Annotated in this window: 103 protein-coding genes, 1 pseudogene and 1 riboswitch (1 of these 105 running past the window's edge); of the genes and pseudogenes, 23 read left to right on the top strand and 81 right to left on the bottom strand. The window is 71.8% G+C overall.

What is annotated here, in order from left to right:
* Window positions 1-415 precede the first annotated feature (415 nt).
* Together ACGH7X_RS07085 and ACGH7X_RS07090 are read right to left on the bottom strand one after the other, a co-directional pair.
* Entirely contained in the window at window positions 416-2,020 is a 1,605-nt protein-coding gene (locus ACGH7X_RS07085) for an amidohydrolase (protein ID WP_399882704.1), read from the bottom strand.
* A gap of 152 nt (window positions 2,021-2,172) precedes the next feature.
* Window positions 2,173-2,613, bottom strand: coding sequence for an Lrp/AsnC family transcriptional regulator (locus ACGH7X_RS07090; protein ID WP_030867874.1), 441 nt, complete (start codon window positions 2,611-2,613; stop codon window positions 2,173-2,175).
* Between the two features lie 267 nt (window positions 2,614-2,880).
* Here ACGH7X_RS07090 and ACGH7X_RS07095 point away from each other — a divergent pair, with 267 nt between their 5' ends.
* Together ACGH7X_RS07095 and ACGH7X_RS07100 are read left to right on the top strand one after the other, a co-directional pair.
* A complete protein-coding gene (locus tag ACGH7X_RS07095; RefSeq protein WP_399882707.1) occupies window positions 2,881-3,318 on the top strand; it encodes a hypothetical protein in 438 nt (145 codons plus the stop codon).
* Between the two features lie 260 nt (window positions 3,319-3,578).
* Complete coding sequence (locus tag ACGH7X_RS07100; RefSeq protein ID WP_399882709.1) at window positions 3,579-3,878, top strand: hypothetical protein; 300 nt, start codon at window positions 3,579-3,581, stop codon at window positions 3,876-3,878.
* On the opposite strand, the gene ACGH7X_RS07105 is transcribed toward ACGH7X_RS07100, so the two are convergent.
* On the bottom strand, window positions 3,841-5,016 hold the full coding sequence (locus ACGH7X_RS07105) for an acyl-CoA dehydrogenase family protein (RefSeq protein WP_399882711.1): 1,176 nt from the start codon (window positions 5,014-5,016) through the stop codon (window positions 3,841-3,843). The two genes, ACGH7X_RS07100 and ACGH7X_RS07105, sit on opposite strands and share 38 nt — an antisense overlap.
* 356 nt (window positions 5,017-5,372) lie before the next feature.
* Here ACGH7X_RS07105 and ACGH7X_RS07110 point away from each other — a divergent pair, with 356 nt between their 5' ends.
* Complete coding sequence (locus ACGH7X_RS07110) at window positions 5,373-6,632, top strand: glycoside hydrolase family 18 protein (protein WP_399882713.1); 1,260 nt, start codon at window positions 5,373-5,375, stop codon at window positions 6,630-6,632.
* A 70-nt stretch (window positions 6,633-6,702) separates the two neighbouring features.
* Here ACGH7X_RS07110 and ACGH7X_RS07115 read toward each other — a convergent pair whose 3' ends face one another.
* The 3 genes from ACGH7X_RS07115 to ACGH7X_RS07125 all read right to left on the bottom strand — a co-directional run bounded on the left by ACGH7X_RS07115 (window position 6,703) and on the right by ACGH7X_RS07125 (window position 9,091).
* Window positions 6,703-7,365, bottom strand: a complete 663-nt coding sequence (locus tag ACGH7X_RS07115; RefSeq protein WP_399882715.1) for a TetR/AcrR family transcriptional regulator — start codon at window positions 7,363-7,365, stop codon at window positions 6,703-6,705.
* Between the two features lie 82 nt (window positions 7,366-7,447).
* Entirely contained in the window at window positions 7,448-7,594 is a 147-nt protein-coding gene (locus tag ACGH7X_RS07120; protein ID WP_399882717.1) for an SCO1431 family membrane protein, read from the bottom strand.
* A 111-nt stretch (window positions 7,595-7,705) separates the two neighbouring features.
* Window positions 7,706-9,091: a peptidase C39 family protein gene (locus tag ACGH7X_RS07125; protein ID WP_399882719.1), complete on the bottom strand. Its 1,386-nt coding sequence runs from the start codon at window positions 9,089-9,091 to the stop codon at window positions 7,706-7,708.
* A gap of 278 nt (window positions 9,092-9,369) precedes the next feature.
* Here ACGH7X_RS07125 and ACGH7X_RS07130 point away from each other — a divergent pair, with 278 nt between their 5' ends.
* Both ACGH7X_RS07130 and ACGH7X_RS07135 read left to right on the top strand, forming a co-directional pair.
* Entirely contained in the window at window positions 9,370-9,939 is a 570-nt protein-coding gene (locus tag ACGH7X_RS07130; RefSeq protein ID WP_399882720.1) for a uridine kinase, read from the top strand.
* A gap of 430 nt (window positions 9,940-10,369) precedes the next feature.
* On the top strand, window positions 10,370-12,226 hold the full coding sequence (locus ACGH7X_RS07135; protein ID WP_399882722.1) for an AAA family ATPase: 1,857 nt from the start codon (window positions 10,370-10,372) through the stop codon (window positions 12,224-12,226).
* Window positions 12,227-12,234: 8 nt separating this feature from the next.
* Here the strand turns inward: ACGH7X_RS07135 and ACGH7X_RS07140 are convergent, their stop codons facing one another.
* From ACGH7X_RS07140 to ACGH7X_RS07180, 9 genes are all read right to left on the bottom strand, one after another.
* Window positions 12,235-13,272, bottom strand: a complete 1,038-nt coding sequence (locus tag ACGH7X_RS07140; RefSeq protein WP_399882724.1) for a hemolysin family protein — start codon at window positions 13,270-13,272, stop codon at window positions 12,235-12,237.
* On the bottom strand, window positions 13,269-14,600 hold the full coding sequence (locus tag ACGH7X_RS07145) for a hemolysin family protein (protein WP_399882726.1): 1,332 nt from the start codon (window positions 14,598-14,600) through the stop codon (window positions 13,269-13,271). The genes ACGH7X_RS07140 and ACGH7X_RS07145 overlap by 4 nt, the downstream gene beginning before the upstream one ends.
* 204 nt (window positions 14,601-14,804) lie before the next feature.
* The gene (locus tag ACGH7X_RS07150; protein WP_399882728.1) at window positions 14,805-15,272 is read right to left on the bottom strand and encodes a PH domain-containing protein; all 468 of its coding nucleotides are present in this window, start codon (window positions 15,270-15,272) and stop codon (window positions 14,805-14,807) included.
* Between the two features lie 19 nt (window positions 15,273-15,291).
* Window positions 15,292-16,149, bottom strand: a complete 858-nt coding sequence (gene hisG, locus ACGH7X_RS07155) for an ATP phosphoribosyltransferase (protein WP_399882730.1) — start codon at window positions 16,147-16,149, stop codon at window positions 15,292-15,294.
* Window positions 16,150-16,197: 48 nt separating this feature from the next.
* Window positions 16,198-16,470: a phosphoribosyl-ATP diphosphatase gene (locus tag ACGH7X_RS07160; protein ID WP_385360043.1), complete on the bottom strand. Its 273-nt coding sequence runs from the start codon at window positions 16,468-16,470 to the stop codon at window positions 16,198-16,200.
* 33 nt (window positions 16,471-16,503) lie between these two features.
* Entirely contained in the window at window positions 16,504-16,989 is a 486-nt protein-coding gene (gene ribH, locus ACGH7X_RS07165; protein WP_399882732.1) for a 6,7-dimethyl-8-ribityllumazine synthase, read from the bottom strand.
* Window positions 16,990-17,010: 21 nt separating this feature from the next.
* A complete protein-coding gene (locus ACGH7X_RS07170; protein WP_399882734.1) occupies window positions 17,011-18,300 on the bottom strand; it encodes a bifunctional 3,4-dihydroxy-2-butanone-4-phosphate synthase/GTP cyclohydrolase II in 1,290 nt (429 codons plus the stop codon).
* Entirely contained in the window at window positions 18,297-18,941 is a 645-nt protein-coding gene (locus ACGH7X_RS07175) for a nicotinamide riboside transporter PnuC (RefSeq protein ID WP_399882736.1), read from the bottom strand. The genes ACGH7X_RS07170 and ACGH7X_RS07175 overlap by 4 nt, the downstream gene beginning before the upstream one ends.
* Window positions 18,938-19,540, bottom strand: a complete 603-nt coding sequence (locus ACGH7X_RS07180) for a riboflavin synthase (RefSeq protein ID WP_399882738.1) — start codon at window positions 19,538-19,540, stop codon at window positions 18,938-18,940. Before ACGH7X_RS07180 ends, ACGH7X_RS07175 begins: the two co-directional genes overlap by 4 nt.
* 149 nt (window positions 19,541-19,689) lie before the next feature.
* A riboswitch (FMN riboswitch) is annotated at window positions 19,690-19,820 on the bottom strand.
* 215 nt (window positions 19,821-20,035) lie between these two features.
* Here ACGH7X_RS07180 and ACGH7X_RS07185 point away from each other — a divergent pair.
* The 5 genes from ACGH7X_RS07185 (at window position 20,036) to ACGH7X_RS07205 (ending at window position 24,697) form a co-directional block, all read left to right on the top strand.
* Complete coding sequence (locus ACGH7X_RS07185; RefSeq protein ID WP_399882740.1) at window positions 20,036-22,405, top strand: chitinase C-terminal domain-containing protein; 2,370 nt, start codon at window positions 20,036-20,038, stop codon at window positions 22,403-22,405.
* 96 nt (window positions 22,406-22,501) lie between these two features.
* Window positions 22,502-23,113: a sigma-70 family RNA polymerase sigma factor gene (locus ACGH7X_RS07190; protein ID WP_399882742.1), complete on the top strand. Its 612-nt coding sequence runs from the start codon at window positions 22,502-22,504 to the stop codon at window positions 23,111-23,113.
* Window positions 23,110-23,397: a hypothetical protein gene (locus tag ACGH7X_RS07195; protein ID WP_399882744.1), complete on the top strand. Its 288-nt coding sequence runs from the start codon at window positions 23,110-23,112 to the stop codon at window positions 23,395-23,397. Before ACGH7X_RS07190 ends, ACGH7X_RS07195 begins: the two co-directional genes overlap by 4 nt.
* Window positions 23,398-23,501: 104 nt before the next feature.
* On the top strand, window positions 23,502-24,266 hold the full coding sequence (locus tag ACGH7X_RS07200; protein WP_399882746.1) for an SDR family oxidoreductase: 765 nt from the start codon (window positions 23,502-23,504) through the stop codon (window positions 24,264-24,266).
* Window positions 24,263-24,697, top strand: coding sequence for a hypothetical protein (locus tag ACGH7X_RS07205; protein ID WP_399882748.1), 435 nt, complete (start codon window positions 24,263-24,265; stop codon window positions 24,695-24,697). The genes ACGH7X_RS07200 and ACGH7X_RS07205 overlap by 4 nt, the downstream gene beginning before the upstream one ends.
* 78 nt (window positions 24,698-24,775) lie before the next feature.
* Here the strand turns inward: ACGH7X_RS07205 and ACGH7X_RS07210 are convergent, their stop codons facing one another.
* Complete coding sequence (locus ACGH7X_RS07210) at window positions 24,776-25,975, bottom strand: ROK family transcriptional regulator (protein WP_399882750.1); 1,200 nt, start codon at window positions 25,973-25,975, stop codon at window positions 24,776-24,778.
* A gap of 112 nt (window positions 25,976-26,087) precedes the next feature.
* On the opposite strand from ACGH7X_RS07210, the gene ACGH7X_RS07215 reads away from it, so the two are divergent.
* Window positions 26,088-27,299, top strand: coding sequence for an MFS transporter (locus ACGH7X_RS07215; RefSeq protein WP_399882752.1), 1,212 nt, complete (start codon window positions 26,088-26,090; stop codon window positions 27,297-27,299).
* Between the two features lie 133 nt (window positions 27,300-27,432).
* Entirely contained in the window at window positions 27,433-28,863 is a 1,431-nt protein-coding gene (locus ACGH7X_RS07220; RefSeq protein ID WP_399882754.1) for a uracil-xanthine permease family protein, read from the top strand.
* Here the strand turns inward: ACGH7X_RS07220 and ACGH7X_RS07225 are convergent.
* Window positions 28,845-29,984, bottom strand: coding sequence for a glycoside hydrolase family 6 protein (locus ACGH7X_RS07225; RefSeq protein ID WP_399896831.1), 1,140 nt, complete (start codon window positions 29,982-29,984; stop codon window positions 28,845-28,847). The genes ACGH7X_RS07220 and ACGH7X_RS07225 overlap by 19 nt on opposite strands.
* A gap of 174 nt (window positions 29,985-30,158) precedes the next feature.
* On the opposite strand from ACGH7X_RS07225, the gene ACGH7X_RS07230 reads away from it, so the two are divergent.
* A complete protein-coding gene (locus ACGH7X_RS07230) occupies window positions 30,159-30,854 on the top strand; it encodes a DUF5995 family protein (RefSeq protein ID WP_399882756.1) in 696 nt (231 codons plus the stop codon).
* A gap of 110 nt (window positions 30,855-30,964) precedes the next feature.
* Window positions 30,965-31,894 (top strand): LLM class F420-dependent oxidoreductase, encoded by a 930-nt coding sequence (locus ACGH7X_RS07235; protein ID WP_399882758.1) that lies wholly within the window; start codon window positions 30,965-30,967, stop codon window positions 31,892-31,894.
* Window positions 31,895-31,915: 21 nt separating this feature from the next.
* On the opposite strand, the gene ACGH7X_RS07240 is transcribed toward ACGH7X_RS07235, so the two are convergent.
* Window positions 31,916-33,628: a flavin monoamine oxidase family protein gene (locus tag ACGH7X_RS07240; RefSeq protein ID WP_399882760.1), complete on the bottom strand. Its 1,713-nt coding sequence runs from the start codon at window positions 33,626-33,628 to the stop codon at window positions 31,916-31,918.
* Window positions 33,629-33,675: 47 nt separating this feature from the next.
* A complete protein-coding gene (locus ACGH7X_RS07245) occupies window positions 33,676-34,464 on the bottom strand; it encodes a carbon-nitrogen hydrolase family protein (protein ID WP_399882762.1) in 789 nt (262 codons plus the stop codon).
* 439 nt (window positions 34,465-34,903) lie between these two features.
* On the opposite strand from ACGH7X_RS07245, the gene ACGH7X_RS07250 reads away from it, so the two are divergent.
* Window positions 34,904-35,461, top strand: coding sequence for a Repetin (locus tag ACGH7X_RS07250; RefSeq protein WP_399882764.1), 558 nt, complete (start codon window positions 34,904-34,906; stop codon window positions 35,459-35,461).
* Here ACGH7X_RS07250 and ACGH7X_RS07255 read toward each other — a convergent pair.
* From ACGH7X_RS07255 to fmt, 10 genes are all read right to left on the bottom strand, one after another.
* Window positions 35,409-36,647, bottom strand: coding sequence for an MFS transporter (locus ACGH7X_RS07255; RefSeq protein ID WP_399882766.1), 1,239 nt, complete (start codon window positions 36,645-36,647; stop codon window positions 35,409-35,411). The two genes, ACGH7X_RS07250 and ACGH7X_RS07255, sit on opposite strands and share 53 nt — an antisense overlap.
* A gap of 139 nt (window positions 36,648-36,786) precedes the next feature.
* Entirely contained in the window at window positions 36,787-37,239 is a 453-nt protein-coding gene (locus ACGH7X_RS07260) for an Lrp/AsnC family transcriptional regulator (RefSeq protein WP_217164272.1), read from the bottom strand.
* A gap of 15 nt (window positions 37,240-37,254) precedes the next feature.
* On the bottom strand, window positions 37,255-38,745 hold the full coding sequence (locus ACGH7X_RS07265) for an amino acid permease (RefSeq protein ID WP_399882768.1): 1,491 nt from the start codon (window positions 38,743-38,745) through the stop codon (window positions 37,255-37,257).
* A gap of 311 nt (window positions 38,746-39,056) precedes the next feature.
* A complete protein-coding gene (locus tag ACGH7X_RS07270; RefSeq protein ID WP_399882770.1) occupies window positions 39,057-39,452 on the bottom strand; it encodes a hypothetical protein in 396 nt (131 codons plus the stop codon).
* Between the two features lie 68 nt (window positions 39,453-39,520).
* Window positions 39,521-40,963, bottom strand: a complete 1,443-nt coding sequence (locus ACGH7X_RS07275; protein ID WP_399882772.1) for a GuaB1 family IMP dehydrogenase-related protein — start codon at window positions 40,961-40,963, stop codon at window positions 39,521-39,523.
* 108 nt (window positions 40,964-41,071) lie between these two features.
* On the bottom strand, window positions 41,072-41,425 hold the full coding sequence (locus ACGH7X_RS07280; protein ID WP_399882774.1) for a barstar family protein: 354 nt from the start codon (window positions 41,423-41,425) through the stop codon (window positions 41,072-41,074).
* Window positions 41,426-41,476: 51 nt separating this feature from the next.
* Window positions 41,477-42,520 carry a sugar-binding transcriptional regulator gene (locus tag ACGH7X_RS07285; protein WP_399882776.1) on the bottom strand — a complete coding sequence of 348 codons (1,044 nt, stop codon included), beginning with the start codon at window positions 42,518-42,520 and terminating at the stop codon, window positions 41,477-41,479.
* 77 nt (window positions 42,521-42,597) lie between these two features.
* Entirely contained in the window at window positions 42,598-43,284 is a 687-nt protein-coding gene (gene rpe, locus ACGH7X_RS07290) for a ribulose-phosphate 3-epimerase (RefSeq protein WP_399882778.1), read from the bottom strand.
* Window positions 43,285-43,507: 223 nt separating this feature from the next.
* Entirely contained in the window at window positions 43,508-44,935 is a 1,428-nt protein-coding gene (locus ACGH7X_RS07295) for an RsmB/NOP family class I SAM-dependent RNA methyltransferase (protein ID WP_399882780.1), read from the bottom strand.
* Between the two features lie 74 nt (window positions 44,936-45,009).
* Window positions 45,010-45,942: a methionyl-tRNA formyltransferase gene (gene fmt / locus ACGH7X_RS07300; RefSeq protein WP_399882782.1), complete on the bottom strand. Its 933-nt coding sequence runs from the start codon at window positions 45,940-45,942 to the stop codon at window positions 45,010-45,012.
* 303 nt (window positions 45,943-46,245) lie between these two features.
* On the opposite strand from fmt, the gene ACGH7X_RS07305 reads away from it, so the two are divergent.
* Window positions 46,246-46,797: a hypothetical protein gene (locus ACGH7X_RS07305; protein WP_399882784.1), complete on the top strand. Its 552-nt coding sequence runs from the start codon at window positions 46,246-46,248 to the stop codon at window positions 46,795-46,797.
* A gap of 119 nt (window positions 46,798-46,916) precedes the next feature.
* Here the strand turns inward: ACGH7X_RS07305 and ACGH7X_RS07310 are convergent, their stop codons facing one another.
* From ACGH7X_RS07310 to pyrR, 14 genes are all read right to left on the bottom strand, one after another.
* A complete protein-coding gene (locus tag ACGH7X_RS07310; protein ID WP_399882786.1) occupies window positions 46,917-49,067 on the bottom strand; it encodes a primosomal protein N' in 2,151 nt (716 codons plus the stop codon).
* A gap of 127 nt (window positions 49,068-49,194) precedes the next feature.
* Window positions 49,195-50,418: a methionine adenosyltransferase gene (gene metK / locus ACGH7X_RS07315; RefSeq protein WP_399882788.1), complete on the bottom strand. Its 1,224-nt coding sequence runs from the start codon at window positions 50,416-50,418 to the stop codon at window positions 49,195-49,197.
* Between the two features lie 276 nt (window positions 50,419-50,694).
* Window positions 50,695-51,897 carry a bifunctional phosphopantothenoylcysteine decarboxylase/phosphopantothenate--cysteine ligase CoaBC gene (coaBC, locus tag ACGH7X_RS07320; RefSeq protein WP_399882790.1) on the bottom strand — a complete coding sequence of 401 codons (1,203 nt, stop codon included), beginning with the start codon at window positions 51,895-51,897 and terminating at the stop codon, window positions 50,695-50,697.
* Between the two features lie 136 nt (window positions 51,898-52,033).
* On the bottom strand, window positions 52,034-52,306 hold the full coding sequence (gene rpoZ, locus ACGH7X_RS07325) for a DNA-directed RNA polymerase subunit omega (protein WP_003977348.1): 273 nt from the start codon (window positions 52,304-52,306) through the stop codon (window positions 52,034-52,036).
* Window positions 52,307-52,368: 62 nt separating this feature from the next.
* On the bottom strand, window positions 52,369-52,962 hold the full coding sequence (gmk, locus tag ACGH7X_RS07330) for a guanylate kinase (RefSeq protein ID WP_399882792.1): 594 nt from the start codon (window positions 52,960-52,962) through the stop codon (window positions 52,369-52,371).
* Between the two features lie 37 nt (window positions 52,963-52,999).
* Complete coding sequence (locus tag ACGH7X_RS07335) at window positions 53,000-53,323, bottom strand: integration host factor (protein ID WP_003977346.1); 324 nt, start codon at window positions 53,321-53,323, stop codon at window positions 53,000-53,002.
* A 223-nt stretch (window positions 53,324-53,546) separates the two neighbouring features.
* Complete coding sequence (gene pyrF / locus ACGH7X_RS07340; protein ID WP_399882794.1) at window positions 53,547-54,392, bottom strand: orotidine-5'-phosphate decarboxylase; 846 nt, start codon at window positions 54,390-54,392, stop codon at window positions 53,547-53,549.
* Window positions 54,393-54,397: 5 nt separating this feature from the next.
* On the bottom strand, window positions 54,398-55,504 hold the full coding sequence (locus tag ACGH7X_RS07345) for a quinone-dependent dihydroorotate dehydrogenase (RefSeq protein ID WP_399882796.1): 1,107 nt from the start codon (window positions 55,502-55,504) through the stop codon (window positions 54,398-54,400).
* A gap of 189 nt (window positions 55,505-55,693) precedes the next feature.
* The gene (gene carB, locus ACGH7X_RS07350) at window positions 55,694-59,002 is read right to left on the bottom strand and encodes a carbamoyl-phosphate synthase large subunit (RefSeq protein ID WP_399882798.1); all 3,309 of its coding nucleotides are present in this window, start codon (window positions 59,000-59,002) and stop codon (window positions 55,694-55,696) included.
* Entirely contained in the window at window positions 58,995-60,152 is a 1,158-nt protein-coding gene (carA, locus tag ACGH7X_RS07355) for a glutamine-hydrolyzing carbamoyl-phosphate synthase small subunit (RefSeq protein ID WP_399882800.1), read from the bottom strand. Before carA ends, carB begins: the two co-directional genes overlap by 8 nt.
* Entirely contained in the window at window positions 60,149-60,724 is a 576-nt protein-coding gene (locus ACGH7X_RS07360; protein WP_399882802.1) for a hypothetical protein, read from the bottom strand. Before ACGH7X_RS07360 ends, carA begins: the two co-directional genes overlap by 4 nt.
* Window positions 60,721-62,016, bottom strand: a complete 1,296-nt coding sequence (locus ACGH7X_RS07365) for a dihydroorotase (protein WP_399882804.1) — start codon at window positions 62,014-62,016, stop codon at window positions 60,721-60,723. The genes ACGH7X_RS07360 and ACGH7X_RS07365 overlap by 4 nt, the downstream gene beginning before the upstream one ends.
* 4 nt (window positions 62,017-62,020) lie before the next feature.
* A complete protein-coding gene (locus ACGH7X_RS07370) occupies window positions 62,021-63,001 on the bottom strand; it encodes an aspartate carbamoyltransferase catalytic subunit (RefSeq protein WP_399882806.1) in 981 nt (326 codons plus the stop codon).
* A gap of 114 nt (window positions 63,002-63,115) precedes the next feature.
* Entirely contained in the window at window positions 63,116-63,718 is a 603-nt protein-coding gene (pyrR, locus tag ACGH7X_RS07375; RefSeq protein ID WP_399882808.1) for a bifunctional pyr operon transcriptional regulator/uracil phosphoribosyltransferase PyrR, read from the bottom strand.
* A gap of 297 nt (window positions 63,719-64,015) precedes the next feature.
* Between pyrR and bldD the strand changes: the two genes are divergently transcribed.
* Window positions 64,016-64,519 carry a transcriptional regulator BldD gene (gene bldD, locus ACGH7X_RS07380; RefSeq protein ID WP_003977337.1) on the top strand — a complete coding sequence of 168 codons (504 nt, stop codon included), beginning with the start codon at window positions 64,016-64,018 and terminating at the stop codon, window positions 64,517-64,519.
* Window positions 64,520-64,746: 227 nt separating this feature from the next.
* Here bldD and nusB read toward each other — a convergent pair whose 3' ends face one another.
* The 14 genes from nusB to ACGH7X_RS07450 form a co-directional block, all read right to left on the bottom strand.
* Window positions 64,747-65,175, bottom strand: a complete 429-nt coding sequence (gene nusB / locus ACGH7X_RS07385) for a transcription antitermination factor NusB (protein ID WP_399882810.1) — start codon at window positions 65,173-65,175, stop codon at window positions 64,747-64,749.
* Window positions 65,176-65,177: 2 nt separating this feature from the next.
* Window positions 65,178-65,744 (bottom strand): elongation factor P, encoded by a 567-nt coding sequence (efp, locus tag ACGH7X_RS07390; protein ID WP_399882812.1) that lies wholly within the window; start codon window positions 65,742-65,744, stop codon window positions 65,178-65,180.
* Window positions 65,745-65,808: 64 nt separating this feature from the next.
* Entirely contained in the window at window positions 65,809-66,915 is a 1,107-nt protein-coding gene (locus tag ACGH7X_RS07395) for an aminopeptidase P family protein (RefSeq protein ID WP_399882814.1), read from the bottom strand.
* A gap of 182 nt (window positions 66,916-67,097) precedes the next feature.
* Window positions 67,098-67,985, bottom strand: a complete 888-nt coding sequence (locus ACGH7X_RS07400; protein WP_399882816.1) for a Pro-rich N-terminal domain-containing protein — start codon at window positions 67,983-67,985, stop codon at window positions 67,098-67,100.
* A gap of 166 nt (window positions 67,986-68,151) precedes the next feature.
* The gene (aroB, locus tag ACGH7X_RS07405) at window positions 68,152-69,243 is read right to left on the bottom strand and encodes a 3-dehydroquinate synthase (protein WP_399882818.1); all 1,092 of its coding nucleotides are present in this window, start codon (window positions 69,241-69,243) and stop codon (window positions 68,152-68,154) included.
* Complete coding sequence (locus ACGH7X_RS07410; RefSeq protein WP_399882820.1) at window positions 69,240-69,758, bottom strand: shikimate kinase; 519 nt, start codon at window positions 69,756-69,758, stop codon at window positions 69,240-69,242. The genes aroB and ACGH7X_RS07410 overlap by 4 nt, the downstream gene beginning before the upstream one ends.
* Window positions 69,755-70,939 (bottom strand): chorismate synthase, encoded by a 1,185-nt coding sequence (aroC, locus tag ACGH7X_RS07415; protein ID WP_399882822.1) that lies wholly within the window; start codon window positions 70,937-70,939, stop codon window positions 69,755-69,757. Before aroC ends, ACGH7X_RS07410 begins: the two co-directional genes overlap by 4 nt.
* Window positions 70,940-71,115: 176 nt before the next feature.
* Window positions 71,116-71,487: a hypothetical protein gene (locus tag ACGH7X_RS07420; protein WP_399882824.1), complete on the bottom strand. Its 372-nt coding sequence runs from the start codon at window positions 71,485-71,487 to the stop codon at window positions 71,116-71,118.
* A 47-nt stretch (window positions 71,488-71,534) separates the two neighbouring features.
* Window positions 71,535-72,374 carry a shikimate dehydrogenase gene (locus ACGH7X_RS07425; protein WP_399882826.1) on the bottom strand — a complete coding sequence of 280 codons (840 nt, stop codon included), beginning with the start codon at window positions 72,372-72,374 and terminating at the stop codon, window positions 71,535-71,537.
* Window positions 72,355-74,124: an endolytic transglycosylase MltG gene (gene mltG, locus ACGH7X_RS07430; protein WP_399882827.1), complete on the bottom strand. Its 1,770-nt coding sequence runs from the start codon at window positions 74,122-74,124 to the stop codon at window positions 72,355-72,357. Before mltG ends, ACGH7X_RS07425 begins: the two co-directional genes overlap by 20 nt.
* Before the next feature lie 143 nt (window positions 74,125-74,267).
* Window positions 74,268-74,720, bottom strand: a complete 453-nt coding sequence (gene ruvX, locus ACGH7X_RS07435) for a Holliday junction resolvase RuvX (RefSeq protein ID WP_217166057.1) — start codon at window positions 74,718-74,720, stop codon at window positions 74,268-74,270.
* Window positions 74,721-74,779: 59 nt separating this feature from the next.
* On the bottom strand, window positions 74,780-77,452 hold the full coding sequence (gene alaS, locus ACGH7X_RS07440) for an alanine--tRNA ligase (RefSeq protein ID WP_399882829.1): 2,673 nt from the start codon (window positions 77,450-77,452) through the stop codon (window positions 74,780-74,782).
* Window positions 77,452-77,823 carry a hypothetical protein gene (locus ACGH7X_RS07445; protein WP_399882831.1) on the bottom strand — a complete coding sequence of 124 codons (372 nt, stop codon included), beginning with the start codon at window positions 77,821-77,823 and terminating at the stop codon, window positions 77,452-77,454. The genes alaS and ACGH7X_RS07445 overlap by 1 nt, the downstream gene beginning before the upstream one ends.
* A 7-nt stretch (window positions 77,824-77,830) precedes the next feature.
* Window positions 77,831-78,283 carry a DUF948 domain-containing protein gene (locus tag ACGH7X_RS07450; RefSeq protein WP_399882833.1) on the bottom strand — a complete coding sequence of 151 codons (453 nt, stop codon included), beginning with the start codon at window positions 78,281-78,283 and terminating at the stop codon, window positions 77,831-77,833.
* A 165-nt stretch (window positions 78,284-78,448) separates the two neighbouring features.
* Here ACGH7X_RS07450 and ACGH7X_RS07455 point away from each other — a divergent pair, with 165 nt between their 5' ends.
* Window positions 78,449-80,632 carry an ATP-binding protein gene (locus ACGH7X_RS07455; protein ID WP_399882835.1) on the top strand — a complete coding sequence of 728 codons (2,184 nt, stop codon included), beginning with the start codon at window positions 78,449-78,451 and terminating at the stop codon, window positions 80,630-80,632.
* 32 nt (window positions 80,633-80,664) lie between these two features.
* Here ACGH7X_RS07455 and rpsD read toward each other — a convergent pair whose 3' ends face one another.
* The 5 genes from rpsD to ACGH7X_RS07480 all read right to left on the bottom strand — a co-directional run bounded on the left by rpsD (window position 80,665) and on the right by ACGH7X_RS07480 (window position 85,855).
* Complete coding sequence (rpsD, locus tag ACGH7X_RS07460) at window positions 80,665-81,279, bottom strand: 30S ribosomal protein S4 (RefSeq protein WP_031035730.1); 615 nt, start codon at window positions 81,277-81,279, stop codon at window positions 80,665-80,667.
* Between the two features lie 295 nt (window positions 81,280-81,574).
* Complete coding sequence (locus tag ACGH7X_RS07465; RefSeq protein WP_399882836.1) at window positions 81,575-82,930, bottom strand: replication-associated recombination protein A; 1,356 nt, start codon at window positions 82,928-82,930, stop codon at window positions 81,575-81,577.
* Between the two features lie 69 nt (window positions 82,931-82,999).
* The gene (locus ACGH7X_RS07470; protein WP_399882838.1) at window positions 83,000-83,662 is read right to left on the bottom strand and encodes a vitamin K epoxide reductase family protein; all 663 of its coding nucleotides are present in this window, start codon (window positions 83,660-83,662) and stop codon (window positions 83,000-83,002) included.
* 202 nt (window positions 83,663-83,864) lie between these two features.
* Window positions 83,865-85,127 carry a histidine--tRNA ligase gene (gene hisS, locus ACGH7X_RS07475; RefSeq protein WP_399882840.1) on the bottom strand — a complete coding sequence of 421 codons (1,263 nt, stop codon included), beginning with the start codon at window positions 85,125-85,127 and terminating at the stop codon, window positions 83,865-83,867.
* 11 nt (window positions 85,128-85,138) lie between these two features.
* Window positions 85,139-85,855 (bottom strand): MBL fold metallo-hydrolase, encoded by a 717-nt coding sequence (locus tag ACGH7X_RS07480; RefSeq protein WP_399882842.1) that lies wholly within the window; start codon window positions 85,853-85,855, stop codon window positions 85,139-85,141.
* Between the two features lie 183 nt (window positions 85,856-86,038).
* Between ACGH7X_RS07480 and ACGH7X_RS07485 the strand changes: the two genes are divergently transcribed.
* Window positions 86,039-86,863, top strand: a complete 825-nt coding sequence (locus ACGH7X_RS07485) for a peptidylprolyl isomerase (protein ID WP_399882844.1) — start codon at window positions 86,039-86,041, stop codon at window positions 86,861-86,863.
* Between the two features lie 135 nt (window positions 86,864-86,998).
* Entirely contained in the window at window positions 86,999-88,228 is a 1,230-nt protein-coding gene (locus tag ACGH7X_RS07490; RefSeq protein WP_399882846.1) for a DUF349 domain-containing protein, read from the top strand.
* Window positions 88,229-88,303: 75 nt separating this feature from the next.
* Here ACGH7X_RS07490 and relA read toward each other — a convergent pair whose 3' ends face one another.
* The 15 genes and pseudogenes from relA to pgsA form a co-directional block, all read right to left on the bottom strand.
* Window positions 88,304-90,841: a GTP pyrophosphokinase gene (relA, locus tag ACGH7X_RS07495; protein WP_399882848.1), complete on the bottom strand. Its 2,538-nt coding sequence runs from the start codon at window positions 90,839-90,841 to the stop codon at window positions 88,304-88,306.
* A gap of 182 nt (window positions 90,842-91,023) precedes the next feature.
* Complete coding sequence (locus tag ACGH7X_RS07500; protein WP_399882850.1) at window positions 91,024-91,572, bottom strand: adenine phosphoribosyltransferase; 549 nt, start codon at window positions 91,570-91,572, stop codon at window positions 91,024-91,026.
* Window positions 91,569-92,699, bottom strand: a complete 1,131-nt coding sequence (secF, locus tag ACGH7X_RS07505) for a protein translocase subunit SecF (protein ID WP_399882852.1) — start codon at window positions 92,697-92,699, stop codon at window positions 91,569-91,571. Before secF ends, ACGH7X_RS07500 begins: the two co-directional genes overlap by 4 nt.
* A gap of 3 nt (window positions 92,700-92,702) precedes the next feature.
* Window positions 92,703-94,499, bottom strand: coding sequence for a protein translocase subunit SecD (gene secD, locus ACGH7X_RS07510; RefSeq protein WP_399882854.1), 1,797 nt, complete (start codon window positions 94,497-94,499; stop codon window positions 92,703-92,705).
* Window positions 94,500-94,632: 133 nt separating this feature from the next.
* Window positions 94,633-95,154 (bottom strand): preprotein translocase subunit YajC, encoded by a 522-nt coding sequence (yajC, locus tag ACGH7X_RS07515; RefSeq protein WP_399882856.1) that lies wholly within the window; start codon window positions 95,152-95,154, stop codon window positions 94,633-94,635.
* Window positions 95,155-95,329: 175 nt separating this feature from the next.
* Window positions 95,330-96,403 carry a Holliday junction branch migration DNA helicase RuvB gene (ruvB, locus tag ACGH7X_RS07520; RefSeq protein WP_399882858.1) on the bottom strand — a complete coding sequence of 358 codons (1,074 nt, stop codon included), beginning with the start codon at window positions 96,401-96,403 and terminating at the stop codon, window positions 95,330-95,332.
* A 61-nt stretch (window positions 96,404-96,464) separates the two neighbouring features.
* Window positions 96,465-97,070, bottom strand: a complete 606-nt coding sequence (gene ruvA, locus ACGH7X_RS07525; protein WP_399882860.1) for a Holliday junction branch migration protein RuvA — start codon at window positions 97,068-97,070, stop codon at window positions 96,465-96,467.
* Window positions 97,067-97,633, bottom strand: a complete 567-nt coding sequence (gene ruvC / locus ACGH7X_RS07530) for a crossover junction endodeoxyribonuclease RuvC (protein WP_399882861.1) — start codon at window positions 97,631-97,633, stop codon at window positions 97,067-97,069. Before ruvC ends, ruvA begins: the two co-directional genes overlap by 4 nt.
* A gap of 116 nt (window positions 97,634-97,749) precedes the next feature.
* Complete coding sequence (locus ACGH7X_RS07535; RefSeq protein WP_399882862.1) at window positions 97,750-98,502, bottom strand: YebC/PmpR family DNA-binding transcriptional regulator; 753 nt, start codon at window positions 98,500-98,502, stop codon at window positions 97,750-97,752.
* 48 nt (window positions 98,503-98,550) lie between these two features.
* Window positions 98,551-99,159, bottom strand: a complete 609-nt coding sequence (gene pdxT, locus ACGH7X_RS07540) for a pyridoxal 5'-phosphate synthase glutaminase subunit PdxT (protein WP_399882863.1) — start codon at window positions 99,157-99,159, stop codon at window positions 98,551-98,553.
* A 12-nt stretch (window positions 99,160-99,171) separates the two neighbouring features.
* On the bottom strand, window positions 99,172-100,083 hold the full coding sequence (pdxS, locus tag ACGH7X_RS07545; protein WP_399882865.1) for a pyridoxal 5'-phosphate synthase lyase subunit PdxS: 912 nt from the start codon (window positions 100,081-100,083) through the stop codon (window positions 99,172-99,174).
* A gap of 122 nt (window positions 100,084-100,205) precedes the next feature.
* Window positions 100,206-100,757: a hypothetical protein gene (locus ACGH7X_RS07550; RefSeq protein ID WP_399882867.1), complete on the bottom strand. Its 552-nt coding sequence runs from the start codon at window positions 100,755-100,757 to the stop codon at window positions 100,206-100,208.
* Window positions 100,758-100,797: 40 nt separating this feature from the next.
* Entirely contained in the window at window positions 100,798-101,961 is a 1,164-nt protein-coding gene (locus ACGH7X_RS07555) for a glycosyltransferase family 4 protein (protein WP_399882869.1), read from the bottom strand.
* On the bottom strand, window positions 101,958-102,890 hold the full coding sequence (locus tag ACGH7X_RS07560; RefSeq protein ID WP_399882871.1) for a phosphatidylinositol mannoside acyltransferase: 933 nt from the start codon (window positions 102,888-102,890) through the stop codon (window positions 101,958-101,960). Before ACGH7X_RS07560 ends, ACGH7X_RS07555 begins: the two co-directional genes overlap by 4 nt.
* A pseudogene (gene pgsA, locus ACGH7X_RS07565) lies at window positions 102,887-103,610 on the bottom strand (phosphatidylinositol phosphate synthase). Before pgsA ends, ACGH7X_RS07560 begins: the two are co-directional and overlap by 4 nt.
* Window positions 103,611-103,817: 207 nt before the next feature.
* Here pgsA and ACGH7X_RS07570 point away from each other — a divergent pair.
* Window positions 103,818-106,016, top strand: a complete 2,199-nt coding sequence (locus ACGH7X_RS07570; RefSeq protein ID WP_399882873.1) for an elongation factor G-like protein EF-G2 — start codon at window positions 103,818-103,820, stop codon at window positions 106,014-106,016.
* Window positions 106,017-106,249: 233 nt separating this feature from the next.
* Complete coding sequence (locus tag ACGH7X_RS07575; RefSeq protein WP_399882875.1) at window positions 106,250-107,911, top strand: hypothetical protein; 1,662 nt, start codon at window positions 106,250-106,252, stop codon at window positions 107,909-107,911.
* Window positions 107,912-107,967: 56 nt separating this feature from the next.
* On the opposite strand, the gene ACGH7X_RS07580 is transcribed toward ACGH7X_RS07575, so the two are convergent.
* The 4 genes from ACGH7X_RS07580 to ACGH7X_RS07595 all read right to left on the bottom strand — a co-directional run bounded on the left by ACGH7X_RS07580 (window position 107,968) and on the right by ACGH7X_RS07595 (window position 112,492).
* The gene (locus tag ACGH7X_RS07580) at window positions 107,968-108,516 is read right to left on the bottom strand and encodes an HIT family protein (protein WP_398135020.1); all 549 of its coding nucleotides are present in this window, start codon (window positions 108,514-108,516) and stop codon (window positions 107,968-107,970) included.
* A gap of 88 nt (window positions 108,517-108,604) precedes the next feature.
* Window positions 108,605-110,581, bottom strand: coding sequence for a threonine--tRNA ligase (gene thrS / locus ACGH7X_RS07585; protein ID WP_399882877.1), 1,977 nt, complete (start codon window positions 110,579-110,581; stop codon window positions 108,605-108,607).
* A gap of 91 nt (window positions 110,582-110,672) precedes the next feature.
* Entirely contained in the window at window positions 110,673-111,929 is a 1,257-nt protein-coding gene (locus ACGH7X_RS07590; protein ID WP_399882879.1) for a hypothetical protein, read from the bottom strand.
* Window positions 111,926-112,492: a DUF4365 domain-containing protein gene (locus ACGH7X_RS07595; protein ID WP_399882881.1), complete on the bottom strand. Its 567-nt coding sequence runs from the start codon at window positions 112,490-112,492 to the stop codon at window positions 111,926-111,928. Before ACGH7X_RS07595 ends, ACGH7X_RS07590 begins: the two co-directional genes overlap by 4 nt.
* A 171-nt stretch (window positions 112,493-112,663) precedes the next feature.
* Here ACGH7X_RS07595 and ACGH7X_RS07600 point away from each other — a divergent pair, with 171 nt between their 5' ends.
* A protein-coding gene (locus tag ACGH7X_RS07600) for a 3'-5' exonuclease (RefSeq protein ID WP_399882883.1) crosses the window boundary here: on the top strand, window positions 112,664-113,339 show its 5' portion. The gene runs 50 nt beyond the window's last position; the window shows 676 of its 726 coding nt (coding positions 1-676); its start codon is at window positions 112,664-112,666; its stop codon lies off the right edge, out of view.

Raw genomic sequence — 113,339 nt, forward strand, 5'->3', positions numbered from 1 at the left:
TGGCCGATTCAGGCCGTTTGTGCGACGGATGGGGGCCCGGCGCCCTTCGGGCCGACCTGGGACCCGCCGGCTGCGGGTCGACCTAAGCCGTTGTCTACTGAGCGCCCGGGCCCCACCCGGGTCACACCTCCCGACCGGCCGGAACGTTCCCTCGCCCCGGTGCGAGCGCTGAGCCTGGCTCCCAGTGGCGGTGCCCCGGTGCGGCACACCGTCCCTGACTCAGCGGCACCGCGACGCGTACGTGGAAGATTCCCCGGTCGGGCGTCCGGTGGTGGACTCCGCCGAACCTACCGGCCCCCCGCCGTCGCCTGTCAACAGTCGTTCGACCTGCGCCTTTGGTGTCAACGCGCAGGTCAGCGCGGAGGAGACGCAGGTCATAGCCGGGCGAAGATCATCGCCCCGTCGGCCGTGGAGATCACTCGCCCGGCCGTACGAAGACCGTCCGGCCGCCCACCACGGTACGCAGACAGACCGGCAGGTCCCGGCCCGGGGTGAGGTCCGGCAGGCCGGGGGTGCCGGAACGCGGGTCGGTCGACCAGCGGGCCACCCGGTCGTCGGGGGTCTGGACCACGAGTTCGCCGGTGCGCCACACGGCGTAGTCCGCGGGCACGCCCGGCACGAGGACGCCCGCGTCGTCGCGGCCGATCGCCCGCCAGCCGCCGCGCGTGTGCGCCGTGAACGCCGCGCGGACGGAGACGCGGTGCTCCGGTGTGCGGTGGAAGGCGGCGGCCCGGACGGTGCCCCACGGGTCGAGGGGCGTGACCGGACTGTCGGAGCCGAAGGCGAGCGGCACACCGGCGCGCAGCAGGGCCGCGTAGGGGTTGAGGGTGCGGGCGCGCTCGGCGCCCAGGCGCTGGGCGTACATGCCGTCCTCGCCGCCCCAGAGCGCGTCGAAGGCGGGCTGCACGGAGGCGGTCAGGCCCAGCTCGGCGAAGGCGGCGACGTTCTGCGGGGTGAGCATCTCGGCGTGCTCGACCCGGTGGCGGGCGGCGCGGACGCGGGCGAGGCCGATCTTCTCGGCGGCGGCCCGGACGCCCTCCACGACGGCACTCACGGCGGCGTCGCCGATGGCGTGGAAGCCCGCCTGCAGGCCTGCCTCGGTGCAGGCGACGACGTGCGCGGCGACGGCGGCGGAGTCCAGGTGGGCGGTGCCGGTGTGATCCGCGTCGGCGTAGGGCTGGTGCAGGCAGGCCGTGTGCGAGCCGAGGGAGCCGTCGACGAAGAGGTCGCCCGCGGCACCCACCGCGCCCAGTTCCCGCGCCTTGTCGACGTCCTGTTCGGCCCAGTAGCCGATCACCCGCGGCCCGGTCTCCTCGGCCGAGATGCGCAGCAGGCCGGTGAGGTCGTCCTCGGAGGAGATCTCCGGGCCTGCGCATTCGTGAACGGTTCCGATGCCGAGGGAGGCGGCGTGCGCGAGGGCGGCGCGCTGTGCTCCGGCGCGCTGTGCGGGGGTGACGGCCCCGAGGGCCGCGGCGCGTACGGCGTGGTGGGCGTCGCCGGTGAGCGGGCCCTGCGCGCGGGTGGGAGCACCGGGCGCCAGGTCGAGCAGGGCGGTGGTGACGACGGCCGAGTGGACGTCGATACGGCTGAGATAGAGGGGGCGTCCGCCGGTCGCCTCGTCCAGCTCGGCGCGCGTCGGGGGCAGTCCGTCGGGCCAGCGGGCGGCGTCCCAGCCGTGGCCGAGGAGCACGCGGTCGTCCGGACGGGCCGCGGCGAAGTCCCGCACGAGGGCGAGGGCCGATGCCCGGTCGGGGGCGCCCGACAGGTCGAGTCCGGTGAGGGCGAGGCCCGTGGCGGTCGTGTGCACATGTGCGTCGGTGAACGCCGGGGTGACGAGCGCGCCGTCGAGGTCGATCACCTCGTCCACGCCGTCCGTGAAGGCGTCCGCGGCGCCCTCCGAGCCGACCCAGGCGACCTGGCCGCGTTCGACGACCATGGCCGTCGCGAAGGGGTCGGCGGGACTGTGGACCTCGCCGCGGCGCAGCAGGACGGTCGTGGACGGGGTGGTGGGCTCGCTCATGGACACCAGTCTCGCCCCTCGCGGGCGCGGCCCGGCAGTCGGGGCGCCCGCGCGGCACCGGGCGGCGCGCCGGGCCGGAGGCGAAGCGGCCGGGGGCGTCATCCGGGGGCCGCCCGTCCCCGGCACGCCCGCGGATCTGACCGGGCGCCCTGTCAGATCCGCGGCGGGCGGGCCTCGTACGGGGTCGACAGGACCACCGTGGTGCGGGTCGAGACACCGGCCAGGGAGCGCACCCGCGCGAGCAGCTCCTCCAGCTCGTGCGGGGTGGAGACCCGGACCTTGAGGATGTAGTTCTCGTCGCCGGCGACGCTGTGGCAGGCCTCGATCTCGGGGACGCCGGCCAGGCGGTCCGCGATGTCGTCGGGGGCGCTGGGGTCGAAGGGTTTCACCGAGATGAAGGCGGTCATCGGCAGTCCGACGGCCTCCGGGTCGACGACCGCGGCGTAACCGCGGATGACGCCACGCTGTTCCAGCCGGCGCACCCGCTGGTGCACGGCCGACGTGGACAGGCCCGTGGCCTTGCCCAGGTCTGTGTAGCTCATCCGCCCGTCCTTGACGAGCAGCTGCACGATCTGTCGGTCCAGCTCCTCCATGGCGCAAGAACCTACAGGGCGCTTGATCTCCTCGGATACCTGAGCAGTCCGGGTCATGCCCCGTTCGTGATGTGACGGGGCGTCGGGCGAGGGCAGAGCGGGGACAAACCCGCCGCACGGGGCATCTGCGAACGGCATGTGACGAAGACCACACCTCTCGGACGGTCTCCGTGATGGTCTCGTGATTACCCCGGAGGGGGGACGGGAAGTGCTTGCTGTGGTCGAGGCCGCAGTGCCGTCACGGCCCAGCCCGAGGGGGAGAATCCCATGCAGAGTCTTAAGCGCCCTGGTCGTACCGCGCCCAAGCGGCAGCAGCCGGTCGTCGAGCCCGTATCGGAGGGCGTCGAATCCGACGCCTACGACGACGAGGAACTCGACACCTACGACACCTTCGAGATGTACCGGGTGATCTGCCCGGACTGCGCGCAGCCCATCGCCCTGCTGGCGGACGAGGAGGCGCTGCCGGAGCACGCACTGTGCGCCTCGCCGTGGAACCCGTTCGGGCTCACGGTGTGTGCCGGCACCGGCCGCAGGGCCACGGAGGCGCGTCCCGCGGACGCGTCGGGCGGGCCCCACGAGCAGGACACCGCCCTGCTGTTGACGCTCCCCCGGGGCCTCGACTGGCGGACCCAGCCCTTCTCCCACGTCGGCGGACCGGGCTCGCGCCCGATGCGGGTGCCGACGATGCGGCACGAGGCCGCCTGAGACGTCCGGGCGCCCCCCTTCGGGGGACGTCGCCCGCCACCCGTCACACCACCCGCGCCACGGCTCGCAGGACGCCGTGGCGCGGTTCGGTGCGTCCTGGGCCGAGCCGGGCCACGCGGGCCCGGAGCAGGCCGGGCAGGGCCGTGCAGACGGCACGTCAGGCCTCGTCCGGCAACGCGGACTTGGCGGCGGACGCCCACGAACTCAAGCGCGATTACCTCCGCCGGTGACCTGTCCCCACATCGCCGCGTTGCCCGGGTATGACCCCCACGTACTCGGCGACCGGGAGTCGGCGCCGCGTGTTCGTCCCGGTGCCCGCGGGACCGGTCCCCCCGGCCCCGCAGATCCCGGACCCGCCGATCTACCGTGAGCTGATGCGGACCTGGGCCGACGGCGGCCGAACCCTGCCGGGGCGACACGACCCGGAGTGGGTCAGGCTCGCGCAACCCCCGCGCGGGCTCGGTGACTTCTTCGCCACCGGTGACTTCTTCGCCACCGGCGACTTCCGCGTCACCCCCGACTTCACCGTCCCTCGGGACCCGCGAGGTGACGGGCGATGACCATCCGCTGGATCTGGTTGGTGCCCTCGACGATCTGCAGCACCTTGGCCTCGCGCATGTACCGCTCGGCCGGGAAGTCCGCGGTGTAGCCGTAGCCGCCGAGGACCTGTACGGCGTCGGTGGTGACCCGCATCGCCGTGTCGGTGCAGTGCAGCTTGGCCATGGCGGCCTGCTTGGCGAACGGCAGGCCGGCGTCGCGCAGCCGCGCCGCCGTCAGGTACAGCGCACGGCCTGCCTCGATCTGCGTCGCCATGTCGGCGAGCATGAAGCGCAGCCCCTGGAAGTCGGCGATCGGCTTGCCGAACTGCCGGCGCTCGACCGCGTAGGACACCGCCTCGTCCAGCGCCGCCTGGGCCACGCCGATGGCGCAGGCGGCGATGCCGAGCCGCCCGGACTCGAGCGCGGACAGGGCGATCGTGAAGCCCTGTCCCTCGTCGCCGAGGCGGCGCGCGTCGGGCACCCGTACGCCGTCGAGGTGGACCTGCGCGGTGGGTGAGCCCTTGAGGCCCATCTTCTTCTCCGGCACCGCCGCGGTCAGCCCCTCGGCGTCGCCGGGCACCAGGAAGGCGGTGATGCCGCGCGGCCCGTCCTCCCCCGTGCGCGCCATGACCGTGTAGAAGTCGGCGATGCCGCCGTGCGTGATCCAGGCCTTCGTGCCGGTGATCACCCAGTCTCCGCCGCTCTCGCGCACGGCCTTGGTGCGCAGCGAGGCGGCGTCCGAACCGGCGGCGGGTTCGGAGAGGGAGTAGGCGCCGAGCAGGCCGCCGCCGAGCATCGCGGGCAGGTACTCGGCCTGCTGCTCCTTGGTGCCGTAGGCGGCCGTCGCGTAGGAGGCGAGCGTGTGCACGCTGACGCCGAGCCCGACGGTGAGCCGGGCCGCGGCCAGCTCCTCGATGACCTGGAGGTAGACCTCGTAGGGCTGCTCCCCGCCGCCGAACTGGGCGTCGTAGGGCAGGCCGAGCAGGCCGGAGTCGGAGAGCAGGGTGAAGACCTCGCGCGGGAAGCGTCCGGCGTCCTCCTCCTCGGCCGCGTTCGGGGCGATCTCTCGCTGCGCGATGTCGCGGACGAGCGAGATCAGATCCCGTGCCTCGTCCGTGGGCAGTTGCCGGTCCACCGGCTGCGGGGCGCGGTCGGGCATGGCGACGCTCTCCTCCCTGTCGGGCACATCGGCGGACGTGCGCCTTGGGTGGAGGCGGATCCGCCGGGTCGTTCGGGCCTGGCCGATGCTTGCACTCCCGGGTCGCGGAAGCTGCTGACCAGCGGCTGTGCGCTGTGAGTATGCCCGATCGGAGGCATGGAGTCACCAGTTAACGACCGCTTACTTCAAGAAATGCCCCGGCCGGCCCCGAAGGGCCGAACTCCGGCTCCCGGACCCGAAAATGGTCCGAACCATTGACCGCACTGGTCTAGTCCTCCTACGGTGACGGACCGAACGCCTTCCGCGTTCATGCCAATCGGCGCGCGTTCCCTCTTCCCCCCACGAGGAGACACCCGATGCACGTCCCGCACCTCCCCCGCGTCCGCCCCGTCCGGGCGCTGGTATCCGCCTTGTGTTCCGTCGCCCTCGGCGCCGGTCTGCTGGCCGCCTCCGGCACGGCCACGGCCTCTCCGGAACCGGTCTCACCGCAGGCCCCCGCCGAGCAGGCCGCGGCCGGTTCCAAGGTCGTCGGCTACTTCACCGAATGGGGCGTCTACGACCGCAACTACCACGTCAAGAACATCGAGTCGTCCGGTTCCGCGGCCGAACTGACCCACATCAACTACGCGTTCGGCAACGTCACCGGTGGAAAGTGCGCGATGGGCGACGCCTACGCGGCGACCGACCGGGCGTACACCGCGGCCGAGTCCGTCGACGGCACCGCCGACACCTGGGACCAGCCACTGCGCGGCAACTTCAACCAGCTGCTCAAGCTGAAGAAGAAGCACCCCGACCTCAAGATCCTGTGGTCCTTCGGCGGCTGGACCTGGTCCGGTGGGTTCTCCGAGGCCGCCAAGGACCCGGCCGCCTTCGCCCAGTCCTGCTACGACCTGGTCGAGAACTCCAAGTGGGCCGATGTCTTCGACGGCATCGACATCGACTGGGAGTACCCGAACGCCTGCGGCCTCAGCTGCGACGAGAGCGGCCGGGACGCGTTCCCGAAGCTGATGAGCGCGCTGCGCGCCAAGTTCGGCCAGGACTACCTGGTGACCGCGGCGATCACGGCCGACGCGACGTCCGGCGGCAAGATCGACGCGGCCGACTACGCGGGGGCGGCACAGTACGTCGACTGGTACAACCCGATGACGTACGACTTCTTCGGTGCCTGGGACGCCACCGGCCCGACCGCGCCGCACTCGCCGCTGACCTCGTACTCCGGAATTCCGAAGGAGGACTTCCACACCTCGGCGACGATCGCGAAGCTCAAGGAACTCGGCGTTCCGGCCTCGAAGCTGCTGCTCGGCATCGGCTTCTACGGCCGCGGCTGGACCGGCGTCACCCAGTCGGAGCCGGGCGGCACCGCGACCGGACCGGCGAAGGGCACGTACGAGAACGGCATCGAGGACTACAAGGTGCTGAAGACCAGCTGCCCGGCGACCGGCACGGTGGGCGGCACCGCCTACGCCAAGTGCGGCAGCGACTGGTGGAGTTACGACACCCCGGGGACCATCGCGACCAAGATGGCCTACAAGAACGAGCAGGGTCTGGGCGGCACGTTCTTCTGGGAGCTGAGTGGCGACACCGCGAACGGTGAGTTGATCAAGGCGATCGACTGACCCTGGGTACGGGGGGCGAAGGGGCGGAGGCCGGCTCGGACTTCCGCCCCTTCGTCAGGCGTCGGCCTCGTCAGGCGTCGTCCCGGCGGGCGGGGGCCGGGGCCGGGTAGGCGGGGTCCAACTCCTCGATGGCGCGCAGGGTGCCGCCGAGCGACCTCACCAGCAGCTCGCGCATGGTCTCCCGGGGCAGTTCGGGCCGGCCGATCCAGTCCAGGGTGGCGCCCTCGACACTGCACACCCAGGCGAGCAGACCCATCCGGGCCAGCGATCCGATGTCGGAGCGGCCGTACGCCCCCTCGGCGATGGTGGCGACGATGGCCTCACGCACCCCGTCCCGGATGGCGTGCACCTCGGCGTCGAAGCCGACTCCGCCGCTGACGATGGTGCGGTACGCGGCCTGGTTGTGCTCGGCGTAGCGCAGATAGCCGTCGATGGTGCGGTGGACGCGGTCCACCTGCGGCAGTTCGGTGCCGCGCGCGGCGGTGGTGACGAGGTCGGCGACGGAGTCCTGGATGATGGCCAGGTAGTAGCCCCGCTTGGACTGGAAGTAGTAGTAGATCAGCCCCTTGGCGACATGCGCCTGGCGGGCGATGTCGTCCATCGAGAGCGCGTCGTACGACGTGTCGGCGAACAACCTCCGCCCGATGGCGATGAGTTCGGCGCGGCGTGCCAGCGAGCGCTCGGTGCCGCGCGCCCGGGGACGGGCGTCGGCACTTTGTTGACTGATATTCAATTTCGACCCTGGTCTCCTACGGGCGGGGGGACATCCGCAGTATGGCAGGTCGGGTCGTGGGGCAGGTCACACGCTGGTCACGTCACAGGAGGCCCAGCTGAACCACGAGCATCGCGATCACCACGACGAGGGTCCAGCCCATGACGTGCTCGAGGATCTTCGGACCGTCGTCCTTGGGACCGCCGGTACGGGCACGGACGGCGGTGGCGGTTGCGGTGTGTGCGGTCATGGCATCTCGCTGATCTCGGGCTTCGGCTTCGGTGGACCCCCCGGGTAACGCTGTCCACCTTGCCACCGTGAGCGGCTTTTGCGGCCGAGAGCTTGGTCACAGCGGGGCCGGTCAGCGCACGCCCACCGCCGCGAGCGCCTTGCGTTGCCGCGGGCTCGGGTGGGCCGGGAAGTACAGGTAGCAGACCCCACCGGTGCCGGAGACGACCTTGCCACTGGCGTTGTACCGCTTCGTCCTGAGCCAGATGTTCTCCCACTCGCGCCGCTTGTAGACGCGGCGCACCGCCTCGTTGTCGTCCGAGGCCGGGTCGTTGGCGATCACGTCGCCGTCGGCGGTGAAGCCGATCACGGTCATCAGGTGGCCCGAGGTGCCGTACCCCGCGCCGGTCAGTTCCTCCTCCAGGAAGGACTGGGACGTTATGGCCGGGACACCGGCCGCGATCAGCGTCTCCAGGTCGGTGAGGGAGCCGAGGCGGGTGACCACTCCCTGGAGGCCCTCGAAGGTGGCGGCGTAGGCGGCGTTGAAGGGCCAGTTGCCGCAGCCCTCGTACTGGTTGTCGTACGTGTACCGGGCGGCGTGGCAGACCTGCGGGTCGGCGTAGGAGGGGTCGACCCAGGCGAGCTGGTCCTCGGTGAGGCGGCCGCCCCAGTATTCGATGATCATCTGCGAGGAGGTGGGGCTGCACCAGGCCTCGCCGCCGTTGTCGTACTCGGGGTACTGGCCCTTGTGGATCTCCTGCGAGTGGCGCGGGACGCGCAGTTCCCGGGCGAGGCCGGGAGTGGAGGCCGGCACGGTGAAGCGGTCGGGGACGTCGGAACCCATCGCGCCGAGCCGCCACACGGTGGGCGTGCTCCTGGTGCCGGGGCGGCGGTGGAGGGTGAGCCGGAGCCGGTAGGAGGCCAGGCGCAGGCCGGTGGAGGCGTCGTCGATCGAGAACGTGTCCGTCCAGATGCTGCTCTTGCCGTCGCTCTGGTCGTCGACCGAGGTCCGCCGGATGTCCCGGTCGCCGTCCCCGGCCGTCCAGCGGCCCATCACGTACCAGGGGGTGTCCGTGCCGTCGGAATAGGTACCCTTGAGCTCGACCTGGATCCAGGTGCCGCTCGGGGTGTGCGCGTTCCAGGAGGCGATGACCTCCGTCGAGGGCAGGGCGAGGCGGTGGACGGGCGAGGTCCAGGTCGCGTACTCCCAGGTGGCGGTGGTGCCGGTGTGCGGGTCGGTGTAGTCGGTGGTGCCGGCCGGCGCGCCGATCACGACGCCGGGCCGGGCGCCCGCGACGGGGCGGGCCCCTCGCACGGTCCCGCGGCGCCAGTCGCCGAACGTGGTCCAGGCGCGGTAGTCGGCCTGCCGGGCGGGCGCGCGGCCCCGGTCCGCGGTGCCACCGCCGGCGCCGGGTCCGGGCGCGGCACCGGCGGTGGCCGGGATCGCGCCGGCCACGGCGGCCGCGGCGACGGCCGCGGCCAGGACGGCTCTGCGGGACGGCTGTTCGACTCTGCTCATGGGCGGGAGACCCCCAGGTGTCCGGGTCGGGCGGGTCGGGCGGTTCCGTTGCACGGCCGTGGGCCAACTATGGCCGCAGGCGCCCGCTCCTGCCAGCACTTCCACGCACGCCACGCCATGAATATTGGTGTCGACCAGTGGCGGGCCACAGGCGGCGGCGCGGAGGCCCGCGGCGGTTAGAGTGCGAGCGAACCGTGTCCGCCCCTTCCCGCCGTACAGGATCCGCCATCCTCGACCTCGCAGCCCTGCTCCGCCGGCTTCCCCCCTCCTGCGGGCCCGTGCGTCTGATCGGCGTCGACGGGTACGCCGGGTCCGGGAAATCCACGTTCGCCGGGCGACTGGCGGCCGAGCTGGGCGGTGTGCCGGTGCTGCACCTGGACGACATCGCCAGTCACGACGAGCTGTTCGACTGGACCGGGCGACTACTCGACCAGGTGATCGAGCCCCTGGGGCGCGGTGCCACCGCGCACTACGCCCCCTACGACTGGCGCACCCGGCGCTTCGGGGCGCCGCACCCGCTGCCGCCCGCTGCGGTGATCCTCGTCGAGGGCGTCGGCGCGGGCCGCCGGGCACTGCGCCCGTACCTGGCCGGACTGCTGTGGATGGAGCTGCCCCGGGAGACGGCCTGGGCGCGGGGCCGGGCGCGCGACGGAGCGGAACAGCGGACGTTCTGGGACGGGTGGATCCCGGCCGAGCGCCGGCACTTCGCCGACGACCCCTCGCGCCCCTTCGCGCATCTTCTGGTGCGGCAGCGCGAGCAGGGGTACGAGGTACTGCCGGGGCCCGCGGGAACCACCTCCGGGGCCCACTTCCTCACGCAGGGTGACGGACCTTCCGCAATGTGCTGAACTCGTGAAGATCGCGCCCCGGCAACCGGGCGACGCACCCCAACTCTGCTTGACCCAGGGGCCGTACAGGTCTTACGTTCTGAATGTGCGGCAGTTCGAAGCCGCCGACAGACGCGAAGCCCCCGGTTGTTCCCCCGTGATCGGGGGCTTCGTTCTGCCCTGAGCCCGTTTTGCGGCTGCCCCGTGCGGCCGCTCGCTCACCCTCGGTCACCGCCCCACCGTGCGCCCCGGCCGCTCCCACCTCGTGGAACGGCCCCTCCCCGCACCCTTCGGAGGAAAGACCGCCGCGGGTACGATGCCATCGGTGCGACCTACGGGCGGTTGCCGCGCGCACCTGCAACTCCGGTCCGCGGCAGTGCCGTTGACCGAGGCGGTCGGCGGGCGACGGCTCGGCGGCATACCGACGGGGGCACGGTAGGTGGGGGACGCGATGGACTTCGGCACGCAGGGCCCGCAGGCCCCGGCCGAACTCGCCTGGCTGCGCGGCGTGGACGCCTACACCATGGGGGCCTACCCGCAGGCGGAGGAGGAGTTCCGGGCCGCGGTACGCATCGATCCCACGATGGCCGACGGCTGGCTGGGGCTGCACGCGCTGCGGGTGGACACCACGGACGCGCTGCTCAGGATGTTCCGCAACCGGGACCGCTTCGGCGAGCAGCGTGCCCGCCACCGCCGGACGCTCAACTCCTGGTACTGGCTGGGCTGGTGGGTGCAGCCCGTGCTGGAGAACCCCCGCGATCTGCTGCTGGCGCACGCCTCGCACTGGCTGGACGGCCGGCACGTCCCGGAGCTGGACCGGGCCCTGGCCGGTCTGCCGCCCGTCGACTCCGACTCCCAGGTCCGCTTCCTGCACGCCTGCCGCGCCTACCTCGTCAAGGACTGGGAACAGCTCGTCCGGCACACCGACCCCCTCCTCGGCGACCCCCTGCTGGGCATCGAGGCCGGCCTGTTCAGCGGCATGGCCCGGGTCCGCCTGGAGATGTACGGCCAGGCCGAGCCGCTGCTGTCGGCGGCGCTCATGCGGTGCCGCAGCGAGCAGCCGCAGCGCAAGGAGCTGCGCTACTGGCTGGCGCGGGCCCACGAGGGCACCGGCCGCAGCGCCGCCGCGCTCCCCCTGTACCGGGCCGTGCACCGCGTCGACCCCGCCTTCATGGACACCTCGGCCCGGCTGGCGGCCATCGCCGAGGGCGACGGCTACGACGACTCCACCGACCTCGCGGGGCTCGCACAGGCCGGGGCGGGAGCGGACGGCCTGGACGGACTCGACCCCCTCTTCGGTACCGAGGAGCGCGATCTCAAGCTCTCCGCGCCCGGCTCCCCGCTCTCCGTCCCGCTGCCCCCGCTCGACGGGCCGCCGGTGCGTGAGAAGACGGGCGGTCCCGACCCCTCCCTGCCCACCGGGCCCACCGATCCCGCGTTACTGGAGGAGGCCCTCTCCGAGCTGGAGCGGATGGTGGGTCTCGAGCCGGTGAAGCGACAGGTCAAGGCCCTGTCCGCGCAGCTGAACATGGCGCGGCTGCGCGCCGGTCAGGGGCTGCCCGTCCAGCCGCCCAAACGTCACTTCGTCTTCTCCGGCCCCTCCGGCACGGGCAAGACCACCGTGGCCCGCATCCTGGGCCGCGTCTTCTACGCCCTCGGCCTCCTCGGCGGCGACCACCTCGTGGAGGCGCAGCGGGCCGATCTGGTCGGCGAGTACCTGGGCCAGACCGCCGTGAAGGCGAACGAACTGATCGACTCCGCGCTGGGCGGCGTCCTCTTCGTCGACGAGGCGTACTCCCTGTCCAACTCCGGCTACGGCAAGGGCGACGCGTACGGCGACGAGGCGCTCCAGGTGCTGCTGAAGCGGGCCGAGGACAACCGGGACCACCTGGTGGTGATCCTGGCCGGCTATCCGGAGGGCATGGACCGGCTGCTGACCGCCAACCCGGGGCTGTCCTCCCGCTTCACCACACGCGTCGACTTCCCGTCGTACCGGCCGCTGGAGCTGACCTCGATCGGTGAGGTGCTCGCGGCCGAGAACGGTGACGTGTGGGACGAGGAGGCCCTGGACGAGCTGCGGTCGATCGCCGGGCACGTGGTGGACCAGGGGTGGATCAACGAGCTGGGCAACGGGCGGTTCCTGCGGACCCTGTACGAGAAGAGCTGCGCGTACCGGGATCTGCGGTTGTCGGTGTACCCCGGGGAGCTGACGCGGGACGACCTGGCGACGCTGCGGTTGCCGGATCTGATGCAGGCGTACGGGGAGGTGCTCTCGGGGCGGGGGCCGCAGGATCCGCCGGGGTTGTGAGCCCGCGGTTACGTCGCCAGCGTGACCTCCCGGTGGGCCGGGTCTCTCACCTCGCCGACCAGTAGTTCCAGTACGTCCTCCAGGGCGACCAGGCCGAGCACCTTCCCTGACGCGTCCGTCACCTGGGCCAGGTGGGTCGCCGCCCGTCGCATCACCGTGAGGGCGTCGTCGAGCGGGAGTTCGGGGCGCACCGTCGGCATGTGCCGCCACAGGTGCTGCGGGACGGCGCGGTCGGACTCCTCCAGGTCGAGGACGTCCTTGACGTGCAGGTATCCCATGAAGGCGCCCTGCTCCGCCGCGATCGGGAAGCGTGAGTACCCGGTCCGGGCGGTGAGCGCGACGATCTCGCCGGGCGTGACCGAGGGGCTGACCGTCACCAGGGACTCGCGCCCGAGGAGGACGTCCGTCACCGGGCGGGAGCCCAGTTCCAGGGCGTCCTCGAGGCGTTCCTGCTCCTCGGGGTCGAGCAGGCCGGCCTGGCCGGCGTCCTCCACCAGCCGGTTGAGCTGCTCGCTGGTGAAGACGGCCTCGACCTCGTCCTTGGGCTCGACGTGGAACAGTCGCAGGATGCCCTGCGCGCAGGCGCCGAGCGCGACGGTGATCGGCCTGCACAGGCGGGCGAAGGCGACCAGTCCGGGGCTCAGCCACAGCGCGGCCTTCTCGGGGGCGGCCATCGCGAGGTTCTTCGGGACCATCTCGCCGATGACGAGGTGGCAGAAGACCACGGCGGCCAGCGCGATGACGTAGCCGAGCGGGTGGATCATGCCGTGCGGCAGGTGGATCCACTCGAAGACCGGCTCAAGGAGATGGGCGACGGTCGGCTCGGCGACCGCGCCGAGGGTCAGCGAGCAGACGGTGATGCCGAACTGGGCGGCGGCCATCATCTGCGGCAGCCGTTCCAGCCCGTACAGCACCTGTCGGGCGCGGGCGGTGCCGAGCGGCTCGATCTGGCTGCGGCGCACGGAGACGAGCGCGAACTCGGCGCCGACGAAGAAGCCGTTGGCGAGCACGAGCAGTGCGGCGAAGAGCAGTTGCAGGACGCTCATCGGGCGGCCTCCAGCACGGAGACGGGCGCCGTGCGCACCAGCCGTATCCGCTCGGCGCGGTAGTGGCCGACCTGCCGGACCGAGAGCCGCCAGCCGGGCAGCTCCGCGCGGTCGCCGACGGCCGGGATGCGGCCGAGCAGGTCGGCGACGAGCCCGGCCACGGTCTCGTACGGCCCCTCGGGCGCCTGAAGGCCGATGCGCCGCAGCGCGTCGACCCGGCAGCTGCCCTCGACGTCCCAGGCGGGGCGGCCCTCCTCGGGCGGGGCGGGGGCGAGTTCGGGCACGTCGAGACCGTCGTGTTCGTCGCGGACCTCGCCGACGATCTCCTCGACGATGTCCTCCAGGGTGACGACGCCGGCCGTGCCGCCGTACTCGTCGACCACGACGGCGATGGGCTGCTCGCTGCGCAGGCGGGTGAGCAGCGGCCGTACGGGCAGCGTCTCGGGGACGAGCAGCGCCGGGCGGGCGATGCGGCCGGCCGGGGTGCGCAACCGGTCGTGCACGGGGACCGCGAGGGCGTCCTTGAGGTGGACCATGCCGACGATCTCGTCGATCTTCTCCCGGTAGACGGGGAAGCGGGACAGGCCGGTGGCGCGGGTCAGGTTGACGACGTCCTCGGCGGTGGCCGAGGAGTGCAGGGCGCTGACCTTCACGCGCGGGGTCATGACGTGCTGGGCGGTCAGTTCGCCCAGTGACAGGGTCCGTACGAAGAGATCGGCGGTGTCCTGTTCCAGGGCGCCGGCCCGGGCGGAGTGCCGGGCCAGGGAGACCAGCTCGCCGGGGGTGCGGGCGGAGGCCAGTTCTTCGGCGGGTTCGATGCCGAGCGCACGGACGAGGCGGTTGGCCACGGTGTTGAGCGCGGCGATCACCGGGTGGAAGAGCCGGGCGAAGGCGTGCTGCGGGCCGGCGACGAAGCGTGCGACCTGGAGCGGCTTGGACACCGCCCAGTTCTTCGGCACCAGCTCGCCGATCACCATCTGCACGGCGGAGGCCAGCAGCATGCCGACGACGACGGACACACCGGACACGGCGCCGTCGGGGACGCCGGCCGCCGTGAACGGGCCGTCCAGGAGCCGGGCGAGCGCCGGTTCGGCGAGCATGCCGACGACGAGGGAGGTGATGGTGATGCCGAGCTGGGTGCCGGAGAGCTGGAAGGACAGCTCCTTGAGGGACTCGACGACCCGCTGGGCGCGCCGGTCGCCGGTGGCGGCGGCCCGCTCGGCGTCGGGTCGTTCGACGGTCACCAGGCCGAACTCGGCCGCGACGAAGAAGCCGTTGGCAAGGATCAGCAGGAACGCGGCTGCCAGGAGCAGCAGGGGGGTGGTCATGATGCCGCCGCCTGTGGGGTGTCACAGCAGGGGGCGGCGCAGATACTGCAGGACGATCCGTCCATCGCCGGAGGGAGTCACTCCTCGGGTAGCAGGAACCCCCGCGCACCGGGCGGAGCGACAGGGGCGAGGACGCGACAGCCGCGTCCTCGTTCCCAGATTAATCACGAAAAGGGTGCCCGCGGCAGGGGCGGCGGCCAGGCGTCAGTCACGAGGAGCCTCGGGGAGGGCGTGGGAACGCGCCTCCACGAGGTCTCGAAGGGCGCGCGCGTCGGCGAGGGCGCGCTGCTTGGCGATGCCCGGCTGGATGCCGAGCGCGGGCAGGCTGGTGCCGTCGCTGAGGTCGAGGAACACCCAGGGGTCGCCCTGGCGGAGGTTGACCCGGAGGATCTCGGGCCAGGCGAGGCGCCGCTTGGTGGTCAGGTTGATCACGGTGACGCCCGTCTCGTCGGCGACGAGACGGGGCCGTGCCATGAGAAGCAGTACGCCCGCCAGGAGGAGGGCCGTCAGTACGAAGCTGAGGCGCTCCCCGGGGCCGAGGCCGCCCAGCAGCATCCCGACCGCCGTGATCGTCGCGAAGGCGACGACCGCGAGGACGGTCAGGACGGCACGGGTGCGGCCCGGACGGAAGACGACGGGCAGGGCGGGCGGATCCGGTGGGGTGTCGGGCATGGCGTCGCTCCGGGCGTGCTCAGAGGCGGCAGGCGTGGATGGCCGTGGTCAGGATGGCCCGGGCGCCGATCTCGTAGAGGTCGTCCATGATCCGCTGGGCCTCCTTGGCCGGGACCATCGCGCGGACGGCGACCCAGCCCTCGTTGTGCAGCGGGGAGACGGTCGGGGATTCCAGGCCGGGGGTGAGGGCGACGGCCTTCTCCAGCTGCTCGACCCGGCAGTCGTAGTCCATCATCACGTACGTCCGGGCGACCAGGACGCCCTGGAGGCGGCGCAGGAACTGCTGGACCTTGGGCTCGGTGGTCTCGTCGGGCTCGGCGCCCGAGCGGCGGATCACGATCGCCTCGGACTTCATGATGGGCTCGCCGAAGACCTCCAGGCCCGCGTTGCGCAGCGAGGTGCCGGTCTCGACGACGTCCGCGATGACCTCGGCGACGCCGAGTTCGATGGCGGTCTCGACGGCGCCGTCGAGGTGGACGACGGAGGCGTCGACGCCCCGCTCGGCCAGGTGCGCCGCGACGATGCCCTCGTAGGAGGTGGCGACGGTGCGGCCCTTGAGGTCGTCGATGCCGCTCGCGGTGTCCGGCTTGCCGGCGAAGCGGAAGGTGGAGCGGGCGAAGCCGAGCGGGAGGATCTCCTCGGCGTCGGCGCCGGAGTCGATCAGCAGATCGCGGCCGGTGATGCCGATGTCGAGCTTGCCGGAGGAGACGTAGATCGCGATGTCGCGGGGGCGGAGGTAGAAGAACTCGACCTCGTTGGTCGGGTCGACGATCCGCAGTTCCTTGGCCTCGCGGCGCTGCTGGTAGCCGGCCTCATGCAGCATCTCCCCCGCGGGGCCTGACAGGGAACCCTTGTTGGGGACGGCGATGCGCAGCATGAGGTCGGCTTCCTTTGCGTGACGGGGTGAAAAAAGGGGTGCTGAGACTTACAGGTGGGCGTAGACGTCGTCCAGGGAGATGCCGCGGGCGACCATCATCACCTGGACGTGGTACAGCAGCTGCGAGATCTCCTCGGCGGCGGCGTCCTTGCCCTCGTACTCGGCGGCCATCCAGACCTCCGCGGCCTCCTCGACGACCTTCTTGCCGATGGCATGGACGCCCTTGTCGACCAGTTCGGCGGTGCGGGAGGTGGCGGGATCGCCGTCGGCTGCCTTGTGCTGGAGCTCGGTGAACAGCTCCTCGAAAGTCTTCTTGGACATGGTGGGCCCCACTTTACGCGTGTGCCGGACGGCCTAGCGCCACGGTTCGGATACTGAGCGGAGCGTGGCCGCCGTGGCGACGGCCGCCGTCACCGCCTCGTGCCCCTTGTCCTCGCTGGAGCCCTCGATGCCGGCCCGGTCAAGGGCCTGCTCCTCGGTGTCGCAGGTGAGGACGCCGAAGCCGATGGGGACGCCGGTCTCGACGGACACCTGGACCAGGCCCTGGGTGACGCCCTGGCACACGTAGTCGAAGTGGGGGGTGCCGCCGCGGATGACGACACCGAGGGCGACGATCGCGTCGTAGCCGCGGCCCGCGAGGACCTTGGCGACCACCGGCAGCTCGAAGCTGCCGGGGACCCGGAGCAGGGTCGGCTCGTCGATGCCCAGTTCGCGCAGGGCGCGCAGGGCGCCGTCCACCAGTCCGTCCATCACCTTCTCGTGCCACTGCGACGCGATCACGGCGACCCTGAGGTCCCCGACGTTGCGTACGGACAGTTCCGGTGCACCCTTGCCGCTCACGTGTCTCCTTGCGTCTCTTGCTTACTGGTTGCCGCAGGTGGACACGGGGGTCGTGTCCAGCCAGGGCAGGTCGTGGCCCATCCGGTCCCGCTTGGTGCGCAGGTAGCGGAGGTTGTGCTCACCGGCCTGGACGGGCATCGGCTCGCGCCCGGTGACCTCGATGCCGTGCCGGACCAGGGCGTCGCTCTTGTCCGGGTTGTTGGTCATCAGGCGTACGGCGCGCACGCCGAGGTCCTGGAGGATCTGGGCGCCGGCGCCGTAGTCGCGGGCGTCGGCGGGCAGGCCGAGTTCCAGGTTGGCGTCGAGGGTGTCCCGGCCGCGCTCCTGGAGTTCGTAGGCGCGCAGCTTGGACATCAGGCCGATGCCGCGCCCCTCGTGGCCGCGCAGGTAGACGACCACGCCCCGGCCCTCGGCCTGGATGCGGTCCAGGGAGGCGTCGAGCTGGGGGCCGCAGTCGCAGCGCTGGGAGCCGAAGACGTCGCCGGTGAGGCACTCGGAGTGGATGCGGACCAGCACGTCCCCGCCGTCGCCGATCTCGCCGTGCACGAGGGCGATGTGCTCGACGCCGTCGACCGTGGAGCGGTAGCCGTACGCCGTGAACTCGCCGTGCCTCGTGGGCAGTCGGACCTCGGCCTCGCGGCGGACGGTGGGCTCCTCGCTGCGCCGGTAGGCGATGAGGTCCTCGATGGAGATGATCGTCAGGCCGTGCTTGCGGGCGAACGGGATCAGCTCGGGCAGCCGCAGCATGCGCCCGTCCTCGCCGGCGATCTCCACGATGGCCCCGGCCGGGCGCAGCCCCGCGAGGCGGGCGAGGTCCACGGCCGCCTCGGTGTGGCCGTCGCGCACGAGCACGCCGCCGGAGCGGGCGCGCAGCGGGAAGACGTGCCCGGGGCGGACCAGGTCGGTGGGTTCGGCGGTGCCGCTCGCCAGGAGCTGGAGGGTGGTGGCGCGGTCCGAGGCGGAGATGCCGGTGCTGACGCCGTGTGCGGCGGTGGCGTCCACGGAGACGGTGAAGGCGGTCTTCATCGACTCGGTGTTGTCGTCGACCATCTGCGGGAGCCGGAGCCGGTCCAGTTCCCCGGCCTCCATGGGGGCGCAGATCAGGCCGCGGCACTCGCTCATCATGAAGGCGACGATCTCCTCGGTCGCCTTCTCGGCGGCGACGACGAGGTCGCCCTCGTTCTCGCGGTCCTCGTCGTCCACGACGACGACCGGGCGGCCGGCGGCGATGTCCGCGATCGCCTGTTCGACGGGGTCGAGCGAGAGGTCGTCGATGCCGTCGGGGCTGTAGAGGATGGGTGCCGTGCTCATGCGGGCGCTCCTTCCGGGAGGGGGCGGGCCGCGTTGCGCGAGCGCAGCCACCAGTCGCGCAGGCCCCACAGGACGAGCGCGCCGTAGAGGACGTAGACGAAGCCGGAGAAGGCGAAGCCGTTGGCGAAGTTCAGCGGGACGCCGACGAGGTCGACCAGCAGCCAGGCGAACCAGAACTCGACCATGCCGCGTGCCTGGGCGTACATGGCGACGACGGTGCCGACGAAGATGTACGCGTCCGGCCAGGGGTCCCACGACAGGGTGGGGTAGGCGGTGAAGAGGGCACCCACCGCGAGGGTGCCGAGGGCGGCCGCGGCGGCCAGCGCGCCGCGCTCGCGCCAGGTGGCGAACCGTACGGCGACGGAGCCGTCCTGCGACTGCTGCCGGCCGCGGTTCCACTGCCAGAAGCCCCAGGCGGCGACGACCATGACGACGATCTGTTTGCCGGCGCTGCCGGAGAGGTGGGCGGTGGCGAAGGCCGCGAAGAGGACGAGCCCGGAGGCGAACTGCACGGGCCAGGTCCAGATCGAGCGCCGCCAGCCGAGGGCGAGGCCGAGCAGACCGATCACGTTGCCGATCATGTCCGACCACTTGATGTGCTGGTCGAAGAGCGTGAACGCCTCGGAATTGAGCCAGTTCACCTGGTGCCCCCCGGTGCGGTGAGCAGCCGCTCGACGTACTTGGCGATGATGTCCACCTCGAGGTTGACCGGGTCGCCGGGCTGCTTGATGCCCAGCGTGGTCAGGGCGAGGGTGGTGGGGATGAGGCTGACGGTGAAGAAGTCGGGCCCGGCGTCGACGACGGTGAGGCTGATGCCGTCGACGGTGATGGAGCCCTTCTCCACGACGTAGCGGGCGAGGTCGGCGGGCAGGGAGATCCTGACGATCTCCCAGTGCTCGGAGGGCTCGCGCTCCAGGATCTCGCCGGTGCCGTCGACGTGGCCCTGCACGATGTGGCCGCCAAGACGGGCGCCGACGGCGGTGGGGCGCTCCAGGTTGACGCGGGAGCCGACGGCGAGGGCGCCCAGGCTGGAGCGGTTGAGGGTCTCGGCCATCACGTCGGCGGTGAACTCTTCGCCCTCGTGGTCGACGACCGTGAGGCAGACGCCGTTGACGGCGATGGAGTCGCCGTGCCGGGCCCCTTCGGTGACGGCGGGGCCGCGCAGGCGGAAGCGACAGGCGTCGTCGAGGGTCTCGACGGCGGTGATCTCGCCCAGCTCTTCGACGATTCCGGTGAACACTTCCCGGGTCCTCCTGCCTCTTCGGGCACGGACTCCGGGGCTGTCTGGAACGACAGACGTCGCGAGCGAGAACACCGGGAGCGACGCCGGACGGGCCCGCCCGTGACGGGCGCGCCCAGAGATCGGCGGCGCGCACGTGTGCTCGCCCGCCGCGCACTGCCTCCCATCCGGACTTTAACCGTCGGTCCAGGAATTTCACCTGGTCAACCGGCCGCTGGAAGCGACCGGGTCGCGGACTGTAACCGCCGGTTCGGACTTTCACCGACCCCGGAGTGCGCTGCTTCTGGTACAGGGCCAGTGTGCCACGACTGATCGCCGTCCATGCGGACAGAGCGTGTGGGGTGGCTCACAGAACGCTCCTCCGGGCGGGCGGGGCGTGATGCGACTTCCCCAACTGGGCGGCCGTGGAGCCGCCTTGAGATTGGTCCATACCTATTGACTCACTGGTCTAGTCCTCTCTAGGGTCTGCGCAACTTCCGTGGAGAGGAACCGACTGTGCCTTCCCCCTCACGCTCCAGAACCCGTCGCAGATCCGGTCCCGCGCTGCTCGCGGCGGCCGCCGCCGTCGCGGGCCTGATGCTCGCCGGTCTCCCGGCGACCGCGTCGCAGGCCGCCGACCAGGAGTCCTGTCGACCCGACGGTCTCTACGAGACGCCCGGCGTCGATGTTCCCTACTGCTCGGTGTACGACTCCGAGGGCCGGGAGAAGATGGGCGCCGACCATCCGCGCCGGGTGATCGGGTACTTCACGAGCTGGCGCACGGGCAAGGACGGCAAGCCGGCCTACCTGGCCTCGGACATCCCGTGGGACAAGATCACCCACATCAACTACGCCTTCGCGCACGTGGACGGCGCGAACAAGCTCTCCGTCGGCCCGGACGGTGCGAAGAACCCCGCGACCGGCATGACGTGGCCGGGGGTCGAGGGCGCCGAGATGGACCCGGACCTCCCCTACAAGGGCCACTTCAACCTGCTGGGCAAGTTCAAGAAGCAGCACCCGGACGTCAAGACCATGATCTCGGTGGGCGGCTGGGCCGAGACGGGCGGCTACTTCGCGGACGACGGCTCGCGGGTGGACTCGGGCGGCTTCTACTCGATGGCCACCAACGCCGACGGCTCGGTCAACCAGGCCGGCATCGAGACCTTCGCGGACTCGGCGGTCGACTTCGTGCGGAAGTACGGCTTCAACGGCGTCGACATCGACTACGAGTACCCGACGACGATGAAGGACGCTGGCAACCCGCTCGACTGGTCCTTCGCGAACGGCCGCCGGGCCGGCCTGGTCAAGGGCTACGCGGCGCTGATGAAGACGCTGCGCGAGAGGCTCGACCGCGCGGGCGCCGCGGACGGCCGGCACTACCTGCTCTCCGTCGCCGCTCCGTCCTCGGGGTATTTGCTGCGCGGCATGGAGACCTTCCAGGTCCAGAAGTACCTGGACTACGTCAACATCATGTCGTACGACCTGCACGGCGCCTGGAACGAGTACGTCGGCCCGAACGCCTCGCTCTTCGACGACGGCAAGGACGCCGAACTGGCCGCCGCGGGCGTGTACTCCAGCTCCCAGTACGGCGGGGTCGGCTACCTCAACACCGACTGGGCCTACCACTACTTCCGCGGCTCGATGCCGGCCGGACGCGTCAACATCGGGCTGCCGTACTACACGCGGGGCTTCAAGAACGTCACGGGCGGCACCGACGGGCTCTGGGGCAGGGCTCCCTCCTCTGACTGCCCGGCGGGCTCGGGCCTGACCAAGTGCGGCGACGGCGCGGTCGGCATCGACAACCTGTGGCACGACCTCGACACCGACGGCGAGGAGTCGCCCGCGGGCTCCAACCCGATGTGGCACGCCAAGAACCTGGAGAAGGGCATCGTCGGCGACTACGTCACCGACTACGGCTTCCCGGCCGACACGAAACTGACCGGGACCTACCAGCGCAAGTACGACGCCACGCTGGTCGCGCCCTGGCTGTGGAACGCCGAGAAGAAGGTCTTCCTGTCCACCGAGGACGAGCAGTCGGTCCAGGCCAAGGCGGATTACGTGGCCGACCGCGGCATCGGCGGCACGATGATCTGGGAGCTGGCCGGCGACTACGCCTGGGACGCGGACAAGGGCCAGTACGTGCCGGGTTCGACGCTCACCGACACGCTGTACGAGACGTTCAGGACCGCCTCCCCCTACGGCGCGAAGCGCGCCACGACCGACATGCCGGCCGAGGCGCTCGACGTCGACGTGGAGTTCGGGCAGTTCCCGCTCGGCGACTCCAACTACCCGATCAGCCCCAAGCTGAAGATCACCAACAACACGGGCACGGCGCTGCCCGGCGGCACGGAGTTCCGGTTCGACTACGCGACCTCCGCGCCCGGCAACGCCAAGGACCAGTCCGGCTGGGGCACTTCGGTGATCCGCAGCGACCACACGGGCAGCAACGTGGGCGGACTCAAGGGCGACTACCACCGGGTCTCGCTGAAGCTGCCGGCCTGGCAGTCGCTGGCACCGGGCGCCTCCACCACGGTGGACCTCGTGTACTACCTGCCGGTGTCGACGCCGTCGAACTGGACGGTGACGTTCGGCGGGAAGACGTACGCCCTGGCGGGCGACCTCGCCCGGGGCACGACCGTGGTGGATCCGGGGACCCCCACGCCGACGCCCACGGGCACCCAGTCGCCGGGCCCCGATCCGAGCCCGAGCCCGACGGGCGGCACCGGGCAGTGCGCCGTCCCGGCCTGGGACGCGGCCACGGCGTACGGCGGCGGCACCACGGTGTCCCACCAGGGGCACACGTGGAAGTCCAAGTGGTGGACGAAGGGCGAGGAGCCCGGGACCACCGGTGAATGGGGCGTCTGGCAGGACCTCGGCGCCTGCTGAGTCCCACCAAGAACGGGCCCGGCGGCGGTGACGAAGGCCCTTGCCCGCCGCCGGGCCGCCAGGCCGCACCCTGCCCGACTCTGGCAGGGTGCGGCCATGACCACCGCGACCACCCCGGGCGCCGACGAGTTCGAACGGCACCGCCCCCGGCTGTTCTCGCTCGCCTACCGCATGCTGGGCTCCGCCGACGAGGCCGAGGACACGGTCCAGGACGCCTATCTGCGCTTCACGGCGGCCGACCGGACGGGGATCGAGCATCCGGCGGCCTGGCTGGCCAAGGTCGTCACGAACCTCTGTCTGACCCGGCTCACCTCCGCGCGCGCCCGCCGCGAGCGCTACGTCGGCACCTGGCTGCCGGAGCCGGTCGTCACCGCGGACGGCACGCTGGGCCCGCTCGAGTCGGCCGAGCAGCGCGACGCCGTGTCCACGGCGCTGCTCCTGCTGCTGGAGCGGCTCACGCCGACGGAGAGGGCGGTGTACGTGCTGCGGGAGGCGTTCGCGTACGGGTACCGCGAGATCGCCGGGGCCTTGGACCTGGGCGAGCCCACTGCCGTCAGCTGTACCGGAGGGCGGTGCGGCGGGTGGGTGAGCCGGGGTCCCGGTTCGAGCCCGCGCCGGAGCGCCGGGAACGGCTGGTCGCCTCGTTCCTCACCGCGGCGCGCGAGGGCGACCTGGCCGGTCTGGAGAAGCTGCTCGCCGAGGACGTGACCTGGTGGAGCGACGGCGGCGGCAGGGTCTCCGCGGCCCGTCGTCCCATCGAGGGCCGGGACAAGGTGCTGCGCTTCCTGACGGGCGGAATGCAGCGTTTCGCGGCGGGATGGGAGTTCACCGTCGCCGAGGTCAACGGCATGCCCGCGCTGCTCGCCCGGTCGGACGACGTGCTCACCGGCGTACTGTCGTTCGACCTGCGCGGCGACGTGATCAGCGAGCTGCGGGCCGTGATGAACCCGGACAAACTGGGATTCGTAGGCCGTCAGCTCGCGCGGCCGTGAGATTTCCGCCCGGGCACTGTCACATTTCGCGGGCGCCGCACGGTCCCAGCTGACGACAGGGCGCTCCACCCGGGAGCTCCCGCGTCCGGACAGGGGCTGAACACATGACCACGATTTTGGTGACCGGCGGCACCGGCACGCTCGGCCGGCTCGTCACCGAAAGGCTGCGCGCCGGCGGGCACGAGGTGCGGGTGCTGAGCCGGCACAGCGAGCCGTACGCCGTCGACCTGCGCCAGGGCGGCATCGTCCTGGACACGGCGCTGGCCGGCGTGGACACGGTCGTGCACTGCGCGACCACGCAGCGCGGCGGTGACGAGCGGTCGGCCGCGAACCTGATCGCGGCGGCGCGACGGGCCGGGGTGGCACACCTGGTCTACATCTCGATCGTCGGCGTCGACCGGGTGCCGCTCGGCTACTACCGGTCCAAGTTCGCCGTCGAGAAGCTGGTGGAGGAGTCGGGGCTCGGGTGGACGGTGCTGCGGGCGACCCAGTTCCACGACCTGGTGGTGCAGGTGCTCCAGACCCTGGCCAAGGTGCCGGTCGTGGTGCTGCCGGCCCATGCCGCCGACCAGCCGGTGGAGGTGGCGGAGGTCGCGGACCGGCTCGCCGAACTGGCCGTCGGCGAGCCCGCCGGGCGGGTCCCCGACCTGGGCGGTCCCGAGGTACGCACCTTCGAGTCGCTGGCCCGTGCCTATCTGGGCGCGACGGGACGCCGGCGGGCCGTGGTGAACGTGCCGCTCGCGGGGAAGACTTACCGCGCGTTCCGCGAGGGCGGGCATCTCGCGCCCGAGCACGCGGTCGGCAAGGGGACGTTCGAGGAGTACCTGACGGTGCGGTACGGCGGCGGGGTGGACGGGCGGCGCGGATGAGCAGACGGACGTGGCTGCGGGCGGGACTGGGACTGCTCGCGGCCGGCCAGGTGGTGCTGGGGCTGTGGATCCTGCTGCTGCCCGAGCTGTTCTGGAAGTGGCGCTGGGTGTCGCACCTGCCGCCCTACAACGAGCATCTGCTCCGGGACTTCGGCGGGGCGAGCCTCGCCCTCGCCGTGGTGCTGTGCGCGGCGGTGGCGGCGATGGAACGGCGGCTGGTGCTGACGGCACTCGTGGCCTACCTGGTGTCCTCCGTCGCCCACCTCCTGTTCCACGCCAGTCATCTGGATCCCCTGTCGGCGGCCAGCGGCGCGGGCTTCATGGCACTGCTGGGGGCGGCGGTGCTGCTGCCGGCCGTACTGGTGTGGCTGGCGGCCGACGGGACGGCCTTCCGGGAGCACGACCCGACCGCGCGGCAACCGTCCGCCTGACCGACAACGCCCCGCACCCGGACAGCGCCGGCGCACAACCGGGCACTCCGCCGGGTACGCCTCCGGGTGCGCCGCGGGCTATCGCTCGGGCGGGGCGAACAGTTCGTCCTGGGCGCGGTCGCGGGCGGTCAGCAGGGCGCCGCGCAGTACGGCGCCGCCGCCCAGGGTGCTGGGGCGCACCTCGGTGGCCAGCGGGGACATCCGGGTGAGGCGGTGCTGGACGCGGTCGGCGAGGGCGTCGCCGCCGGCCCGGCCGATCTCGCCGGCGAGCACCAGGCAGCCGGGGTCGAGGACGGAGACGACGGCGGCGGCACCGAGGACGATCCGGTCGGCGAGGGCGTCGAGGAACCGCTGGGCGCCCGGGTCGCCGCCGGGCCCCGACCGGTGGACCGCCTCCCGGACCAGCGCGGCCGCGTGCGGCTCGGGGCCGGCCGGGGACGCCGTCACCCCGTGCTCCGCCGCGAGGGCGGTCACCGCGGCCGCCCCGGCGACGGAGTGGAAGCCGCCGTCGCAGTCGGTGGCCGAGGGCAGGCCCGAGGTGCCCGGCACCGGCATGAAGCCGATCTCGCCCGCGCCGCCGGAGACGCCCCGGCGCAGCGTGCCGTCGAGGACGACGGCGGCGCCGATGCCGAGACCGAGCCACAGCAGGACGAAGGTGTCCCGGTCCCGGGCCGCCCCGTCGCGCTGCTCGGCCAGGGCGGCGAGGTTGGTCTCGTTCTCGACGCCGACCCGCGCGTCGGGGAACTTCTCCTTCAGCGCGACCATCAGCCGGCGGTGCCACGCGGGCAGCCCGGAGGAGTCGCGGAGTTCGCCGCTGGCCGGGTCGATCAGGCCGGGCGCGCCGATGCCGACCGTGTGCAGCCGGTCGGCGCCGGCCTCCTTCGCCGCACGCTCGACCAGGCTCACCGACTGCTCCACCGCGGGACCGGTGCCGCTGTGGTCGTCGATCGGCACGGAGGCCTCGGCCAGCACCCTGCCGAGCAGGTCGGAGACCAGCACGGCGACGCCCTCGGTGCGGACGTCGAGGGCGGCGAGGTAGGCGCGCCCGGCGACGATGCCGTACAGCTTGGCGTTCGGGCCGCGGCGCTGCTCGCCGGACTCCCCCACCACCTCGATCAGGCCGGCCACGGCGAGGCGTTCGACGAGGTCGGCCACGGTGGGCCGGGACAGGCCGGTCAGTTTCTTCAACTGCCCTGCCGTCAACGGGCCCTCCCGCTGGAGCAGATGAAGGGCGAGCCGGTCGTTGATGGCCCGGGCGGTGCTCGGGGATGCGGGCATGCCGGGATCCTTCCAGATCGGCGGCGCGGGGGCCCACGCCGGTAATCCACTATCTATCAGGCAGGGTCCCTGATAGTTTACGCCGCGCAGTGCGAAGACGGAGGGGTGGATCATGAGCAAAGGGACCTACGGGCAAAGCGAGGTGAAGCGCGCCCGGTACGCCGTCGCGGCCGTGTTCGCCGTGCACGGCTCCGTCACCGGCTCGTTCGCGACCCGCGTGCCCTGGATCCAGGACCACGCCGGGGTGAGCGCGGGCCAGTTGGGGCTGGCGCTCGCCTTCCCGGCGCTCGGCGCGTCCCTGGCCATGCCGCTGGCCGGCAGCGTCACCCACCGCTTCGGCGCCCGTACCGCGCTGCGCGGTCTGCTGGCCCTGTGGACGCTGGCGCTGACCCTGCCCTCCCTCGCCCCGAACCTGCTCACCCTGTGCCTCGCCCTGTTCGTCTACGGCGCCACCGCGGGCATGTCGGACGTGGCGATGAACGCGCTCGGCGTCGAGATCGAGAACCGTCTCGACAAGTCGATCATGTCCGGGCTGCACGGGCTGTGGAGCACCGGCGCCCTGATCGGTTCGGCGGCCGGCACGCTCGCCGCCCACCTGGGCGCGGACGCCCGGACGCACCACGCCCTGGCCGCCGCCGTGCTGACCGTGGCGGGCCTGGTCGCCTGCACCTGGGTGCTGGACCTCCAGCCCGCCGAGGACGAGGACCCGCCGCCGCGTTTCGCGCTGCCGCCCAGGTCGGCGCTGCTGATCGGCGCGGTCGGGTTCTGCGCGGTGTTCGCGGAGGGCGCGAGCCTGGACTGGTCGGCGGTCTATCTGCGCGACGAGATGGCGACCTCGGCGGGACTGGCGGCGGCGTGCACGACGGGCTTCACCCTCACCATGGCGGTGGCCCGGCTCGCCGGCGACAAGGTGGTGGACCGGTTCGGCGCGGTGCGCACGGTCCGGGTGAGCGGTGTGCTGGCCGCGCTCGGCGGTCTGCTCGTCGTCGTCGGGGGCCATCCGGCGGTGGCGATGACCGGCTTCGCGCTGATGGGCCTCGGCATCGCCGTCGTCGTGCCCCTGTGCTTCGCCGCGGCCGGCCGCGCCGGCTCGAACCCGAGCCTGGCCATCGCGGGCGTCGCCACCATCACGTACACCTCGGGGCTGGTCGCGCCGAGCGCGATCGGCGGTCTGGCCCAGGCGACCAGCCTGGTGGTCTCGTTCGGCCTGGTGACTCTGCTGGCCTGCTGCCTGGTGGTGTTCGCGAAGGTGCTGCGCGTCGGGGACCGGGACCGCCCGAAGATCAGTGGGCCGGTCGCGGAAGTGCCCGACCGGCAGTCCTGAACGCGCCGCCTGCCGCGGGAAGGCGCTGGTCAGTGGGGGGCGTGGCAGGTGGGGGGTGTGGCACGTGGGGCGTGGGGCTACCCCCGACAATGGTCCGGACCGTCCTCACGTACAGAGAAAGCGAAACCTCACCATGGACCTCGGCGTGCGCTGGAAGCTGCACGGTGACGGGCGCACGCCCGCACCCGGAGCGGTGGTCCGCCCCGACGAACGACTCTCGTGGCCCCGCACGGCCGGGCTAGGCGCCCAGCACGTGGTGGCCATGTTCGGGGCGTCCTTCGTGGCTCCGGTCCTGATGGGCCTGGACCCCAACCTCGCGATCATGATGTCGGGCGTGGCGACCGTCATCTTCCTGGTCGCCACCCGCGGCCGGGTGCCCAGCTACCTCGGCTGCTCGCTCTCCTTCGTGGGCGTCGCCGCCGTGATCCGGGCGCAGGGCGGCACCAGCGCCACGGTGACCGGCGCGGTCCTCGTCGTCGGCGCCGCGCTGTTCCTGGTGGGGCTCGCCGTGCAGCGCTTCGGGGCGCGGATCATCCACGCCGCGATGCCGCCGATCGTCACCGGCGCGGTGGTGATGCTGATCGGCTTCAACCTGGCCCCGGTCACCGCGTCCACCTACTGGCCGCAGGACCAGTGGACGGCGCTGCTGGTGATGCTGTTCACGGGCCTGGCCGTGGTGTGCCTGCGCGGCTTCTGGTCCCGCATCGCGATCTTCCTGGGGCTGGTGTTCGGCTATGTCCTCTCCTGGGTCCTCGACCGGATCTTCGGGAAGATCCACTCGGTGGACGGCAGCGGCAAGCTCACCGACCACTGGCGGCTGGATTTCTCCGCCGTGGGGCAGGCCGACTGGATCGGGCTGCCGTCCTTCCACGGCCCGAGCTTCGAGTGGTCGGCGATCCTGGTCGCCCTGCCCGTCGTCATCGCGCTGATCGCGGAGAACGCCGGACACGTCAAGGCGGTCGGCGAGATGACCGGCGACAACCTCGACGACAGGCTCGGCACGGCGATCTCCGCCGACGGCGTCGGCTCGATGCTGTCCACCGCGGTCGGCGGCCCGCCCAACACCACGTACTCCGAGAACATCGGCGTGATGGCCGCGACCCGGGTCTACTCCACGGCCGCGTACTGGGCCGCCGCCGGCTTCGCCCTGCTCTTCGGCATCTGCCCGAAGTTCGGCGCGGTCGTGGCCGCGATCCCGGGCGGCGTGCTCGGCGGCATCACCGTCATCCTCTACGGCATGATCGGCCTGCTCGGCGCCCAGATCTGGATCAACGCCAAGGTGGACCTGCGCAACCCGCTGAACCTGGTACCGGCCGCCGCGGGCATCATCATCGGCGTCGGCAACGTCAGCATCGAGTTCACCGACACCTTCTCGCTCAGCGGCATCGCGCTCGGCACCCTGGTCGTCATCACCGGCTACCACGCGCTGCGGGCCTTCGCCCCGGCGCATCTCAAGACGCAGCAGCCGCTGCTGGACGAGGGCACGTCGTCGTACGACGCGAAGTCCGAAGGCGGCAGCGACGGAGGTGACGGAGGTGACGGGGCTCAGCGCGCCAAGTCGTAGGCGTACGACGGTGTGAACGTCCCCGGCTCCCCCTTGCAGCCGTCCGACTCCCCCGGCAGCTTGACCCACAGGTAGGCGTCGATGCGGCCCATGCCGGTGTTCAGGGTCGGAGCGCGGCCGATCCGGCGGCCGGCCGGGTCGCACCACTCGCCGTCGGGCGGGGCGCCGTTCCCGTTGCGGCTGGTGTCGATGACGGCGCCCAGGCCGGCCGGGCCGCCGAGGGCGTCGAGCACCGCACGGTCGTAGGCGACCTCGTCGGCGGTGGCGTGGAAGTTGGAGACGTTGCTGAAGACGCCGTCGGAGGAGTCGGCCGAGGCGGCCCCGGCCTGCTTCAGCCAGCCCGCCTGCTTGGCGGGCGCGTGCCAGCCGGAGTGGCCCGCGTCGAAGTAGACCCGGGCGTTCGGGTTGGCGTCCTTCATCACGCGTCCGGCGCGGGCCAGGGAGGCGAAGCGGTCGGCGCGCTCACCGGCGGACAGGCACTCGGACTGGGCGACCGAGTCGGGCTCCAGCACCACGACGACGTCGCCGGAGCCGAGCCCCGCGGCGAACCGGTCGATCCAGGCGTCGTAGGCGTCGAGGTCGGGGGCGCCGCCCTCGGAGTGGCCGCCGCAGTCGCGGTCGGGGATCACGTACGGGACGACGACCGGCACCCGGCCCTGGGCGGCGCCCGCGGAGGTGACGGCGCGGACCCGGGCGGTGATGGTGGCCGGCGTGTGGTCGGCGAACCACACGGCGGCGGGGTGGTCGGCGATCCGGGACGCGATCACGTCCTGGCGCGGGTCGCCGGGGTGGGCCCGGACCCAGTCGAGGACCTGGGACTCGGGATGCCGGTAGAGCCGGGTGGAGGCCGCCGTGGTCGGGGGCTTCTTCATCTGGGCGGTCTTCGTCGGCGCGGCGGTGCGGTCCGCCTTCTTCGCCGTCGGGGAGGGCGAGGCAGACGGCGACGGCGACGGCGAAGAAGACGCTGCCGGGGACGGCCTGCCGGGCAGGGAGTCCGTCAACGGCGAGCGCGTCACCTCCGGCCGGGCCTCGTCGGCACCGCGTCCCCCGTCGTCGCCGAACGCGGTCAGCATCCCGGTCGCGGTGCACACCGCGACGACGACGGACGCCGCCGCGACCATCGCGCCGCGGCCTGCGGTGCGCCTGCGCTCCGCCCTGCGGGCGGCCAGACGTCGGGCACGAAGGCCTGACACGTACGGTTCCCCCTCCCCCGCGCGGCGGGCGCGTTCCCCCGTTCTGGGGAAGCGTCGGGCCCGCCGGCACTGCCGTCACCCTAAAGCTGCGACGCTGCCGCCATGGCGCACTGCGAGCAAGTCCCGACGGCCACCTTGACGGTGGACACCGTCCTGACCCGGATGCGCGCCCTCGACTCGGCGCTGCCCGCCCGGGACGGGGTGACGGTCTTCAACCGCGTCTACCTCGCCGTCACGGAGGCCGTGGACCGGCACATCGAGGGCGGCCGGTTCGCGGACGCCGGGGCCGCGACCGCGCTGGACGTGCGGTTCGCGAAGCGCTATCTGGCCGCCGTGGACGCGGCGGAGGAAGGGCGCCGTCCACCCGCCTGCTGGCGCCCCCTGTTCCAGTTCCGCCGCCATCCCGGGGTACGGCCGCTGCAGTTCGCGCTGGCGGGCATCAACGCGCACATCGGCCACGATCTGGCGCTGGCCGTGGTGGACACCTGTCGTACGCTCGGCTGCGAACCCGTCGACCTGGAGGACGAGTTCGACCGCGTGGGTGATCTCCTCGTCTCGCTGGAGGAGCGCATCCGCGACGAGCTGATGCCGGGTCCCGATCTCCTGCGGATCGCCGATCCGCTGACCCATCTGCTCGGCTCCTGGAGCCTGGAGCGCGCCCGCGAGGCCGCCTGGGCCGCGGCCCGCGTGCTGTGGGCGCTGCGCCGGCTGCCGGACATCACCGGGGAGTTCACCGAGCGGCTGGACTCGGCGGTGGGACTGGCGGGCCGCATGCTGCTCACTCCGCTGCCGGACTGATCCGGCCGTTTCGCTCCCCGCCCGGTGTGCGCTCCCGGAACTCCCGGACGATCACTGTACGTTGAACCCATCGGCGACATCGCACTCCGACCGCGAAGGAGCACACCGGTATGACGACCCGGCTCGGACTCGGCCTCCCCCAGATGCGGCAGTACGACATCGGCAAGGACGTCCCCGACGTGGCGCGCGCGGCGGAGCGGACGGGCTACGAGAGTCTGTGGGTCTTCGAGCGCGCCCTGTTCCCCGAGCCCGCCACCCAGGGGCTGTACGGCATCGAGGGCCTGCCCTGGCCGGACTCGTACCGGAGCGTGGCGGAGCCGCTGGTCACCCTCACCCTCGCCGCCGCGGCCACCGAGCGGGCCCGGCTGGGCACGAGCGTGCTGGTCGCCCCGCTGCACGTCCCGTTCCAGCTGGCCAAGGCGCTGGCCTCGCTGGACGCGGCCAGCGGCGGCCGGGTGGTGGCGGGCCTCGGCACCGGCTGGTCCCACGACGAGTACGCGGCGGCGTCCGTGCGGCCGTTCGCCGAGCGCGGCCGGGCACTGGACGAGCTGATCGAGGTGTGCCGGGCGGTGTGGGGCCCGGATCCGGTAGTGTACGACGGCGAGGTCACGAAGATCGCGTCGTCCGTGGTCGGCCCCAAGCCGGCCCGGCCGATCCCGATCCTGCTGGCGGCGGGCAGCGGGAAGGCCCGGCGCCGCCTGGTCGACCACGCCGACGGCTGGCTGCCGACCGGCATGGGCGCCGAGGCCGTCGCCGAGCAGTGGCGGCAGTTGCGCGACCTGGCCGCCGAGCGCGGCCGTACGGAGCCGATCCGGACCGTGCTGCGGGTCAACTGCCAGTACAGCAGGGCGAACCACGCGGGTGCCGACCGCCGCCCCTTCCAGGGCGGTGTCGACCAGATCGTCGAGGACCTGGCCGCGCACGCCGAGATCGGCCTCGAGGAGATCCTCGTCGACCTCCAGTCCACCACGCGCGACGCGGAGGAGCTGAAGGACGTGGCGGGCGAGGTGTACGAGAAGGCGCGGGCGGCCGGGGTGTAGCGAACGGCTCTGGGACGGGTCCTAGTCCTCGGGGAGTTCCACCGGCGCGATCTCGTCGTAGACGTCGCCCGGGCCCGGGTTGGTCGCGTCGGTCTCGCCGCCGAAGTGGTGCATGACCCCCCAGACCGCGTTCAGCGCGGTCTGGACGGCGCCCTCGGCCCAGCCGGCCGTCCAGGAGATGTCGTCGCCGGCGAGGAAGATGCCCCGCTTGTCCTCGGGCAGTTCCTCCTGCACGAAGTGCGTGAACAGGCGCCGCTGGTAGCGGTAGTGGCCGGGCAGGTTGGCCTTGAACGCGCCCATGAAGTAGGGCTCGTTCTCCCAGGAGACCGTCACCGGGTTGCCGATGATGTGCTTCCTGATGTCGACCTTCGGGTAGATCTCGCCGAGCGACTTCAGCATGACCTCCATCCGCTCGTTCGCGGACAGCGGCAGCCACTTCAGGCTGTCGTCGCACCAGGTGTAGGAGAGACAGATGACGGCGGGCCGGTCAAGGCCGTCGTCCAGGAGGTAAGTACCGCGGGTCATGCGGTCGGTGAGCGTCATCGACATGACGTCCCGGCCCGTGGGGTTTCCCCCGTCGTCGGCGGCCTTGTCCAGCCAGAAGGGCCGGTCGACCGGCACGAAGAGCTTGGAGCTCTCCATGTAGTGGGTCCGCTCGATCGCGGTCCAGTGGTCGATGGGGAAGAGCGAGTCGTCGCAAGCGATCTTGGAGAGCAGCATCCAGGACTGCGCGGTGAAGATCGCCGCCCGGTAGGTGCGGATGTCGCCGTCGGCGTCCGTGACGGTGATGCGGTTGCCGGCGGTGCGGTTGAGCCGGGTCACGGCCGGGCGCGGCTCGCCGTCCACGTGCAGGGACTTCAGCGAGGTGCCGTGGGGCCAGTGGACGATCTTCTCGGGCTCGCGCTCCCAGAGCCGGAGCGGCAGTTGCTGGGAGCCGCCGACGATGCCGCGGTGGTGGTCGTCGGCCTCGGTGTAGACGACGCGGAGGATCTCCAGGATGGAGTTCGGGAAGTCGGTGTCCCAGCCGCCGGTGCCGAAGCCGACCTGGCCGAAGATCTCGCGGTGCCGGAAGGACCTGAAGGCCTCCGAGTCGCACAGGAAGCCGTAGAAGGTCTGGTTGTCGAACTTCTCGACGAGCTTCGCCCAGATCTCGCGGATGCGCGGGACGTCGCGCTCGCGCAGCGCGCGGTTCATGTCGGAGAAGTCGGCGCCCTCCTCGAGGCACTTCGCCCAGGCGTCGGCCACGTCCCGGTAGACCTGCGGAAGGTCGGCGAGCGTCTCGGCGTAGTGCGACTCGCCCTTGAGGTCGACGACGGTCGACGGTGTCGCCTCGGCGAGGGGGTTGGGGAAGGCCCGCGTCTCGAGGCCCACCAGGTCGATGTAGTGCTGGAGGGCGGTGGAGGAGGGCGGGAAGCGCATCGCGCCCATTTCGGCGGTCAGCGAGGGGTCGCAGCCGTCGAAGCCCACGGTCCGCAGGCGTCCGCCGATCCGGTCGGCTTCGTAGACGACGGGCTTGAGGCCCATCTTCATCAGCTCGTGGGCGGCCACGATGCCGGACAGGCCGCCGCCGATGACCGCGACCTCGGCGCCGTGTTCGGTGGCGGGTATCTGGCCGAGTCCCGCCGGGTGGGCGAGGAAGTCGTCGTACGCGTACGGGAAGTCCGGCCCGAACATGGTGATCGGCGGCTGCTGCTCGTCTGCGTGCTCGATCGCGTTGGGCACGGTGGACGTCATGGGGTACGGACTCCTTGCGAGGCGGAACTGGGGGGAGGGTGTGCGGCTCAGACGAGGGAGCCGTAGAGGCCGGGGAGGCGGTCCTTCAGATACGGGTTCGCCTCGCGCGAGGCGGCCAGGAACGCCGGGTCGACGTCGCCGAGGACCAGCTCCTCCGCGCGCCCGGCCCTGGCGCGGGCGGTCCCGTCGGGGCCCGCGAGGACGGACAGGCCCACGAACTCGAACTCGCCCTCGCGGCCGACGCGGTTGACGTACGCCACGTACAGCTGGTTCTCGAAGGCCCGCACCGGCACGACGGACTCGGCGACGAACTGGAACGGGTGCAGCTGTGCGGTCGGGACGAGCAGCAGGTCGGTGCCGGCCAGGGCGTGGGCGCGGACGTTCTCCGGGAACTCCACGTCGTAGCAGATCATCAGGCCGACGGTGACTCCGTCGAGCCGCGCCTGCACGACCGGCTGCTCGCCGGGGGTGAAGTGGTCGCGCTCGAAGCAGCCGTAGAGGTGGGTCTTGCGGTAGCCGGCCAGGCGGCTGCCGTCGGCGGAGATCAGCTGGACGGAGTTGAAGACGCGCTCGCCGTCCCGCTCCGGGTAGCCGTAGGCGATCGCGAGGCCGTGCCGCCCGGCGATCTCCGCGACGGCGTCGGCCGAGTCGCCGTCGGCGGGCTCGGCGAGGACGCCGATGTCGTCGCCGATCGCGTATCCGGTCAGGAACAGCTCGGAGGTGACGAGCAGCCCGGCACCCGCGGCGGCGGCGCGGCCCGCGGCCTCGTCGAGGACCTTCAGGTTCTCGACGGTGGAGCCGGGGCGGCCGGAGCTCTGGAGCAGGGCGGTGCGCATGCGTGTTCCTCGCCGGTGGGAGGGGGGTCGGGGGGCCAGATAGACGGTACGGTCGCCGGACACCGCCGGACAAGACGGACCCGTTGCGCGCCGGTGAGCGGATCGTTGCGTCCGTGGGGCGCCCCGCGGTGATTCGTTGTGCACCCCCGCGCGCCCTCCCGTCGTCCCTCGTCGTCCTCCGCCATCCCCGTCGTCCTCCGCCATCCCCGTCGTCCTCCGCCATCCCCGTCGTCCTCCGCCATCCCCGTCGTCCTCCGCCATCCCCGTCGTCCTCCGCCATCTCCGTCGTCCCGGTCATCCCCGGGAAGCAGACCGGGGCCCTGCTCCCCCGCCGCGCGGCGGAGGCCGCTCCCGCCCTGGGCCCGATGTGGTGCGCGCGCGGCGCCGGGACAGTGGTGACCGTTCGGTTCACCGGCTTCCGCCCGCGGAGAGGACCACCATGAAACGCCGTACCACGACCGCCGCACTGTGCGCCGCCCTGCTGATCACCGCCATGACCACCGGCGCCGCGGTCGCCTCGGGACCCCACGAGGGGCTGAACGAGGGCCCGCCCCCGCGGGAGGCCGCCGCGCTGACCGGCAGCGCCAAGCTGTACCGGTCGGCGGGGGACGACATCACCTTCACCTTCGACGCCCACCTGGCTGCCGAGCACAACGAAGATCCCCTCGAGGCCACCGGGACCTTCGAGTTCAGCCACTACCTGAACGGCGAGGGCGCCCGGGCCGAGGCCGAGGTCGACTGCCTCCTGACCGGCGGTGACGTGGCCGTCGTCTCGGGCGTCATCACCGACTCCGACCTCCCCGGCGCCGAGGGCAAGCGCGTCGGCATCACGGTGCACGACCTGGGCCGCCACGACCGCCTCGGCTACAGCTGGGCCGCGACGGGCAGCCCCGCGGAGGGCGGGGAGCTGCCCCGGTGCGTCGGGTCGGCGCCCTTCGAGAAGGTCAGGAAGGGGACCGGCGACTTCGACGTCGTGCCCTGGCAGCCGCGACTGTAGGACGGGCCGCTCCGGCCGGCACCAGCGCCGTCAGCAGATACGGCACCGCGGACAGGGCGAACGCGGTGCCGTGGCCCCACGCCGTGGCCGCCGCCCCGTAGGCGCCGTAGGTGGCGAGGTTGCCCAGCTCGGTGCCGAGGCCCGCGACCGAGGTGAGGGTGGCCCGCCCGGTGTCGTCGATGCGTCGCTGGAGGCGGGCGTCGGCCAGCACGGTCGCCAGCTGGAACCCGCCGAAGGCGAGCGCGACCAGGACCAGCGCGGCCGGTGTTCCGGCCAGGGCGCCCACCGCCAGGGCGAGTGCGGAACCGGTGAGCAGGGCGGCGAACCCGTTGCTGGTCAGCCGCTCGAAGGCACCGGCCAGCAGGCTCCCGGCCGTGGCGCCGGCCCAGATCACCAGCAGCAGCCAGGGCACGGTCTCCGCCGCCACCCCGGTGTCCAGCGCCAGCAGCGGCGCGTACTCGTCGAGCGTGCCCCACACCGCGGTCACCGCCGGCACGAGGAGCAGCGCGCCGCGCACGGACCGGTCGGTGCGGGCCTCGGCGAGTCCGGCACGCAGGGTCGCGGACCAGCGCTCGCCGCCCCCGGACGGTGCGCGGTGCTCGGGGAACCGGGCCGCGACCGCCGCCCCGGCCAGGCAGGCCAGCACGCTCGCCGCGCCCACGGCGTCGTAGCCGCCCCAGGCGAACACCGGACCGGCCAGGCCCATCGCGGTCATCGTCGCGGCGATGCCGACGGCCCGCGCCCGGCCCATGACGCCGGCGTAGCGGTCGGCCGCTCCGGCCCGGTCCAGTTCGTCGTAGACCAGCGCCTCCAGCGCGCCCGAGCCGAGCGCTCCGCCGGCGCCCCACAGCACGAACCCGAGGGCGAAGGCGCCGTAGGAGGGCACGAGCACCCACAGGGCGAAGCCGGCGGCGGTGAGCAGCGGACCGACGACCAGCAGCAGCCGCCGGGAGACCGCGTCGGCCCAGACACCGGAGGGCACCTCGAGCAGCACGGCGGTCAGCGACCACAGGGCGAAGAGCGAGGACATCTGCCAGACGGACAGACCGGTGTCGCTGAACAGCAGCGCGTACACCGGGTAGAGCAGGACGAACTCGTCGCAGAACGCGGAGGCGTACAGCGTGCGCACGAGCCGTCTGGTGCCGGCCGGGCTGTGGGCGCGCTCGGCCGAGGGTGAGAGAGTCATGAGGCCTTCCCGAGGGGGCGGATCGGACACCGGAGGTACGGCGTCCGGGGCGGCCCTCGGGGCAAGGCGCTACGGGTGGATCAATGTCGCCAGGTCATGTGGCCGATGCTAGACGGCGGCCGCCGTCCTGCCCACCGGGTTACGTGGGCGAGCCCGACGAGAAGCGCCGCAGCAACGGGGAGAGCACCAGCACGGACTTGGTCCGCTCCACGAAGGGCTCCCCGGCGATCCGTTCCAGGACCCGTTCGAAGTGCCGCATGTCGGAGGCGAAGACCTGGGCGACCGCGTCCGCGTCCCCGGTGACGGTGGACGCGGCCACGACCTCCTGGTAGCGCTCCAGGCCCCGCTGGATGGTCTCCGGCGAGGTGTTGCGGCGGCAGTGGATCTCGACGAACCCCTCGGTCTCCCAGCCGAGCGCGGCGGGGTCGACCCGCACGGTGAAGCCGGTGATGGCGCCGGTGGCGCGCAGCCGGTCGACGCGCCGTTTCACGGCGGGCGCGGAGAGGCCGACCGACTGCCCGATGTCCGCGTAGGAGCGGCGGGCGTCCTCGGCGAGGGCGTGCACGATGCGTTCGTCGAGATCGTTCAGCACTGCGGGTCGTTCACTTCACTTCTGGTGCGCCCGGACCTGGGACGTGTCCGGCGTGGCGAGTCGGGAGCGGCGGTGGCCGTACACGAAGTAGAACACGAGCCCCACCGCCATCCAGACACCGAAGACCACCCAGGTGACGGTGGACAGGCTGCCCATCATCCAGACGCAGAGGGCGAAGCCGACGGCCGGCAGGACCGGCGACAGCGGCACCCGGAAGGTGCGGCGCATGTCGGGGCGGGTCCGGCGCAGCACCACGACGGCGACGTTGACCAGGGCGAAGGCGAAGAGGGTGCCGATGCTGGTGGCGTCGGCGAGTTGCCCGAGCGGGATGGCGGCGGCCAGGACGCCGCAGAACAGGGAGACGATCAGCGTGTTGGCGCGGGGCGCGCCGGTCTTCGGGTGGACCTTGGAGAACACCTTGGGCACCAGTCCGTCGCGGGACATGGCGAACAGGACGCGGGTCTGGCCGTAGAGGACGGTCAGGACGACGCTGGCGATGGCGACGACCGCGCAGAAGGCCAGCAGGGTGCCCCAGAAGCTCTGCCCGGTGACGTCGGTCATGATCTGGGCGAGGGAGGCCTCGGAGTCGGTGAAGGTGCGCCAGGGCCTGGCACCGACGGCGACGGCCGCGACGAGGACGTACAGCACCGTGACGATGATCAGGGAGAGCATGATCGCGCGGGGCAGGTCGCGCTGGGCGTTCTTCGCCTCCTCACCGGCGGTGGAGGCGGCGTCGAAGCCGATGTACGAGAAGAAGAGCGTCGCCCCGGCCGCGCTGACGCCCGCCATGCCGAGCGGCATGAAGTGGTCGTAGTTCCCGGAGCGGAAGCCCTGCACGCCGATCGCGCAGAACAGCACCAGGGCGGCGATCTTGACGACGACCATGACGGTGTTGGCGCGGGCGGACTCGCGGGCACCGCCCAGCAGGAACGTCATGGCCAGGAGCACGACGATCAGCGCGGGGAGGTTGAAGATGCCGCCGTCGCCGGGTGGCGCCGACAGGACGGCGGGGAGGGTGACGCCGATGGTGCCGTCGAGCAGCTCGTTCAGGTACTCGCCCCAGCCGACGGCGACGGCGGCGACCGACACGCCGTACTCCAGGACCAGACACCAGCCGCAGATCCAGGCGACCAGTTCGCCCATGGTGGCGTAGGCGTACGAGTACGAGGACCCGGCGACGGGGATGGTGCCGGCCAGTTCGGCGTAGGACAGGGCCGAGAAGAGTGCGGTGAGACCGGCGATGACGAAGGAGAGCGTCACCGCGGGACCGGCCTTGGGGACGGCCTCGCCGAGGACGACGAAGATGCCGGTGCCGAGGGTGGCGCCGATGCTGATCATCGTGAGCTGCCAGAGGCCGAGGGAGCGGCGGAGGCTGCCGCCCTCGCCCTGGCCGCCCTCCGCGACCAGGCGCTCCACGGGCTTGCGGCGCATGAGGCGCGATGCCAGGCCCGGGGACGACGGGCCGGCCGATGCGTCGTGGTGCGGGGGTGCGCCTTGGTCGAGCACGCGTTGACTCCTTTGTCGCTGCCGGTCGCGCCCGCCGTGACGGGCGGACGGGCTCCTGCGGGCCTCTGGAGCGGCGGGGACCGGCGGGGCGCGCTCGTAAAGAGCGGGAACCCACCGAGCGGGGTCCCCGCCACGCCACGTACAGCGCAGAACACTACGAGCGGCGGGCTGCCCCGGTAATGCAGCAACCTTGCGCGTGCGAGCACGATCGTTGCGTTCGCCGCGGCAGCGCGGACGTTCGTTGCGCGAGGCCCGTACGGCGTTGTGCGCGGGGGTCGGCGGGCCGTGGCTCGGCCCTCGATCGGCCCTGGTCAGTGGCCGTCCGGCTCGCCCGCGACGGCGCGCGCCTCGGCGGCGTCCGCCGCGTCGAACCCGATCTCTCCGGGCCTGCCCCGGGCGGCCTCCTGCGCGTCGATCCAGCGCATGTGCGCCTCCCAGGCGGCCTGCTTGCTGGTGCCCAGCGCCGCCCCGATCTGCGACCAGGAGGCGCCGGCCTCGCGGGCCGCGCGGACGGTGAGCTGCCGCCCGTAGGCGGCCTTGCGGGCCACCACCTCGCTGAGAGCGAGCAGTTCGAGGAGCTGGGGGCGGTCCAGGGCCTCCGCGTCGCTGCCGCTCCCGGCCAGGGACTCGCGGGTGCGCAGTTCGTCGAGGCGGGCCACGGCGGTCAGCAGGGTGTGCTGCGGCTCGATGCTCTGCGGTGTCGTCATGCGTCCAGCGTCACGTCAGGGCGGCTTGACGTCAAGCCGCCCTGACGGATGCGTGCCCCGGTGGTGCGCTAGCTCCAGCTGGCGTGCAGCGGCTTGCCCTCGGCGTAGCCGGCGGCGCTCTGGATGCCGACGATCGCCTTCTCGGCGAACTCCTCCAGGGAGGCGGCACCGGCGTAGGTGCAGGAGGAGCGGACGCCCGCGATGATCGCGTCGATCAGGTCCTCGACGCCGGGCCGGGACGGGTCGAGGAACATGCGGGAGGTGGAGATGCCCTCCTCGAACAGCGCCTTGCGGGCCCGGTCGTACGCCGACTCCTCCGAGGTGCGGTTGCGCACCGCGCGCGCGGAGGCCATGCCGAAGGACTCCTTGTAGGCGCGGCCGTTGGCGTCGTGCTGGAGGTCGCCCGGGGACTCGTAGGTACCGGCGAACCAGGAGCCGACCATGACGTTGGACGCGCCGGCGGCGAGGGCCATCGCCACGTCGCGCGGGTGGCGGATGCCGCCGTCGGCCCACACGTGCTTGCCGTACTTCTTCGCCTCGGCGGCGCACTCCAGGACGGCGGAGAACTGCGGCCGGCCGACGCCGGTCATCATGCGGGTGGTGCACATCGCGCCCGGTCCGACGCCGACCTTGATGATGTCGGCGCCCGCCTCGATCAGGTCGCGCACGCCCTCGGCGGAGACGATGTTCCCGGCGACGATCGGGACCCGCGGGTCGAGGTCGCGCACCACCTTGACGGCGCCGATCATCGACTCCTGGTGGCCGTGCGCGGTGTCGATGACGAGGGTGTCCACGCCCGCGTCCAGCAACTGCTTGGCCTTGCCTGCCACGTCTCCGTTGATGCCGACGGCGGCGGCGATGCGGAGCCTGCCGTTCGCGTCGGTCGCCGGGGTGTACAGCGTGGCGCGCAGGGCGCCCTTGCGGGTGAGGATGCCGGCCAGGCGGCCGTCCTTGTCGACGGCGGGCGCGTAGCGGCGGTTGGCGCCGTCGAGGGTGTTGAAGGCCTCGCGCGGGTCCATGTCCGCGTCGATGAGGATCAGGTCCTTGGACATGACCTCTTCGAGCTGGGTGAAGCGGTCCACACCGGTCAGGTCGGTGTCGGTGACCACGCCGACCGGCCTGTTGTCCTCGTCGACGACGACCCCGGCGTTGTGCGCGCGCTTGGGCAGCAGGGACAGCGCGTCGGCGACGGTCTGGTGCGGGGCCAGCACGATCGGGGTGTCCAGGACGTGGTGGCGGCTCTTGACCCAGGAGACGACGTCGGTGACGACCTCGATCGGGATGTCCTGCGGAATGACCACGAGGCCGCCGCGCCGGGCCACGGTCTCGGCCATGCGGCGGCCCGCGATCGCGGTCATGTTGGCGACGACGAGCGGGATGGTGGTACCCGTGCCGTCCGGGGAGCCGAGGTCCACGCCCTGCCGGGAGCCCACGGCGGAGCGGCTCGGCACCATGAACACGTCGTCGTACGTCAGGTCGTACGAGGGCTGGATGTCATTCAGGAAACGCACGTGCTGCACATCCCAGTCGATCAGAGGTGGCCCCCGGACAGGTCAGCCAGGGGGAAAGAGCACGTACTTCATTCTCCCACGACCGGGCGCCCGCAACCCCCGGGCAGATCATCCAGGCTGGTCAGCGACCTCCTTGGAGGAACCTCCAGGGCCCAGCGTGACGAAGATCCCCGGACCGCGGTCCGTCGCCTCGGCGAAGACCTCCTCGGCGACGGCCCACTCCTGCGGCCGCGCCTCGGCGTACGCCCGCCACCCCTCCACGACGAGGACCAGCCCGCGGTCCGCGGCACCCTCGGGCCAGACGGAGGGGTCGGCGAGGGAGTCGGCGAGCGCGTCCCAGTTCCGGCCGAACCAGTCGGGCAGCGCCAGGGCACGGGCGCAGCGGTCCATCAGGCCCGCCTTGTCCGTGACCCCGCCGAGGTCCAGCGTGACCACGAGCCGTCCCGCGGAGTCCTCGGTCATGTCGCGCCCTTCCTCTGGTCCGTTCGTCCTGCCTGCTGCGGTGACGACCCGTCAGATACCGTCGGGGTCGGTCCGGTTGAGCGTCGACTTCGGTGCCGGGCCCGAGGTCATCAGATAGTCCGCGGCCGAGGTGTCCGTCACCAGGCTCGTGACGAGACCGGAGCGCAGCACCGCGTCGATGGCCGCCGCCTTGCGCTGCCCGCCCGCGATCGCCACGACCTCGGGGATACGGCGGAGCTGGTCGGCCTTGACCGTGATGCACCGCTCCCCCAGGTCCCGCCCGACCCGGCGCCCCTCGGAGTCGAAGAGGTGCGCCGACATCTCGGCGGCGACCCCGAGCGAGGCGTAGTGCGCGCGCTCCTCGTCGCTGAGCATGTCGTGCACCGTTGAGATGCCCGGCTCCCAGGAGCCGATGGAGACGCAGGCGACCGTGACCTTGTCGAAGTACTCGAAGGCCCGGGCGATCCCGGTCTGGTGCCGCAGCGCCTGCGCGGTGGCCGCGTCCGGCAGGAGCATCGGCGCGTAGATGGGGTGCGCGTCGCCGCCCGACACCTGGGCGGCACGGCGGACGGCCTCGACCGAGCCGCGCTCGGCGGTCCCGGCGTCGTACACGCCCGTCAGCTGCACCACCGTGCACGGCGGCAGCCGGTCCAGCGCCGCCGCCATGTGGATGGTGGAACGGCCCCAGGCCAGGCCCAGCACATCGCCCTCGTTGACCAGCTCGCCGAGCAGGTCGGCGGCCACCTCGCCCAGATTCTCCGGGTCGGGCGTCTCCTCGGCGTCGGCCGGCGACTCCACCACGACGGCGTGCCTGAGCCCGTAGCGGGCTCGCAGGGCGTCCGAGCGCTCGGCGTCCAACTCGGCCGGCACCCGGATCTCGATTCGTACAAGGTCCCGCTCGAGGGCGGTCTCGAGGACCCTGGCCACCTTGAAGCGGCTGACGCCGAACTCCTCCGCGATCTGGATCTTGGACTTGCCCTCGAGGTAGAAGCGGCGGGCCATGGCCGCCGCCTGGACCAGCTCAGCGGGTCCCATCCGCATGGCTGAACGGCCCGCCGACATACCCGACACGGCGATCTCCTCACTGCTGTTCACACTCTGGATACGCCGTTCATCCTTGCAGATTCGACGCACTTGATCAGCCCTGATGAGAGCCGTTCACGTTCTGTTCCTCAGTGGTCGCACGCCCAGGACGCCTTGGCGGTCGCCGCCTCGGCCTGCGTGCGCAATGCACGTACCGCCTCGGCCGGGTCGGACGCCCCGTACACGGCGGAACCCGCGACGAAGACGTCGGCGCCGGCGTCGGCGCACCGCTCGATCGTCGATGCCGACACCCCGCCGTCGACCTGGAGCCAGAGCTCCAGACCGTGCTTCTTGATCAACTCACGGGTCCGCCGGATCTTCGGGAGCATGATGTCCAGGAACGCCTGCCCGCCGAAGCCCGGTTCAACCGTCATGATCAGCAGCATGTCGAGTTCGGGGAGGAGATCCTCGTACGGCTCGATCGGCGTCGCGGGCTTCAGCGCCATGGACGCGCGGGCGCCCTTGGCCCGGATCTCCCGCGCCAGCCGCACCGGCGCGGCGGCCGCCTCGACGTGGAAGGTGACGGAACCGGCCCCCGCCTCCACGTACTGCGGCGCCCAGCGGTCGGGGGCGTCGATCATCAGGTGGCAGTCCAGCGGGGTGTCCGTCGCGCGGGCCAGGGACTCCACGACCGGCACGCCGAGCGTGAGGTTCGGGACGAAGTGGTTGTCCATGACGTCGACGTGGAGCCAGTCGGCTCCCCCGACCGCCTCGGCCTCGTCCGCGAGGCGGGCGAAGTCGGCGGACAGGATGCTGGGGTTGATCTGGGCGGCCATGCCCCAAGCCTCCCATGCCCTCCGGGGGTGGGGCGGGATGGGTCCCCGGGGGCGGGGGTGTTCGTCGGCCGCGGGCCGGTGGGGGCTGCTCGCGCCCCGCGGCGGAGCCGCGGAGTGTCACAGGCCCCGCGCCCCATGTGGGGCGCTCCTGTGCGGGGCGCTTTCGGCCGCTGCCGACCACCCACCGGTGAAGCGGGGCCGGACGTACTGACGCGCGGCGCCGTCACGCGGTCCGGCGGACGACGGCCAGGTACATGGCGTCCGTGCCGTGCAGGTGGGGCCAGAGCTGGACGTCGGGTCCCTCGCCCAGGTCGGGGACGCCGGGCAGCAGCGGCCGGGCGTCGAGCAGTTCGGTGCCGGGGTGCTGCTTGAGGACGTCCGTGACGACGGCCCGGGTCTCGGCGAGGTGCGGCGAGCAGGTCGCGTAGGCGACGACGCCGCCGATCCGTACGGCCTCCAGGGCGCCGCGCAGCAGTCCGCGCTGGAGCGGGGCGAAGCCTTCCAGGTCCTCGGGGCGGCGCCGCCAGCGCGCCTCGGGCCGGCGGCGCAGGGCGCCCAGACCCGTGCACGGCACGTCGACCAGGACGCGGTCGAAGCTGCCGGGCCGCCACGCCGGGCGGGTGCCGTCGGCGGCGATCACCTGGTACGGCCCCGGGTTGCCGTCCAGCGCCTTGGCCACGAGACCGGCGCGGTGCGGCTGCTTCTCGGAGGCGAGCAGGAAGGCGCCCCGCTCGGCGGCGAGGGCGCCGAGGAGCGCGGCCTTGCCGCCCGGTCCGGCGCACCCGTCCAGCCAGCGCCGGTCCGGTCCGTCCAGGGGTGCGTTGGCCAGGGCCAGGGCGACGAGCTGGCTGCCCTCGTCCTGCACACCGGCGCGGTTGTCCCGTACGGCGTCGACGGCCCCGGGTTCGCCGCCCTCGCTCAGGCGCACCGCGTACGGCGACCAGCGCCCCGGTACGGCGGCCTCCTCGCCGAGCAGTTCCTCGCGGGTGGCCCGGCCCGGCCGCGCGACGAGGGTGACCTCGGGGCGTTCGTTGTCGGCGGCCAGCAGTTCCTCGATGCCGGCCCGGCCGCCGCCCAGGGAGTCCCACAGCGCGGAGACGACCCAGCGCGGGTGCGAGTGCACCACGGCCAGGTGGTCCTCGGGATCCTCGTCGTAGGGCGGGGCGACCCGCTCCAGCCACCCGTCGAGATCGTCCCGCGCGATCTTGCGCAGCACGGCGTTGACGAACTTGGCCCGCCCGTCCCCGAGCACGACCCGCGCCAGCTCGACGGAGGCCGACACCGCGGCGTGGCTGGGGATGCGCGTCCCGAGCAGCTGGTGCGCGCCCAGACTGAGCACGTCCAGCACGGGCGGGTCCACCTCGCGCAGCGGCCGGTCGACGCAGTCCGCGATGATCGCGTCGTACGTGCCCTGCCGCCGCAGCGTCCCGTACACCAGCTCGGTCGCGAGGGCCGCGTCCCGGGCGTCGAACCCCTCGGGGCCCTCCTTCTCGCGCGCCTTGCGCAGCAGGGGCGGCAGGACGAGGTTGGCGTACGCGTCCCGCTCGTCCACGGCCCTGAGCGCCTCGAAGGCGAGGATGCGCACGGGGTCCTTCTGGGGTCTGCGGTACGGCTTGCCGGGCTTGCGGGGACGACGGGGCTGCTCGCTCACGAAAAAGGTGCTCCGGGTGTGGGAAGAGGTGCGCCGACCAGCGTACGCCCGGCCGGTGCACGGTGACGCGGAGGTCAGTCGCCCAGCTGCTCGCCCTCGGTGATCCGCGCGCCGCGCGCCCAGTCCGCGGCCCGCATCGGCTTCTTGCCCTGCGCCTGTACCCACAGCAGCTCGACGGCGTACGAGCCGGTGCCGACGTACACGTTGTTCTTCTGGGCGGCGAGCTGCCCGGGGGCGAGGTCCGTCCGGTCGGGCACGGGCACGGCGTGCACGAGCTTGAGCCGCTCGCCCCGGAAGGTGGTCCAGGCGCCGGGGGCCGGGGTGCAGCCGCGCACCACCCGGTCCACCCGCAGCGCCGGGGCGGCCCAGTCGACCCGGGCGTCCTCGACGGTGATCTTCGGGGCGAGGGTGACGCCGTCGTCCGGCTGCGGTACGGCATCGAGGCTGCCGTCCTCGATGCCGTCCATGGTGGCCGAGAGCAGGCCCGCGCCGGCGAAGGCCAGCCGGGTCAGCAGATCGCCGCTGGTGTCGGTGGGGCGGACGGTCTCGGTGACCGTCCCGTAGACGGGGCCGGAGTCCAGGCCCTCCTCGATCAGGAAGGTGGACGCGCCGGTGATCTCGTCGCCCGCCATCACCGCGTGCTGCACGGGGGCGGCACCGCGCCAGGCGGGCAGCAGGGAGAAGTGCAGGTTGACCCAGCCGCGGGCGGGCACGTCCAGGGCGACCCGGGGCAGCAGGGCCCCGTAGGCGACGACGGGGCAGCAGTCGGGCGCGATCTCGCGCAGCCGCTCCAGGAACTCGGCCTCGCGCGGCTTCGCGGGCTTGAGCACCTCGATGCCCGCCTCCTCGGCCCGCTCGGCCACGGGCGAGGCGACCAGCCGGCGCCCACGTCCGGCCGGAGCGTCGGGCCGCGTGACGACGGCGGCCACCTCGTGGCGCCCGGAGGCGATCAGGGCGTCCAGGGCGGGAACGGCGACCTCGGGGGTACCGGCGAAGACGAGCTTCATGGGTGGGACGGGCCTCTCGGGCGGGAACGTTGGCGGGCGACGCATCAGTCTACGAGCCCAGAGGTCACGGAAAGCAGCCGACGGCGCAGCACCACGACGGCAGACGCTCACCTCTCGGCCGACGGCGAACGGTGCGCGGTTGGGAGATCCCCCGAGGCCGAGGGCCGAGGGGGCGCGCGAGAAAACCCCCACGCCCCGCCCCGTGACCAAACTCCGCACCCACACGTTGGTCAAGAAAGAGTTGACACACCGGGCCGCCCGCGCGGCCCGATTCCTTTCAACGCCGGTTCGAGAGGCTTGTTCATGGCCGACCACGCAACCCACGACGCCCAGGCTCGGGCCAGCCTGCACTTGCTGGTGCGGGACATCGAGCGGGTCCGCCGGCAGGTGGACGCACTGCGCACCCTCACCGCCCAGTTGGGCAACGTCTACCGCCCGCGCCGCTCCGGCCCCTCCACGGGCTTCGTCGTCTACGGACGTGCCCCCGCCCCGACCGTCCGCCTCGCCCAGGAACTGCGGGACAGTGTCGAGACCCTGGTCACGGCCGCCGTGGACTTCGACCGTTCGCTCGGCTTCTCGTGGGACGCGGTGGGCTCCGCGCTCGGCGTCACCAAGCAGGCGGTGCACCGGCGCTACGGCGCCCGCCGCGCCGCCGCCCAGACGGCGCCCGCCGCCGAGACCCCCGAGCACACCCCGGAGCCGACGGGCACCCGCGCGGTCAACGTGGGCTCCGGCCTCCCCTCCGTGCCCACGGTCCCGGCGGCCCGTGTCATGCCGACCCAGCCGACGTCGGGCAGTCCGGCCCTGCGCGACGAGGTCCGCCCCACCGCCTTCCCCGGCCCGCGCAACGGCTGAACCGCGGCGGCCGCACCACGGCAGCCGAGCCGCGACGACACCGAGCCGCGACGACACGACGGCCCTCCGCCCACCCGGCTCCCCCCGGGAAGGCGGAGGGCCGCGGCGCGTCCGCCCTCTCACCCGATGTCGGGCGGATCGATGCGCACCCACACCGCCGCGTCGCTCCCCCGCACCGTCCGCGCCGCCCGAGCGGCCTTCAGCGCACCGGCCAGCGCCGCTCCGCGCCCCGGCGGCACCCGGATGAGCGCCCGCTCCCAGTGCTCCCCGGGCGGCGGCGCCCCCGCCCGCCGCGGCCGCCCCGCCGGCGTGACCGGCAGGGGCACCGGGCCGAGTACCTCAGCCTCCCGCGGCAGTTCGACGGCACCGAGGAAGTCGGCCACCGCCTCCGGCGGCCCCGCCACGGCCGCCATCCGCGACACCGGCGGAAAGCCCAGCTCGGCCCGTTCGGCCAGCTCCCGCACGGCGTGGCCGACGGGGTCCCAGCGCACCAGCGCCTGCACCGGCCGCAGGGTCGGCTCGGCGACCGCGACGACGGTGCCCCCGGCGCCCTGCGGGCGCACCAGGGCTGCCGCGGCCAGCCAGCGCCGCAGCGCGTCCTCGCCCGCACGCAGGTCGGGCCGCCCGAGCATCGCCCAGCCGTCGAGCAGCAGGGCCGCCGCGTAGCCGCCCTCGGCGACGGGTTCGGCCCCCGGGGTGCTCACGACCAGCGCCGGGGCCTCGGACACGGTGTCCAGCACATGCTCGCGCCCGGAGGTGCGCACCGGCACGGCGGGGAAGGCACGCCCCAGCTCCTCCGCGGTGCGCCGGGCGCCCACGACCTGCGCGCGCAGCCGGAAGGCGCCGCACTCCGGGCAGTGCCAGGAGCCCTCCTCGCGTCCGCACCAACCGCAGCGCAGCGCGGACCCGGACTCCTGCCCCTCCAGCGGACCCGAGCAGTGCCGGCACCGCGCGGGCGTACGGCACGCCGCGCACGCCATCCGCGGTACGTAGCCGCGCCGGGGCACCTGTACGAGCACCGGTCCGAGCCGCAGTCCGTCCCTGACGGCCTGCCAGGCGAGGGTCGGCAGCCGGGCGGCGCGGGCGGCCTCGTCCCGGGCCAGGTCCTGGTCCCCCACGGTCCGGACCAGCGGGGCGGCGGCCCGCACCTGCTCCCGGCCGGCGACCAGCGGCCGGGCCCAGCCGGTCTCCACCAGCTGCGCGGCCTCCACGGTGCAGCTCCAGCCGCCCAGCAGGAAGGCGCACCCGTCCTGGGCGGCACGCAGCAGCAGCACCTCGCGCGCGTGTGGCTGCGGGGCGTGCGGCTCGCTGTGGCTGTCGTCGCCGTCGTCCCACAGGGCGACCAGGCCGAGGTCCCGCACCGGCGCGAACATGGCGGCCCGGGTCCCGACGACGGCCCGTACGGCCCCTCGGCGCACCGCGAGCCACTGCGCGTACCGCTTCTCGGGTCCGGCGTCGGCGGTGAGCACCGCGTGCCGTCCCTCGCCCAGCAGGGCCGTCAGCGCGGCGTCGGCGCGGGCGACCGCCCTGCCGTCGGGCAGGACGACGAGCGCGCCCCGGCCGGAGGCCAGCGTCGCCGCCACCGCCCGCGCCAGCTCCTCGCTCCACCGCGGTCCGGGCAACGCGTTCCACACCGCGCGCGGCGCACCGCCCGAGGCGAGGGCCGCCACGAACGCGGGCCCCTGCTCGTACCGCGCCCAGGTACCCGGCTCGGGCACCGGCGGCGGGGGCAGCGGGTCCGGTGACGTCCGCTTCTCGGCGCGCGCGTTGCGCGGCGGTACGGCGAGCTGGAGTACGTCGGCGAGGCTGCCCGCGTACCGGTCGGCGACCGCCCGGGCGAGTCCCAGCAGCTCCTCGTCGAGGATCCGCTCGGGCGAGACGACCTGGGCCAGCGCGGCCAGGGGCCCGGAGTAGTCGGACTCGGCGAGCCGCTCGATCAGGAACCCGTCGACGAGTCCCCCGCCCTCGCGGCGCCCGTCCCGCACCCGGTTGCGGCCGGCCCCGAACCGCACCCGCACCCGCACGCCGGGCTGGGCGTCGGCGTCGAGATCCTCGGGCACGGCGTAGTCGAAGTACCGGTCGAGGTGGAGTACGCCCTTGTCGACCAGCACCCGGGCGACGGGCAGTTCCCTGGCGAGCGCGGCTCCGCGCCAGGTGCGCGGTTTGGCCCGCGGGGTCTTCGCCTTGCGCACGCTCTCCCGGATGAGCGCGAGCTGCTCGGGCGGCGCGTCCTGCGCGCCGCCGTCCGCCGGTCCGTTCTCGCTGCTCACGCCTGCATTCTCGCAAAGACCACTGACAACCCCCGCGAGCGGATTTCGGATCGGGCGCCGGACGCGCCGAGGCCCGGCGCCCCTTCGGGGGCACCGGGCCTCGTACGTGGCTTCGGCCGGGGGTGTCTTACAGCCCCGCGGCCTGCCGCAGCGCGTCCACGCGGTCGGTGCGCTCCCACGTGAAGTCGGGCAGCTCACGGCCGAAGTGGCCGTAGGCCGCGGTCTGGGCGTAGATCGGGCGGAGCAGGTCGAGGTCGCGGATGATGGCGGCCGGGCGGAGGTCGAAGACCTCGTCGATCGCCTTCTCGATCTTCTCCGTGTCGATCTTGGCGGTGCCGAAGGTCTCCACGAACAGGCCGACCGGCTCGGCCTTGCCGATGGCGTAGGCCACCTGGACCTCGCAACGGGCGGCGAGGCCCGCGGCGACGACGTTCTTGGCGACCCAGCGCATCGCGTAGGCGGCGGAGCGGTCGACCTTGGACGGGTCCTTGCCGGAGAAGGCGCCGCCGCCGTGGCGGGCCATGCCGCCGTAGGTGTCGATGATGATCTTGCGGCCGGTCAGACCGGCGTCGCCCATCGGGCCGCCGATCTCGAAGCGGCCGGTGGGGTTGACCAGGAGACGGTAGTTCTCCGTGTCGAGCTTGATGCCGTCGTCGAGGAGTGCCTTCAGCTCCGGCTCGACGACGAACTCCTTGATGTCGGGCGCCAGCAGCGACTCGAGGTCGATGTCGCTCGCGTGCTGGGAGGAGACGACGACCGTATCGAGACGGACGGCCTTGTCGCCGTCGTACTCGATGGTGACCTGCGTCTTTCCGTCCGGGCGCAGGTAGGGGATCGTGCCGTTCTTGCGGACCTCGGACAGGCGCTTGGACAGGCGGTGGGCCAGGAAGACCGGCAGCGGCATCAGCGTCGGCGTCTCGTCGGACGCGTAACCGAACATCAGGCCCTGGTCACCGGCGCCCTGCCGGTCCAGCTCGTCGGTGTCGTCGCCTGCGGCGGCACCCCCGACCCGGCTCTCGTAGGCCGTGTCGACGCCCTGCGCGATGTCCGGGGACTGGGCACCGATCGAGACCGAGACGCCGCAGGACGCGCCGTCGAAGCCCTTCTTCGAGGAGTCGTAACCGATCTCCAGGATCTTGCCGCGGACGAGGTTGGCGATGTCCGCGTAGGCCTTGGTCGTCACCTCTCCGGCGACGTGCACCAGACCGGTGGTGATCAGGGTTTCGACGGCGACCCGGGAGGTCGGGTCCGCACGCAGAAGCGCGTCGAGAATGGTGTCGCTGATCTGGTCAGCGATCTTGTCGGGGTGACCTTCGGTCACGGACTCCGAGGTGAACAGGCGACGGGACACAACGCTCCCTGGGGTTGCAGCGGCTGCTGGCTGATCATTGGTGGACGGCACGGGGAGCTGCACCCGGCGACGTCCGAGAACAGTTTATCGGTCGCACTCCGCCACGGGCCCACCCTCCCCCGCTCTCGGCTGCGCTCGAGCGGGGGGACCCCCACCAGCTCCTGGGAGGGCTGTGACCTGCAGCACGGGCATTCTGCCCAGAACGAGGTGCCCTTGGCCAGGGTCGCCACGCTCGAATGCGCGGGGTTCGCGAGGAGCGTGGAGTGAATGAGTCATTCAGCCGAGCCGCTCCGCCACGAGGTCCCACACCGTTTCGGCCAGGGCTTCCTTCGGGCCGTGGGCCACCGATGTCTCGCTGCCGTCGGCGCCCAGGACCACCGCCTCGTTCTCCTCCGAGCCGAAGGTCTTGCGCTCCCCCACCTCGTTCACCACGAGGAGGTCGCAGCCCTTGCGCTTCAGCTTGGCCCGGCCGTTGGCCAGGACGTCGTCGGTCTCGGCGGCGAAGCCGACGATCACCTGCCCCGAGCGGGCCCGGGTCCCGGAGATCTCCGCGAGGATGTCCGGGTTGCGCACCAGGGTGATCGGCGCGGGTTCCTGGTCGTCCTTCTTCTTGATCTTCCCGGTGGCGTACGCCGCCGGTCGGAAGTCGGCCACCGCCGCGGCCATGACGACGGCGTCGGCGTCCGCCACGGCCCGCAGCATCGCCTCGCGCAGCTCCACCGCCGTGCCCACCGGCACCACGTCCACGCCGGCCGGGTCGGGCAGCGACGCGTTCGCCGCGACCAGTGTGACGCGGGCGCCGCGAGCGGCGGCGGTGCGGGCGAGGGCGTAGCCCTGCTTGCCGGAGGAGCGGTTGCCGAGGAAGCGGACCGGATCCAGGGGCTCCCTGGTGCCGCCGGCGCTCACGACGACATGGCGGCCGGCGAGGTCGGGCTCCCGTACTCCGCGGGCGAGCACCCGGCGGCAGACCTCGAAGATCTCGCCGGGGTCGGGCAGCCGGCCCTTGCCGGTGTCGACGCCGGTGAGGCGGCCGACGGCGGGCTCGATGACGACGGCACCGCGGCGGCGCAGTGTCGCCACGTTCTCCTGGGTGGCCGGGTGCTCCCACATCTCGGTGTGCATGGCCGGGGCGAAGACGACCGGGCAGCGGGCCGTGAGCAGCGTGTTGGTGAGGAGGTCGTCGGCCAGTCCGTGGGCCGCCTTGGCGAGCATGTCGGCGGTGGCCGGGGCGACGACCACCAGGTCGGCGTGCTGGCCGATGCGCACGTGCGGGACCTCGTGGACGTCGTCCCACACCTCGGTCGACACGGGGTTTCCGGACAGGGCGGACCAGGTGGCGGCGCCGACGAAGTGCAGCGCGGAGGCGGTGGGGACGACCCGGACCTCGTGGCCGGACTCGGTGAGTCTGCGCAGCAGCTCACAGGCCTTGTACGCGGCGATGCCGCCGCTGACCCCCAGAACGACCTTGGGCTTGTCCACCGTCTCTCCCCGGCTCGGATAGCGCGCTCGGACAGCGCGTACGACCCATCACACACCACAGGCCCGGCAGTCGGACTGCCGGGCCTGTGGAAAAGTCAGCACAAGGCTGAAGATATTACCGCCGATACCGCCGGTGTTACTGCGCCGGACCCTCGATGGCCTCGGAGGTCAGCAGCCCCGCGTTGATCTCGCGCAGGGCGATCGAGAGCGGCTTCTCGTGGACGTGGGTGTCGACGAGCGGACCGACGTACTCGAGGAGGCCCTCACCGAGCTGCGAGTAGTACGCGTTGATCTGGCGGGCCCGCTTGGCCGCGTAGATCACGAGGCTGTACTTCGAGTCCGTGGCCTCGAGGAGCTCGTCGATCGGCGGGTTGATGATGCCCTCGGGCGCGGAGATGGAAGAGGACACGCTCTACCTTCCGATGGATGGGAAAGATTAAGTCGGGACGACCACAGGATGAGCAGTGGCGATCACACGACGTTCGTCAAGGCTAGCAGCTCGCGCGCCACGTCCTCGACGGAGGTGTTCACCAGGGTCTGGTCGAACTCCGACTCGGCCGCCAGCTCGACCCTGGCCGCGACGAGGCGGCGCTCGATCACCTCCGGCGGTTCGGTGCCCCGGCCGGTGAGCCGGCGCACCAGCTCCTCCCAGGAGGGCGGGGCGAGGAACACCAGCCGGGCCTCGGGCATGGACTCGCGGACCTGCCGCGCACCCTGGAGGTCGATCTCCAGGAGCACCGGCTCACCGGCCTCCAGGCGCTCCAGCACGGCCGTACGCGGCGTGCCGTAGCGGTTGCCGGCGAACTCGGCCCATTCCAGCAGCTCGCCGTTGGCGATCAGCTTGTCCATCTCCTCGTCGGTGACGAAGAAGTAGTGGACACCGTGCTGCTCGCCCGGGCGGGGCCTGCGGGTCGTCGCCGAGACCGACAGCCATACCTCGGGGTGTTCCTTGCGCATATGGGCGACGACCGTGCTCTTGCCGACCCCGGAGGGGCCGGAGAGCACGGTCAGCCGCGGACGTGCGTCCGGGGGTACGGGGGACGTCCCCCGGGGTGTTGCAGCCATGCAGCGATTATTCCAGCAATCCCGGAGTGGTCCGGACTCAGCTGCCGGTGCTGCCGAACTCGCGCTCCAGGGACGCGATCTGGTTGGACCCGAGACCGCGCACGCGGCGGCTCTCGGAGATGCCCAGTCGCTCCATGATCTGCTTGGCGCGGACTTTGCCCACGCCCGGCAGGGACTCGAGGAGGGCGGAGACCTTCATCTTGCCGATGACGTCGTTCTCCTGACCCTGCTTGATGACCTCGTGGAGGGAGGCGCCGGAGTGCTTGAGTCGATTCTTGACCTCGGCCCGCTCCCGGCGAGCCGCGGCGGCCTTTTCGAGCGCGGCTGCGCGCTGTTCAGGGGTAAGGGGCGGAAGAGCCACGCCTACGTCACCTCGGATGTCGAACTGTCGGATACGGACCGGTGAGGAACCTAGTCGCCCCACACCTGGTGAGCCACGAGCAACACGCTTGCCCGTTGACTCTCGACGGAGACTAGCGGTCAAGTCCGCCAGAGTCAGCGAGAACAGCGGAAAAGTCCTGGTCAGCCTCCGCCAGGCCGGACATTTAGGACATATTGCCTCTGATTTGAGGATGTATCCAGGGTCAGGACGCCGTGACCGCGGTCCGGACCTCCTCCGCGAAACGGTCCGCGGCCGTCCGCAACGCGACCACATCGGGACCGTGACGAAGGACACCCCGGCTGACGTTGGGAACGACGTCGCGCACCGCGGCGCCGAAGACCCGCGGCAGATCCGCGGGGGTGGCTCCCTGCGCGCCGATGCCCGGCGCGAGGAGCGGCCCGTTGATCCCCAGGTCGTACGACGACAGGTCGCCGAGGGTGGCACCGACGACCGCCCCGAAGGACCCGAGGGGCTCCTCCCCCGCGTTCTCGGCGGCCAGGTGGGCCAGCATGGTGGCCCCGACGCTCCGCCCGTCGGCCCGGACCGCGTGCTGGACCTCGCCGCCCTCCGGGTTGGAGGTCAGCGCCAGCACGAACAGCCCCGCGCCGCTCTCGCGGGCCATGTCGACGGCCGGCTTCAGGGAGCCGTAGCCGAGGTACGGCGAGACCGTCAGCGCGTCCGAGAACAGCGGGGCGCCCTTGCGCAGGAAGGACTCGGCGTACGCGGCCATGGTCGAGCCGATGTCGCCGCGCTTGGCGTCCATGACGACCAGCGCGCCGGCCGCCCGCGCCTCCTCGACGGCCTTCTCCAGGACGGCGACACCGCGCGAGCCGAACCGCTCGAAGAAGGCGCTCTGCGGCTTGAGCACGGCGACCCGGTCGGCCATCGCCTCGACGACGGTGCGGCTGAAGCGCTCCAGACCGGCCACGTCGTCGTTGAGCCCCCACTCCGCGAGCAGGGAGGCGTGCGGGTCGATGCCGACGCACAGGGGGCCGCGTTCGTCCATCGCGCGGCGCAGTCGGGCGCCGAAGGGTTCGAGTACCGTCATGCCGGTCACCGTGGCTTTCTCACGTCGGCGCCGACCGCGTCGGCGAGGGTGGCGTACGGGCTCTGCCGCAGGCGTGCGGCGAGTCCCTTGTGGACGTCGCGGGCGTAGAACGGCCCCTCGTAGATGAACGCGCTGTAGCCCTGGACCAGCGTGGCGCCGGCCAGGATGCGCTCCCAGGCGTCCTCGGCGCTCTCGACGCCGCCGACGCCCACCAGGGTGATCCGGTCGCCCACGCGCGCGTACAGGCGGCGCAGCACCTCCAGGGAGCGCTGCTTGAGGGGGGCGCCGGACAGGCCGCCGGTCTCCCGGACGAGAACGGGCGAGGAGGTCAGGCCGAGCCCCTCGCGCGCGATGGTGGTGTTGGTGGCGATGATCCCGTCCAGGCCCAGCTCGACGGCCAGGTCGGCGACCGCGTCCACGTCCTCGTCGGCGAGGTCGGGCGCGATCTTGACCAGCAGGGGGACGCGTCGTGCGGTCACCGCGCGGTCGGCTGCCTCGCGCACGGCGCTCAGGAGCGGGCGCAGCGCCTCGGTCGCCTGGAGGTTGCGCAGACCGGGCGTGTTCGGGGAGGAGACGTTGACGACCAGATAGTCGGCGTGCGGGGCCAGCCGTTCGGCGGACTTCACGTAGTCGCCGGCGGCCTCCTCCTCCGGGACGACCTTCGTCTTGCCGATGTTGACGCCGACGACGGTCCTGAAGACGGGCGTACGGGAGGCCAGGCGGGCGGCGACGGCCAGCGAGCCGTCGTTGTTGAAGCCCATGCGGTTGATCAGCGCCCGGTCGCCCACCAGCCGGAACAGCCGCTTCTTGGGGTTGCCGGGCTGCGGCTCGCCCGTCACGGTGCCGATCTCGACGTGGTCGAAGCCGAGCATCGCCATGCCGTCGACGGCGACCGCGTTCTTGTCGAAGCCCGCGGCGAGCCCGAAGGGCCCGTGCATGCGCAGGCCCAGGGCCTCGGTGCGCAGCTCCTTGTGGCGGGGCGCCAGCGCGGCGGCGACGAAGGTGCGCAGCACGGGGACGCGGGCGGCCAGGCGGATCCAGCGGAAGGCCAGGTGGTGGGCCTGCTCCGGGTCCGTGCGGGAGAAGGCGAGCTTGAAGAAGATCTTGTACATGTGTCCTCGGGAAGCCTCTGTGGCGCTCTGGGGGCTCATGAAGAGCTGGGCTCGTGAAGAGGGGGACACCGTTTCCGGTGTCCCCCTCGGGGCTGCTGGGGGTGTCGTTTGGATCATGCCGGGGTCGCGGGGCTCGGGTCGGCAACAACGCAACGTTGGCTGGAGCCGACCTGATCCAAACGACACCCCCTAGTCGCGGGCCGCGATCAGGAACTCGGCGTGTTCCTGGAGCGAGCGCACTCCCACGTCGCCGTGGTTGAGGGCGTCGATGCCCTGGACCGCCGCCGCCAGCGCCTGGACCGTCGTGAGGCACGGTACGGAGCGGGCCACGGCCGCCGTACGGATGTCGTAGCCGTCGAGGCGGCCGCCGGTGCCGTACGGGGTGTTGACGATGAGGTCGACGCCTCCGTCGTGGATGAGCTGGACGATGGTCTTCTCGCCGTTCGGCCCCGTGCCCTCGGACTGCTTGCGCACGACGGTGGCGTTGATGCCGTTGCGCTTGAGGACCTCGGCGGTGCCGGAGGTGGCGAGCAGTTCGAAGCCGTGGGCGACCAGCTCGCGGGCCGGGAAGATCATCGAGCGCTTGTCCCGGTTGGCGACCGAGATGAAGGCCCGTCCCTTGGTCGGCAGCGGGCCGTAGGCGCCGGCCTGCGACTTGGCGTACGCCGTGCCGAAGACCGAGTCGATGCCCATGACCTCGCCGGTGGAGCGCATCTCCGGGCCGAGGACCGTGTCGACGCCGCGGCCGTGGATGTCCCGGAAGCGGGACCACGGCATCACGGCCTCCTTGACGGAGATGGGCGCGTCCAGCGGCAGCTCGCCGCCGTCGCCCTGCGCCGGAAGCAGTCCCTCGGCGCGCAGCTCGGCGACGGTCGCGCCCAGCGAGATGCGGGCGGCGGCCTTGGCCAGCGGCACGGCGGTCGCCTTCGAGGTGAAGGGGACGGTGCGGGAGGCGCGCGGGTTGGCCTCCAGGACGTAGAGGATGTCCCCGGCCAGCGCGAACTGGATGTTGATCAGACCGCGCACGCCGACACCCTTGGCGATGCCCTCGGTGGAGGCGCGCAGCCGCTTGATGTCGAAGCCGCCGAGGGTGATCGGGGGCAGCGCGCACGCCGAGTCGCCGGAGTGGATGCCGGCCTCCTCGATGTGCTCCATGACGCCGCCGAGGTACAGCTCCTCGCCGTCGTACAGGGCGTCCACGTCGATCTCGATCGCGTCGTCCAGGAAGCGGTCCACCAGGACCGGACGGGACGGGCTGATCTCGGTCGACTCGGCGATGTACGCCTCCAGCCGGGTCTCGTCGTAGACGATCTCCATGCCGCGCCCGCCGAGGACGTAGGAGGGCCGCACGAGCACCGGGTAGCCGATCTCGTCGGCGATGGCCTTGGCCTCGGCGAAGGTGGTGGCGGTGCCGTGCTTGGGGGCCGGCAGCCCGGCCTGGGCCAGCACGCGTCCGAAGGCGCCGCGGTCCTCGGCGGCGTGGATGGCCTCGGGCGAGGTGCCGACGACCGGCACGCCGTTGTCCTTGAGCGCCTGGGCCAGGCCCAGCGGGGTCTGGCCGCCGAGCTGCACGATGACGCCCGCGATCGGGCCCGCCTGCTGCTCCGCGTGGACGATCTCCAGGACGTCCTCCAGGGTGAGCGGCTCGAAGTACAGCCGGTCGGAGGTGTCGTAGTCGGTGGAGACGGTCTCCGGGTTGCAGTTGACCATCACGGTCTCGTACCCGGCGTCGCTCAGCGCGAAGGAGGCGTGGACGCAGGAGTAGTCGAACTCGATGCCCTGGCCGATGCGGTTCGGGCCCGAGCCCAGGATGATCACGGCGGGCTTCTCGCGCCGCGCGACCTCCGTCTCCTCGTCGTAGGAGGAGTAGAAGTACGGCGTCTTCGCGGCGAACTCGGCGGCGCAGGTGTCGACCGTCTTGTAGACCGGGCGGATGCCGAGCGCGTGGCGGACCTCGCGGACGACGTCCTCGCGCAGGCCGCGGATCTCACCGAGCTGCTGGTCGGAGAAGCCGTGCCGCTTGGCCTCGGCGAGCAGGTCGGCGGTCAGCTCGGGGGCGGCGGCCAGTTCGTCGGCGATCTCCTTGATCAGGAAGAGCTGGTCGACGAACCAGGGGTCGATCTTCGTGTACTCGAAGACCTCCTCGGCGGTGGCGCCCGCGCGGATGGCCTGCATGACGGCGTTGATACGGCCGTCGGTGGGCCGGACGGCCTCCCGCAGCAGCTCCAGCTTGTCGCCGGGCTCGCCGACGAAGGTGAACTGGCTGCCCTTCTTCTCCAGCGAGCGCAGCGCCTTCTGGAAGGCCTCGGTGAAGTTGCGGCCGATGGCCATGGCCTCGCCGACCGACTTCATGGTGGTGGTCAGCGTCGAGTCCGCGCTCGGGAACTTTTCGAAGGCGAACCGCGGGGCCTTGACGACCACGTAGTCGAGCGTCGGCTCGAAGGAGGCCGGGGTCTCCTGGGTGATGTCGTTGGGGATCTCGTCCAGCGTGTAGCCGACGGCCAGCTTGGCGGCGATCTTGGCGATCGGGAAACCGGTCGCCTTGGAGGCGAGCGCCGAGGAGCGCGACACGCGCGGGTTCATCTCGATGACGATGACCCGGCCGTCCTCGGGGTTCACCGCGAACTGGATGTTGCAGCCGCCGGTGTCGACGCCGACCTCGCGGATGATCGCGATGCCGACGTCGCGCAGCACCTGGTACTCGCGGTCGGTCAGGGTCATCGCGGGCGCGACGGTGATCGAGTCGCCGGTGTGCACGCCCATGGGGTCGAAGTTCTCGATGGAGCAGACGACCACGACGTTGTCGTGCTTGTCGCGCATCAGCTCCAGCTCGTACTCCTTCCAGCCGAGGATGGACTCCTCCAGGAGCACCTCGGTGGTCGGCGAGAGGGTGAGGCCCTGCCCGGCGATGCGGCGCAGCTCCTCCTCGTCGTGGGCGAAGCCGGAGCCGGCACCGCCCATGGTGAAGGAGGGGCGGACGACGACCGGGTAGCCGCCGAGCGCCTCGACGCCCCCCAGGACGTCGTCCATGGAGTGGCAGATGTAGGAGCGGGCCGACTCGCCGTGGCCGATCTTCTTGCGGACCTCCTCGACGACGTCCTTGAAGAGGTCGCGGTCCTCGCCCTTGTTGATCGCCTCGACATTGGCGCCGATCAGCTCGACACCGTACTTCTCCAGCACACCCTGGTCGTGCATGGAGATCGCGGTGTTGAGGGCGGTCTGGCCGCCGAGCGTCGGCAGCAGCGCGTCGGGCCGCTCCTTGGCGATGATCTTCTCGACGAACTCGGGGGTGATCGGCTCGACGTAGGTGGCGTCGGCGATCTCCGGGTCGGTCATGATCGTCGCCGGGTTGGAGTTCACCAGGACGACGCGCAGGCCCTCGGCCTTGAGCACGCGGCACGCCTGGGTGCCGGAGTAGTCGAACTCGGCGGCCTGGCCGATGACGATCGGGCCGGAGCCGATGACCAGGACGGACTGGATATCGGTGCGCTTAGGCACGCTGGCCCTCCATCGGAGCTGTGCTCATCAAAGACGTGAAGCGGTCGAACAGGTAGGCGGCGTCGTGCGGGCCGGCTGCCGCTTCGGGGTGGTACTGGACACTGAAGGCCGGCCGGTCGAGGAGCTGGAGCCCCTCCACCACGTTGTCGTTGAGGCAGACGTGGGAGACCTCGGCGCGGCCGTAGGGGGTCTCGGAGACCTTGTCGAGCGGGGCGTCCACAGCGAAGCCGTGGTTGTGCGCGGTGACCTCGACCTTGCCGGTCATACGGTCCTGCACCGGCTGGTTGATGCCGCGGTGGCCGTACTTCAGCTTGAAGGTGCCGAAGCCGAGGGCGCGGCCCAGGATCTGGTTGCCGAAGCAGATGCCGAACAGCGGGGTGCCGCGCTCCAGGACGCCTTGCATCACGGAGACCGCGTGGTCGGCGGTGGAGGGGTCGCCGGGGCCGTTGGAGAAGAACACGCCGTCCGGGTTGACGGCGTAGACGTCGTCGACGGTGGCCGTGGCGGGCAGGACGTGCACCTCGATGCCGCGCTCGGCCATGCGGTGCGGGGTCATGCCCTTGATGCCGAGGTCGACGGCGGCGACGGTGTACTTCTTCTCACCGATGGCCGGGACGACGTACGCCTCGGTGGTGGCGACCTCGGCGGACAGGTCGGCGCCGCTCATCTCGGGGGCCTGGCGGACCTCGGCGAGCATGGTGCCCTCGTCGGGCAGCGCCTGGCCGGAGAAGATGCCGACGCGCATGGCCCCGCGCTCGCGCAGGTGGCGGGTGAGGGCGCGGGTGTCGATGCCGCTGATGCCGACGACGCCCTGGGCGGCCAGCTCCTGGTCCAGCGAGCGCGTGGAGCGCCAGTTGGAGGGCACGCGCGCGGGGTCGCGCACGACGTAGCCGGAGACCCAGATCTTCTTGGACTCCATGTCCTCGTCGTTGACGCCCGTGTTGCCGATGTGCGGGGCGGTCATGACGACGACCTGGCGGTGGTACGACGGGTCGGTGAGGGTCTCCTGGTAGCCGGTCATGCCGGTGGAGAACACGGCTTCGCCGAAGGTGGCCCCCACGGCCCCGTAGGCACGGCCGCGGAAGATCCGGCCGTCCTCCAGGACGAGTACGGCGGGAGTCCTGTCAACTCCCCTGGTGGAGGTCGTCATCGTGCGCCTTCCGTTTCCGTCTTGTTGATCATGTCGTTCAGTGTTTCGACCCACTCGTTGTGCTCGGCCGCGTGGTCGGAGCGGAAGCCGGAGTCGATCAGCTTGTCGCCGTGGGCCCAGGTGACGACCAGCAGGCCGCCCTCGGTGAGGACCTTGCCGGCGATGCCCTTGTCGAGCCGGGCCTCGCGCAGCGCGGTGACGGGGACGAAGAAGTCGGCGGCGCCGGGGCGTACGACGTCCAGTCCCGCGTCCGTGAGGGTCAGCTCGACCCGGCTGCGGGTGCCCAGGCCGTGCGCCACGATGCGGTCCAGCCACTGACCGGCGGTGGTGGAGCCGTGGTAGCGGCCGCTCAGGACCAGTTTCGCCGCGCCCGGCTCGTCCGGCGCGCCGGGGAGGGCGGGCAGGTCGCTCTGGAGCGTGCCGCGCCACTTCCAGCCCTCGCGCATCAGCCAGTACACGAGCGCGACGAACAGGCCGAGGCCGACGACCCAGCCGACGCGGGCGGCCCAGTCGGTCACTTGCGCCGATTCCTTCTCGGCGGCCAGCAGGATTACCGGTGCTACAGATGTCACGTGAGCTTCCCGTCGACGAGCGTGGCCTTGCCCCGCAGCCACGTGTGCGTCACACGGCCCGGCAGCTCACGACCCTCGTACGGGGTGTTGCGACTGCGCGAGGCGAAGCCCGCGGGGTCCACCTGGCCACGGTATTCCGTGTCGACGAGGGTGAGGTTGGCGGGCTCACCGGCCGAGACGGGTCGGCCGTGTCCGGTGGCCTGTCCGATCTGCGCGGGCTTGGAGGACATCCGGTCGGCGACGCCGGCCCAGTCCAGCAGGCCCGTTTCCACCATGGTCTCCTGCACCACCGACAGCGCGGTCTCCAGGCCCACCATCCCCATGGCGGCGGCGGCCCACTCGCAGTCCTTGTCCTCGTGCGGGTGCGGGGCGTGGTCGGTGGCGACGATGTCGATGGTGCCGTCGGCGAGCGCCTCGCGCAGGGCCAGCACGTCACGTTCGGTGCGCAGCGGCGGGTTGACCTTGTAGACCGGGTTGTACGACCGGACCAGCTCGTCGGTGAGGAGCAGGTGGTGCGGGGTGACCTCGGCGGTGACGTCGATGCCGCGGGACTTGGCCCAGCGGACGATCTCGACGGACCCGGCGGTGGACAGGTGGCAGATGTGGACGCGGGAGCCGACGTGCTCGGCGAGCAGCACGTCCCGCGCGATGACCGACTCCTCGGCGACGGCGGGCCAGCCGCCGAGGCCCAGCTCGGCGGAGACGACGCCCTCGTTCATCTGGGCGCCCTCGGTGAGCCGGGGCTCCTGGGCGTGCTGGGCGACGACTCCGCCGAAGGCCTTCACGTACTCCAGGGCGCGGCGCATGATCACGGCGTCGTGGACGCACTTGCCGTCGTCGGAGAAGACGGTGACACCGGCCGCGGACTCGTGCATGGCGCCCAGCTCGGCGAGCTTGGCGCCCTCCAGGCCGACGGTGACGGCGCCGATGGGCTGCACGTCGCAGTAGCCGGACTCCTGGCCGAGCCGCCAGACCTGCTCGACGACGCCGGCGGTGTCGGCGACGGGGAAGGTGTTGGCCATGGCGAAGACGTTGGTGTAGCCGCCGCTCGCCGCGGCGCGGGTGCCGGTGAGGACGGTCTCGGAGTCCTCGCGGCCGGGCTCGCGCAGATGGGTGTGCAGGTCGACGAGGCCGGGCAGCAGCACCTTGCCGTCGGCCTCGACGACCTCGACGACCTCGGCGCCCTCGGCGGACAGGTTCCGGCCGACCGCATCGATGACGGTGCCGTCGATCAGCACGTCCTGGGGCTCGCCGCCGAGCACCTTCGCACCGCGGATCAGGATCTTGCTCATGCTCTTACTTCTCCTCGGTGGGGCGGGCGTGGGTGACGGCGGGTTCGTTGCCGCCGAGCAGCAGGTACAGGACGGCCATCCGGATGGAGACGCCGTTGGTGACCTGCTCGACGACCGTGCAGCGGTCGGAGTCGGCGACCTCGGCGGTGATCTCCATGCCCCGGACCATCGGTCCTGGGTGCATCACGATGGCGTGGTCGGGCATCTTCGCCATGCGGTCGCCGTCGAGGCCGTAGCGGCGGGAGTACTCGCGCTCGGTCGGGAAGAACGCGGCGTTCATCCGCTCGCGCTGCACGCGCAGCAGCATCACCGCGTCGGACTTGGGAAGCGTCGAGTCGAGGTCGTAGGAGACCTCGCAGGGCCAGGTCTCGACGCCGACCGGCAGCAGGGTGGGCGGGGCGACCAGGGTGACCTCGGCGCCGAGGGTGTGCAGCAGGTCGACGTTGGAGCGGGCGACGCGGCTGTGCAGGATGTCGCCGACGAGCGTGATCCGGCGTCCGTCCAGGTCCTTGCCGAGGCCGGCGTCGCGGCCGACCAGGCGGCGGCGCATCGTGAAGGCGTCGAGCAGGGCCTGGGTGGGGTGCTGGTGGGTGCCGTCCCCCGCGTTGACCACGGCCGCGTCGATCCAGCCGGAGGTGGCCAGCCGGTACGGGGCGCCGGAGGCGCTGTGCCGGATGACGACGGCGTCGACGCCCATGGCCTCCAGCGTCTGGGCGGTGTCCTTCAGGGACTCGCCCTTGGAGACGCTGGAGCCCTTGGCGGTGAAGTTGATGACGTCCGCGGACAGGCGCTTCTCGGCGGCCTCGAAGGAGATCCGGGTCCGGGTGGAGTCCTCGAAGAAGAGGTTGACGACGGTACGGCCGCGCAGGGTCGGCAGTTTCTTGATCGGCCGGTCCGCGACCCGGGCCATCTCCTCGGCGGTGTCGAGGATCAGGACGGCGTCGTCGCGGGTGAGGTCGGCGGCCGAGATGAGATGACGCTGCATCTGTCAGGCTCCGTAAGGCGATTCAAGCGGAAGAGCGGGATAATTCGGGCGGCCGGGCGTGCGTGTGGGCGCACCGAGCGGGCGGACGGCACGGCTGGACGCGTACGCGGGGTGCTAAGGGTGGGCGCCCGGGGCGGCCGGCTTGGCACCGAGCAGCACGGTGTCGCGACCGTCCTCCTCGGCGAGCTGGACCTTGACCGTCTCCCGCAGCGACGTGGGGAGGTTCTTGCCGACGTAGTCGGCGCGGATGGGCAGTTCGCGGTGGCCGCGGTCGACGAGGACGGCGAGCTGCACCGCGCGCGGGCGGCCGATGTCGTTCAGCGCGTCGAGGGCGGCGCGGATGGTGCGGCCGGAGAAGAGCACGTCGTCGACGAGGACGACCAGCCGGCCGTCGATGCCGTCGCCGGGAATCTCGGTGCGGGCCAGCGCACGCGGCGGGTGCATGCGCAGGTCGTCGCGGTACATGGTGATGTCGAGCGAGCCGACGGGCATCTTGCGCTCGGTGATCTGCTCCAGCTTGTCGGCGAGCCGCCGGGCGAGGAAGACGCCCCGGGTCGGAATGCCGAGGAGCACCACGTCGTCGGCGCCCTTGGCGCGTTCGACGATCTCGTGGGCGATGCGGGTCAGGACCCGTGCGATGTCGGGCCCTTCCAGAACGGGCCGGGCGTCCTGCGCGGCGTTCTGCTGCTGGTCGTGCTGGTCGTGCGGTGCGTCCATGGGAAACGGACCTCCTTCTCCGCCTCACGGGACGGATCTTAAAGGACGTCGGATATGCGCCACCTACGGTAGCAGGCTCACAGATCCGCCCTCGCGGCCCCCCTGACACTCCCCCGTCACTCTTCTGCCCCACCCGTGTCACCCGCTCGGAGTAACGGAAGGCGGATACCACGGAAGAGTCGGTGCGGACCATTCGGCTTGACGCAGCAGAGTAACGCTGCGTAACCTCACAGTGAGTTACCAGCCGCGCGGCCGACAACACAGCCTGCCGCGTCGACACCTTGTCCGGGGAGCCATATGTCCAGCGAATACGCCAAACAGCTCGGGGCCAAGCTCCGGGCCATCCGCACCCAGCAGGGCCTTTCCCTCCACGGTGTCGAGGAGAAGTCCCAGGGCCGCTGGAAGGCCGTCGTGGTCGGCTCGTACGAGCGCGGCGACCGTGCCGTGACCGTGCAGCGCCTCGCCGAGCTGGCGGACTTCTACGGCGTTCCCGTGCAGGAGCTGCTGCCGGGCACCACCCCTGGCGGTGCCGCCGAGCCGCCGCCGAAGCTGGTCCTGGACCTGGAGCGGCTGGCCACCGTGCCGGCCGAGAAGGCGGGCCCGCTCCAGCGGTACGCGGCCACGATCCAGTCTCAGCGCGGCGACTACAACGGCAAGGTGCTCTCGATCCGCCAGGACGACCTGCGCACCCTCGCCGTCATCTACGACCAGTCGCCCTCGGTCCTCACCGAGCAGCTGATCAGCTGGGGCGTGCTGGACGCGGACGCGCGCCGCGCGGTGGCGTCCCACGACGAGCTCTGAGCCCCACCGCCTCAGCAGAAACGTGCCGCCGGGGTGGCCGAAACCGTTCATTCGGTTCCGGCCACCCCGGCGGCTTTATGACGTCGTGGCCCTCAACGCCCTAGGGGCGCGGGGGCTGTGTCAACTCTGCGGCTACCGCCGCGCGGGCGCGACAAGCCACAGACAACCCGCAGCCGCTGGTCTCCCCGCACCCCCACGACGCCGCGTCCCCCGCAAAACCCGCGGAGCTACTCGCGGCGCAGCGAGGGCTTCAGGTCCTTCAGCCGGCCGAGCAGGCCGTTGACGAAAGCGGGCGACTCGTCCGTGGAGAACTCCTTCGCCAGCTGCACCATCTCGTCCAGGACGACGGCGTCCGGGGTCTCGTCGACCCAGACCAGCTCGTACGCGCCCAGGCGCAGGATGTTGCGGTCGACGACCGGCATCCGGTCGAGCGTCCAGCCGACCGAGTACTGGGCGATCAGCTCGTCGATGCGCTCGGCGCGTGCCGCGTAGCCCTCGACCAGCTCCATCGTGTACTCGCTCACGGGCGGCTGCCGGGTGTCGGCCCGGGAGTGCCGGACCCAGTCGGCGAGCACCGTCAGGACGTCGGCGCCGCGCTGATCGCCCTCGAAGAGGATCTGGAAGGCGCGTTTGCGGGCCGTGTTGCGAGCAGCCACGGTTAGCTGTTCACCCGGCCGAGGTAGTCGCTGGAGCGGGTGTCGACCTTGATCTTCTCACCGGTGGTGATGAAGAGCGGGACGCTGATCTGGTGACCGGTCTCCAGCGTGGCGGGCTTGTTGCCACCGGTGGAGCGGTCGCCCTGGACGCCCGGCTCGGTCTCCTTGACGACGAGCTCGACGGCGGCCGGCAGCTCGACGAAGAGCACCTCGCCCTCGTGCTGCGCGACGGTGGCGGTGAAGCCCTCGATCAGGAAGTTGGCGGCGTCGCCGACGGCCTTGCGGTCGACCATCAGCTGGTCGTAGGTCTCCATGTCCATGAAGACGAAGTACTCGCCGTCCATGTAGGAGAACTGCATGTCGCGCTTGTCGACAGTGGCCGTCTCGACCTTGACGCCGGCGTTGAAGGTCTTGTCGACGACCTTGCCGGAAAGCACGTTCTTGAGCTTGGTGCGCACGAAGGCGGGGCCCTTGCCGGGCTTGACGTGCTGGAACTCGACGACGGACCAGAGCTGGCCGCCTTCGAGCTTGAGCACCAGGCCGTTCTTGAGGTCGTTCGTGGAAGCCACGGTTGCGGAATCTCCTGGGACTGGACTGACGTGGACGACCCGGGAGCGTACGCACAGCGCGAAGCTAGAGCGCGAGCAGCTCCTTGGTCGTGATGGTGAGTAGCTCGGGTCCGCCGTCCGCCTCGGGGCGCACGACGAGCGTGTCATCGATCCGGACCCCGCCCCGGCCCGGGAGGTGGACCCCCGGTTCGACGGTGACCGGCACACAAGCGTCCAGTTTACCCATGGCCGCAGGGGCCAACTGCGGGTCCTCGTCGATTTCGAGTCCGACACCGTGACCGGTGAGGGCCGGCAGGTTCTCCGCGTACCCCGCAGAGTCCAGTGCCTGGCGGGCGGCGCGGTCCACATCACGGCAGGCGGCGCCGGGTGCGAGCGCCTCACGTCCGGCCCGCTGGGCGGAGAAGACGAGGTCGTACAGCTCGATCTGCCAGTCGGCCGGCGAGGTCCCGATGACGAACGTACGGCCGATCTCGCAACGGTATCCGCGGTACGTGGCGCCCAGGCAGACGGAGAGGAAGTCGCCCTCCTCCACGCGCCGGTCGGTGGGCCGGTGGCCGCGGCGCCCGGAGTTCGGGCCCGTGCCGACGGAGGTGGGGAAGGCCGGGCCGTCGGCTCCGTGGTCGACGAGGCGGCGTTCCAGCTCCAGGGCGAGATGCCGTTCGGTGCGGCCGACCAGGATGGACTCCAGGAGTTCGCCGAGGGCCTGGTCGGCGATCTCGGCGCCGATGCGCAGGCAGGAGATCTCCTCCTCGTCCTTGACCACCCGGAGCTGCTCGACCGCCTGTCCCAGGTCGGTCAGGCGCAGCCGGGGCGCGACCGAGCGCATGGCACGGTGCCGGACCACGGTGAGGTGGTGGTCCTCGGTGGCGAGGGACTCGGCGCCCTGGTCCGCGGCGAAGCCGGACGCCGCGACGGCCGGATCCCCGCCGGGGCCGGGCAGCGCGCGCATCGGCAGCGAGTCGTCGGGCCGTCCGTCGGCCGGCCGGTCGTCCGGCGGGCCCGAGCAGACCAGCAGGTCCTCGGTCTTGCCGAGCAGGAGCACGGCGCCGTGCGGGGCGGCGCCCGCGAGATAGCGCACGTTGGCGGGCCGGGAGACGAGCGCCGCCGCGCTGCCGCCCGCGTTGCAGCGTTCCCGTAGGCGCGTCCGGCGGGCCGCGTAGACCTCTGACATGAGCCGAGCGTATGGGCTCCGCTGCGGGGGCGCCGCCTGGGAGAGGCCGAGTGGGGAGGTGTGCGGGTGCGCCCTGCGTGCGCCTGCTGGGGTGGGGCTCGGCGTTGTGTGGCGGCTGCCGGCCGGTGGGGGCCTCTCGCGCAGTTCCCCGCGCCCCTTCAGGGCGCTTCCCTGGCCCCTGCTTACCAGTTCGGGGGGCTTGCTATGGAGCGGGACAGGACCTCGTTGAGGACCTGGGCCGTCTCCGGTACGTCGAGTTGGGAGTTGTCGATGATCGGGAGGCCGGAGCCGTACCAGCCAGCCATGCGGCCGTGGATGCGGGCGACCTCCTCGTCGGTCAGCCGCCGGTTGCCGCTGCGTTCGGCGTTGCGCTCCAGGACGATGTCCAGCCCCGGCAGGAGGACCACCGGGAGCAGGCCGGGGCCGACGTGCCGCTTCCAGCCGCCGAGGCCGACGACCGGGCGGTCCGGGAAGACGGCGTCGTCGAGGATGCACGAGATGCCGTTGGCGAGGAAGTTGCGCGCGGAGAAGCCGCAGGTGCGGCGGGCCAGGCGGTACTGCGCCTCCGAGTGTTCGTTCCACCCGGTCTGGGGGTCGGCGAAGCCGGAGCGGACCCATTCGCGGACGTCGTCGAGGCTGATGTGCGCGGTGGGGACCCGGCGGTGGTCCGCCCAGTACTTGGCGACGCTGGTCTTGCCGGCGCCCGCGGGGCCTATGAGCAGCACCGCGAGGGTGGTCGTGGTGGGGTCGGGCGCGGCGGCCGTGGCGGGGGGCACGCTGGGCACGGCCACCGGGCCGCCGGGCGGCAGCGGCACGTGGCCGGTGGTGTCCGGCACCGGCGGGGCGGGGGCCGGCTGGGGCGGGCCCGCGGCCGGCGGCGGCGACGGGGCCTGCTGCGGTGCCGCGGAGTGCGGGGCCGGCAGGGGGTGCCCAGGCGCCGAGGGCGGCGGCACGGGGGCGGCGGGACCCTGGTGCGGGCCGGGGTGGTGTGCGGCCGGGGACCAGCCGACGGCCGGTCCGTGCCCCGGCTGGTGGGGCGGCGGCAGCGGAGGACCCACTGGGTGCTGCATCCGGTGCCACTCCGTCTCGTACAGGCGATGGGCGCTGACGGCGGGACGGGTGCCCGCCCCTGTGCTACCGAACGGTACCGTCCCCGGCCGTCGTTTGGTGAACGGCCGGGGGCGGCCCGAAGTGCCCGTCCGACAGGTCGAATCGGACGGAAGGCGCACCGGGGTACTACTCACCCACCTCGCCGTAGGCGGCGAGGAGGACGGCCGGGTCGGGGCCCTCCAGCACGGTGGGCTTGGCGAGGCCGTCCAGGACGATGAAGCGCAGCACGTCGCCGCGGGACTTCTTGTCGACCTTCATGTTCTCGACCAGCTTGGGCCACTGGTCGTACCGGTAGTGCAGCGGCAGCCCGACGGCTTCGAGGACGGCGCGGTGGCGGTCGGCGGTGACGTCGTCCAGCCGGCCCGCCAGACGGCCCAGTTCGGCGGCGAAGTGCATGCCGACGGAGACGGCGGCGCCGTGGCGCCACTTGTAGCGCTCGTTCTTCTCGATGGCGTGGCCGAGGGTGTGGCCGTAGTTGAGGATCTCCCTGAGGCCCGCTTCCTTCAGGTCGGACGAGACGACCTCGGCCTTGACGTTGATGGAGCGCACGATCAGCTCGGCGGTGTGCGGTCCGGCCGGGGTGCGCGCGGCCTGGGGGTCGGACTCGATGAGGTCGAGGATCACCGGATCGGCGATGAAGCCGGCCTTGATGACCTCGGCCAGCCCGGAGACGTAGTCGTTGACCGGCAGCGAGTCCAGGGCGGCCAGGTCGCACAGGACACCGGCCGGCGGGTGGAAGGAGCCGACGAGGTTCTTGCCCTCGGCGGTGTTGATGCCGGTCTTCCCGCCGACGGCCGCGTCCACCATGGCCAGCACGGTGGTGGGCACGGCGATCCAGCGCACCCCGCGCAGCCAGGTCGCGGCGACGAATCCGGCCAGGTCGGTGCTGGCCCCGCCGCCGACCCCGATGATGACGTCGGTGCGGGTGAACCCGGACTGTCCGAGCGCCTTCCAGCAGTACGCGGCGACCTCGGCGGTCTTGGCCTCCTCCGCGTTGGGCACCTGGATGGCGATCGCCTCGTAGCCCTGCTCGGCGAGGTCGGCGCGCAAGGCGTCACCGGTTTCGGCCAGCGCCTCCGGGTGGATCACCGCGACCCGTTTGGCCTTCGCGCCGATGAGGCCGCCCAGCTCTCCCAGCAGCTGACGGCCCACCAGGACCTCGTAGGGGTCGGATCCGGCGGTGCCGCCGATCTGGATCCGGGTGACTGCCTCGCTCATGCTTCCTTCAGCTCCAGTGCGTCCAGGGCGGCTTGGGTGACTTCTTCGGGCGTACGGCCGTCGGTGGCCACGACCGCGGCGGCCACCTCCTCGTACAGGTGCCGACGGGCCTCCATCAGCTCGCGCCACTGCTTGCGCGGGTTGACCGCCAGCAGCGGACGCGCCGCGTTCAGGCCGGTGCGCTTGACCGCCTCCTCGACGTCCATCGAGAGGTAGACGACCCGCTGCCCGGCGAGCAGCGCGCGCGTGTCCGCGTCCAGGATCGCGCCGCCGCCGAGGGCGAGGACTCCGTCGTGCCCGGTGAGCGCGGCGCGCACGGCGTTCTTCTCCCGCTCGCGGAAGGCGGGCTCGCCCTCGTCCACGAAGATCTCGGCGATGCTGCGCCCCTCGGCGGAGACGATGTCCTCGTCCGTGTCCCGGTAGCCGACGCCGAGTCGCCCGGCCAGCAGCTGTCCGACGGTGGACTTGCCGACGCCCATCGGGCCGACGAGGACGACCAGCGGGGCCCCGCTCATCGGATGGCCAGGTTGTCGAGGTACGAGGTCACGTTGCGGCGGGTCTCGGCGACCGAGTCGCCGCCGAACTTCTCCGCGACGGCGTCCGCGAGCACGAGGGCCACCATGGCCTCGGCGACGATCCCGGCGGCCGGTACGGCGGACACGTCGGAGCGCTGGTGGTGAGCCTGCGTGGCCTCGCCGGTGGTCACGTCCACGGTCTTCAGGGCGCGCGGCACGGTCGCGATCGGCTTCATCGCGGCGCGCACCCGCAGCAGCTCACCGGTGGTGAGGCCGCCCTCGGTGCCGCCGGAGCGGCCGGAGACCCGGCGGATGCCGTCGGGCGTGCTCACGATCTCGTCGTGGGCCCGGGAGCCGGGCACCCGGGCCAGCTCGAAGCCGTCGCCGATCTCGACGCCCTTGATCGCCTGGATACCCATGAGGGCGCCCGCGAGCCGCGCGTCGAGCTTGCGGTCCCAGTGGACGTGCGAGCCGAGGCCCACCGGCACGCCGTAGGCGAGGATCTCGACGACGCCGCCGAGGGTGTCGCCGTCCTTGTGGGCCTGGTCGATCTCGGCGACCATCGCCTTCGACGCGTCCGCGTCCAGGCAGCGCACGGGGTCGGCGTCCAGCTTCTCGACATCGGCAGGCGTCGGGTACACGCCGTGGGGCGCCTTCGCCCCGGCCAGCTCGACGACATGGCTGACGATCTCGACGCCGGTCGTCTCCTTCAGGTACGACCGGGCCACCGCGCCCAGCGCCACCCGGGCCGCCGTCTCACGGGCCGAGGCGCGCTCCAGGATCGGCCGGGCCTCGTCGAAGCCGTACTTCTGCATGCCCGCGAGGTCGGCGTGACCGGGCCGGGGCCGGGTGAGCGGGGCGTTGCGGGCGAGTCCGGCCAGCACCTCGGGGTCCACCGGGTCGGCCGCCATGACCTGCTCCCACTTGGGCCACTCGGTGTTGCCGACCATGACGGCGACCGGGGAGCCCATCGTCAGACCGTGCCGGACGCCACCGAGGAAGGTGACCTCGTCGCGCTCGAACTTCATCCGCGCGCCGCGACCGTAGCCGAGCCGCCGCCTCGCCAGGTGGTCCGCCACCATGTCGGTGGTGATCGGCACGCCGGCGGGCAGGCCCTCCAGCGTCGCGACGAGTGCGGGACCGTGGGACTCCCCCGCGGTCAGCCAGCGCAACCTGCTCAACGGTGCTCCTCAGTGCTCGCGCCCCGGTATGGCCTGCGTACGCGTCCTGTCCGCGTGCGCGACGGCTCGACCGGGTGCGCGGCCCCGGTCCGCCGTCTTCGATCCTCCCACGTTCGGCCCCCGGGACCGGCCGACGGTCCATTTGACGGACGGGCGGACGCGGGTCCCGGTCGGCGTCAGGCGGGGCCGTTCCCCTGCTGCCGCGAGGGAGCGTAGGAACCGAGGAAGTCGGCGCCGCTCTCCTCCTGCCGCGGCGGGGCGTAGGGACCGAGGAAGTCGGCGCCCCTCTCCTCCTGCCGCGGCGGGGCGTACGGCCCCAGATGGTCGGCGCCGGTGCTCTGGCCGTGCCGGGCCGCGGTGGGCACGGCCTGGCCGTCGCGCAGGGTGCGCCGCCGGGCGATCCGGCGCTTCAGTTTGATCACCCAGCTCGCCACGACGGCGAGGACGATCAGGGCGAGCACCGTGATCTGCACCCAGTCGGGCAGGAAGCCCAGCACGGACTCGAAGATCTGGCTCTTGACGGAGGCCAGCGGCACGCCTGTGTACATGGATCGTCTTCCCCCTCCGTTCCGCCCCCTGCGGAACGGGACGGATCCTAGCGGTCCGCGAGCGCGTGCTCTCCCGCTTTTCGCATGGCGGCCAGCGGCGCCGGAGCGCGGCCGGTCATCTGCTCCACCTGGAGCACCGCCTGGTGGAGCAGCAGGTCGAGGCCGCTGACGACGGCACCGCCGTACGCCGACCAGCGGGCGGCGAGCGCGGTGGGCCAGGGGTCGTAGAGCACGTCGAAGAGGGTCGCCGGCGTCTCGGGGACGGCGGCGCCGAGGGCGTCGGTGGCGCCGGCCGGCGTGGTGGCCACGACCAGCGGGGCGTGCAGCGCCTCCTCGGCGTCGGCCCAGTCCGCGATGCGCACGTCGACGTCCAGCCGCTCGGCCCAGCCCCGCATCTCGGCGGCGCGCGCCGCGCTGCGGACGTAGACGGCGACCTCGCCGGTGCAGATCCGGGCCAGCGCGGCCAGCGCGGAGGAGGCGGTGGCGCCCGCGCCGAGGACCGCGGCGGTCTCGACCTGCTCGATGCCGTGCTCGCGCAGCGCGGCGACCATGCCGGGGATGTCGGTGTTGTCGCCGGTCCTGCGGCCGTCCTCGGTGACGACCACGGTGTTCACCGCGTCCACGGAGGCCGCCGTGTCGCTGATCCCGTCGAGCAGCGGGATCACCGCCCGCTTGAGCGGCATGGTCAGCGACAGCCCCGCCCACTCGGGACCCAGTTCCTCGAAGAAGCCGGGCAGTGCCGCCTCGTCGATGTCGAAACAGTCGTACGTCCAGTCCGCCAGCCCCAGCTCCGCATAGGCGGCGCGGTGCAGTACCGGGGAGAGGGAGTGGGCGATCGGGGAGCCGAGAACGGCGGCCCTGCGACGGTCAGTTGCCGGAGCTGGCATCGAACTTGTCCTTCAGCCTCAGGAACTCGTCGTGTGTCTTCGCGAACTCGGTCTTCTTCACGCCGTCGGTCGCCACGAAGTAGATCCAGCCGTCCTTCGTGGGGTTGAGCGCCGCTTGCAGGGCCTCTTCGCCGGGGTTGCCGATGGGACCGGGCGGCAGGCCCTTGTTGGTGTAGGTGTTGTACGGGTCCGTGTTGGTGTTGATCTCGGACTCGCTGATGTGGATCTTGCTCTGACCCTTCAGGTAGTTGAAGGACGAGTCGAACTGGAGCTTCTGGTTCGTCTCGGTGTTGGACTCCTTGAGCCGGTTGTAGATGACCTCGGACATCTTGCGGAAGTCGTCGTGCGTCTTGCCCTCCGCCTGCAGCAGGCTCGCCACGGTGAGCAGTTCCCACGGCCCCTCGAGGCCGAGGCCCTCCGCCTTCTTCTCGAGGCCGATCTTCTCGTACTGCTCGCTGGCACGCGCCACCATCTGCTTGAGCACGTCCTCGGGCTTCTGTCCCTTGGCCGCCGAGTAGCTGGACGGGTACAGGAAGCCCTCCAGCGGGTCCTTCACGTTCTTGTGGTTCAGCGCCCAGTCGGGCAGGCCGAGGCTCTTGTACTCGGACTTGGCGACCTTGGCGGTGGTGCCTTCCTTCACCTCGAGGCGCTTGTCGATGAGCTTGTAGACGTCGACGTTGCGCCTGCCCTCGGCAATGATCAGGTTGCTGCGGCTCTTCGGGTTGAGCAGGAGTTCGACCGCGCTCTCGGCCGACATCTCCTTCTGCAGCGTGTAGACGCCGTCCTGGATGCTCTTGCCCTGCGGGTTGCTCTGCTGGGCCGCGATGAAGGCGTCGACGCTCTTCACCACGCCCTGCCGCTTCAGCTCCTGGCCGATCGTCGAGCCGCCCGCGCCCTTGGGAATGGTGACGGTCACCTGCTCGCCGTTGCCCTCGCCCGCGAAGTCCGGGGCCGCGCCGAAACGATCCTGGTAAAACTGGTAGCCGAAATAGCCGACGCCCGCCACACCGCCGCCCAGCACCAGGCAGACCACCAGACAGGCGCATCCACTGCGGCGCTTCTTGGGCTTGCCGCCCCGGCTCCTGCGGTCCTCGCGGCCGTCGTCCGCCGCGTCGTCCTCGTCACCGTCGTCCCCGCCCGCGAAGAAGGCGTGCTCGCCCTCGTCGGGACCGGGGTCCCAGTCGGTGCGCTGCGGCTCGGGCTCGGCGCGCCGGCGGGCGGGCGGCTCCGGCGGCGGGTAGGCCTCAGGGGTGCCGTAGAAGTCGGGCTGCTCCGCGCCGTAGCCGCCGGCCTGCTGTCCGTAGGGGTCGGACGGCTCGGCCGGGTACTGGGCGTGGGGATGCGCGCCGGTGCTCCAGCCGCCGTTGTCATAGCCCTGCTGGCCCGGCTGGCCCTGCTGCGGCTGGTGGGGCTGGGGTGCGTATTGCTGGTCGTACTGCTGCTGGTTGTACTGCTGACCGTACTGGTGCTGGTCGTACTGCGGCCGGCCGTACTGGTCGTACTGCGGCTCGGGGTGCTGGTGGCCGTACTGGTCGTACTGCGGCTGCCCGCCGCCGTACCCCGACTGGCCGCCGTCGCCCCAGTCGCCGTACTGCTGCTGCGCCTGCTGCTCCGGATACTGCTGCGGCTGGCCGCCGTAGGGGGACTGCTGACCCGCGTGGGCCTGCTGTCCTCCCCATCCGCCGTCCCCGTACAACGGGTCCTCCGGATGCCACGGTTCGGAGCCTGGGCCCCGGCCATACTCAGTCATGGATCCCCTAGAGCCGCGAGGCGACGGGGGGGGCGCGGCCTGTGCCGAAGGGCCCGCTTCCGTTCCGCCTCTTGCTGTGCGGTGGCTGTTCGAAATGCCTCCGCATCGCGCGGAACGTTACCGTACCGCGATCAGATGACCACTTAGACGCCCTCGCCGGGTGGCCTGCCTGACACCCGTTCGGATTCCAGGGCCTGCTGGAGGATGATCACAGCGGCGGCCTGGTCGATGACCGACCGGCCCTTCTTGGACTTCACTCCGGAGGCACGCAGCCCCTGACTGGCCGTGACCGTCGTCATCCGCTCGTCGACGAGCCTGACCGGCACCGGAGCGATGCCGCGGGCCAGCTCCTGCGTGAAGCGCCTGACCTTGGCCGCGGCCGGGCCCTCGCCCCCCTTGAGGGAGCGCGGGAGACCGACGACGACCTCGATCGGCTCGTACTCCTCGACGAGCTGCCTCAGACGTCGGTGTGCCGCCGGGACGTCACGGCCGGGGACGGTCTCCACCGGGGTGGCGAGGATCCCGTCGGGGTCGCACGAGGCGACCCCGATGCGGGCGTCCCCGACGTCGACGGCAAGGCGGCGGCCGCGGCGCATCACCGGGCGGTCCGCCCGGTCCCCCGATTCGTCGCCCACCTGGTCGTTGTCCGGCCCGTTCACTTGGCGGTGTCCGCCACGAGGCGCTCGACGGCGTCGACGGCGTCGCCGATGGCGGCCGGGTTCTGGCCGCCGCCCTGGGCGACGTCGGGCTTGCCGCCACCGCCGCCGCCGAGGGTCTTGGCGGCGGTGCGCACCAGGTCACCGGCCTTGAGACCGCGCTCGCGGGCGGCCTCGTTGGTGGCGATGACGGTCAGGGGCTTGCCGTTGACGGTGGTGAACAGGGCCACGACCGCGGCCCGGCCGCCCTGGATGCGGCCGCGCACGTCGAGGACCAGCTTGCGCAGGTCGTCGGCGGTGGTGCCGTCCGGGACCTGGCCGGTCACCAGGGCGATGCCGCGCACGTCCTTGGCGGAGTCGGCGAGACCGCCGGCGGCCTGGAGGACCTTCTCGGCGCGGAACTTCTCGATCTCCTTCTCGGCGTCCTTGAGCTTGCCGAGCATGGCGGAGACCTTCTCCGGAAGCTCCTCGGGACGGCCCTTGATCAGCTCCTGGAGCTGGGCGACGACCGTGTGCTCGCGGGCGAGGAAGTGGTAGGCGTCCACGCCGACCAGCGCCTCGATGCGGCGCACGCCGGAGCCGATGGACGACTCGCCGAGCAGCTTGACCAGGCCGAGCTGGGCGGTGTTGTGCACGTGGGTACCGCCGCACAGCTCCTTGGAGAAGTCGCCGATGGTGACGACGCGCACGCGCTCGCCGTACTTCTCGCCGAACTCGGCGATGGCCCCCTGCTTCTTGGCCTCGTCGATGCCCATGACGTCGGCGCGCACGTCGAGGTCGCGGGCGAGCACCTCGTTGATCTTCTGCTCGACGTCGGTCATCACGGCCGTCGGCACGGCGGAGGGCGAGCCGAAGTCGAAGCGGAAGCGGCCGGGCTGGTTCTCGGAACCGGCCTGGGCGGCCGTCGGGCCGAGGGCGTCGCGCAGGGCCTGGTGGGTGAGGTGGGTGGCCGAGTGGGCGCGGGCGATGGCGTGGCGGCGGCGGTCGTCGATCAAGGCCTGGGCCTTGGCACCGACGGTGACCTCGCCGACCTGCACGACGCCCTTGTGGACGTAAACGCCGGGGACCGGCTTCTGGCAGTCGCGGACCTCGATCACGGCGCCGGTGTCGACCTTGATCCGGCCGGTGTCGCCGATCTGGCCGCCGCCCTCGGCGTAGAACGGGGTGCGGTCCAGGACGATCTCGACCTCGTCGCCCTCGGTGGCGGCCGGGGAGGAGGCGCCGTCGACGAGGATGCCGACGATCGTGGACTCGGTCTCGGTGTCGGTGTAGCCGACGAAGTCGGTGGCGCCGGCCTTGTCGGCGATCTCCCGGTAGGCACCGGCGCCGGCGTGGCCGGTCTTCTTGGCCTGGGCGTCGGCCTTGGCGCGCTCCCGCTGCTCCTTCATCAGGCGGCGGAACCCGTCCTCGTCCACGGACAGCCCCTGCTCGGCGGCCATCTCCAGGGTGAGGTCGATCGGGAAGCCCCAGGTGTCGTGGAGCAGGAAGGCCTTGTCGCCGGCGAGGACGGTGCCGCCGCCGGCCTTGGTGTCGCTGACGGCGGTGTCGAGGATGTTAGTGCCGGCCTTCAGCGTCTTCAGGAAGGCGTTCTCCTCGGCGAGGGCGACCTTCTCGATCCGCTCGCGGTCGGTGAGCAGCTCGGGGTACTGCTGCCCCATCATCGCGATCACGACGTCGATCAGGTCCTTGACGACCGGTCCTGTGGCGCCGAGCAGCCGCATGTTGCGGATGGCGCGGCGCATGATGCGGCGCAGCACGTAGCCGCGGCCCTCGTTGCCGGGGGTGACGCCGTCGCCGATGAGCATCACGGAGGTGCGCATGTGGTCGGTGACCACGCGCAGGGAGACGTCCGAGGCCTGGGCGTCGCCGTAGGCCACGCCGGTCAGCTCGGTGGCCTTCTTGATGACGGCCATGGAGGTGTCGATCTCGTACATGTTCTGCACGCCCTGCAGAATCATGGCGAGGCGTTCCAGGCCGAGGCCGGTGTCGATGTTCTGGCTCGGCAGGTCCCCGAGGATCTCGAAGTCCTCCTTGCCGATGCCCTCGCCCCGCTCGTACTGCATGAAGACGAGGTTCCAGATCTCCACGTACCGCTCGTCGTTGACGGCGGGGCCGCCCTCGGCGCCGAACTCGGGGCCGCGGTCGTAGTTGATCTCGGAGCAGGGGCCGCAGGGGCCGGGGACGCCCATGGACCAGTAGTTGTCCTTCTTGCCGAGGCGCTGGATGCGCTCGGAGGGGACACCCACGACGTCGTGCCAGATGCGCTCGGCCTCGTCGTCGTCCTTGTAGACGGTGATCCACAGACGCTCGGGGTCGAGGCCGTAACCGCCCTTGTCCTGGGGGCTGGTGAGCAGCTCCCAGGCGTACTTGATGGCGCCTTCCTTGAAGTAGTCGCCGAAGGAGAAGTTGCCGCACATCTGGAAGAAGGTGCCGTGGCGCGTGGTCTTGCCTACCTCTTCGATGTCCGGCGTGCGCACGCACTTCTGCACGCTGGTGGCGCGGTCGAAGGGCGGCTTGACCTCACCGAGGAAGTAGGGCTTGAAGGGCACCATGCCGGCCGGGACGAGCAGCAGAGTCGGGTCGTCCGCGATGAGCGACGCCGAAGGGACGACGGTGTGACCGCGCTCCTCGAAGAAGCTCAACCAGCGGCGACGAATCTCGGCCGACTCCATCAGTGGTCCTCATTCCGGTTGTACGAGTACGTCGTCCTGACGTCGACGACGGACTTCGGGTTGTTGCTGTTCTCGATCGCGGCACGCCGCAGGGGCGACGCACGTTCCTGGTCGACGGGGGCCTGGTCGACGGGGGCCTTGAGGCCCAGCGCGTCGTCCAGTTCGGCCTCGCGCTGGGCCATGTTGTCGCGGACGTCGAGCGCGAAGCCCACCGCGCGGTCCTTGACCCGGGTGCCCACGTCCAGCGCCTTGTTGGCCGCGGTCGCGGCGAGGCTGTCGGGGGTCAGCTGCTTGAGCTTCCGGTTGACCTTGGTGGTGGCCCACACACCGGCGGCCACGCCGGTGCCGAACCAGAACGTACGGCGGAACATCGCTGGATCAGTCCTTCTTCCGCTTCGTCCGCCGCGCGGCCGGGATCGTACGGCCGACGATCACGGTACGCCGCGGCTCCTTGGCCGGGCCCGCGGGCACGTCCTCCTTGCGACCGCCCAGCGCCCGGCGCACGCCGTACCCGAACGCCGCGACCTTGACCAGGGGCCCGCCGAAGGTGGAGGCCACGGTGGTGGACAGCGCGGAGGCGTTCGAGGTGACCTCCTGGACGTCGGAGGCGATCGCGTCGACCCGGTCGATCTGGGTCTGCGCCGAGCGCACCGCCGACGAGGCGTCGGCCAGCAGCGGGACGGCCTGGTCGGTCACGTCCGCCACGAGCTTGGTGGTCGCCCTGAGCGTCTGGGCCAGCCTCGCCAGTGCGACGGCGAGGAAGGAGACCAGGATCGCCCAGAAGACGGCCACCAGGATCCCGGCCACCTCGCCACCGGACACTGTGTGCACCCGCTCCCTGAAAGACGTGCCTGAACATCGGGAAAGTCGTGCACCGAGCCTATCGCGCCGGGCACGGGGCTCCGTACCCGATTACCGTCGGCGCGCGGCGCGGTGCGGTGAAGTCGCGGGAAGCGATTGTACGGAGTGAATTCGGTTCAGTACGCTCCGTGTTTCATGCGAGACCATCGGCGCGACGGCATCCCGCACGGCAATCTACCGCTGGAACTCGACGCCTTCGTGGGGAGAGCGAGGGAGCTCGCGGAGCTGACCGGGGCGTTGGGCTCCGGGCGGCTGGTGACCGTCACCGGGACCGGTGGCGTCGGCAAGTCGCGCCTGGCCGCCCGGGCGGCCACGCGGTGCGCGCCCCGCGGCGGGGTGTGGCGGGTGGAGCTGGCGCCGCTGCGCGACGAGGAGTTCGTGGACTACGCGGTCGTGGAGGCGCTGGGCCTGACCGACCACACGACGCGGCTGCCGCGCGAGACGCTGTTCGCACATCTCGCCGAGCAGGAACTGCTGCTGGTCCTGGACGGGTTCGAGCACCTGGTCGACGCCTGTGCCGCGCTGGTGACCGACCTGCTGGGCCGCGCCCCCGGGCTGAGCGTGCTGGCGGTGGGCCGCAGGCCGCTGGGCGTGTCCGGGGAGCGGCTGGTTCCGCTGACGCCGCTGGGCCCGGAGGAGGCGGTGGAGCTGCTGACGGTCCGGGCGGGGCAGCGGCACCTCACCTACGGCTACGACGCCGACCTGGACGAGGACCACCGGGAGGTGCGCGAGCTGTGCCGGCGCCTGGACGGGATCCCGCTGGCGATCGAGCTGGCGGCGGGACGCCTCGGCGCACTGTCGCCGGGGCAGGTGCTGCAACGGCTCGACGACCGTTTCCGGCTGCTGACGGGCGGGGACCGCACCGCGCTGCCACGGCACCGGACGCTGCGCACGGCGATCGGCTGGAGCCACGAGCTGTGCACGCCGCCGGAGCGGCTGCTGTGGGCGCGGCTGTCGGTGTTCGCCGGGTCGTTCGACCTGGAGGCCGCCGAGTACGTGTGCAGCGGTGAGGGGCTGCCGACCGACGAGGTGCTGGACGTGCTCTCCGCGCTGCTCGCCCAGTCCGTGCTGACCCGCGAGGAGTCCTTGGCCGGGGTGCGGTACCGGATGCTCGACACGGTACGGGCGTACGGCGCCGACTGGCTGGAGGCGACGGGGGACGCGACGCGGCTGCGGCGGCGGCACCGGGACTGGTACGTGGGCCTGGCGACCTGGTGCGAGCTGGAGTGGTTCTCGCCGCGCCAGGGCGAGGTCGCCGCGCGGGTGGACGCGGAGCTGCCGAATCTGCGTGGCGCCCTGGAGCACTGTCTGACCGAGCCGGACGAGGCGCACCTGGGCCAGTATCTGGCGGGTGCCCTGTGGTTCCACTGGGTCGGCTGCGGTCGGCTGTCGGAGGGGCGGCACTGGCTGGAGCAGGCGGTGCGCCTGGACGCGGAGGCGACGGCGGGCGAACAGTCCCGGCTGAAGGCGCTGTGGGTGCTCGCCCACGTGGCGATCCTCCAGGGCGACACGGTGCCCGCGCTGGCGGCGCTCCAGGAGTGCCGTCAGGAGGCGGAGCGGTCGGCGAACCCCACGGCGGTGGCGTACGCGGAGCACCGCACCGGCTGTCTGGCCCTGGTGACGGACGACATGCCGCGCGCGGAGATGCTGCTGAGCTCCGCGCTGCACCGCTATCGGGAGATCGGCGAACTCAACAGCAACGTGCTGATGGGCCAGGTGGAGCTGGCGATGACCCGGGCGTTCCAGGGCGATCTGCCGGACGCGGTGCGCCTGTGCGAGGACGTGCGCCAGGTGTGCGACGACCACGGCGAGCGCTGGGCGCGCGGCTACGCCCTGTACGTCCTGGCCTACGCCGCCTGGAGCGACGGCGACCCGGTGCGCGCCCGTGAGCTGCTGGCCGACTGCCTGGGCAGTGCCCACCGCTTCCGGGACCAGCTGGGCTCGGTGCTGGCGGTGGAGCTGCTGGCGCTGGTCACGGTGGCGCAGGGCGACGCCGCGGAGGCCGCGGTGCTCCAGGGCGCGGCCGGGCGGATGTGGCCGTCGGTGGGGCTGCCGCTGTTCGGCTCGGCGCACTACAACGCGCCGCACGAGCTGTGCGAGGCGGCGGCCCGGGAGCAGCTGGGCGACGAGCGGTACGAGGAGTGCGTACGGCACGGGGCGCGGCTCGGCCGCCGGGAGGCGGTGTCGCGGGCGCTGCGCCGGCCCGGGGTGCCGGCCTCGCTGCCGGCGCCGCGTAAGGCCGGGCGGAGTGCCGCGGGCGCCCGGACGGCGAAGCCCGCCGCCTCACCCACCCGGAAGGGCGGGGAGACTGCGGGCTGAGGTACCGCGGGTGTACTGCGCCGGGGCTGGGATCAGCGGGCGTAGTACTCGACGACGAGCTGCTCGTCGCAGATCACCGGGATCTCCTTGCGGTTCGGCTCGCGGTCCAGGCGGAACGCCAGGGCCTTGAGGTTCACCTGGAGGTAGCGCGGGGTCTCGCCGTCGGGGGCGAAGCCACCTTCACGGGCGATCGTGAAGAGCGTCTTCTCCTTGGAGCGGTCGCGGACCTGCACGACGTCGTCCGGACGGACGCGGAAGGACGGCTTGTCGACCTTCTGGCCGTTGACCTGGATGTGGCCGTGGACGACCATCTGGCGGGCCTGGTAGATCGTCCGGGCGATGCCCGAGCGCAGGACCAGCGCGTCGAGACGGCGCTCGAGCTCGATGACCAGGGCCTCGCCGGTCTTCATGTTGGTCTTGGAGGCACGCTCGTAGGCGCGGACGAGCTGGCGCTCGCTGAGGTCGTACTGCGCGCGCAGACGCTGCTTCTCGAGCAGACGGACCTTGTAGTCCGAGTTCTGCTTGCGGCCGCGGCCGTGCTCACCCGGCGGGTAGGGACGGGCCTCGAAGTACTTGACGGCCTTCGGGGTCAGCGCGATGCCGAGGGCACGCGACTTCTTGACCTTGGGGCGGGGCTGGTTCGCCACTGTCTGTGTCTCTTTCCTGGTTTCCGGCTTGTCAGGGTTGAGGGAGGTCGCAATCCGCAGCCGGGGAAACCCGTCCGGTCCCTGTCGGGACCTGCCGGGCAGCCGCTCCCTGGTCTGGGCACATACGTGCAGCACGCGAGTGGCCCACCGACCGCTCCCGGAAGCCGGGTGGTGGTGGGCTGCCCGCGACACCTATCGACGGTGCGCGACGCTCCTGGAACCCGCTGGGGGTTCCGGCCGGTTGTCCCGTTCTGACTGCACGGGACTCGGCACTTCGGGCGATTCTACAGGCTGCTCAGGACCGCTTGCGACCGAGGTGCCCGCGGGTCCACTCCACCGCGTCCGCGTAGCGGGCCTCGGCGCCGTGCCGGGTCGGCTCGTAGTACGTCCGGTCCTTCAGCTCGTCCGGGGCGTACTGCTGGGCGGCGATGCCCTCCGGCAGGTCGTGCGGGTACACGTACCCCTGTCCGTGCCCCAGCTTGCCTGCGCCCTTGTAGTGGCTGTCGCGCAGATGCGAGGGGACCGGTCCGGCGTGCCCCTTGCGTACGTCGTCCAGGGCGGCGCCGATGGCGGTGGTCGCGGCGTTGGACTTCGGGGCGAGGGCGAGGGCGATGGTGGCGTGGCTGAGGGTGAGGGCGGCCTCGGGGAAGCCGATCATGGCGACGGCCTGGGCGGCGGCGACGGCGATCGGCAGCGCGTTCGGATCGGCCAGGCCGATGTCCTCGCTGGCGGAGATCATCAGGCGCCGGGCGATGAAGCGGGGGTCCTCGCCGGCCTCGACCATGCGGGCCAGGTAGTGCAGGGCGGCGTCCACGTCGGAGCCGCGGATGGACTTGATCAGGGCGCTGGCGACGTCGTAGTGCTGGTCGCCGTCGCGGTCGTACTTCACCGCGGCCCGGTCGACCGTCTCCTCCAGCGTGGTCAGGGCGATCTCCGTCTCGCCCTTGTCCAGCGCGGCCCCGGCGGCGGCCTCCAGGGCGGTCAGGGCCCGGCGGGCGTCGCCGCCGGCGATGCGCAGCAGGTGCTCCTCGGTGTCCTCGGGCAGGCCCACGGCGTCCCCCAGGCCGCGCTCGTCGGTCAGGGCGCGGCGGAGCAGGCCGCGGACGTCGTCGTCGGTGAGGGGTTCGAGGGTGAGCAGGAGGGAGCGGGAGAGCAGCGGGGAGATCACCGAGAAGTACGGGTTCTCGGTGGTGGCGGCGATCAGGGTGACCCAGCGGTTCTCGACGGCGGGGAGCAGGGAGTCCTGCTGGGCCTTGCTGAAGCGGTGGATCTCGTCGAGGAAGAGGACGGTCTCCTTGCCGTACCCGCCGACCGCGCGGCGGGCGCCGTCGATGACCGCGCGGACCTCCTTGACGCCCGCGGTGATCGCGGACAGCTCCACGAAGCGCTTGTTGGTGGCCTTGGAGACGACGTACGCCAGGGTGGTCTTGCCGGTGCCCGGCGGGCCCCAGAGGATGACCGAGGAGGGCCCCGCGGGGCCGGTACCGCCCTCGCCGACGAGTCGGCGCAGGGGAGAACCGGGCTTGAGCAGGTGCTGCTGACCGACGACCTCGTCGAGGGTGCGCGGGCGCATCCGCACGGCGAGGGGGCTGCCGGTCGGGTCCTTCTCCTGGCGTTCTTCGGCTGCGGCGGTGAACAGGTCGGGCTCCACGCTCTGAACCCTAAATGACCGCACTGACAACGCGACGGGCCAGGTGGGCCAGGGCGGCCGACCGGCCCGTCAGCTGGTCCAGAAGTCCCACCAGCGAGTGAGGATCATCATGCCGATGATGCCGACGTGCAGCACCGGCAGGACCCAGGTGAACTCGCCGAAGAAGCCGCGCAGCCAGGTCGGCGCGGGCAGGAAGCCCTTGCGGACGTTGAACGACGTCACGTACCAGAACATCAGGATCGTGGCGACCCAGGCCAGGCAGCACCACAGGCACAGCGCGTTGATCCGGTACAGGGACTGGAACTGCAGCCAGGACACGAACCCGACACCGAAGAGGCAGCCGGCGTTGAAGGTGAGCCAGTACCAGCGCGGGAAGCGGGCCCGGGCGAGCAGGCTCATGCCGACGCAGATCACGATCGCGTAGGCGGCAAGGCCGAGCATCGGGTTGGGGAAGCCGAAGACGGAGGCCTGGTCGCTCTCCATGACGCTGCCGCAGGAGACGACGGGGTTGAGGCTGCAGCCGGGCGTGAAGGTCGTGCCGGCGACCTTGGCCTCGAGCAGCTTCTGCTTGTCGATCGTGATGACCCACGCGGCGAGCAGGCCGGCCGCGCCCGTGATCACCAGCAGCAGCGCGAGGGCGCGGCTGCCGCCCTCGGTGCGCGGTGTTCCGGCGGTGGCTTCCGGCGCGGACTCTGCCACGGTGGAGACGTCCTTCACTGTCGTCTTGCTCATCACGCCGATTCCGTCACTTGAGAGTCGGACCTGCTTCGGGCAGGGCCATTGTGCCGCACCACCCTGTATGGCCACCGTTCGATGAACACATGAACGGATCGAAGGTCACTCCGAAGCGGCCCGTTCCGGCCACCACCCGTTCTCCAGGGGCACACGCGAACGAGAACGCGCGCCCCTGGAGGCGACGAGGCGTACAGGCCTGCTAACCGAGCCTGGACTCCAGCTCCGCCACGACCTCGTTGACGCCGATCGCGATCTGCTCGCCGGACTCCATGTCCTTGAGCTGGACGACACCCTCGGCCAGGTCGCGCTCGCCGAGGACCAGGGTGTAGCGGGCGCCCGAGCGGTTGGCCGCCTTCATCGCGGCCTTCAGGCCCTTGCCGCCGTAGGAGAAGTCGGCGGCGACGCCGTTCTTGCGCAGCTCGGTGACCTTGGCGAAGAGGATCCTGCGGGCCTCCTCGCCCAGCGGGACCGCGAAGACGGAGGTGACGGACGGGATGTCCGGTTCGATGCCCTCCGCCTCCAGGGCGAGGACGGTGCGGTCGACGCCGAGGGCCCAGCCGACCGACGGCAGGGACGGGCCGCCGATCATCTCGGACAGGCCGTCGTAGCGGCCGCCGCCGCCCACCGCGGACTGGGAGCCGAGGCCGTCGTGGACGAACTCGAACGTGGTGCGCGTGTAGTAGTCCAGGCCGCGGACCAGCTTCGGGTCGTCCTCGAAGACCACGCCGGCCGCGGTGACCAGCTCGCGCACCTCCTCGTGGTATGCCTTGCACGCGTCGCACAGGTAGTCGCGCAGCAGCGGGGCGCCGGTCAGCTGCTTCTGGACGTCGGGGCGCTTGTCGTCCAGGACGCGCAGCGGGTTGATCTCGGCGCGGCGCAGGGTGTCCTCGTCCAGGTCCAGGCCGCGCAGGAAGTCCTGGAGCGCGGCCCGGTAGACGGGGCGGCACTCCTTGTCGCCCAGGGAGTTGAGCAGGATGCGGAAGTTCTGCAGGCCGAGCGCGCGGTACGACTGGTCGGCCAGGATGATCAGTTCGGCGTCCAGGGCCGGGTCCTCGGCGCCGATCGCCTCGGCACCGACCTGGGAGAAGTGGCGGTAACGGCCCTTCTGGGGGCGCTCGTAGCGGTACTGCGAGCCCGAGTACCAGACCTTCACCGGCAGGTTGCCCGCCTTGTGCAGGTTGGCCTCCAGGACCGCGCGCAGCACGGCGGCGGTCGTCTCCGGGCGCAGGGCGAGCCGGTCGCCGCCCTTGGTCTCGAAGACGTACATCTCCTTGGTCACGATGTCGGTCGACTCACCGACTCCGCGCGCGAACAGCTCGACGTTCTCGAAGCCGGGCGTCTCGATGTAGCCGTAGCCGGAGTTGCGCAGCGGGGCGGCGATCGCCTCACGGACGGCCAGGAACTTGGCGGAGTCGGGCGGCAGCAGGTCGTACGTGCCCTTGGGGGCCTTGAAGGTGCTCACGGGATGTCTCGTCACATTCCTCGTCGGGGCGCGTCAACAGCGCTGTGTCCTTGCCGGCCTGCGGCCGCTTGCCGCAGATACGGGTTGGTGGCGCGCTCCTGGCCGATGGTCGTGTAGTCGTTGTGACCGGGCAGCACCACGGTGGAGTCGTCGAGCGGCAGGGCCACGCGGGCCAGGGACTCGAGCATGTCGTCCATGGAGCCACCGGGGAAGTCGGTGCGTCCGACGGAGCCGGCGAACAGCAGGTCTCCCGAGAACATGACCGGCGGGATGTCCGCCGACTCGGGCAGGCCGAAGGTCACCGACCCCTTCGTATGGCCCGGCGCGTGCGCGACCGTCAGCTCCAGACCCGCCAGGTCCAGCTTCGCGCCGTCGGTCAGCTCCTTGACGTCGTCCGGCTCCCCGACGGTCAGCTCGCCCATGAGCGGCATGCCGATGGTGCGGCCGATGCCCTTCTCGGGGTCGCTCATCATGTACCGGTCCTCGGGGTGGATCCAGGCGGGCACGTCGTGCGCGCCGCACACCGGGACGACCGAGGCGACGTGGTCGATGTGGCCGTGGGTGAGGACGACGGCGACGGGCTTGAGCCGATGTTTGCGGATCGCTTCTTCGACTCCGGGGGCCGCCTGGTGGCCCGGGTCGATGATCACGCACTCCTCGCCGGCGGCGGGGGCGACGAGATAGCAGTTCGTCCCCCAGGCGCCGGCCGGGAACCCGGCAATGAGCACGATCGTCCTTCGTTTGTGTCGGTACGGGTGGGCTTGCGAACGGGCCGCGCCCATGGTCAGAGCCTACCGGCGGTGCCGTTTCCTCAGCGAACCCATATACGGTACGGGGCTACACGCCCACGGTCGGCTCATCGCACCCACGCGTACCGGTCGGCACACGAAGACGCATGAGGAGAGAACCCGGTGGTCACCCAGGAGCAGCGGCGGCGTCAGCTCGCCCGGGAGAAGTTCTTGCGGCAGCAGCAGCGACGCACCTCCGCGCGACGCAAGGCCCGCATGCGCAACGCCGCGATCGCGTCGGTGCTCGGCGTGATTCTGATCGGCAGTGTCGCGCTGTACACGACCGGAGTGGTCCTGGGGGACGACGACGACAAGACGAACGCGAGCGCGGAGGTCACGCCGAGCGCCTCGGCTCCGAGCAAGGCGCCGGACCCGTGCGACAAGCCCGCCGAGGGCAAGGTCGAGACGCAGACCTGGAAGAAGGAACCTGCGATGACCATCGACAAGTCGGCGAAGTACACGATGAAGCTGGCGACGACCTGCGGTGACATAGACATCGCCCTGAAGTCGTCGGCGGCTCCGCACACCGTCAACTCGTTCAACTTCCTGGCCGGCAAGGGCTTCTTCGACCACACGCCGTGCCACCGGCTCACCACCAACGGGATCTACGTGCTCCAGTGCGGCGACCCGACGGGCCAGGGCAACGGCGGTCCGGGCTACACCATCCCGGACGAGAACCTGAAGGACAAAAGCCTCAAGGAGAACACGTACCCGGCGGGCACGGTGGCGATGGCGAACACCGGTCAACCGGGCTCCGGCGGCAGCCAGTTCTTCCTCGTGTACCAGGACAGTCCGCTGCCGCCGAGCTACACGCCGTTCGGCACCATCTCGGACAAGGGCATGACCGTGCTGAAGAAGATCGTCGCCGCCGGGGAGAGCACCGGCGCGGGCGACGGAGCACCCAACGCGACGGTCGTGATCGACAAGGCCACCGTCACGAAATCCTGACCCTCATCAGCAAAAGTTCGGTCGCGCGGGATGCGGACAGGCCACCCGCCGGTCGCCTATGTTTGCCGAGACGAAATTGTGGACGATGCCCGGGGGTAGCGAAGCCCTCCGCAGGCATCATGTGGAGGAGGCGCTGTGAGCAGCGACCCGTGGGGCCGCGTCGACGAGACGGGGACCGTGTACGTGCGTACGGCCGACGGCGAGAAGGTCGTCGGCTCCTGGCAGGCAGGCTCCCCCGAGGAGGCACTGGCCTACTTCGAACGCAAGTACGAAGGCCTGGTTGTCGAGATCGGCCTCCTCGAAAAGCGGGTGAAGACCACCGACCTGTCGGCGAAGGACGCCCAGACCGCCGTCGACCATCTGCGGGAGCAGGTGGACGCGCACCACGCGGTCGGCGATCTGGAAGCCCTGCGGGCCCGGCTGGACAAGCTCGTCGCGCTGGTGGAGACCCGGCGCGAGGAGCGCAAGGCCCAGCGGGCCAAGCAGTCCGACGAGGCGCGCGGCGCCAAGGAGGCACTGGTCGCCGAGGCCGAGGAGCTGGCCCGCTCGGACCAGTGGCGGGCGGCCGGTGAGCGGCTGCGCTCCCTGGTGGACACCTGGAAGGGCCTGCCGCGGCTGGACCGCAAGTCCGACGACGAGCTGTGGCACCGCTTCTCGCACGCGCGCTCGGCGTTCTCCAAGCGCCGCAAGCAGCACTTCGCGCAGCTCGACGCGCAGCGCGAGGAGGCCCGCCGGACCAAGGAGCGGCTGGTCTCCGAGGCCGAGGCGCTGTCGAACTCGACGGACTGGGGACCGACGGCCGCGCGCTACCGCGACCTGATGTCCGAGTGGAAGGCCGCGGGCCGCGCCCAGCGCGAACACGAGGACGACCTGTGGAACCGCTTCCGCGGCGCCCAGGACGTGTTCTTCGCCGCCCGCAGCTCGGTCTTCGCCGAGCGGGACGCGGAGCAGACGGAGAACCTGAAGCTCAAGGAGGAGCTGGCCGAGGAGGCCGAGAAGCTCGTCCCGGTCACCGACCTCAAGGCGGCCCGTGCCGCGTTCCGCTCGGTCAACGAGCGCTGGGAGGCCATCGGCCACGTGCCGCGCGACGCCCGGCCGAAGGTCGAGGGCCGGATGCACGCGGTCGAGCGGGCGCTCCAGGACGCCGAGGAGACCGAGTGGCGCCGGAGCAACCCGGAGGCACGCGCGCGTGCCGAGGGTCTGACCGGTCAGCTCCAGGCCGCCGTGGACAAGCTGCGCTCCCAGATCGAGCAGGCACGCGCCCAGGGCAACAACGCCAAGGCCGACAAGCTCGGGCGTGAGCTGGAGGGCCGGCAGGCGCTGCTGGACCAGGCGCTCAAGGGGCTGCACGAGTTCGGCGGCTGACGGCCGGCACACGCTCAACCGCGAAGGGGCTCCCGTACACGCCGTACGGGAGCCCCTTCGCCTGTGTGGGCGCCGCTAGGACGGCCTGCGCGCCGATGTCACCCGGTACACGTCGTAGACGCCCTCCACGCCGCGTACGGCCTTCAGGACGTGACCGAGGTGCTTGGGGTCGCCCATCTCGAAGGTGAAGCGGGAGGTGGCGACCCGGTCGCGGGAGGTCTGGACGGCCGCGGAGAGGATGTTGACGTGCTGGTCGGACAGCACGCGCGTGACGTCCGAGAGGAGCCGTGAGCGGTCCAGGGCCTCGACCTGGATGGCGACCAGGAAGACGGAGGACTGGCTGGGGGCCCACTCGACCTCGAGGATGCGCTCCGGCTCGCGGGACAGCGAGTCCACGTTCACGCAGTCGCTGCGGTGCACGGACACGCCGCTGCCGCGGGTGACGAAGCCGATGATGGGGTCGCCGGGAACGGGCGTACAACAGCGGGCCAGCTTGATCCACACGTCGTCGACGCCCTTGACGACGACGCCCGGGTCGGCGTTGGTCCGGCGCTTGCGGCCGCGGGCCGGCGGGATCGACTCGTCGATCTCCTCGGTGGCGGCCTCCTCGCCGCCCAGCGCCTGGACCAGCTTCTGCACGATGTTCTGCGCGGAGACATGGCCCTCGCCGATCGCCGCGTACAGCGCGGAGATGTCCGAGTACCGCATCTCGTGGGCGAGCGTGACCAGGGAGTCGCCGGTCAGGATGCGCTGGATCGGCAGGTTCTGCTTGCGCATGGCGCGGACGATGGCGTCCTTGCCCTGCTCGATCGCCTCGTCGCGGCGCTCCTTGGAGAACCAGGCGCGGATCTTGTTGCGGGCCCGCGGCGACTTCACGAAGCCGAGCCAGTCGCGGGAGGGGCCGGCGCCGGCCGCCTTGGAGGTGAAGACCTCCACCAGGTCGCCGTTGTCCAGGGTGGACTCCAGCGGGACGAGCCGCCCGTTGACCCGTGCCCCTATGGTGCGGTGGCCGACCTCGGTGTGGACGGCGTAGGCGAAGTCCACGGGGGTGGCCCCGGCCGGGAGCGCTATGACGTCGCCCTTGGGCGTGAAGACGAAGACCTCGTTGCGCGAGAGGTCGAAGCGCAGGGACTCCAGGAACTCACCGGGGTCCTCGGTCTCCTTCTGCCAGTCGAGCAGCTGGCGCAGCCACGCCATGTCGTTGAGGTGGTCGTCCTTGCTCTTGCCGGACGACTTGGGGGCGTCGCTGCGCACCTTGGAGGCGCCGGCGACGGCCTCCTGCTTGTACTTCCAGTGCGCGGCGATGCCGTACTCGGCGCGGCGGTGCATGTCGAAGGTGCGGATCTGCAGCTCGACCGGCTTGCCGCCGGGCCCGATGACCGTCGTGTGCAGCGACTGGTACATGTTGAACTTGGGCATCGCGATGTAGTCCTTGAACCGCCCCGGAACCGGGTTCCAGCGGGCGTGGACCGTGCCGAGCGCCGCGTAGCAGTCGCGGACGGTGTCCACCAGGACGCGGATGCCCACCAGGTCGTAGATCTCCGCGAAGTCACGGCCGCGGACGATCATCTTCTGGTAGACGCTGTAGTAGTGCTTGGGGCGGCCGGTGACGGTCGCCTTGATGCGGGCCGCGCGCAGGTCCTGCTGGACCTCGTCGGTGACGACGGCGAGGTACTCGTCGCGCTTGGGGGCGCGCTCGGCGACCAGGCGGACGATCTCGTCGTACATCTTGGGGTAGAGGATCGCGAAGGCGAGGTCCTCCAGCTCCCACTTGATGGTGTTCATGCCCAGCCGGTGGGCGAGCGGCGCGTAGATCTCCAGGGTCTCGCGCGCCTTCTTCTCCTGCTTCTCGCGCTTGAGGTAGCGCATGGTGCGCATGTTGTGCAGGCGGTCGGCGAGCTTGATGACCAGGACGCGCGGGTCCTTGGCCATGGCGACGACCATCTTGCGCACGGTCTCGGCCTGCGCGGCCTCGCCGAACTTGACCTTGTCCAGCTTGGTGACGCCGTCGACGAGCAGGGTGACCACGTCGCCGAAGTCGCGGCGCAGGTCCTCCAGGCCGTACTCGGTGTCCTCGACGGTGTCGTGCAGCAGCCCGGCCATCAGCGTGGCCGGGTCCATGCCCAGCTCGGCGAGGATGGTGGTGACGGCGAGCGGGTGCGTGATGTACGGGTCGCCGCTCTTGCGCTTCTGGCCGCGGTGCCAGCGCTCGGCGACCTGGTAGGCGCGCTCGATCTGGCGCAGCGTCGACGTCTCGATCTTGGGGTCGTTGCCGCGCACTATCCGCAGCAGGGGCTCCAGGACCGGGTTGTACGGGTTGGCGCGCTGGACGCCGAGGCGGGCGAGGCGGGCCCGGACGCGGTTGGAGGAGCCGGAGCGGGCGGGCTGCCCGGAGGGGGAACGGACCACGGGCGCGTTCTGCGGGCGCTCGGGCGGCAGGGGCTTGGGGCGCGACTGCTGCTCGGCCGGCTTGTCGACGGGTGCGGCCGGGGCGTGCTGGATCGGCCCGCGCGTGTCGTTCTTCGCCTGGGGCGCGCTCGGTGCGGGCTTCGCCGCGGGCGCCGAGGCGGACTCGGGCTTTGCGGCGGTCAGTGGCTGGGCCTCGTCTGGCAAGAGGACTCCTCGTGCGCGATCCGGGTCCCCCGGTCAGGCTCCGGAAACCCCATGGTAGCGATCCTGCGCCCCAGGATCGCCTTCAGGCCGATGTGAGGGCCGTCAACCCCTGTAACGCCTGAGGCGGGCGCCGGATTCCTCCGGGCCCGCCTCACGTCGCGCGGTGGGTGCTCTCGGCGCGCTCAGACCGTGAGCAGCGCCTTCAGCGGTGCCCCGGCCAGAGCGGGCTCCAGGCGGGCGCGGCCGCCGAGGAAGCCCAGCTCCATCAGGACGGCGAGGCCCGCGACCTCGGCGCCGGCCCGGCGGATCAGCTCCAGCGAGGCCTCCGCTGTGCCGCCGGTGGCGAGGACGTCGTCGACGACCAGCACGCGGTCGCCCGCGGTCAGGTCCTCGGCGTGCACCTCGATCTCGGCGGAGCCGTACTCCAGCTCGTACGCCTGGCTGAGGGTGGCTCCGGGGAGCTTGCCCGCCTTGCGTACGGGGATGAAGCCGAGGCCCGCCCTCAGGGCCACCGGGGCGCCGAGGATGAAGCCGCGGGCCTCCAGACCGACGACCTTGGTGGCGCCGGTGATCCCGGCGACCTCGGCGAGCGCGTCGGTCAGGACGGTGAACGCGGCCGGGTCCGCCAGGAGCGGGGTGATGTCCTTGAACACCACACCCGGCTCCGGGTAGTCCGCCACATCCCGGATACGGCTGAGGAGCAGCTCCGTGATGTCGGTCGTGCCGGTCATCGGCGCTTCCCCGAGGGTCGGCCGCGTCCCCGGCCGCGGGACGCGGGCTGGTTGCGGGGACCGACGACCGCGGGAGCCGCGTCGTCGTCCTCGTCGGCACCGTCCTCGGCGTAGGAGCCCCCGGCGACGGCTGCGTCCTCCGGCTCACCCTTGGCCGCCGCCTGGGCGCGCTTGGCGAGGACCCGCTTCTTGAGGGCCTTCATCTGCGGCTCGGCCTCCTTGAGGTCGGCGACGAGCGGCGTGGCGATGAAGATCGACGAGTACGCGCCCGCGGCGAGACCGACGAACAGCGACAGCGAGATGTCGTTGAGCATGCCGGCGCCGAGGACACCGCCGCCGATGAACAGCAGACCGCCCACCGGCAGCAGCGCGACCACCGTGGTGTTGATGGAGCGGACCAGGGTGCTGTTGATCGAGCGGTTGGCGATCTCCGCGTAGGTCCAGCGGGTCTGCTTGGTGATGTCCCTCGTCTGCTCCTTGAGGCTGTCGAAGACGACGACCGTGTCGTAGAGCGAGTAACCGAGGATCGTGAGCAGACCGATCACCGTGCCCGGTGTGACCTCGAAGCCGACGAGGGCGTAGATGCCGACCGTGATGGTGATGTCGTGGATCAGCGCGACGAACGCGGCCAGTGCCATCCGCCACTCGAACGCGATCGCCAGGTAGATCACCACGAGGACCATGAAGATCCCGAGGCCCTGCCAGGCCTTGTTCGCGATCTGGTCGCCCCAGCTGGGGCCGACCAGGTCCGCGTTGATCCTCTCCGCCGGGACGTCCAGGTTCTTGGAGAGGTCTTCCTTGATCTGGTCCGACTGGGCGGTGTCGGTGCCGGCGATCTGGATGCGCATGCTGCCGTCGCCGAGCTTCTGGACGATCGCGTCGTGGCCGGAGGCCTCTTCCGCCCAGGTCTCGGCCTGGGAGACCGAGGCGCTCATGTTCTTCGGGGTGGTGAAGACCGCGCCGCCCTGGAACTCGATGCCCATGTGCAGTCCGCGCACCGCCAGGCCGACGATGGCCGTGATGGTGATGAGGATCGAGATGCCGTACCAGATCTTGCGGTTCTTGACGAAGTCGTAGCCGACCTCGCCGTGGTGCAGTCGGGCGCCGAGTGTGCCGAGCTTCGACATCTCTCACGCCTCCTTCGGGTCGACAGGGCCGGCGGCAGGACGGGACGGACGGCGGGTGCGGCGCAGCGGAGGCTTGGCACCCAGGGCCTTGGGGTCGAGGCCGGACCACTTGTGACCGCTCGCGAAGAACTTGCGCCGGGCCATCAGGGTCAGCAGCGGCTTGGTGAACAGGAACACCACCACCACGTCGAGCAGGGTCGTCAGACCCAGCGTGAAGGCGAAGCCCTGCACCTTGCCGACGGTGACGACGAAGAGCACCGCGGCGGCGAGGAAGGACACGAAGTCGGAGACGAGGATGGTGCGCCGGGCGCGCGGCCAGGCCCGCTCGACTGCGGGGCGCAGCGTGCGGCCCTCCCGGATCTCGTCGCGGACGCGTTCGAAGTACACGATGAACGAGTCCGCCGTGATGCCGATGGCGACGATGGCACCGCACACGGCCGGCAGGTTCAGCGCGAAGCCGATGGTCGGGCCGAGCAACGCCATGATCACGTACGTGAGACCGGCGGAGACCAGCAGCGAGCAGACGGCGATGAACGACAGGCCGCGGTAGTACAGCAGCAGGTAGATGACGACCAGGGCGAGACCGATCGCGCCCGCGATCAGACCGGCCTTGAGCTGCTCACCGCCGAGCGCGGCGGTGACGGTGGTGACGCTGTCCTCCTTGAAGGTCAGCGGCAGCGCGCCGTAGGACAGCATGTTGGCGAGGCCCTGGGCCTCCTCCTGGTCGAAGCTGCCGGAGATCTCCGCGCTGCCGCCGGTGAGCGCCTGGCTGACGTAGGGGTCGGAGACGACCTCGTTGTCCAGGACGATGGCGAACTGGTTCTGCGGGGACTGGTTCTGCGCCAGCTTGCCGGTGACGTCCGCGAACTTCTTGGAGCCCTTGTCCGTGAACTTCATCGTCACGGTCCAGCCGGCGGCGGTCTGCGTGTTGTAGACGGCCTCGGCCTCGTCGACCTCGGTGCCGTCGACCGCCGCGGGGCCGAGGACGTACTTCTGCCACTGGCCCTGCGAGTTCTGGCCGCAGGCCACCATCGAGTCGGCGGGCTTGGCTCCGTCGCCGGCCTTGGCGCGGGCACCCTTGTCGGTGCAGTCCAGGGCCGCGTACTGCTGCTGCAGCTTGGCGGTGGCGTCGTCGCCGGAGGCGCTGGCGCTCGGGGACGGGGAGGCGCCGTCGGAGCTCGTCGCGGACGGGCTCGGGTCGGCCTTCAGGGCGTCGCTGGCGGCGCGGCCCTGGCTGGTGGCGCTCGCCGAGGCGGAGTCGGACGGCGTGCCGCTCGCCTTGTCCCCGTCGGTGGCCTTGTCCTTGTCGGCCTCGTCGGTCGCCTTGTCGGTGGCCTTGTCCGAGGCGCCGCCCGTCTCGCTCGCCGAGGGGGTGCCGGTGGCGTTGGCGCCGGACAGCTCGGTGGCGACGACCGGACGGAAGTACAGCTTCGCGGTGGTGCCGACCTGCTGGCGGGCTTCCTTGGAGTTCGTCCCCTTGGGGATGTTGACGATGATGTTCCGGTCGCCCTGGGTCTGGACCTCGGCCTCGGAAACACCCAGACCATTGACACGGCGGTTCATGATCTCGACCGCGGTGTCCATGTTGGTCTTGTTGATCGCGGACTCCTGGCCCGCCTCCGGCACGGCCCGCAGCGTGATGCTCGTGCCGCCGGCCAGGTCGATACCGAGACGCGGAGTCGTGTGTCCGGAGGCGAACATGCCTCCGGTGAGCGCCACGATGGCGATCAGAATCAGGGCCAGCGAGCGCCCGGGCTTACTCTGAGCGCTCGCATTCTTTCCCTTTTTAGGTGCTACCACCTTTGCGTACTCCCTCTCGGGCCGCTTCGCGCCCAGAAGGCGTCACCGGCGGCCATCACATGGTGTCCGGATCCGTGCGAGCCGCGCGTCACGCGGGGTGCGCGGGAACGTTCCGCGCACCCCCGGGCACGGCTTACTTCGCCTCGGAACCGCCGTCGGACTTCTTCGCCTGCTCGTCCGTCTTCGCCTCGGCGGGCGCGGCGTCGGCCGTCGGCTCGTCGGCCGGCTCGTCGGCCTCGTCGGCCGGCTCAGCGGCCTTCTTGCCGAGGTCGACGGACTTGTCGTCGGAGGCGGCGTCGGCGGGGGCGTCGGTCTCGGTGAGGGAGGAGGCGTCGTCCGGGACGACGTCCGAGTCGGACTTCAGGTCGTGCTCGATGCCGTGGACGATGCGGTTGTACTCGTCGTCGGTGAGGACGGCACCGATGGAGTTCTTGGCGAAGAGCAGGTCCACGCCCGGGCCGGCGTCGAGGAGGACCGTGTCCTCGTTGACCTCCTTGACCGTGGCGTACATGCCCCCGATGGTGCGGACACCGGATCCGGGCTGCATCTCGTTCCGCATGTTGGCGGCCTGCTGCTGCTTCTTCTTCGCCGACCGGGTCATCAGGAACATGGCCCCGATGAGCACGATGAACGGGAGGAGGGTCACGAGACTCACGGGTCGGTACTTCCTTCACACGACCGCGATGGGGAGCGGCCTGATGGTTGGGGGTGTGTACGCCGCCGACAAGGACGGCATCGGCGGAGTCTAAGCGAGTCCGCGCGCATGGAACAACGCTCAGCATGGCACCGGGGTTCCTGCTCCGGCGAATGTGCCGCTCGTGACGGGGTCGTCACGCCCCGAACAAGTCCTGTTGTCCGTTTCCGGAACCCTGCGAACGCGGCGGGGCGAGGCCGAGATGCGCCCAGGCGGCCGGGGTCGCGACCCGCCCGCGCGGGGTGCGGGCGAGCAGACCCTCCCGTACGAGGAAGGGTTCGGCGACCTCCTCCACTGTCTCACGCTCCTCCCCCACGGCGACGGCGAGCGTGGACAGGCCGACCGGACCGCCGCCGAACAGCTTGAGGAGGGCCTCCAGCACCCCACGGTCGAGGCGGTCGAGGCCCCGCTCGTCGACCTCGTAGACCGCGAGGGCGGCCGCGGCGATCTCCTGGGTGATCAGACCGTCGGCCTTGACCTGCGCGTAGTCGCGGACCCGGCGCAGCAGGCGGTTGGCGATGCGGGGGGTGCCGCGGGAGCGGCCGGCGATCTCGGCGGCGCCGGTGGTGTCGATCTGGACGTCGAGCAGGCCGGCGGAGCGGTGGATGACCCGCTCCAGCTCGGCCGGTCCGTAGAACTCCATGTGGGCGGTGAAGCCGAACCGGTCGCGCAGCGGGGGCGGCAGCAGCCCCGCGCGCGTGGTGGCGCCGACCAGGGTGAACGGGGGCAGCTCCAGCGGGATGGCGGTGGCGCCCGGGCCCTTGCCGACGATGACGTCGACCCGGAAGTCCTCCATGGCCATGTAGAGCATCTCCTCGGCGGGCCGCGACATGCGGTGGATCTCGTCGAGGAAGAGGACCTCGCCCTCCTGGAGCGAGGAGAGGATCGCCGCCAGGTCGCCGGCGTGCTGGATGGCCGGTCCCGAGGTGATGCGGATGGGGGCTTCCATCTCGGCCGCGATGATCATCGAGAGGGTGGTCTTGCCGAGGCCGGGAGCGCCGGAGAGGAGCACGTGGTCGGCGGTCGCGCCGCGCGCGCGTGCGGCCCGCAGCACGAGGTCGAGCTGCTCGCGGACCTTCTCCTGGCCGATGAACTCGCCCAGGTCCTTGGGGCGCAGGGCCGCTTCCACGGCCTGGTCCTCGCCGTCGGCGACAGCGCCCACCAGCCGCTCGGCGGCGGCCTCCGCGTCGGTCGTGTCGTCCCAGTTCATGGTGTGCCTCGTGGGTCGGTGGTGGCTGGTGGGGCGCGGTCGGGGAGTTCGGGGGGCGTGGTCAGCGGGCGCGGTTCAGGGTCTGCAGGGCCGCCTTGAGCAGCTGCCCCACCTGCGGCGTGCCACCGGCGGCCTCCGCCCGGGGGGCGACGGCGGAGACGGCCTCGTCGGCCTCGCGGGTCGCGTACCCGAGGCCGATCAGGGCGGCGTGCAGCTGGTCGCGCCAGCCGGTGCTGACCGGGACGCCGACCGCGGGGGCGCCGATCGGCTCACCGAGTCGGTCCCTCAGCTCCAGGAGGAGCTTCTGCGCGCCCTTCTTGCCGATGCCGGGGACGGCGGTGAGCGCCTTCTCGTCGCCGGTGGAGACGGCTCTGCGCAGGGCGTCGGGACTGTGCACGGCGAGCATCGCCTGGGCCAGCCGGGGGCCGACGCCGCTGGCCGTCTGGAGCAGCTCGAAGACCTGGCGCTCGTCGTCGTCGGCGAAGCCGTAGAGCGTGAGCGAGTCCTCGCGGACGACGAGGGAGGTGGCGAGCTTGGCGGGCTTGCCGAGCCGGAGGGTCGAGAGGGTGTTGGGCGTGCACTGGACGGCCATGCCGACGCCGCCGACCTCGACCACCGCGGCGTCGGGTGCGAGGGCGGCGACGGTGCCGCTGACGAAGGCGATCATGCCGTACGGCCTTTCGGTGCGGGCGGGGTGCTGGCGGTCTGGGGGGTTTTCGAGGCGTGCCGGGCGACGGCCTGCTGGAGGCGGTTCTGCGCGGGGGCGCGCCAGATGTGGCAGATGGCGAGCGCGAGGGCGTCGGCGGCGTCGGCGGGCTTGGGCGGCGCGGCGAGCCGCAGCAGACGGGTGACCATGGCGCCGACCTGTGCCTTGTCGGCGCGGCCGCTGCCGGTGACGGCCGCCTTGACCTCGCTGGGGGTGTGCAGGGCGACGGGGATGCCGCGGCGGGAGGCGCACAGGATCGCGACGGCGCTGGCCTGGGCGGTGCCCATGACCGTACGGACGTTGTGCTGGCTGAAGACGCGCTCGACGGCGACGAACTCCGGCCGGTGCTCGTCCAGCCACTGCTCGATGCCCTGCTCAATGGCGACGAGGCGGTGGCCGAGGTCGGCGTCCGCGGGCGTGCGGACGACGCCGACGCCGACCATGGTGAGCGGCCGGCCCGCGACGCCCTCCACGACGCCGACCCCGCAGCGGGTCAGCCCCGGGTCCACCCCAAGTACGCGCAACGCCCACCCCTTTCCTCGATCACCTGTTTGTGCAGGCTATCGGGTGCCACCGACAACGGCGGCGGGCCGGGGGACGTGTCCCACCGGCCCGCCGGACCGTCGTCTGCGCGGCGGCGTTACGCGTCGACCTTCTCCATGATCTCGTCGCTCACGTCGAAGTTGGCGAAGACGTTCTGCACGTCGTCGCTGTCCTCGAGGGCGTCGATGAGCCGGAAGATCTTCCGGGCGCCCTCCTCGTCCAGCTCGACCTGCATGGTCGGGACGAAGTTGGCGTCGGCGGACTCGTAGTCGATGCCGGCGCTCTGGAGGGCGGTGCGGACCGCGACCAGGTCGGTGGCCTCGCTGAGGACCTCGAAGGACTCGCCGAGGTCGTTGACCTCCTCGGCGCCCGCGTCCAGGACGGCGGTCAGGACGTCGTCCTCGCCCAGCTCGCCCTTGGGCACGATCACGACGCCCTTGCGGTTGAACAGGTACGACACCGAGCCCGGGTCGGCCATGGAGCCGCCGTTGCGGGTCATGGCGACGCGGACGTCGGAGGCGGCGCGGTTGCGGTTGTCGGTGAGGCACTCGATGAGCACCGCGACGCCGTTCGGGCCGTAACCCTCGTACATGATGGTCTCGTAGTCGGCGCCACCCGCCTCGAGGCCACCGCCCCGCTTGACCGCGGAGTCGATGTTCTTGTTCGGCACCGACTGCTTCTTCGCCTTCTGGATGGCGTCGTACAGCGTCGGGTTGCCCTCGATGTCGACGCCGCCCATGCGGGCCGCGACCTCGATGTTCTTGATCAGCTTCGCGAAGAGCTTGCCGCGTTTGGCGTCGATCACGGCCTTCTTGTGCTTCGTCGTAGCCCATTTAGAGTGGCCGGACATCTGCCTGTCTCCTTCGCGTAACCCATCTCTGCAACGAACGCAGGAATCCTACAAGGACCGAGCCGCCCGGTTCGCGCGCACCATGTCGGCGAAGAGGCGGTGCACGCGGTGGTCGCCGGTCAGCTCCGGGTGGAACGACGTGGCCAGCGCGTTGCCCTGGCGGACCGCGACGACGTGGCCGTCGTGCTCGGCGAGCACCTCGGCCGAGGCGCCCACGGACTCCACCCAGGGCGCGCGGATGAAGACGCCCTCCACCGGGGCGCCTTCGACGCCCTCGATGTCGACGGCCGCCTCGAAGGACTCGTTCTGCCGTCCGAAGGCGTTGCGGCGCACGATCATGTCGATGCCGCCGACCGTCTCCTGCCCGGAGCGCGGGTCGAGGATCTTGTCCGCCAGCATGATCATGCCGGCGCAGGTGCCGTAGACGGGCAGACCGTCCCGCACGCGCGCGCGGAGGGGGTCCATCACTCCGAAGAGGACGGCCAGTTTGGAGATGGTGGTGGACTCGCCGCCGGGCAGGACCAGGCCGTCCACCTCGGCGAGCTCCTCGGGGCGCCTGACCGGCCTGGCCACGGCGTCGGCCGCGGCCAGGGCGACGAGGTGCTCCCGTACGTCGCCCTGGAGGGCCAGGACGCCGATGACGGGGTTGTCGCTCATCGGTCTTGTGCCCTACCAGCCGCGGTTGGCGTAGCGCTCGGTCTCGGGGAGGGTGTCGCAGTTGATGCCGACCATGGCCTCGCCGAGGTTGCGGGACGCTTCCGCGATGACCTTCGGGTCGTCGTAGAAGGTGGTCGCCTTCACGATGGCGGCGGCGCGCTTGGCCGGGTCGCCGGACTTGAAGATGCCGGAGCCGACGAAGACGCCCTCGGCGCCGAGCTGGCGCATGAGCGCCGCGTCGGCCGGGGTGGCGACGCCGCCGGCGGAGAAGAGCACCACGGGGAGCTTGCCCAGTTCGGAGACTTCCCGGACCAGCTCGTACGGGGCGCGCAGCTCCTTGGCGGCGGCGTACAGCTCGTTGTTGTCGTAGCCGCGCAGCCGGGCGATCTCGTTCTTGATCTGGCGCAGGTGACGGACGGCCTCGACGACGTTGCCGGTGCCGGCCTCGCCCTTGGAGCGGATCATCGCGGCGCCCTCGGCGATCCGGCGCAGTGCCTCGCCCAGGTTGGTGGCGCCGCACACGAAGGGGGTCGTGAAGGCGAACTTGTCGCTGTGGTTGACCTCGTCGGCCGGCGTGAGGACCTCGGACTCGTCGATGTAGTCGACGCCGAGGGACTGCAGGACCTGGGCCTCCACGAAGTGCCCGATGCGGGACTTGGCCATCACGGGGATGGAGACGGCGCCGATGATGCCCTCGATCATGTCCGGGTCGGACATGCGGGCCACCCCGCCGTCCTTGCGGATGTCGGCCGGGACCCGCTCCAGCGCCATGACGGCGACGGCGCCCGCGTCCTCGGCGATCTTCGCCTGCTCCGGCGTGACGACGTCCATGATGACGCCGCCCTTGAGCTGCTCGGCCATGCCGCGCTTCACGCGGGCGGTGCCGGTCTCGGGTGCCTGGTTTTCGGAGAGCGTGCTGGACACGGGTACCTCGCTGAGGGGAAGGGGTTTGTGCAGCAACGAGGAAACGCGAGGCGACCAGGCCACAGCAAGGGCCAATGGGAAGGCGGTGGATCGTTTTCGGCGCGTGGACCCGCGGGCCGCGGTTACGCGGCCCGTTCCACCAGGGCCGCCGGTGACTCGTCGTCCATCTCGAAGGCCAGCGGGAAGGGGGCGTGTCCGGCGAGGCGGAACCAGCGGACCTTGCGGTGCTCGCGCAGCCTGCGGGCGGCTCCCACCGCGTCGTTGTGGAAGCGCCGGGCCATCGGTACCCGGCGCACGGCCTCGGCCAGCTCGTTGGCCGCCTCCTCTCCCCCGGGCGCCTCGCGCAGGACGTCCACCTGCTGCGCGTCGGCGAACACGGCGCGCAGGGCCTGGCTCAGCTCGCTCTCGGCGACCTCCCGGTGTTCCTCCTCGGCCTGCCGGGCGGCGTGCGCGGCCTCGTACAGGACGATGGAGGCGGCGGGGTCGAGCACGCCGGAGGTGGCGAGTTCCTGGGCCACGGACGCCCTGCGCAGCAACTGCGCGTCCAGGGCCGCACGGGCGGCGTCGATCCGGGCGTGCAGCCGGTCCAGGCGGCCCGCGGTCCAGCTCAGGTACAGGCCGACGGCGACGAGGACGGCCAGGACGACCAGGATCCAGATGAGGGTTGCGGTCACGGGCCGCAACCCTATCGGTGGGCCCCTGACCGCGGGTGGGTCAGTCCCTCGCCAGTCCGAAGCGGGCCCGCAGGCCCGTCGCCCGTTCGTCCGTGGCCACCGCCGCAGCGCCCGCCGTGACCGTCTCGTAGACGGACAGGATGTCGGCGCCGACCGTGGACCAGTCGAAGCGCCGTACGTGGGCACTGCCCCGGTCCCGCAGGGCGGCCCGGCGTTCCGGGTCGGCCAGCAGCCGTACGGCCGCGTCGGCGAGGGCGTCGGCGTCCTCGTTGGGGAAGAGTTCGCCGGCCGCCCCCTGGTCGAGTACCTGCGCGAAGGCGTCCAGGTCGGCCGCGAGCACGGGGGCGCCGGCCGACATGGCCTCGACGAGGATGATCCCGAAGCTCTCGCCGCCGGTGTTGGGCGCCACGTACAGGTCGACGCTGCGCAGCAGGCGGGCCTTGTCCTGGTCGCTGATCATGCCGAGGAACTCCACACGGGAGCGCAGCTCCTCGGGCAGGCTCTCGACGGCCTCCTCCTCGTCGCCGCGCCCGGCGACCAGCAGGCGGGCCCGCGGACGGGCGGCGAGGATCTTCGGCAGGGCCCGCATCAGCACCGGCAGGCCCTTGCGGGGTTCGTCGATGCGCCCTATGAAGCCGATCGTGTCGCCCTGCCACTCGCTCTTGGGCTCGGCGTCGGCGAAGAAGTCGACGTCGACGCCGTTGGGGATGACGACGGCGTCCCCGCCGAGGTGCTCGACGAGCGTGCGGCGGGCGTACTCGCTCACCGCGATGCGCGCGCTGATCTTCTCCAGGGCGGCCTGGAGGATCGCGTACGCGGCGATCATCGCGCGGGAACGCGGGTTGGAGGTGTGGAAGGTGGCCACGATCGGGCCCTGCGCCGCCCAGCAGGTCAGCAGGCCGAGCGAGGGCGAGGTCGGCTCGTGGATGTGGATGACGTCGAACGCGCCGTCGTGCAGCCAGCGCCGGACCCGGGCCGCCGACAGGAAGCCGAAGTTCAGCCGGGCCACCGAGCCGTTGTACGGCACCGGCACCGCGCGGCCCGCGGAGACGACGTACGGGGGCAGCGGGGTGTCCTCGTCGGCGGGGGCGAGGACGGACACCTCGTGGCCGAGGCGGATGAAGTACTCGGCCAGGTCCCTGATGTGGAACTGGACGCCGCCCGGCACGTCCCAGGAGTACGGGCAGACGATGCCGATCCTCACGGCGTGCCCTGCCCGTCGGCCGCCGCCGGTGCCTTGGCGGGATCGAGGTCCTTCAGCCACAAGCGCTGGAGCATGTGCCAGTCCTCCGGGTGGTCGGCGATCCCCGTGGCGAAGGCATCGGCCAGCGCCTGTGTCATGACAGACGTCTTCTCGGCCCGGGTGCCTGACTCGGGCACCTCGACCGGCGGATGAACGCGGCCCCGCATGACGGGTGAGTCGTCGTACCAGAGCGTCACCGGCAGCAGCAGCGCGCCCGTCTGCTGGGCGAGCAGTGCGGGACCGGCGGGCATGCGGGCCGTGTCGCCGAAGAAGTCGACCTCCACGCCGGAGGCGGACAGGTCGCGGTCGGCGACCAGGCAGACCAGGCCGCCGTCGCGCAGCCGCCGGGCCAGCGTGCCGAACGCGGTGCCCCCGCTGTGCGGCAGGACCTCCATGCCGAGGCCCTCGCGGTAGGCGACGAAACGGTCGTACAGGGTCTCGGGCTTGAGGCGCTCGGCGACCGTGGTGAAGGGGATGCCGAGCTTCGTGGTGACCCAGGCCCCGGCGAGGTCCCAGTTGGCCAGGTGCGGAAGCGCGAGGATCACGCCCTTGCCCGCGTCCATGCCGTCGGTGAGGTGGTGCAGGTCCTCGGCGACGAAGCCGCCCTTGATCCGCTCGGTGCTCCACGCCGGGAGCCGGAAGGACTCCATCCAGTAGCGCAGGTAGGAACGCATGCCCGCGCGCGAGAGGGCGGCGAGCCGCTCGGGGCTCGCGTTTGGCACCACGCGCGCGTAGTTGCTCTCCAGGCGCCGTACGCCCGCACCGCGCTGCTTCCAGGCGAGGTCGGCGACGGTGCGGCCGAGGCGTACGGCGGCGGGCTCGGGGAGCTTCTTCACGGTGCTCCAGCCGGCGCCGTACAGGCCGTCGGTCAGCCGGTCCCGAGCGCTCACTTCGCCGCCTCGGTGCCCTGGCTCTCCTGGGTGGCGGCGTCCGCCTCGGCGGCCTCCCGGCGGACCGTGACGACCCGCTGGACCAGCGTGACGAGGCTGCCGACGGCGACGATCCACAGGGCGATCGGCAGGAGGTACTGGATGCCGGGCACCCCGAACTTGTGCAGTCCCGCGAATCCGGCGGCGACCAGCGAGATGACGAGCCGCTCGGCGCGCTCGACCAGTCCGTTGACGGCGACCGGCAGGCCGATCGCCTCGCCGCGCGCCTTGGTGTACGACACCACCTGACCGCTGGCCAGGCAGAAGATCGACACGGCGCACAGCACGATGTCGTCACCGCCGCCCGCGTACCAGAGGGCGAGGCCGCCGAAGACGGCGCCGTCGGCGACCCGGTCCAGCGTGGAGTCCAGGAACGCGCCCCAGCGGCTGGAGCGGCCGAGCTGGCGGGCCATGTTGCCGTCGACGAGGTCGGAGAAGACGAAGAGCGTGATCACCACCGTGCCCCAGAAGAACTCACCCATGGGGTAGAAGACCAGCGCACCCGCGACCACACCGGCGGTGCCGATCAGCGTGACCGTGTCCGGGCTGACGCCCCGGCGGATGAGAAACGCGGCGAACGGTGTGAGGACACGCGTAAAAAATGCACGCGCGTACTTGTTCAGCATGGCCTTCCCGACGGTCGGTGTGGCCGCGGCCCTTGCTGGCCACCGGCTGGCCCATCGTAGTCACGCGCGCGCGTGGGCGGTGGCTGGGCACCCTGAGCCGTCTGCGCGCGGCTGGTGGGCGGCGGGATCGGGTCCTTCGTATGGACGCGGCGTGACGGGAGTGGAAAGCTCGAAGGACCGCGGGCGTCGCCGGAGCCGCCAGTGCACGCGGTCCCGCATGTCCGCGCCCACAGTGACCTCACCGTGCACGGGAGGCAAGGACATGGGCGACAAGGCACACACCCATCCCGGAGCCGCCGGAAGGGCAACGGCGGCCGACCACCCCACGTCCGTACGGAATGTGGTGCTGGTCGGCCACTCCGGATCGGGCAAGACGACTCTGGTGGAAGCTCTCGCACTGACGGCGGGAGCGGTGAACCGGGCGGGCCGCGTGGAGGACGGCGGCTGCGTCTCGGACTACGACGAGATGGAGCGCCGGCAGCAGCGCTCCGTACAGCTCTCCCTGGTGCCGGTCGAATGGGACGGCATCAAGATCAACCTCTTGGACACTCCCGGGTACGCCGACTTCGTCGGTGAGCTGAGGGCCGGTCTGCGCGCGGCGGACGCGGCCCTCTTCGTCGTCTCGGCCTCCGACGGGGTGGACGGCTCGACCCGCATGGTGTGGGAGGAGTGCGCCGCCGTCGGCATGCCGCGCGCCATCGTGATCACGCACCTGGAGGCCGCCCGCGCGGACTTCGAGGAGATGACCCGGATCTGCGCGGAGGCCTTCGGCGGCGACGACCCCGACGCCGTACTGCCGCTGTACCTGCCGCTGCACGGTCCGCCCGCCCCCGACGGGCACGCGCCCGTGACGGGGCTCGTCGGCCTGCTGACGCGGAAGCTGTTCGACTATGCGTCCGGCGAGCGCGCGGAGTCCGAGCCGGGCGAGGAGCAACTGCCGCAGCTCGAAGAGGCCCGCTCCATGCTCATCGAGGGGATCATCTCGGAGAGCGAGGACGAGACCCTCATGGAGCGCTATCTCGGCGGCGAACAGGTCGACGTCAAGACGCTCATCGAGGATCTGGAGCGGGCCGTCGCGCGCGGGGTGTTCTTCCCGGTGCTGGCCGCCGCGCCCGCCTCCGACGGCGCGCGGCAGGGCCTTGGCACGGTCGAGCTGCTGGAACTGATCACGCGCGGCTTCCCGACACCCCTGGAGCGCGCGGCACCCAGGGTCACCACACCCGAGGGCGCCGGGCGCGAACTGCGGATGTGCGATCCGGAGGAGTCGCTGGTCGCTGAGGTCGTCAAGACGTCCTCGGACCCGTACGTCGGCCGGATCTCGCTGGTCCGCCTGTTCTCCGGCACCCTGCGCGCCGACCAGACGGTGCACGTCTCCGGGCACGGCCTGGCCGACCGGGGCCACGAGGATCACGACGTCGAGGAGCGGATCGGCGCCCTGTCGACGCCGTTCGGCAAGCAGCAGCGGCCGGTCACGCATGTGATCGCGGGCGACCTGGCCTGCGTGGCCAAGCTGAGCCGCGCGGAGACCGGGGACACGCTCTCGGCCAGGGACGACCCGCTGCTGATGGCCCCGTGGGAGATGCCCGACCCGCTGCTGCCGCTCGCCATCGAGGCGCACAGCAAACCCGACGAGGACAAGCTCTCCCAGGGTCTTGCCCGGCTGGTCGCCGAAGACCCGACGATGCGCCTGGAACACAACCAGGACACCCACCAGGTGGTCCTGTGGTGCCTGGGCGAGGCGCACGCCGACGTGGCGCTGGAACGGCTGCGCAGCCGCTACGGCGTCCAGGTCGACGTCGTACCCCACCGGGTGTCCCTGCGCGAGACGTTCGGCGGCCGGGCGGCGGGGCGCGGTCGGCACGTGAAGCAGTCCGGCGGCCACGGCCAGTACGCCATCTGCGAGATCGAGGTGGAGCCGCTGCCGGGCGGCTCGGGCATCGAGTTCGTGGACAAGGTGGTCGGCGGCGCGGTGCCCCGGCAGTTCATCCCGTCCGTCGAGAAGGGCGTGCGCGCACAGGCGGCCAAGGGCGTCGCCGCGGGCCACCCGCTGATCGACGTGCGGATCACGCTGCTCGACGGCAAGGCGCACTCGGTGGACTCCTCCGACGCCGCCTTCCAGACGGCGGGCGCGCTGGCGCTCAGGGAGGCCGCGGCCGAGGCGAGGATCCATCTGCTGGAGCCGGTCGCCGAGGTGAGCGTGCTGGTCGGCGACGACTACGTGGGCGCGGTGATGAGCGACCTGTCCGGTCGGCGCGGCAAGGTGCTCGGCACCGAGCAGACCAGCGGCGGGCGGACCCTGATCAGGGCCGAGGTGCCCGAGATCGAGATCGGCCGCTACGCGGTGGACCTGCGCTCCCTCTCGCACGGCACCGCGCGCTTCGACCGCCGCTACGCGCGGCACGAACCGATGCCGGCGCAGGTCGCGGAACGGCTGCGTGAGGAGGTGCGGATGGCGTCGTAGCGGCGCCCGCCGGCCGGTGCGGGGCCGCCCGCACCGGAACCGCGCCGCTCCGGCGTACGACGGCGCGTGCGGCTGCGCGTGCGGCGGGCAACCCGCGCGCGCAGGAGCGCCTTTGGACGTCCGGTGACGCGCACCGGTGGCGGCGGATACGCTGATGACCAGATCAACAGGTGTGCGGGGCAGGGAAGTCGGGAAGGCCGCAGGAGCGACAGTGGTGGCGATCGGGGGCGGGAATGGCCGGTGACGGCGGTTACGCGGACTTCTTCGGACCGCAGGTGCCGCGGACGGACGAGGGTGGCCAGACGGCCACCTTCGCGCTGGCCTCGGCCGCCTACCGGGACAGCGAGCTCGCGGACATCAAGAAGGCCGACAACGAATGGCACCAGACGACCCTCAACGCGGGCCGGTCCTGGGCCACGATCTTCCGTCCCAACCTCGGCGAGGCCTTCTCCCGCGCGGTGGCCGACCGCATGCTCGGCAGCGGCCGCAAACCCCTCATCCAGTCCTTCGGGGCCGAGCCGCAGGTGGTCGTCGAGCACTGCCTGGCGGCCAACGGCATCCGCAGGACGCGCGACGCGCGGCTGTCCACGGTGATCGTGCTGTGCGGTCTGCTGTTCCTGCCCGGCATGCTGGTCTGGCTGCTCGGCTTCCAGATCCGCACCACCGTCGCCAAGGCGGAGAACAAGCAGGCCGGGGCGCTGGGCACCGCCGTGCTGGTGGCGATCGCCGCGCTGGCCGTGCTGTTCCTCGTCAAGATGCCCTTCTCCGGCTTCTGGGCCTGGTACGCGCGCGCGGCCGTCGTTCTGCCGGTCGTCGGCTGGTTCTGGGCCAAGCGGATCTGCGAGGGCACCGCCAGGGACCTGCGGGAGCGCTGGGACGGTCTGCTTTCGGGCAGCGGCGTCGGCGCCAAGGTTCCCGAGGCGGTGCCCAGCAACCCGAACGAGACCGCGGCCGAGCAGCTGCGCCAGTCCCTGGCCAAGCTGGGCGCCGAGCAGCAGTCCAACTCCGTCTTCTACGCCGGTCCCAAGGGCATACTCGGCATGGGCACCCGGTGGGGCAGCTGGCAGCTCGCCGAGAACCTGGTGGCGGCCGACCCGTCCCGCGAGATCCACCCCTTCCGCAGCTGGGACGTCATACGGGCCGTCCACGACCAGCTGCGCATGCTGGAGCGCGGCCCGCTGAACACCGGCGGCTTCACGAAGCCGTCCATACGGCACTGGATCGTCACGCCGATCGGCGAGGGCGCCAAGGCGGTGTCCCGTCCGGAGGGCACGGACGTCGAGGCGTACCAGGTCAAGCAGCACGCGATACAGGACATCTGCAACAAGCAGCAGTTCGGGGCCGGGGACCGGCACTACCTGGGTGTTCAGTGGACGCTGTGGGACGGTCAGCTGGTCATCACCATGCTGATCACGGTGACCGTGCTGCACGAGACGCTGCGCATCGAGGTCACCGGCCATGCGCTGGGCCCGGTGAACCCGCTGTTCACCGCCAAGCCGGAGGCGCCCTCGAAGGAGGTCAGCAAGTCGTTCAAGCCGTGGGAGACGCGCAAGGTGATGCTCCCGCTGGTCACCGCGAACGAGGTGGTCCGCCTCGCCGTCCGGGCCCCGCTCACCTGGTATCCGCCGCTGCTGAACTGGCTCGGCGGCACGATCGGGCTGCCGGAGCCCTTCGGGCTGCGGCACGCGTGGGCGGACCAGCCGTGGCGGCACCGCTTCATGGCCGACGACGCGTTGCGGGCGGCGGCGCCGGTGCTGCGGGTGGTGCACTCGGCGGCGATCAAGGTCCTCGAGGAGAACGGCGTGGACACGGAGAAGTTCGGGTCCCGGTCGGCGTTCCTCAGCACGGCGGTGCAGGACCCGACACCGGGCAAGGCCGACCTCTACAACGCGTAGGCCTCCGGCGGTCGGCGTGGGCGGCGCGCTCGCGTTGTGCCGACGTCAGCCTCGGATCAGGCCGTCGGCCATGCCTCCGCCAGCATCTTGCGGGTGTCCCCCAGCAGCTGCGGCAGCACCTTCGTGTGGCCGACGACCGGCATGAAGTTCGTGTCGCCGCCCCAGCGGGGCACGATGTGCTGGTGGAGGTGGGCGGCGATGCCCGCGCCGGCCACCGTGCCCTGGTTCATGCCGATGTTGAAGCCGTGGGCGCCGGAGGCGGTGCGCAGGGCCGTCATCGCCTGCTTGGTCAGCTCCGCCAGCTCCGCGGTCTCCACGTCCGTGAGCTCGGTGTAGTCGGCGACGTGGCGGTAGGGCACGGTCATCAGGTGACCGCCGTTGTACGGGTACAGGTTGAGCACCGCGTACACGTGCTCGCCGCGGCGGACGACCAGACCGTCCTCGTCGGACTTGGCCGGGATCGAGCAGAAGGGACAGCCGTCGTCGGCGCCGGGGCCGCTCGGCTTGTTCTCGCCCTGGATGTAGGCCATCCGGTGGGGCGTCCACAGGCGCTGGAACGCGTCCTGCGTCCCCACTCCCGACTGCTGCTCCGGCTCACTCGTCATGCGTGCAGCATATGGCGTCGCCCACGACGACCGGGAAAGGCCCCCGGGATCTCCCCGGGGGCCCGTCACACCCCGTCGGGCGCCGTGATCAGACCTGCACCCGCTCCTCGACGACCTTCGCGATCTTCGCGATGGCCTCGTCGACGGGGATGCCGTTCTCCTGGGAACCGTCGCGGTAGCGGAAGGAGACCGCGCCGTTCGCCATGTCCTCGTCGCCCGCGATGACCATGAAGGGCACCTTCTGCTTCTGGGCGTTGCGGATCTTCTTCTGCATGCGGTCGGACGAGGAGTCGACCTCGACGCGCAGGCCCTTCCTGCGGGCCGCGGCGGCGAACTTCTCCAGATACTCGACGTGCGCGTCGCCGATCGGGATGCCGACCGCCTGCACGGGGGCCAGCCAGGCCGGGAAGGCGCCCGCGTAGTGCTCCAGGAGCACCGCGAAGAAGCGCTCGATGGAGCCGAACAGCGCGCGGTGGATCATGACCGGGCGCTGCTTGGTGCCGTCCGCGCCGGTGTACTCGAGGTCGAAGCGCTCCGGCAGGTTGAAGTCGAGCTGGATGGTCGACATCTGCCAGGTGCGGCCGATGGCGTCCTTGGTCTGGACGGAGATCTTCGGGCCGTAGAACGCGGCGCCGCCCGGGTCCGCCACGAGCTCCAGGTTCTGCTTCTCGGCGACCTGGCGCAGCGTCTCGGTGGCCTCTTCCCAGGCCTCGTCGGAGCCGACGAACTTCTCCGGGTCCTTGGTGGACAGCTCCAGGTAGAAGTCGGTCAGGCCGTAGTCGCGCAGCAGGTTCAGGACGAAGGTGAGCGTCTTGTCGAGTTCCTCCGACATCTGCTCGCGGGTGCAGTAGATGTGCGCGTCGTCCTGGGTGAAGCCGCGGGCCCGGGTCAGGCCGTGCACGACGCCCGACTTCTCGTACCGGTACACGGTGCCGAACTCGAACAGGCGCAGCGGCAGTTCACGGTAGGAGCGGCCGCGCGCGTCGAAGATCAGGTTGTGCATCGGACAGTTCATGGGCTTGAGGTAGTAGTCCACGCCCTCGTCGAGCTGCATGGGCGGGTACATGCCGTCCGCGTACCAGTCCAGGTGGCCCGAGGTCTCGAAGAGCTTCCCCTTGGTCGCGTGGGGGGTGTAGACGAACTCGTAGCCCTCCTCCTCGTGGCGGCGCCGCGAGTAGTCCTCCATGACCCGGCGGACGACTCCGCCCTTGGGGTGGAAGACGGCGAGGCCGGAGCCGATCTGCTCCGGGATGGAGAACAGGTCCAGCTCGCTGCCGAGCTTGCGGTGGTCGCGCTTCTCGGCCTCGGCGAGGAACTCCAGGTGGGCCTTCAGCTCGTCCTTGGTGGGCCAGGCGGTGCCGTAGATGCGCTGGAGCATCGGGTTCTTCTCGCTGCCGCGCCAGTAGGCGGCGGCGTTGCGCATCAGCTTGAAGGCCGGGATGTTCCGGGTGGTGGGCAGGTGGGGACCGCGGCAGAGGTCCTTCCAGCACAGCTCGCCGGTCTTGGCGTCCAGGTTGTCGTAGATCGTCAGCTCGCCGGCGCCGACCTCGACGTCCGCTCCGTCGTCGTGCGAGGCGGAGCCCTTGAGGCCGATCAGCTCCAGCTTGTACGGCTCGTCGGCCAGCTCCTCGCGGGCGGCCTCGTCGGTGACCACACGGCGGGAGAACCTCTGCCCCCGCTTCTGGATCTCCTGCATCTTCTTCTCGATGGCCTTGAGGTCATCGGGGTGGAAGGGCTTCTCGACGTCGAAGTCGTAGTAGAAGCCGTCCTTGACGGGCGGGCCGATGCCGAGCTTGGCCTCGGGGAACAGCTCCTGCACGGCCTGCGCCATGACGTGCGCGGTGGAGTGGCGCAGGATGTCCAGACCGTCCTCGGAGGAGATCTCCACCCCTTCGACGCTCTCGCCGTCCTTGACCTCGTAGGCGAGGTCCTTGAGCTCACCGGACACGCGGGCGGCGACGATCGAGCGTTCGCCGGCGAAGAGCTCGGCGGCCGTCGTCCCCGTCGTCACCACGCGTTCTTCCCGCTCGGAATCCCGCTGGATGATCACACGGACGTCTGACACCGGTCTCTCCTGACTGAAGTGGGGCTGCGGCGCCATACCAAAGCGCACGCATGAGGGCGATCGTACCGACCCGGGCCCGCCCACCGCGAAATCAGTCCCGGCGCTCCCCTCCGTCACCGCAGGCCTCCTCGAAGTAGGCCGCGACCTCGACGTGCTCCTGGACGGCCTTCAGCAGGCGGTCCCGCTCCGCGTCGTCGACCTGCACCGGGGCGATCTCGCAGGCGCCGGTGAGCCGGCGGAACCCGCCCCGGCTCTCCAGCCGCCCGAGCACCCGCACCGGCAGCCCGACGAGGTGGGCGTGCCCGGCGATGCGGTAGGCCTCCTCGTCCAGCGTGATCCGTACGTGCGGGACGTCCGCCCCGGCCAGCACGCGCAGCCGTACGGTGCCGGCGCCGCGCGGTCCGGTGCGGCGCATGCGGACGACGGTGCCGGTCAGGCGCACCGGCACGGAGGGCTCCACGCGCAGGTAGCGGGCGGCGGCCTCGCGCAGGGCGGGCAGGTCGCCGGGTGAGAACTCGACGGGTTCGGTGAGGGCGCCGCAGCCCTCGGGGACGCCCGCGGCCGGTGCCCAGCCGACGGCGATCGTGGCGCCCTCCGTGCCCCGGACCAGGGCGACGAGCGCCTCGGTCAGTTCGTGGCTGACACCGGCCGCGACGGCCGAGTCGAAGGCCTCCAAGCCTCCGGTGGCCCTCCGGTAGTCGACGGCCTCACGGGCGGCGTAGAGGGCGTGGTGGAGGCGTACGGCGAGGGGGCGGCCGGTGGTGACCGGCAGGAACGCCGTGAGCCGGCGTCCGCCGGGGGCGGGGCCCACCAGGACGTTCTCCAGGGCGGCGCCGGCGGCACGCCGGTGCCGGGCGCCGTAGTAGCCCGCACGCGCGCGCGTGGCGAGCGCTCCGGCGAGCAGCATCCGGCGGGCGGCGGAGCGCAGCTGTTCCTCCGCGGTCCAGGACGCGGCGTCGCCGGGGCCCGCCGGTACGTCGCGTCCCCAGCGGACCTCGTCGCTGGGCACGGCGAGGGAGAGAAGGATCTCGCGGGCGGCGGGCGTGCCGCTGCGCGAGAGGGCGAGCAGCGCCTCGCCGAGCAGGTCGTCACTGTCGGGGAAGGTCCGGCTGACGGGCACCAGCAGGCTGGTGACGCCCGCGGCCGGGCCGGGCGGGGTCCAGCGGCCGTAGCGGCCCGGGGCGCCGCCGCGCCGCCGCCAGCCGTGCCGGTGGAGCAGGGCGGTCAGCACGGCCGGGTCGACGGTGCCCAACTCGGGTGGCCGGCCGTCGACGGGGGTGTCGTCGAAGGAGTCGGCCGGGTGCGGCCGTACGGACCGCAGGGGTTCGCCGGTCGGGCGGTGCGTCATGGTTTCCCTCCCGTCCCGACCCGCGTCATGATCTCGCACAGCGCCCGGTCGTCGAAGACCCGCGCGGTCGGTATCCGCACAGTGGTGCGCCGCCGGCCGGTGACCGGATGCCCGGCGAGGTTGGTCCAGTAGCAGCAGTGCCTGAGGTCGAGCCGGTCGTGGCCGGCCCGCAGCCACTGGTCCCGGGACCGGGGGACGATCATCACGACGAGGATCTTGTGCACCGAGACGGGGGTGCGGGCGAGCTTCGCCAGGTGGTCGTTGTCGAGCGTGAAGGAGAAGAACCGGCCGGGAGGGCTCGGCGGGATCTGGTACGTGGCCTTGAGCTGCACCTTGATGGTGACCTCGTCGTCGACCGTGTGTCCGGGCGCGCTGTGGCTGACGTGCCAGTCGATGCCGTTGTCCGGGAAGGGCTGGGAGAGCGAGCAGCCGGCCGCCGCGGCGACCGCGTGGAGGTAGCCGACCTGCAAGGTCTCCATGCAGGCGGTGGTGGCGAGAGAGCCGCGCGGGGGCGCCGTGCGCTCGGGCAGCAGCCCGCCCCGTTCGGGCTGCGCTATGGCCATGGCCAACAGCCTTCCAGAACTGATGAATCCCCACTGCGGGTCCGTGAACTGCAAAGACCCGTACTCCTGTTGTGTCCTTCCGGCGTACGGCGCAAACAGCCCGGGTATCACCGAACCGGGACAGAGGACGGCACGTCAGCCGCCGTGCTCTCAAGAGGAGTTGAGTGCCCTATGACGAGCTGGTTCGAGGGGCCGCTGGCCGCCTTCGACACGGAGACGACGGGTGTGGACGTCGAGGCCGACCGGATCGTGTCGGCGGCGCTCGTCGTCCAGGACGCGCCGGGGCTGCGGCCGCGCGTGACCCGGTGGCTGGTGAACCCGGGCGTGCCTGTGCCGCAGGCCGCGACGGCGGTGCACGGACTGACGGAGGAGCACGTTCAGCGCCACGGCCGCTGGCCGGCGCCGGTGATGTACGAGATAGCCGAGGCGCTGGCCGAGCAGGCCCGCGCCGGGCGTCCGCTCGTGGTGATGAACGCGCCGTTCGACCTCACCCTGCTGGACCGGGAGTTGCGCCGGCACCGGGCCTCGTCGCTGGCCCGCCGGCTGGAGCGGACGTCGCTGCACGTGCTGGACCCGCGCGTGCTGGACAAACACCTCGACCGCTACCGCAAGGGCCGCCGCACCCTCACCGACCTGTGCGCCCACTACGGCGTCGAACTGGAGGAGGCGCACGACGCGGCGGCCGACGCGCAGGCGGCGCTGGAGGTCGTACGGGCGGTGGGTCGCCGCTTCCCGGGGCGGCTGGAGCGCCTGAACCCCGCCGAGCTGCACACGCTCCAGGCGGTGTGGCACGCGGGGCAGGCACGCGGACTTCAGGCGTGGTTCGCGCTCAACGGCACCGAGGAGG

It is taken from the genome of Streptomyces sp. BBFR51, from assembly GCF_044591655.1.
In the GTDB taxonomy this organism is placed as follows: domain Bacteria; phylum Actinomycetota; class Actinomycetes; order Streptomycetales; family Streptomycetaceae; genus Streptomyces.

Bases quoted from the DNA above. Each gene is read 5' to 3' on its own strand.
- ACGH7X_RS07595 (WP_399882881.1), bottom strand. From the start codon at position 112,492: ATGGCCATAGCGCAGCCCGAACGGGGCGGGCTGCTGCCCGAGCGCACG.
- ACGH7X_RS07395 (WP_399882814.1), bottom strand. From the start codon at position 66,915: ATGTCAGAGGTCTACGCGGCCCGCCGGACGCGCCTACGGGAACGCTGC.
- pyrR (WP_399882808.1), bottom strand. From the start codon at position 63,718: ATGGACGCACCGCACGACCAGCACGACCAGCAGCAGAACGCCGCGCAG.
- ACGH7X_RS07100 (WP_399882709.1), top strand. From the start codon at position 3,579: ATGACCCCCACGTACTCGGCGACCGGGAGTCGGCGCCGCGTGTTCGTC.
- ACGH7X_RS07210 (WP_399882750.1), bottom strand. From the start codon at position 25,975: ATGCCCGCATCCCCGAGCACCGCCCGGGCCATCAACGACCGGCTCGCC.
- fmt (WP_399882782.1), bottom strand. From the start codon at position 45,942: ATGAAGCTCGTCTTCGCCGGTACCCCCGAGGTCGCCGTTCCCGCCCTG.
- ACGH7X_RS07205 (WP_399882748.1), top strand. From the start codon at position 24,263: ATGAGCAGACGGACGTGGCTGCGGGCGGGACTGGGACTGCTCGCGGCC.
- ACGH7X_RS07190 (WP_399882742.1), top strand. From the start codon at position 22,502: ATGACCACCGCGACCACCCCGGGCGCCGACGAGTTCGAACGGCACCGC.
- ruvA (WP_399882860.1), bottom strand. From the start codon at position 97,070: ATGATCGCCTTCGTCAGCGGCACCGTCGCCGCCCTCGCACCCGACGCC.
- ACGH7X_RS07305 (WP_399882784.1), top strand. From the start codon at position 46,246: ATGGCCGACCACGCAACCCACGACGCCCAGGCTCGGGCCAGCCTGCAC.
- ACGH7X_RS07270 (WP_399882770.1), bottom strand. From the start codon at position 39,452: ATGACGACACCGCAGAGCATCGAGCCGCAGCACACCCTGCTGACCGCC.
- ACGH7X_RS07145 (WP_399882726.1), bottom strand. From the start codon at position 14,600: ATGACCACCCCCCTGCTGCTCCTGGCAGCCGCGTTCCTGCTGATCCTT.
- carA (WP_399882800.1), bottom strand. From the start codon at position 60,152: ATGACGACCTCCACCAGGGGAGTTGACAGGACTCCCGCCGTACTCGTC.
- ACGH7X_RS07500 (WP_399882850.1), bottom strand. From the start codon at position 91,572: ATGACCGGCACGACCGACATCACGGAGCTGCTCCTCAGCCGTATCCGG.
- ACGH7X_RS07370 (WP_399882806.1), bottom strand. From the start codon at position 63,001: ATGCAGCGTCATCTCATCTCGGCCGCCGACCTCACCCGCGACGACGCC.
- ACGH7X_RS07445 (WP_399882831.1), bottom strand. From the start codon at position 77,823: ATGTTCCGCCGTACGTTCTGGTTCGGCACCGGCGTGGCCGCCGGTGTG.
- ACGH7X_RS07235 (WP_399882758.1), top strand. From the start codon at position 30,965: ATGACGACCCGGCTCGGACTCGGCCTCCCCCAGATGCGGCAGTACGAC.
- ACGH7X_RS07410 (WP_399882820.1), bottom strand. From the start codon at position 69,758: ATGAGCGGGGCCCCGCTGGTCGTCCTCGTCGGCCCGATGGGCGTCGGC.
- ruvB (WP_399882858.1), bottom strand. From the start codon at position 96,403: ATGAACTGGGACGACACGACCGACGCGGAGGCCGCCGCCGAGCGGCTG.
- ACGH7X_RS07160 (WP_385360043.1), bottom strand. From the start codon at position 16,470: ATGTCCAAGAAGACTTTCGAGGAGCTGTTCACCGAGCTCCAGCACAAG.
- ACGH7X_RS07365 (WP_399882804.1), bottom strand. From the start codon at position 62,016: ATGAGCAAGATCCTGATCCGCGGTGCGAAGGTGCTCGGCGGCGAGCCC.
- ACGH7X_RS07170 (WP_399882734.1), bottom strand. From the start codon at position 18,300: ATGAGCACGGCACCCATCCTCTACAGCCCCGACGGCATCGACGACCTC.
- ACGH7X_RS07125 (WP_399882719.1), bottom strand. From the start codon at position 9,091: ATGAGCAGAGTCGAACAGCCGTCCCGCAGAGCCGTCCTGGCCGCGGCC.
- ACGH7X_RS07580 (WP_398135020.1), bottom strand. From the start codon at position 108,516: ATGACGAGTGAGCCGGAGCAGCAGTCGGGAGTGGGGACGCAGGACGCG.
- ACGH7X_RS07140 (WP_399882724.1), bottom strand. From the start codon at position 13,272: ATGAGCGTCCTGCAACTGCTCTTCGCCGCACTGCTCGTGCTCGCCAAC.
- ACGH7X_RS07575 (WP_399882875.1), top strand. From the start codon at position 106,250: ATGGCCGGTGACGGCGGTTACGCGGACTTCTTCGGACCGCAGGTGCCG.
- ACGH7X_RS07135 (WP_399882722.1), top strand. From the start codon at position 10,370: ATGGACTTCGGCACGCAGGGCCCGCAGGCCCCGGCCGAACTCGCCTGG.
- ACGH7X_RS07590 (WP_399882879.1), bottom strand. From the start codon at position 111,929: ATGACGCACCGCCCGACCGGCGAACCCCTGCGGTCCGTACGGCCGCAC.
- ACGH7X_RS07255 (WP_399882766.1), bottom strand. From the start codon at position 36,647: ATGACTCTCTCACCCTCGGCCGAGCGCGCCCACAGCCCGGCCGGCACC.
- pyrF (WP_399882794.1), bottom strand. From the start codon at position 54,392: ATGACGGTACTCGAACCCTTCGGCGCCCGACTGCGCCGCGCGATGGAC.
- ACGH7X_RS07535 (WP_399882862.1), bottom strand. From the start codon at position 98,502: ATGTCCGGCCACTCTAAATGGGCTACGACGAAGCACAAGAAGGCCGTG.
- ACGH7X_RS07120 (WP_399882717.1), bottom strand. From the start codon at position 7,594: ATGACCGCACACACCGCAACCGCCACCGCCGTCCGTGCCCGTACCGGC.
- hisG (WP_399882730.1), bottom strand. From the start codon at position 16,149: ATGCTGCGCATCGCCGTCCCCAACAAGGGTTCCCTGTCAGGCCCCGCG.
- ACGH7X_RS07420 (WP_399882824.1), bottom strand. From the start codon at position 71,487: ATGTACACAGGCGTGCCGCTGGCCTCCGTCAAGAGCCAGATCTTCGAG.
- bldD (WP_003977337.1), top strand. From the start codon at position 64,016: ATGTCCAGCGAATACGCCAAACAGCTCGGGGCCAAGCTCCGGGCCATC.
- ACGH7X_RS07220 (WP_399882754.1), top strand. From the start codon at position 27,433: ATGGACCTCGGCGTGCGCTGGAAGCTGCACGGTGACGGGCGCACGCCC.
- ACGH7X_RS07280 (WP_399882774.1), bottom strand. From the start codon at position 41,425: ATGACCGAGGACTCCGCGGGACGGCTCGTGGTCACGCTGGACCTCGGC.
- mltG (WP_399882827.1), bottom strand. From the start codon at position 74,124: ATGACTGAGTATGGCCGGGGCCCAGGCTCCGAACCGTGGCATCCGGAG.
- ACGH7X_RS07570 (WP_399882873.1), top strand. From the start codon at position 103,818: ATGGGCGACAAGGCACACACCCATCCCGGAGCCGCCGGAAGGGCAACG.
- ACGH7X_RS07400 (WP_399882816.1), bottom strand. From the start codon at position 67,985: ATGCAGCACCCAGTGGGTCCTCCGCTGCCGCCGCCCCACCAGCCGGGG.
- ACGH7X_RS07345 (WP_399882796.1), bottom strand. From the start codon at position 55,504: ATGTACAAGATCTTCTTCAAGCTCGCCTTCTCCCGCACGGACCCGGAG.
- gmk (WP_399882792.1), bottom strand. From the start codon at position 52,962: ATGGCTGCAACACCCCGGGGGACGTCCCCCGTACCCCCGGACGCACGT.
- ruvX (WP_217166057.1), bottom strand. From the start codon at position 74,720: ATGCGCCGCGGCCGCCGCCTTGCCGTCGACGTCGGGGACGCCCGCATC.
- ACGH7X_RS07215 (WP_399882752.1), top strand. From the start codon at position 26,088: ATGAGCAAAGGGACCTACGGGCAAAGCGAGGTGAAGCGCGCCCGGTAC.
- aroB (WP_399882818.1), bottom strand. From the start codon at position 69,243: ATGAGCGAGGCAGTCACCCGGATCCAGATCGGCGGCACCGCCGGATCC.
- ACGH7X_RS07230 (WP_399882756.1), top strand. From the start codon at position 30,159: ATGGCGCACTGCGAGCAAGTCCCGACGGCCACCTTGACGGTGGACACC.
- ACGH7X_RS07240 (WP_399882760.1), bottom strand. From the start codon at position 33,628: ATGACGTCCACCGTGCCCAACGCGATCGAGCACGCAGACGAGCAGCAG.
- ACGH7X_RS07200 (WP_399882746.1), top strand. From the start codon at position 23,502: ATGACCACGATTTTGGTGACCGGCGGCACCGGCACGCTCGGCCGGCTC.
- ACGH7X_RS07150 (WP_399882728.1), bottom strand. From the start codon at position 15,272: ATGCCCGACACCCCACCGGATCCGCCCGCCCTGCCCGTCGTCTTCCGT.
- ACGH7X_RS07105 (WP_399882711.1), bottom strand. From the start codon at position 5,016: ATGCCCGACCGCGCCCCGCAGCCGGTGGACCGGCAACTGCCCACGGAC.
- ACGH7X_RS07455 (WP_399882835.1), top strand. From the start codon at position 78,449: ATGCGAGACCATCGGCGCGACGGCATCCCGCACGGCAATCTACCGCTG.
- ACGH7X_RS07095 (WP_399882707.1), top strand. From the start codon at position 2,881: ATGCAGAGTCTTAAGCGCCCTGGTCGTACCGCGCCCAAGCGGCAGCAG.
- alaS (WP_399882829.1), bottom strand. From the start codon at position 77,452: ATGGAGTCGGCCGAGATTCGTCGCCGCTGGTTGAGCTTCTTCGAGGAG.
- pdxT (WP_399882863.1), bottom strand. From the start codon at position 99,159: ATGAGCGACAACCCCGTCATCGGCGTCCTGGCCCTCCAGGGCGACGTA.
- ACGH7X_RS07425 (WP_399882826.1), bottom strand. From the start codon at position 72,374: ATGCCAGCTCCGGCAACTGACCGTCGCAGGGCCGCCGTTCTCGGCTCC.
- ACGH7X_RS07225 (WP_399896831.1), bottom strand. From the start codon at position 29,984: ATGGTCGCGGCGGCGTCCGTCGTCGTCGCGGTGTGCACCGCGACCGGG.
- ACGH7X_RS07245 (WP_399882762.1), bottom strand. From the start codon at position 34,464: ATGCGCACCGCCCTGCTCCAGAGCTCCGGCCGCCCCGGCTCCACCGTC.
- ACGH7X_RS07250 (WP_399882764.1), top strand. From the start codon at position 34,904: ATGAAACGCCGTACCACGACCGCCGCACTGTGCGCCGCCCTGCTGATC.
- secF (WP_399882852.1), bottom strand. From the start codon at position 92,699: ATGTCGAAGCTCGGCACACTCGGCGCCCGACTGCACCACGGCGAGGTC.
- ACGH7X_RS07085 (WP_399882704.1), bottom strand. From the start codon at position 2,020: ATGAGCGAGCCCACCACCCCGTCCACGACCGTCCTGCTGCGCCGCGGC.
- ACGH7X_RS07110 (WP_399882713.1), top strand. From the start codon at position 5,373: ATGCACGTCCCGCACCTCCCCCGCGTCCGCCCCGTCCGGGCGCTGGTA.
- ACGH7X_RS07470 (WP_399882838.1), bottom strand. From the start codon at position 83,662: ATGAGCAAGACGACAGTGAAGGACGTCTCCACCGTGGCAGAGTCCGCG.
- ACGH7X_RS07090 (WP_030867874.1), bottom strand. From the start codon at position 2,613: ATGGAGGAGCTGGACCGACAGATCGTGCAGCTGCTCGTCAAGGACGGG.
- rpe (WP_399882778.1), bottom strand. From the start codon at position 43,284: ATGGCCGCCCAGATCAACCCCAGCATCCTGTCCGCCGACTTCGCCCGC.